Raw genomic sequence first — 112,434 nt, 5'->3', positions numbered from 1 at the left:
AGGCGGAATGCGGCCGAGCTGACCATTGAGGATTCGCGTCGGTGGCTCTGTTCCTTCCAGATCAGCACCGCCGAGATCGTCTGCGCGACAAGCAGCGCCAAGGCGATCGAGAGGAGCACTTGCCCCTGCAGGCTGCGCGGCCAGAGCCGCAGGTTCCAGATCGGCTTGGCCATCGCTTGCCTCAGGCCTCCTCAGCCATGGCAGGACGCTTGCGCACTTCGGCGGCGAGCATATAGCCGCCACCCCAGACCGTCTGGATCAGGAGCGGATTGCGGCTGTCGACCTCGATCTTGCGGCGCAGGCGCGAGATCTGGTTGTCGATCGCGCGATCGAACAGGTGCGCCTCGCGGCCCTGCACCATGTCGAGCAGGCGATCGCGGTCGAGCACCTGCCGGGGATGATCGAGGAAGGCCATGAGCAGGCGAAATTCGGCCGAGGAGATGGCGACGACCGCGCCTTCGACATCGATCAGCCGCCGCTTGAGCGGATCGAGACGCCAGCCCTCGAATTCGTAGACGATCGCGTCCGCGACTTCGCTCGACTGCTTGTTTGCGCGGCGCAGGACCGAGCGAATGCGCGCCACGAGCTCGCGCGGATCGAACGGCTTCACGACGTAATCGTCCGCGCCGATCTCGAGCCCGACGATGCGGTCGGTCGCCTCGCCCCTGGCGGTAATGAAGATGACCGGCAGGCGCTTGGCTTCGACGAGATGACGGCACAGCGAAAGACCGTCTTCGCCGGGCATCATGATGTCGAGCAGGACGATGTCACACCCCGCCTCGAGCAGGCGGCTGCGCGCTTCAGCAGCGGTTGCGGCCTGCGTCACGACAAACCCCTGCCGGACCAGATAGTCCGCCAGGGGTTCGCGCAATGCCGGTTCGTCATCGACGAGGAGGACGCGGATCGGCGTGTCGTTCATGGCATCAGTTTGCCGGAGGCGGCGGCGGAGGTCCATCGCCCATCGCACCCATGCCACCGCCGTGGCCGCGCATCGCGCCCATCATGGCCTTCATCGCGGCGCGGCGTTCGTCAGGGGTGACCTTGCCGTCCTTGTTGGCGTCAGCCTTGTCGAAGTGCGCCTTGGCTGCGGCGTCGAATTCGGCGCGCGAAACGGCACCATCCTTGTTGGCGTCAGCCATGGCCATCATGTCATGGCCGCCGCCCATCATCATTCCACCGCGATGCCCACGTCCATGGCCCTTGCGCCCGTGGTCCATCTGGTCCTGCCCCATCTTGGCATGGTCCATTTCGCCGGGCCCGCCGGGGCCCTTGCGATCCATCATCTGCTGGTGATGCGTGGTAAATTCCTGACGACTGATCGAGCCGTTCTTGTCGGTATCGATCTTGTCGAACATCTTGCCCATCTTGGCGGCGCGGTCTGCCTGGTCGAGCTTGCCGTCCTTGTTGACGTCAAGCTTGGTCCACATTTCGTCGGACTTGGCCTTGGCTTCGGCCCAGGTGATGACCCTATCACCATCGGCGTCCAACTTCTGCGCCATGACCGGCGTGGCGGCATAGAGCGCGACCGACGCGGTAGCCATGACGGCTGCGGCGGCAGCAAACTGGAATTTCTTCATCGAAGGTGCTCCTTTGAGCGGAATAGAAGGAGAAACTGCGGCCATCCGCCTTTGGCAAGGAGAGGGGGAGGGAAGCCTTGCCCAGGGGGGACTGGTGGGGACGACCGCAGTTCCTGTCTCCCCTATCTAGGAGCAGGTTGTCGCACGGCTATGCCGGGATCACGGGTTCTTTGTCGCAATTTGTCGCGCCGACACAGCTCCGTTCATGACGGCGCAAGCCGCCGGATCAACCCATCACGAAAGCGTTGAGCTTGTTGCCATCCGGGTCGCGAAAATAGGCGGCATAGAAACCGCCCCCGCGAACGCCTGGCGCGCCTTCGTCGCTGCCGCCGTGGGCCAGAGCAATTGCATGAAGCCTGTCGACCTGAGCGTTGTCTTGTGCCTCAAGCGCGACCATCACACCGTTACCGACCGAGGCGGGATTGCCATCGAACGGAGCCATGGCGCCAATGCCCGCGCCACCGCCTGGCGCGCCCCAGGCAATGCCAGTGGGAAATTCCATCATCCGTCCCACGCCAAGCTCTGCTGCGATGGCATCATAGAACCTGGCAGCGCGTGCGAGGTCGTTGGTTCCGACAGTCACGTAACCGATCATGGCAATCCTCCTTGGCTCAACGAATCACGATCAGAACAATACGTGAACACATCAAGTGCTACAATGGTGCGCAGGCAGTCTCCAGCCACGCCAGATCCTCGCCCGAAAGCCGAGGGGCGAGCAGGTTGCGCACCTTCCCATGATAGTCATCGAACCACGCACGCTCCTCTGGCGAAAGCAGCGCGATATCGACCAGCGCGCGTTCGATCGGCGCGAACGTCAGGGTTTCGAAGCCGTAGTATTCGCCTTCCGCGCCTTCGATCTCGCGACGTTCGACCAGCACGAGGTTCTCGATGCGGATGCCGTAGGCGCCAGTCTTGTAATAGCCCGGCTCGTTAGAGCAGATCATGCCGGGAAGCAGTTCATGCCCCGTGCCGGCCTGTCCGCCTGCCGCCTTGGCGATACGCTGCGGGCCTTCGTGCACGGCAAGGAAGCTGCCGACGCCATGGCCGGTGCCATGAGCATAATCGACCCCGGCCGCCCAGAGATGCTGGCGCGCAAAGCTGTCGAGCTGGCTACCGGCAGTACCCTTGGGGAAAACCGCGCGCGCCAGAGCGATATGGCCCTTGAGCACGCGGGTAAAGCGATCCTTCACTTCGGCTGGCGGCGCATCGGGCCCAATCCAAACCGTTCGCGTGATGTCGGTTGTGCCATCGACATATTGCCCGCCCGAATCGACGAGATAGACGCTGTTCGGCTCGAGCGTGCGGTTGGTTTCCTCGCTCACGCGGTAGTGGACGATCGCACCATTGGGCCCCGCGCCCGAGATCGTGTCAAACGAGAGATCCTTGAGCAACCCGCCTTCGGCGCGGAACGCCTGGAGACGGTCGGCGGCGGACAGCTCGGTCACGCCGCCCTTGGGAGCTTCGATGGCGACCCAACGCAGGAAACGGGCGATCGCTGCGCCGTCGCGCGCCTGCGCGGCGCGCTGGCCGGCCTGCTCGACCGGGTTCTTGATCGCCTTGGGCAGCACCACCGGATCAGTCAGCGGCACGACCTTTGCGCCCGCACGCTCGAGTGCATGGGCGATGGCGGCCACGGCGCGTTCGGGATCGACCGCGACACGGCAATCTTTCAAGGCTTCGAGCGCGGGCACGAAGGCCTCGCGCGGGGAGACCCGTACGGCATTGCCGAGGTGCGCGGTCAGCTCAGGCGTGACCTTTTCCGGCGCGATGAACAGATCGGCAGTGCCATCGGCGTGCGCGATCACGAACGACAGCGCGACCGGGGTTCGATCAACATCGGTACCGCGAATGTTGAGCAACCACGCCACCGAATCGAGGGCGGTCACGACGGTCGCGTCGAGCCCGCGGGCGGTGAGCCATTCGGCGACATCGGCACGCTTTTCATGCGCCGGCTTGCCTGCGTGTTCGTCGGCATGGGGCACTGCCGGGGCGAGCGACGGGGCGGGCCGGTCCTGCCAAACGGCGTCGATCGGGTTGGCCGTGACCGGCACCAGCGTGGCGCCGCGCGGTTGCAGGGCCCGGGCCACGCCGTCGGCCCAGCCCTTGGCGTGAAGCCATGCGTCGTAACCGATCCGCGCGCCTTCGGGAGCATGCTCGCCAAGCCATGCGGCGATGCTGGTCTGCGGCACCGACTGGTACGACCACAGCTTGCCATCGACCTGGTCGCGCACCTGCAGGGTATAACGCCCATCGACGAAGATCGCCGCTTCGTCGCGGAGCACGACGGCGGTGCCGGCCGAGCCGCCGAACCCGGTCAGCCATTCGAGCCGCTGCGCGTAAGCGCCGACATATTCGCTCATGTGCTCGTCGGAAATCGGAACGACGAATCCGTCGAGGCCGTCCTTGGCGAGCTGCTTGCGCAGGGCATCGAGGCGGGCTTCGTGTGTTTGCATCAGCATGGAACTATTCCTGAAAGCGGGGCTGCCCGCCTTGCGGGCATCATGCAGCCAACATAGATGCGAGGAATGACCATTGCCACACCTCCTGTCGCTGCGAAGAAATCGCACAGCATCTCGCACCACGGCCTGACCGTTACCGACGACTACGCCTGGCTGCGCGATCCGGGATATCCCGAAGTAAAGGACAAGGAGGTGCTGGCCCATCTCGAGGCCGAGAACGCCTGGTTCGAAAGCCGCATGGCCGAACGCAAGCCGGTGATCGACGCGCTGTTCACCGAAATGCGCGCACGGATCAAGGAAGCCGACAAGTCGGTCCCGCAGAAGGACGGCAACTTCCTCTACTGGATCGAATACGAGGAAGGCGCGGAATACAAGAAGTGGTGGCGCAGGCCCGTTGGGGCGCTCGACGATGGCAGCGCGGACGAGCTGATCCTCGATGAAGTCGCGCTGGCGCAAGGCAAGGACTACTTCCGTCTGGGCGCGATCTCGGTTTCGAGCGACGGGACCCGCTTGGCATGGTCGGTGGACGACAATGGCTCCGAGCGCTTCACCGCGCGGATCAAGGTGATCGCCACCGGCGAGATTCTTCCCGACGAAATCCCCGGCACGCTTTCCGGGCTGATCTGGGTAGCAGGCGATACCGGCCTGGTTTACAGCCTCGCCAACGAGAACTGGCGCACCGACAATGCGCGGCTGCACTGGATCGGCCAGCCGCTGGAAGGCGACGTCGAACTCTATCACGAGGACGACGAAGGCTTCCGCGTCGGCGCAGCGCTTTCAGCAAACGAGAAGTGGCTGATCATCTCGACGGGCGACCATGAGACCGGCGAGGTGCGGCTGGTCCCGACCAGCGAACCGCTGGCTGCGCCCCTGCTGGTCAAGCCACGCGAGAAGGGCGTCGAATACGACGTCGATGAGCGCGACGGCGTGCTCTACATCCACACCAACGATACCCACGAGAACTTCCGGCTGGCCACCGCGCCGCTGGCCGATCCCGGCGAATGGACGACGCTGATCGAGGGCACCGACGATTTCTACCTGACCGGCTTCGAGCTGTTTCGCGATTTTTACGTGGTCGAAGGCCGCGTGCGCGGGCTCGATCGCATCGAGATCCGCTATTACGACGATCCAGCGCGGATCGAGCCGATCGTGTTTCCCGAGGCAAGCTACGAGGCCTCGCTGGGCGACAATCCCGAATGGGACATGAGCGTCCTGCGCGTCGGCTATGAATCGATGGTCAGCCCGGCGTCGTCGTTCGACTACGATGTGACGACGCGCGCGCTGACCCTGCTCAAGGTGCAGGAAATCCCGAGTGGCTATGATGCCTCGCTCTATGAGACGGCGCGGCTGGAGATCGCGGCGCGCGATGGCACCATGGTGCCGGTCAGCGTGGTATGGCGCAAGGATCGCGCACCCGGCGGGCCGCTGCATCTCTACGGTTATGGCGCCTATGGCATCGCCATCGGGCCGGGCTTCTCGACCACGCGCCTGAGCCTTGTCGATCGCGGCTTTGCCTATGCCATCGCGCATATCCGCGGCGGCGACGATCTTGGCCGTGCATGGTACAAGGCGGGCAAGCTGGAAGCACGGACCAATACCTTCAACGACTTCGTGGACGTCGCCAAAGGACTGATCGACCGCGGCTTCACGCAGGCCGGAAAGATCAGCATTTCCGGCGGATCTGCGGGCGGCGAACTGATGGGCGCGGTTATCAATTCCGATCCCGACCTGTGGGGCGCGGTCGTCGCGCACGTGCCATTCGTCGACGTGCTGGCGACGATGCTGGACGAGGACCTGCCGCTGACGCCGGGCGAATGGCCCGAATGGGGCAATCCGATCGAGGACAAGGCCGCGTTCGAACTGATCCGGTCCTATTCGCCCTACGATCAGGTCAGGCCGCAGGCCTATCCTCCCCTGATGGTGACGGCGGGGCTGAACGATCCGCGCGTGACATACTGGGAGCCGGCCAAGTGGGTGGCCAAGCTGCGCGAGGTGAAGACCGACGCGAACGAGCTGATCCTCAAGACCAACATGGGCGCAGGCCATGGCGGCAAGTCGGGCCGGTTCGAAAGCCTGAAGGAAACGGCGGAGGAATTCGCATTCATCCTGTGGCAGCTGGGCGTGCCGGCATGAGCAATCGCCATGCCCTGACCTTTACCGCCGGCCCCGAACACATCGACGAATTGGGCCATGTCAACAATACGATCTGGCTGCAGTGGGTGCAGGACATCGCCACCAGCCACTGGGCGGCGGTGGCGAGCGAGGCGCACAAGGCTGCCTATGTCTGGGTCGTGACGCGGCACGAGATCGACTATCGGGGCAACATCGCCCTGGGCGAGAGCGTGCAGGCCGAGACGTTCATTCCGGAGCCACCGACGGGCGCGCGATTCGACCGGCGCGTGGATTTTACCAACGCAGGCGGCAAGGTGATTGTCAGCGCCAGGACCACATGGGCAATCATCGACCGCACATCGAGCCGCATCCTTCGCGTGCCCAAGGACGTGGCCGCGCCCTTCCTCCGCTAACCGACAGCAGCCCTGGCCGTTACGTCGAAGCCGGTGACCTTTTCCTTCATCGTGCGATTTCGGCCGAGACGCTTGGCTTCGTAGAGCAGGCGGTCGCAGCGTTCGTAGAGCGTCGCGAATTCGATCTGCAACGAACCGCCGGTGTCGTGCTCGACCAGTCCCATGCTGGCGGTAATCACGCGATCGAGGCCGCGCACTTCCGCCGCGACGCGCGCACTGATTGCGCGGCGGCAGCGTTCGGCGCGAACCGCCGTGTCGGTCCCTCGCAGGAGCAGCAGGAATTCCTCCCCGCCCATGCGGATTGCCTTGGTGTCGCGATCGTCGATCAGCGCACCTGCCGCAGCCCGTAGCACGACATCGCCGATTGCGTGACCATGCGTATCGTTGACCGACTTGAACAGATCGAGGTCGATGACCGCCATCGTGCGGAAGCCGATCCGGAACAGTTCGTCGAACCGTCGTTCGATCGAGCGACGGTTGCGCAGTCCGGTGAGCGGATCGCGGCCCGCCACGCCTTCCAGCTCGAGCGCGCGAGCCGTCGCATCATCGCGCTCCTGGCGAACGTCGACGAAGCGGCTGACGATGCCGAGCGCCGTGACGAGAACCTCGAAAGCCAGCGCGAGCTGATAGAGGACGATGGCTTCGGTCGGGTGCAGTGCCGGGATGAGGTACGATGCGATGCGGTAGGTGCCGATCGCCATGACCGGGGTCCAGCCGACGATCTGGAAGCGCACCGCGCGGCTTCCGCGTCGCCAGGCATCCGTCATCATGACCGCGATCACGATGATGGCGACACCGACAGCGGCGTGCATGGCAGGGGCGGAGAAAGGACGCAGAGCCTCTGCAGGAACGCACGAGACTACGCCGACGGTCCAGATGGCCGGCGCAAGGATCGTGGCCGCGCGGCGCAGGCGCGGGTCCAACTTGCCGGCTTCAATGAAGGTGGCGGCAAACATCAGGGCACCACCGGCCATGGCGGCAAAGGCAATGTTCGAGGCGCGCCACTCGATCAAGGGGCCCGGATCGGCAGCCAGATGGATGAAGCCGGTAGCAAAGGCTGCCTGGACGAGCATCGCGGCGACCATGACGAGGTGCCAGATCACATAGCGTTCGGGCAGCGCCGAATAGAACGCGACATTCACGAACAATGGCACCAGCAGCATGCCGCAGATCGCGGCCATCGCAACGACGCGATGCAACGGCCAGCCGCTGCCTTCGCTATCGGAATCGAGCCGCATCTCGCTGAGCGTCGTCTTGCTCCATGGCCGGACGACCCGCACGGCGATCTGTGCAGTCCTGCCGTCGACGCGGTCCAGAGGGAGACTCATGTAAGGGCCGCTCGGCTGGTGGCGCATGTCCTGCGGCCGCCATGACTTCCAGCGCGATCCGCCGCGATCATCGAAAACGCCCACGTCCATGCGCTCGAAATGGCCGGTATGCATCAGGAGTCCGCGCGGCAACGCCTGACCGGAGGACCGTTCGAGCGTAAAGCGAATCAAGACAACGTCTTCGAACAGCGACCAGCCGCTGTCGTCGCAGCGCCACCGACGGGGCTGAGCCGCCGCCCTTGCCCAGGATTCGCCATCGACCGCGGCAGCATGGCAAACGCTTTGGACGGGAACGGTTTTTGCGTCCGCTGCTGCCGGAACAGACCCGATCAGCAGCAGAACGAAAAGCCACAGCCATCGTCCAGGATTGCAATACATCGGGTCCGATTAGGACAACAAACTTAGAGCCCCGTTAATGCCGCCGAATTGGTGCGAAGAAACGATTCAACAACGGCACGGATTCCCGTGTCGGGGCGAAGATCACAGAACGTTGCCATCCTTGTCCCGATAGATTTCGCGGCGACCGACGTGATTTGCCGGACCGACCAGACCATCGGCCTCCATGCGCTCGATCCACTTCGAGGCCGTATTGTAGCCCACGCCCATCTGGCGCTGGATCCAGCTTGCCGAAGCCTTCTGGCTTTCGAATACGAGCTGACAGACTTGCCGATACTTTCGGTCTTCGGGATTGTCCGATGCACTGTCGATGTCGTCAAAGCCGAAGCCGCCGTCCTCGGGCTCCTCGGTGACCGAATCGACATATTCGGGGCTGCCCTGGCTGCGCCAGTGATCGGCCACCTTCTCGACTTCCTCGTCCGAGACGAACGGTCCGTGCACGCGCTTGATCGGGTCGGTATTGGGCTTGTAGAGCATGTCGCCCTTGCCCAGCAGCTGTTCGGCGCCCTGCTCGCCCAGGATCGTGCGACTGTCGATGCGGCTGGTGACGGCAAAGCTGATGCGCGTGGGCAGGTTGGCCTTGATCACGCCAGTAATGACGTCGACCGACGGGCGCTGAGTCGCCATGATCAGGTGAATGCCCGCCGCGCGGCTCTTCTGCGAAAGGCGCTGGATCAGGACTTCGATTTCCTTGCCCACGGTAACCATGAGATCGGCGAGTTCGTCGACGATGACCACGATCTGGGGCAGGACTTCGTAATCGAGCTGCTGTTCCTCGAACAGCTCCTCGCCGCTGTCGGGATCGAAGCCGACCTGGATGCGACGCCCGAGCGGCTTGCCCTTGGCCTGCGCAGCCCGCACCTTGTCGTTGAAGCCCGAGATGTTGCGTACGCCGATCGAGGACATCTGGCGATAGCGCCGCTCCATCTCCTCGACCGCCCACTTCAGCGCACGGACAGCCTTGGCAGGTTCGGTCACCACGGGCGATAGCAGGTGCGGGATATCGTCGTAGGACTTGAGTTCGAGCACCTTGGGATCGACGAGGATCAGGCGGCACTGCGCGGGCGTCAGGCGATAGAGCAGCGAAAGAAGGATGCAGTTGAGCCCGACCGACTTGCCCGAGCCGGTGGTGCCGGCGACCAGCAGGTGCGGCATGGTGGCAAGATCGGCCACGATCGGTTCGCCCGCAATGTCCTTGCCCAGGATGATCGGCAGCAGGGCCTTGGAACTGGCGAATTTCTCGCAGGCGATCAGCTCGCGGAACGATACCATGTCGCGGATCTGGTTGGGCAGTTCGATGCCCATGACGGTGCGCCCCGGAATGGCCGAGACGCGCGCCGAGATCGCGCTCATGTTGCGGGCGATATCGTCGGCCAGGCCAATCACGCGGCTGGCCTTGATGCCGGGCGCGGGCTCCAGCTCGTACATCGTCACCACCGGGCCGGTGCGGACGGCGGTGATCTCGCCCTTCACGTTGAAATCGTCGAGCACGTTTTCGAGCAGGCGGGCGTTGCGTTCGAGGCCCAGCTTGTCGATCTTCTGGGTAGAGCCCGCAGGCGCTTCGACCAGCAGTTCGATCGAGGGAAGTTCGTACTTGTCGAACAGATCACCCTGACGCGCCTTGGGCGCCATCGCGGCCGGGGCTGGCGTACGCTGGGGATCGCTGATCTCGGTAGGCTTGCGCGGCGAGAGCACGGCTTCGGTGTCAATCGCTTCGGCTGCGGCGCGGGCTTCCTTTTCCCGCCGTTGACGCTTGAGTGCCGGAGCGGGCGCAGCATCGCCATCATCATCGGCAACCGCTCGCGGCGTCCGATGCAGGAACGGCGGCAGGGTGAGCATCCGGCCCCAGTCGAAAGCGAAGACACGGCTGGCGATGGCGATGCCACCGCCAAGCGCGATCAGCCCCAGAGGCGCGGTGATCCAGATGCCGGTCGCAGGCGGTGCAAGGCCGGCGAGCGCGTTGACCGCAGCAGCGCCGAGCAGTCCCGAAAGTCCGCCGGGTCCGGCTGGGAGCCGGCTTGCGGCGCTTCCGCCCCAGAGCGCCAGGGCCGTGCCGATCAGGGCCATGGCAGCCAGCAACAGCAGCGTCGGCCGCCACCAGCGCGGCGCAGCGTCGGCTTCGTCATCCTCGTCGGTGTCGATCAGGTCGCTTTCGGCATCCCACAGGCGGCGCGCAAAGACCCACAGCAGCGGCAGCAGCAACCCGCCGGGAAGGCCGAAGAACACCAGAACGCGCTCTGCCGCCCACGCGCCGGCAAGGCCCATCCAGTTTTCGACCGGGCTGCCCGACGCCGTGCTCCACGAAGGGTCGGTCTGGGTATAGCTGACGAGCGCGAGCGCGAGAAAGGCAAGCAGCGCCACGAGCAATCCGCCACCGATCAGCTCGAGGCTGCGGCGCAGCGAGCGGCGCAGGACGGCGCGCCAGTCTGCCCCGCTTCCGCGTGCGGTTGATGCTGCCCGGCTTGCCATGATTTCGCGTATCCCTGCCCTTGCTGTTGCCATCATGCGCCCGAAGGGGACTCACCGTCAAGAATCCCGACAGGAATCGCCTTGCGTCAAGAACTTAGGCAAGACCGTCGATAGCGGCCCAGCCGTGGACCGGCAATCGCGCGGCGCGTCGCTGCGTCATTCCACCAAGCGCGATGACCGGGATCGGCGATTGCCTTGCCAGCAGCAGAAACCTGAGCGGCCCGAGGACTGTGGCACCGGGATGCGATCGGGTGGCATGGACAGGCGACAGCAGGATGGCGTGCGCCCCGGCTCGCACCGCCGCGCCGATTTCGAACAGCGAATGGGCGGTGGCGAGGCGCAGGCCACGACCGCCCATGATTTCCCGAGGCGTGCCGTAAACCCCGTCCACGCCCCATCGCTGCAGTAGGCGCGCGCCGACGATACAAATGCCTCTAGCTGCAGCCACGCGTTTAACCACGGTGAAGCGCGCGCGGCGCTCGCCTTCGGGGAGATGATAATGCCGGAACACCAGTGCGCTCCCCCGCGGCAAGCGCGCAAGGGCGCGAGCCAGCGAGGCGTCGTTGCGCGCATCGCTCAGCAGCACGACCCGGGGAATGGGCGGACGTTTGTTGGTCTGGCGCTTTGCCATGGCCGCGCTATAGCACCGCGCCATGGAACAGGCAGTCCCTTCATCACCGCTCGAACAGGTCCGCGCACGCATTGCCAGGGCGGCGCGGATTGCCGGCCGCAAGGCCGACGAGATCATGCTGGTCGCGGTCTCGAAGACCAAGCCGGCCGAGGCGATCCTCGACCTGATCGCGCAAGGACAGCGCGTGTTCGGCGAAAACCGCGTGCAGGAGTCGCAGGACAAGTGGCCCGCGATCCGCGCGGCGCATCCCGATGTCGAACTTCACCTTGTCGGCCAGCTCCAATCGAACAAGGCCGAGGAAGCGGTGGCGCTGTTCGACTGCATCCATTCGCTCGACCGGACCAGCCTCGTAGCCGCGCTTGCAAAGGCGCAGGACAAGCTGGGCAAGCGCGTGCCGTGCTTCGTTCAGGTGAACATCGGCGCAGAAGACCAGAAGGGTGGCTGCACGGTTGCCGAACTGCCCGCCTTGCTGGGCGACGCGCGCGGCCAAGGCATCGAGGTGATCGGTCTGATGTGCGTGCCGCCTGCAGGAATCGAGCCGGCCCCGTTCTTCGCGTTGCTCGACAAGCTTGCCGACGACAATGGCGTCAAAGGTCTTTCGATGGGCATGAGCGACGACCTTGAAACCGCCGTGCAGCTTGGCGCAACCCATGTTCGCGTGGGCTCTGCGCTGTTCGGATCACGTTGAAAACAAAAGAATTTTAACGTTAACTTCACACACCTGATGCAGACGGCAATCTACTGCTGTCGGGTTTAACGCAATCTGCCCGGCTCCGCGCTAGTTTCGCGCGAGTAACGGGAGAATGCATGCCCCAGCCCACTGAAGGCTCGCAACCGCCAAGACGGTTGTTCGCGAACGATTCGCTTCTCGACCGGACGCATATCGCGGCCATGGCCGCGCAGTTCGTGGTGCTCGTCGCCGTGCTGCTTACGCTGTTTGTAGACGAACGCTATCACGACCGGCTGGCGGGGATCGCATCGTTTGCGCTCGCGATGATCTTTGTCATGCAGCTCGCCCTGCGCCGGATCGCGCTGGCCATCCGCAGCCGCCAGCGCGAGCAATATCGCCAGACCCGCGATTCGCGCGAACAGATCCAGGAACTGTTCGCGATGACCGACATGCTCCAGGCCGCCGAGACCTACGAGGACGCGGGCTCGGTACTGATGGCGACGGCCCGGCGCCTGCTGCCGGGCTACGGCGCTGCCCTTTATGTCTTCAACAACTCGCGCGACCGTCTGGATCTGGCGCGCGCGTGGGACATGCCCGAGAGCTTCATCGCCCACGAGATGCTGTCGCCCGCCAATTGCTGGGCGCTGAAGCGGGGCAAGCCGCACATCAACGCGCCGCACGATGCAACGCTGTGCTGCGCGCACCATGGCTCCAACGTGGCCAGCGTCGAACTGCCGATGATGGCGTGCGGGCAATTGCACGGCCTGCTGATCATCACGCACGGCGAACCGGACGGAGCCTTCGACCGGCTCATGGAAATCCGCCGCCTCGGCCGCGCGCTGTCGGATTCGATGTCGCTTGCCTTGTCCAACATCGCGCTGCGCGAGAAACTGCGCACACAATCGCTGCGCGATCCGCTGACCGGCCTCTACAACCGGCGCTACATGGAAGATGCGCTCGAGCGCTTCGTCTCGCTCGGCTCAAGGACCGGCGGCAGCACGGCGGTGATCATGCTCGACCTCGACAACTTCAAGCGGCTGAACGACGACTACGGCCACGCCAAGGGCGACGCGGTACTGCGCGATGTTGCCGCGCAGATCGTCGGATGCCTGCGCCCGAGCGACGTCGTATGCCGTTATGGTGGCGAGGAACTGCTCGCGATCCTGCCCGACTGCTCGCTCGACGATGCGATGGACAAGGCCGAACTGCTTCGCAACCGGATCGAATCGCTGAGCGTGGCCCACGAATGTCCGATCAGCGCATCGCTTGGCGTTGCCTGCGTGCCGGAGACCGCCACCTCTGCGACCGACATCCTGCCGATTGCCGATGCCGCGCTCTATGCGGCCAAGAAAGCCGGCAAGAATCGGGTGGTCTGTGCCGAGCGGCGGGCGGGCAAGGATGCCAGCGCCCCTCGCCTCGCTACCGTCGTGCGCGCCTGAACCGATCTGTTCGCCGCCGATCTATTCGCCGTGGCGGGCGAGTTCGTCGCCAGTCAGCGTGACGACATGAAGCAGGTTCGTGGCGCCTGGCGTGCCGAAGGGAACGCCGGCGAGCGCCACCAGCCTTGATCCCGCCGAGCCGAAGCCGTGGCGCAGCGCCATGCGCTTGCCCTTGGCGATCATTTCCTCGAAGCTGCCGATGTCCTTGGTGGTGACCGCATGCGCCCCCCACAGCAGTCCGACCTTGCGTGCGGTCTTGGCAGATGGCGTAAGCACCAGCATCGGCACGGCAGGCCGCTCACGCGCGACGCGGCGGGCGGTCGAGCCCGATCCCGTGAACACGATGATCCCGGCGATCGGCAGGGTATCGGCAATGCTGGCGGCGGCCTGCGCCAGCGCGTCGGCGGTGGTCGGATCGGGCAGTGTCTGGATGAAGTGGACCCGCGCGGCGTAGCCCGGATCGGCTTCAACTTGCGCAGCGATGCGGTGCATGATCGTCACCGCCTCTTCGGGCCAGGCACCTGCGGCCGTCTCGGCCGAAAGCATGACCGCATCGGCACCGTCGTAAACGGCGTTGGCAACGTCGGAGACTTCGGCGCGGGTCGGCGTCGGCGCCTCGATCATCGATTCGAGCATCTGGGTCGCGACAACCACGGGCTTGCCCTGGCGACGGGCGCTCTCGACGATGCGCTTCTGCAGCGGCGGCACTTCTTCCGGGTTCAGTTCAACGCCGAGATCGCCACGGGCAACCATGATGCCGTCCGAAAGCTCGACGATCTCCTCGAGCCGCGAAATCGCCGCAGGCTTCTCGATCTTGGCCATGAGCGCGCCGTAGCCGCCCATCAGGCGACGTGCTTCGGCGACGTCCTCGGGCCGCTGCACGAACGAGAGCGCGATCCAGTCTGCGCCGTGCTCGACTGCGAATGAAAGGTCGCGGCGGTCCTTTTCGGTCAGCGCCGGGACTGGCACGACCGCGTCCGGCACGTTGACGCCCTTGCGATCCGAGATCACGCCGCCGACCTCGGCCGAACACAGGATCTCGTTCTCGTCCGCGCGGATCACGCGCAGGCGCAGCTTGCCGTCATCGATCAGCAGGCGCTGACCCTTCTGGAGAATGCCGAAGAGTTCGGGATGCGGCAGGCAGACACGGTTCTCGTCGCCAGGCTCGGGGTTGCGGTCGAGCGTGAAATGGCCCGAATGCCGGATGACCGCGCGGCCTTCCTTGAACTGGCCGACGCGCAGCTTGGGACCCTGCAGATCGCACAGCACGGTGATTGCGCGGTTTAGCTTCTTCTCGAGCGCGCGAATGTTGGCGATCGTTTCGGCATGGACGGCATGTTCGCCATGGCTCATGTTCACGCGGAATGCATCGGCACCTGCGCGAACCAGCTTTTCAAGCATTTCGGGAGAGCGGCTGGCTGGCCCGACAGTGGCCAGGATCTTTACCTTGCGTCCACGCGGATCGATCTTGGCCACGGCTCGACTACTCCTTATGCATCAATGCCACGCGCTATGGCGGATGCCCCGCCAAAACCCAAGGACGTTTATAGTGGATACGAATGCAACCGATTGCCGGGACAGTAAGGGCGATGACGAACTTGCCACTTTGCCCGATGCCGTAGCGGCCGCGGCCTTCCGCCGACTGGTCCGCCACCTGCGTCATCGTCATGATGCGCAGAACATCGACCTGATGGGTCTTGCAGGGTTCTGCCGCAACTGCCTTGCCGACTGGATCAACGATGCCGGAGCCGGGTTCGACAAGGCCAGGGCCCGCGAAGTAATCCATGGCCTGCCGGCCGCGGAATGGAAAGCGCGCTACCAGACCGAGGCCACGCCCGAGCAGCTTGCCCGGATGGACGAAAGCATGAAGCGCAACGCAGATAGCGACTGATCCGGCCAGCACGCCCGAGATTTCCACAAGCACTGCTTTGCCGTGGCGCGGCGGCGCGTCTATCAGCGCGGCCAACCGATTCACCCGTTACCAGGAGATACCCCGATGGCCGAAACCGCCGACGACCGCCTGCGCCTTCTGATCGAGCGCATCGAACGCCTCGAAGAGGAAAAGAAGGGCATCGGCGACGACATCAAGGACGTCTACAGCGAAGCCAAGTCGACCGGTTACGACGCCAAGATCATGCGCCAGATCGTCCGACTGCGGAAGATGAAGCCTGACGACCGCCGCGAGATGGAAGCCGTGCTCGAAACGTACAAGAACGCCCTCGGCATCGATTGATGCCTGTGGCCGGGGGCAAGAACGCCCTCGGCATCCACCGGCAATCAGGCTAGGTTTGTCATCAAACAAGCGGAGAGCCTTGCCATGATCCTGTCCACCACCAGCGCGATAGAGGGTCGGCCGGTCCAGCGTTACCTCGGCGTCGTGACCGGCGAGGTCATCCTCGGCGCGAACATCGTGCGCGACATCTTCGCGTCGATCACCGACATCTTCGGCGGCCGTTCGGGCAAATACGAGGAAGTGCTCTCGCGCGGACGCGAACAGGCGCTGCGTGAACTCGAGGACAAGGCGCTTGCCCTTGGTGCAAATGCCGTGATCGGCGTGGACATCGACTACGAGACGATCGGCGCGCGCGGCTCAATGCTGATGGTGAGCGTCAGCGGTACGGCGGTTGTCCTCTAGACTTAGCGCAGTCATTGCCCGCAAGCGCCGGGTCGGCTAGGGGCAGGCCAGAATCCCGCATTGAGCACGGACCAGCAAGAAGCACGGACGATGGCAGGCCATTCCAAATTCAAGAACATCATGCATCGCAAGGGTGCGCAGGACAAGAAGCGCTCGGCGCAGTTCTCCAAGCTCAGCCGCGAAATCACCGTCGCGGCCAAGATGGGCATGCCCGATCCGGACATGAACCCGCGCCTGCGCGCTGCGGTCAACGCCGCCAAGGCGCAGTCGATGCCCAAGGACAACATTGCCCGCGCCATCGACAAGGCATCGAAGGGCGAAGGCGATAACTACGAGGAAGTGCGCTACGAAGGCTACGGCCCGGGCGGCGTCGCCATCATCGTCGAAGCGCTGACCGACAACCGCAACCGCACTGCCACCAACATCCGCACCGCCTTCTCGAAGAACGGCGGCAACCTTGGTGCGTCCGGCGCGGTGAGCCATGGCTTTGAACGCCTTGGCCTGATCGAATACCCCGGCAAGGCGGGTGACGAGGAAAAGGTCCTCGAGGCCGCGATCGAAGCCGGCGCCGACGATGTGGAATCCGATGCGGGCGATGGCGACGAGAACCCCGGCAGCCACCAGATCTGGGTCGCGGTCGAGAATCTCCACGAGGTCGCGCGCGAACTCGAAAAGACGCTGGGCGAAGCCGAGGGCGTGAAGCTCGCGTGGAAGCCCAGCCTCAAGACCGAAGTCTCGGCCGACGACGCGGCGACGCTGCTCAAGCTGATCGACGTGCTCGACGATGATGACGACGTCCAGACCGTGTGGGGCAATTACGAGATCCCCGACGACGTGATGGAGAAGCTGGGCTGATATGCTCGCACTGGCCGCCAAGGCGCTGCTGTCCGGACTGCTTATCGCGTTGATCGCAGAGATCGGCCGCAAGCTTCCTACAGTCGGCGCGCTGGTGGCCTCGCTGCCGCTTGTCTCGGTGCTCGGCATGATCCTGCTGTGGCGGGAGCGGCCCGACGCTGAAAACATGGCGATCCATGCCGAGGCGACGTTCTGGTACGTGCTGCCCTCGCTGCCGATGTTCCTGCTGATCCCACGCCTGTTGCGCGCTGGCCTGCCATTCTGGGCGGCACTGCTGGCGAGCTGCGCGCTGACGGTGGCCCTCTATCTGGCAATGATGCAGATCGGCCCGCGTCTCGGCTTGCGTTTGTGATGCCAACCGACCTCCGTTCGTGTCGAGCGAAGTCGAGACACTTTACGCGCCGTGTCTCGACTTCGCTCGACACGAACGGGGCGGGGAGTCTGGATTGCCGATTAGGGGCCTGACATGATCATTCTGGGCATCGACCCCGGCCTTACCTGCACCGGATGGGGCGTGGTCTCAAAATCGGGCAGCAACTTGCGCCATGTCGCAAACGGCCAGATCCGCACCGACGCCAAGGCAAGCATGGCCGAGCGACTGGTCGAGCTCGACGCCGCGCTTGGCACGGTGATCGACCTCTACAAGCCCGATACCGGCGCGGTCGAGGAAGTGTTCGTAAACGTGAACCCGCAGTCGACGCTCAAGCTGGGGCAGGCGCGGGGCGTGGCCATGCTATCGGTCGCGCGCGCGGGCATTCCGGTGGCGGAATACCCGACCAAGGTCATCAAGAAGGCGCTGGTCGGCACGGGCGGCGCCGAAAAGCAGCAGGTCCAGCACATGCTCAAGATCCTGCTGCCCGGCGTGAAGCTGGCGGGCGAGGACGCCGCTGATGCCCTCGCCGTTGCGATCACTCACGCCAACATGCTCGGCAGCCATCGCTAGCTGAACACATCGACGTCGGCGTCCTCGTAACCCACCTCATGCTTGAGGGCGCGCAGGCCGCGGATGCCGTTGACCAGATACGTGAGCACCACGGCCGAAAGGATCGCGCCGCCGGGTGAGAGCATCACGATCTTGCCGATCAGTTCGAGAGCCAGCAGAAGCGCTGCGGCGATCGCCCAGTAGAAGCCCTTTCCCGCCCGCATGCGCAGACCCGCGACCAGCCCGATCACGGCTTCGATCGAACCGCCGACAATCACGCCCAGCCCTTCGTCGCTGGCCGGCCCGGCAAGTCCGCCCATCAGCACCGCACCCAGAACGCCCATCGCGGCAAATACGAAAGCTGCGGTCGATCCGCTGCGCACTGCGCCTTGCGCGCCATCGCGCGTCGTCAGGTCCACGTCCCAGAATGCCATCTGCCTCTCCCCTCGAAAGCCGTACAAGGCTTGCACGCCTTCGCGCGCGTGGCAACCGTGCGCCCTCCCCTTGCCGCCCGCGGCGTTCCCTGCCATAGGAACAAACCATGATCGCCAAGCTGACCGGCATACTCGACGACACCGGACCCGACTGGGCAGTGATCGACGTCAACGGCGTCGGCTATCTCGTGCAATGTTCGGCCAAGACGCTGGCCCATCTCGGCATCCGGGGCGACAAGGTCGTGGTCCACACCGAAATGCAGGTGAGCGAGACCGACCAGCGCCTGATCGGCTTCACCAGCGCCGGAGAACGCGCCTGGTTTCGCCTGCTCACCGCCGTTCAGGGCGTGGGGAGCAAGGTCGCGCTGGCGATCCTCTCGGCACTGGCGATAGAGGAACTGCAACGCGCCTGCGCCCACGGCGATGCCGCGATGATAGCGCGGGCGAACGGCGTCGGGCCGAAGCTCGCCAGCCGCATCGTCAACGAGCTGAAGGACAAGGCGGGCGGCCTGGCGGGGTATGCTTCGCCGGTCGGGCTGGGCGGAGAGGTTGCCTATTCGCCGCCGGGTTCGGCAAGTGCGGACGCGGTTTCCGCCCTGCAGAACCTTGGCTTCAAACCAGCCGTTGCAAGCAGCGCCGTGGCCAAGGCGGTCGAGGAACTGGGCGAGGATGCGGGATTGAACGACCTGGTACGCGTGGCGCTGAAGAGGGCGGCGGGATAGCGAATGACCGATAACCCCATTCTCTCCCCCGATCGCCAGCACGAAGATCCGGATGCGGCGCTGCGGCCCAAGACCTTGCACGAGTTCGTCGGGCAGGAGGCTGCGCGTGACAATCTGCGGGTGTTCATCGAGAGCGCCAAGATGCGGCGCGAGGCGATGGATCATGTGTTGTTCTTCGGCCCGCCGGGGCTGGGCAAGACCACGCTGGCGCAGATCATCGCGCGCGAACTGGGGGTCAACTTCCGCGCAACGTCCGGACCGGTCATCGCCAAGGCGGGCGACCTGGCGGCACTGCTCACCAATCTCGAATCGGGCGATGTGCTGTTCATCGACGAGATCCACCGCCTCAATCCCGTGGTCGAGGAAGTGCTCTATCCGGCGATGGAAGACCGCGCGCTCGACCTGATCATCGGCGAGGGCCCGTCGGCGCGCTCGGTACGGATCGATCTTGCGCCCTTCACCCTGATCGGCGCGACGACGCGGCAGGGTCTGCTGCAGACTCCCTTGCGCGACCGCTTCGGCATTCCGGTGCGGCTGCAGTTCTATTCGGTGGCCGAGCTTGAGCGCGTGGTGGCGCGCGGGGCTTCGCTGATGGGCGTGGGCATCGACAAGGGCGGCGCGAACGAAATCGCCCGCCGCGCGCGCGGGACGCCGCGCGTTGCCGGACGGTTGTTGCGGCGCGTGCGCGATTTCGCGCAAGTCGATGGCGCGGACAAGATCACGCAGGCCATCGCCGACAGTGCACTGACCCGGCTGGAAGTGGACAAGATCGGCCTGGACCTGCAGGACAGGCGCTACCTGATGATGATCGCCGATATCTACAAGGGCGGGCCGGTGGGCGTCGAGACGCTGGCAGCGGGCCTTTCCGAACCGCGCGACACGATCGAGGAAGTGATCGAGCCCTACCTGATCCAGTTGGGCCTTGTCGCGCGGACGGCGCGCGGACGCTGCCTCAACGATCGCGGGTGGCAGCACCTTGGATTGACGCCGCCCAGCGGATCGACGCCGTCACTCTTCGACGATCAGGAATAGCGCTTCCACAGGTTGGCCCAGCGCCCCTGCGAGCTTGAGCGCAATCAGGGTCGAGGGCACGAAAATGCCGTTCTCGACCGTGTTCACTGTCTTGCGACTGACCCCGATCGCGTCGGCAAGCTGGGCCTGTGTCCAGCCCCGCGCCTCGCGTGCCTCGCGCAGATGATTTTCAAGCTTTTCAACCAAGGGCGCGCTTCTCCAGTTGCACGAAGCGGATCGTGGCGACGTAAAGGCCGAGCAGGATGACGATGCGCAGCGCGATGAGCACGGGCGTCGCCGTGATCGCGGCAACGACGGAAAGGACGATCGCGGCGAGCATCGCGGCCAGGAAGCCCGCTTCCATCGCTTCGGCGCGATTGGCGCGCGTGACTTCGTCATTGGCAAGGCGGCGCAGCTCGGGCGAACGCAGCAACATGCCGCCGGTACGTAGCACGACCAGCAGCGCCGTGGCCATCAACAGCCACGCCGCCAGACCGACGAATTCCACGGTACGCTGTGGCGGTGTAACCGTGAGGTTGGCCTGGCTGACTGCAAACACGACCATGACCGCGCTGAGGATGCGTACGCGCTTGCGGCTCAGGCGGTCTGCTGCTTCGGCAGAATCGGACATTGACGGCACTCCCCGGATACGATGTAACTTATAGGTTACTTGTAACCTTGGGGTTACACAGCGTCAAGCATGACATTCACCAGCCCTGCCGGTTCGGTCCCATATTGGCACAGAGTTACCGGCAGCCCGGCGCCGGTCCCGTTTTCGGGCAGATTCAGGCCTTTCAAAGCGGTTAACGGCATTGCTCCACTGCCGCCGTTCTGCGTTCTTCGATCTGTCAGGAAAGGCAAGCAGGGTGTTAACCCACATTTGCTAGGCGCTTTCCCAGGGAAGAACGAGAGCACAGATCATGTCGGTTCGGATGGCTTTGGCAAAACTGGCGGCAGCAGCGGCAGGCGGGGCAATGCTCGGCGGCGGCGCGGTACACGTCTCGGAAGCGCCCTCGCAGGGTGAAATCCATCACGTGAAGCCAGTCAAGGTGAAGATGGCCAAGCGCAAGATCGCGCAGCGCGCCGCGCCTCGCACAGTCCATCGCGCGCGCCGCATCGTGACCACCACGACGACCAAGTCTTGCCAGCCGGCCCAGCAGATGGCGATGGTGCCCGTGCCCTACATGCCTCCGATGCCCCCGCAGCAGATGGGCGGCAGTTCGGGTGGCGGCGTGCCGGTGGTGATCGGCGGCGGCGGCCTCGGCGGCTTCGGCGGCGGCTTCTTCGGCGGCTTCTTCGGCGGCGGTGGTGGCGGGGGCGGCAGCGTCGTCGTCTCTTCGACCAGCACCGGCTCGACCTCGACCTCGGGCGGTTCGACCTCGTCTTCCGGCGGATCGACCTCGAGCAGCTCGGGCGGGATTACCAGCTCGACCACGACGGGCGGCATTTCGACGTCCACATCGACCGGTGGCGTCTCCACCTCGACGGGCGGCGTCTCGACCTCCACGTCGACCTCGTCAGGCAATGTCTCGACCAGCTCGGGCAACGTGTCCTCGTCGAGTGGCAACGTCTCAACCTCGAGCGGCAACGTCAGCACCTCTTCGGGGAACGTCAGCACGTCCTCGGGCAACGTGACGTCGAGTTCGTCGACCTCGACCTCTTCGGGCAATGTAACCTCGAGCTCATCGACTTCGAGCAGCACCAGCAGCTCCACTTCAAGCTCCACTTCGAGCTCGACCTCTTCATCTACCTCGAGTTCGAGCTCGAGCTCGAACGGCGGCACGACGACCACCTCTTCGACGACCGGCGGAACCGAAGTGCCCGAGCCGTCGATGATCATCCTGTTCGGCGCAGCAGCTGCGGGCCTTGTCGCCCGACGTCGCTTTGCCAAGCCCGCAAAGGCCTGAACCAAGCGCTGAAGTCCCGACTTACGGTTGGGCAAAGGAAGGGCGGTCTCCGGGGGGAGCCGCCCTTTTTCGTGGTCGCCGGATCCCGCCTTCAGCCGACCAAGCACAAGAAAGGCCCGCCAGGTTTCCCCGGCGGGCCTTGCTGTGTGGCCTGGGGCCGTGCGGCGCTTACGAAGCGAGCTTGCGCAGCACGTAGTGCAGGATGCCGCCGTTCATGAAGTACTCGACTTCGTTGGCGGTATCGATGCGGCACAGCGCGGTGAAGGTCAGCTTGGTGCCGTCCTTGCGCAGCACCTCGACTTCGACGTCCTGGCGCGGCTGGAGATTGGCGACGCCCTTGATGGTGAAGGTATCGTCACCCGACAGCGCGAGCGCGGTGCGGTTCTGGCCGTCCTTGAACTGCAGCGGCAGCACGCCCATGCCGACGAGGTTCGAGCGGTGGATACGCTCGAAGCTTTCGACGATGACGGCGCGGACGCCAAGCAGGTTGGTGCCCTTGGCCGCCCAATCGCGCGAAGAACCGGTGCCGTATTCCTTGCCCGCGATGACCACGGTCGGCGTGCCCGCCGCCTTGTGCTTCATCGCCACGTCGTAGACCGAGCCGACCTCGTCGCCGAAGCGCGAGAAGCCGCCCTCGGTGCCGGGGACCATTTCGTTCTTGATGCGGATGTTGGCAAAGGTGCCGCGCATCATCACTTCGTGGTGGCCACGGCGCGCGCCGTAGGAGTTGAAGTCCGCCTTCGAGACCTGATGCTCGAGCAGCCACTGGCCGGCCGGGCTGTCGGCCTTGATCGAGCCTGCGGGGCTGATGTGGTCGGTGGTGATCGAATCGCCGAGGATCAGCAGCGGCTTGGCTTCGATGATGTCGCTGACCGGGGCCGGCGTCATGCTCATGCCTTCGAAGTACGGCGGGTTGGCGACATAGGTCGACCCGGCGCGCCACTGGTAGGTCTCCGACCCGGTGACGTTGATCGCCTGCCAGTGCGCATCGCCCTTGTAGACGTCGGCATAGCGGGCCTGGAACATCGCGCGGTCCATGCAGCCCGCCATCGTGGTGGCGACTTCGCTGTTGGAGGGCCAGATGTCCTTGAGGTAGACGTCCTGGCCCTTGCTGCCCACGCCGATCGGGGTGGTGGTGAAGTCTTCGATCACCGTGCCCTTGAGCGCATAGGCGACCACGAGCGGCGGCGAGGCGAGGAAGTTCGCGCGCACGTCGGGCGAGACGCGGCCTTCGAAGTTGCGATTGCCCGAAATTACCGCGCTGGCGACGAGGCCGTTGTCGTTGATCGCCTTGCTGATCGGTTCGGCCAGCGGGCCCGAGTTGCCGATGCAGGTGGTGCAGCCATAGCCGACAAGATTGAAGCCGACGGCGTCAAGGTGCTCCTGCAGGCCTGCACGGTTGAGGTAATCGGTGACCACCTGCGATCCGGGAGCGAGCGAGGTCTTGACCCAGGGCTTGGGCTTGAGGCCGAGCTCGTTCGCCTTCTTGGCAACGAGGCCCGCTGCTACCAGCACGCCGGGGTTCGAGGTGTTGGTGCATGAGGTGATCGCCGCGATCACGACGTCGCCGTCACCCAGATCAAAGTCCTTGCCAGCCACGGGAACGCGGGTGGGCGCCTTCTTGTAGGTGTTGGCCATGTCGGCGTTGAACACGTCATCGACTTCGGGAAGCGAGACGCGATCCTGCGGGCGCTTGGGCCCTGCGAGCGACGGGACGACGGTGCCGAGGTCGAGTTCGAGCGTCGAGGAGAAGATCGGTTCGACCGCAGGGTCGATCCAGAAGCCCTGCGCCTTGGCATAGGCTTCGACGAGCGCGATCTGGTCTTCTTCACGGCCGGTGAGGCGCATGTAGTCGAGCGTCTTGTCGTCGATGCCGAAGAAGCCGCAGGTTGCGCCGTATTCGGGCGCCATGTTGGCAAGCGTCGCGCGATCGGCCAGCGACAGCGCGGCAAGGCCGGGGCCGTAGTATTCGACGAAGCGACCGACCACGCCATGCTTGCGCAACATGTTGGTGCAGGTCAGCACGAGGTCGGTCGCGGTCACGCCTTCCTTGAGTTCACCGGTGAACTTGAAGCCGACGACTTCGGGAATGAGCATCGAGACGGGCTGGCCGAGCATTGCGGCTTCAGCCTCGATCCCGCCGACGCCCCAGCCCAGCACGCCGAGGCCGTTGACCATCGTGGTGTGGCTGTCGGTGCCGACGCAGGTGTCGGGATAAGCGACGGTCACGCCGTTCTGGTCGGTGCTGGTCCACACCGCCTGCGCGATGTTTTCAAGGTTCACCTGGTGGCAGATGCCGGTGCCGGGAGGAACGGCATAAAAGTTGTTGAGGCTCTTCGAACCCCACTTGAGGAAATCGTAGCGCTCCATGTTGCGCTGGTATTCGATTTCCATGTTTTCTTCGAAAGCCTTGGGATGGCCGAATTCATCGACCATGACCGAGTGGTCGATCACCAGGTTGACCGGAACCAGCGGGTTGATCTTGCTGGTATCGCCGCCAAGCGTGGCGATGGCATCGCGCATCGCGGCAAGGTCGACCACGCAGGGCACGCCGGTGAAGTCCTGAAGCAGCACGCGCGCCGGGCGGTACTGGATCTCGTTGTTCGATTCGGTGGGGTTCTTCTGCCAGTCGACGATCGCCTGAACGTCGCCGGTCGAGACGGTGAAGCCGCCATCCTCGAAGCGCAGGAGGTTTTCGAGCAGGACCTTCATCGAGAAGGGCAGGCGCGAAATATCGCCGAACTTCTCCGATGCCTTGCTGAGCGAGTAGTATGCGTACTCCTTGCCGCCCACGTTCATCGTGCTGCGGGCGCCGAGCGTATCCTGTCCGACCTGGGTCATGGCTGTGCGTCTTCCCTCCTGTCGCGGCCGTTGCTGCTGATGCCGCGCGGGGAATCGCGATAGGGAAAACCCACGCGGCACGGCGGATTACGGCCTGAAAGCGAGAGCGCGATGCGCGCAAACCTGCCCCTCGTCAAGGGCGGCAGGGCACCAATCGATGCCGCAATTGCACAAATATTCGCTTATTGATTTTCAATAGCAATAGAGCGTCAGTTTGGCATCTCCGGACGCGGCGGATCGGCGTTGCGGCGGGTGGCGTAGAGGCACCCGGCCACGATCAGGACGACGCCCGCCAAAGTGGCCAGGGTGACCTCCTCGGCAAAGGCGATCCAGCCGACAACCGCTGCCCAGACGAACGCGGTATATTCCAGCGGAACCAGCACCTGGGCCTCGGCCCGGGCGTAGGCCCAGCTGAGCAGCATGAGCGATCCGGTGGACAGGGCCGCGGAGACCACGATCAGGCCCCAAGCGGTTGTGCTGGGCCAGGGCGCGAACCAGTACGCACCGATCCCGAGGAACAGGAAACAGATCAGCGTCTGGAAGAAGGCCACTTCCTCGGGGCCAGCGATCTGTGCCTGCCGCCGTTGCAGCACGAGGTTCCATGCATAGAGGACCGCAGAAACGAGGATCGCTACGAGACCCTTTATCGCCTCGACGTCCGAATGACCGTCGAACTTGCGCGAGGCGATCACGACGACGCCTGCCAGGGCGAGGACCGAGCCGCCGATCGCGGCGCGCTGGATCGTCTCACCCAGCATTACTGCAGCAAGATAAAGCGCGATCAGCGGCGCGATGAACGAGAGCGCGATGCCTTCGGCCAGCGGCGTGCGGACGATTCCATAGAAGAACAGCGTCGCCATGCAGGCTGCGACGACGCCGCGCAGGAGATGGACCATCATCGTCTCGCGCGCAGGCCAGCCGGTGCGCCGACGCAGCCACAGGGGAAACATCATGGCCGAGCCTGCAAGGCCGCGCCAGAACATCGCGGCATAGGCACCCGAGAGAATCGAGGCAGCCTTCATCACCCCGTCCATGATCGAGAACAGCGCAAGTCCGGAGAGGACTGCAAGCACGGGCATAAGATGGACACGCGGCGGGTTCATCGCCGGGACATAGGGAAAATGGTTGCAGCTTGAAACCATCTTCTATGCATCGTCGTTCGTGATTCAGGCTCCAGTCAGGCGCAATGCTTGATCGAGGTCCGGGCTTGGGGCAGGACACTGCAAAGACATGAAGTTGACGCTGCTCCAGCGCGGCGTGACGAATACAGGGATCTGAATGTGAAGCGTGCGATCGACGGAACCGGCCTTACCGGCAAGCTGGGCTTTGCCATTCTCGGCCTCTCGCCCCTTCTCGCAACGACAATGGCCGTACAACCTGTCGCCGCGCAGAATGCCGCGCCGCCGACCGCGCGGGCGGCTGGCCCGGTCGATCTGACCAGACAGGCGCAGCCCGCTGCGCAACCGGCTCCAACCGCGGCGCCCTCCACTGCGTCGCCCCCGGCTCCTCAGCCCCTGCCTCCGATGCCGACGCCGCACTGGTCGCAGACCGACGCGCAGAGCCTGCTCGCCACGATCAAGGGCATCGGCAGTGAGGGATTATTCGCCAAGGACTACGAACCCGAGGCGCTTTCGGCCGCGATCGTGAAGGGCGAAGGCCCGGAACTGGACGCCATCGCCACGCGGCTGTTCACGTGGCTCGCCGAAGACCTGCGCGACGGTCGCACGCCGATGACCGCGCGCGTCCAGTGGTTTGCGGTCGATCCCGATCAGGACACCAACCCGACATCGCTCATTCTCGCCGACGCATTGGTACGGCGCGACGTCAAGGGCGCGCTGATGGCGCTCAATCCGACTGTGCCCGATTATGCCGCGCTCAAGGCCTCGCTACCCAAGGCGCAGACACCCAAGCAGGCGGCCATGATCCGGGCCAACATGGATCGATGGCGCTGGCTCTCGCGCGATCTGGGCACGCAATATCTTCTCGCTAACGTGCCCGAGCAAATGCTTCGCCTGACGGTGCGCAACAAGATCATCAGCACGTACAAGGTCATCGTCGGGAAGCCCGGCAAAACAGCCACGCCGCAGCTCGCCGAAACCGTCGAAGGCGTGATCTTCAACCCGACCTGGACCGTGCCGCAGTCGATCGTGGTGGGCGAAGGGCTTGGCGCGCGCCTTGTCGGCAATCCCAGACAGGCCGAGCGTGAAGGCTACAAGGTAACCAAGGCCGCCGATGGCACGATCTACGTCGTCCAGCAGCCGGGCGACGGCAATTCGCTGGGCCGGATGAAGCTCGACATGCCCAACGAGCATGCGATTTTCCTCCACGACACGCCCAACCGCAACCTGTTCAACCTGCCCGCCCGTGCGCTGAGCCACGGTTGCGTCCGCGTCGAGCGCGCGACCGAACTGGCGATGACCATGGCGATCCTGGGCGCCAGCATGACGCCGGAAGACGCGGTGACGGCGCACACTTCGAAGACCTACACCAAGGTGCCGATGACCAAGACTTTCCCGGTCTACCTGACGTACTTCACGGTCGCGCGCGATGTGACCGGCATGCTGCGCTCTTTCCCCGACATCTACGGTCGCGACGCACCGGTGCTCGCCAGCTTCGCGCAGCCGCGCCAGGAACATACGACCCAGCGCAAGAGCAACGAAGCGGTGATCAAGCTCGACAACCCGCTGTAAGATGAAGACACGGCTTAGCGTTTGCGAGCGCAAGGCGCGCTACGCGAGCCGTGACGATGCGGTGGAGGCCGCGACCAGGAGCGGCCTCGTCCTTCACCCCTACAACTGCGAGCGATGCTGGCGCTGGCATCTGACAAGTCGCACCAAGGGGCGGCGCCACCCCAGACCCGATCAGGCCCGACCCGATCAGGCCCGACCCGATCAGCCCAGCCCGAGCCGGTCGGCGTAGATCAGCCGCCCGCCCGACAGGTGCCACAGCGCCTCGTTGAAATCCTGTTCGCCCATGGCGAAGCAGCCGTCAGAACGGCCAAGCTTTCCCCATTTGTCGAGCATGTCGGGGTTGGCGTACCAGGCCGGGTGCAACACGATCGCGCGATCGAGCACGTTGGTGTTTTCGGGCGAGAGCCCGCCCAGCCGAATCGAGGTGCCGTACTTGCCCTTGTACCATTCGTAGGTGACATAGGCCCCGCGCGAGGTGGCAAGGCTGCCTACTTCGTTCGAGAACGTCTTGAGGAACCCGTCATGCTCGGGGTCGGAGCCGCGACCATGCGCGACGAGAAATGAACGCACCTCGCCCTTTTCGAGATTGGCGAAATGGAAGCGCGGCAGCGACGACGGCATCGCGAAATCGGCGATCCCGACCATGTCGGTGCGCCACAGCGCCGGACGGTGGCGCTCGACCAGGTCCTTGGCCAGATCGAGCACGCGGCGGTGCTGCTCGGTAGGATAATATGTGGCGGCGGCAACGCGTGGCGGGAACACGGCAGCAGCAGCGCTGGCCGCCACGCCTGCGAGAACCGTTCGCCTGTCAACCTCGATGCTCATGGCCCAGTCCCTATCACGCCAACCCCTTATCCAGCGTGAACGCATCGCATCCTAGCGGTTTTCGACCAGATTTCCAGCATTCGCGCCAAGTTGCGCCAGCGCCGATCCATCGACCCGCATTATCGTCCATTCGTCCATGAAGCGCGCGCCGAGCGACTTGTAGAAACCAATCGTCGGCTCGTTCCAGTCGAGCACCGACCATTCGAGCCTTGCACAGTCACGCTCCACCGCCAGCGCTGCGAGATGGGCGAGGAGGGACTTGCCGAGGCCTGATCCGCGCGCCTCGGGCTTTACGAAGAGGTCTTCGAGGTAGATCCCCGGCTTGCCCTCAAACGTCGAGAAGTTGTGGAAGAACAAGGCGAAGCCCTGTGCCACGCCATCGACTTCGCCAATCACGACCTCGGCATAAGGACGAGGCCCGAACAGCTTGAGGTCCAGCGTCTCTTCGTCGAAACGCACTTCGTGTGCGAGCTTTTCGTATTCGGCCAATGCGCGGATCAGGTCTGCGATCAGGCCGATATCGGCGCGCGCAGCCGGGCGAATGGACAGGGTCATCGGGTCATCCTCGATCTGAAATGTGGCCACAGCATGCCCAAGGCCAGGCCCGCCATGACCAGCGCGAACGCTGACAGCTTCCATGGCTGCAACGGCTCGTGCAGGACCAATGCCGACGCCGCAAGGCCGAAGACAGGCACCAGCAGTGCCATCGGCGCGACCTGGGCCGCGGGATGCCGTCCGAGCAGCCACGCCCAGGCGGCATAACCGAACATCGTGTTGCCGATTGCCTGCCAGGCAACAGCGCCCCAGGTCCAGCCGTCTGCGGCTGCAAGTCCTGCGGCCATGGCTTGCGGCCCTTCCATGAACAGGGCGAGAGCCAGCAGCGGCGGCACAGCGAACAGAGCCGACCATCCGACATAGGCCAGCATGTTGAGCGCCGGGTCGATCCGTGCGGCCTCGCGGGCAACCATGTTGCCGCCTGCCCACGCCATCGCGGCGAAAAGCGTCAGACCGATACCAAGAGGCGTCGCACTGCCATCAGTGTGAGTCAGGATCACGCCCAGCCCCGCTGTCGCAAGGGCGAGCGCCACGATCTGGAACAGCGCGAGCCGTTCGCCCGAGAGCTTCATCGCCAGCCCGATGGTGAAGAACACCTGCATCTGGACAACGAGGCTGGCGAGCCCCGGCGTTATGTCGGCTCGCATGGCGGTGAACATCACGCCGAACTGGCCGACACCGATCTGCAACCCGTAGGCTGCAAGGTTCCGCCACGGCACTTTCGGGCGCGGAAGGAACAAGGCAAGCGGGAAGAACGCAAAGGCGAACCGAAGGAGCGCGAGAGTCAGCGGCGTCAGGTGCGTGATCGCAACTTTGACCACGACGAAATTCGTGCCCCAGACGACCATGATCGCCAGAGCCAGCAGAGCGTGCGTCAGCGGCAGGCCATTGCGCGGAGGCAATTACTCCGCAGCCTCGATCGTGTTGCCGGCGTCGGTGGTGTCGTCTTCGAGTTCAGCGGCCTTGGCCTCGACCAGCGCCACGATGTGGTCGAGCATCTGCTCGGACTGCACGTGGTGGTCGGTCACGCCCGAAAGGTAGACCATGTGCTTGCCGTTGCCGCCGCCGGTGATGCCGATGTCGGTCTCGCGCGCTTCGCCCGGACCATTGACGACGCAGCCGAGCACAGAGAGCGAGATCGGCGTCTTGATGTGGGTGAGGCGCTTTTCCAGCGCCTCGACAGTGCGGATGACGTCAAAGCCCTGCCGCGCGCAGGATGGACAGGACACGACGCGAACCCCGCGCGTGCGCAGGCCGAGGCTCTTGAGAATCTCGAACCCGACGCGCACTTCCTCTTCCGGCTCGGCCGAGAGCGAGACGCGCACGGTATCGCCAATGCCGGCCCAAAGCAGGTTGCCGATGCCGATCGAGGACTTGACTGTCCCGCCGATCAATCCGCCCGCTTCGGTGATGCCGAGATGCAGCGGGCAATCGACTGCATCGGCCAGGCCCATGTAGGCAGCGACGGCGAGGAACACGTCCGAGGCCTTCACCGCCACCTTGTATTCGTGGAAATCGTGGTCCTGCAGCAGCTTGATGTGATCGAGAGCAGATTCGACCAGCGCCTCGGGGCATGGCTCGCCGTACTTTTCCAGCAAGTCGCGCTCGAGGCTGCCGGCGTTGACGCCGATGCGGATCGCACAGCCATTGGCCTTGGCGGCACGCACGACTTCGGCAACGCGGTCGCTGCTGCCGATATTGCCGGGATTGATGCGCAGGCAGGCAGCGCCCGCATCGGCGGCTTCGAGAGCGCGCTTGTAGTGGAAGTGGATGTCCGCGATCAGCGGCACGCGCGCGGCGCGCACGATCTGGCGCAGCGCGGCGGTGCTTTCCACATCCGGGCACGACACGCGAATCAGGTCGGCGCCCGCTTCCTCGCAGCGGCGGATCTGGTCGATCGTGGCGACCGCGTCCGAGGTCGGCGTGTTGGTCATGGTCTGCACCGTAATCGGCGCATCTCCGCCGACGGGGACCGCACCGACCATGATCTGGCGGCTCTTGCGACGCGCGATATCGCGCCATGGACGGATCGAGGACATGCTGCCCCTATAGGGACTGACGCGGCGGACTGGAAGGCGTCTGAATGTCCGTCAAAGGCGCAAGGCAAACATGAACTCGGGGTCGCAGTGATTGCCGACCCAGAATTCGATGTCGGCTACCTTTGCAAAACCGTACCGATGATAGAATTTCTGCGCTTGCGGATTGTCGGCATAGACCGAAAGCTGAATCTCGTCGGCGCCCCAGCCGCGCGCCTCTGCCAGCGCCCACTCCATCAGGCGCGCACCGTGGCCGCGACCGATAAGGTCGGGATCGGTATAGAGTTGCTTGAGCTCGATCGGCGCACGCGCGTCGGTGTGCGTGGGCAGGCTGCTGGTGCGGACGATCTTGCAGAACGAGGCCAGAATACCGTCGTCGTCGATCACGGCGACCTTCATGCCCGGGTCGGCCACTTCCCTCGCCACTTTGGCGTGCGAATGCATGTCCTCGAGGAACTGCGTGAGATTTTCCGGGCTGTAGAGGAAGCCGAACTTGGCGACGAAGGCCCGGCGGCCAAGCTCTGCGATGGCGGGAACGTCGGAAGGCTGGGCGAGGCGGAGCGTCATGGCCGCTCCATATCGCGAGTTCCCGCACGATTCTACCAGTGGTTGCCCGCAGCGACCGCCCTTGTTTCAGCGGGGCTGGAAGCGCGCGCAAGCAGCGCATTGCGATGAGGGAAGCGCCCGAACCTTGCGATCATGCGCCAGTGCGCCAAGGCAAACCGCCGGGTCGATGCATCGCCAAGACGGGTAAATTGCCGAACGCTTTCACGCTGGTCGGCGATCGCTTCGGAATGCATGAGCGGCATCAGCAAAAACTCGCGCTCTTCCCGCGCCAGAGCGGAAAGCCAGCCGCGCGACAATGCGCCATGCGTGATGGCGCGGGCCTTGCGGTCGAAAGCAAAGGCACGAGGATCATCGCGGAAGCTGTTGCGCGGCACCTGATCGAACAGGATGATCGCTGCGCGCGCAGTTTGCGCATCGCGCAGGAACGTGCTCGAAGGCTGCTGCCCGAACCAGCGCAAACGCGGTGCAAAACGGCGGCGGATCACGCGATCCACCGCCTCATCGCGCGCAAAGCGCTGCTTGTTGTCCAGCTTGTGAAACCAGAACTGCAGAAGCTGCTGCTGCCACCCGGCCCGCGGTGCCGTCATCCGGTCAGTCCGCCTGAGCGACCTTGACCTTCTTGTAGGGCACGAACTTTCCCAGGCTCACCGAGCCACGAAAGAAACCGCCCGACCTGTCAACCATGCGAACTATGTCGATGCTGCACAGTTGCGAACCGAAAGTGCGGGTCACCATGATGTCGTCATCGTCGAGCGACGAAAGTCCGGCATCGGGACGATTGACGTAGATCGTGCTGCCCGAATCGTAGACGATCGCGGTCTTGTCGTAGATCCGTGTCGAAGTGACCTGCGGATTGTAGATGCAATCCACCGGCTCGCCAGCCACCCGGCCTTCAAGCGTCTTGGCGAGCTGCTGCTCGGGCGTCAGGCGCGGCTTGGCATCGGCTGCGGCTCCGGCAAGGAGCAGCGATCCCGCAGCCAGGCTTGCGACGATCTTGCTTGCAACGATTGTCATGGCTCGCACCTTTCCCAAAATTCGATCGCTGATCGATAGGCCGATTCGGCTGAACCCTTGCTGAAGCTCAGGCCGTCCCGCCCACGGTCAAACCTTCGACCAGCAAGGTCGGCTGTCCGACGCCTGCAGGCACGCTCTGCCCACCTTTGCCACAAACGCCCACGCCTTCATCCAGCGCCAGATCGTTGCCGATGCCCGTCACCTTGGTCAGGCAGGTCGGGCCATCGCCAATCAGCGTAGCCCCCTTGATCGGCGCGCCCAGCCTGCCGTTCTCGATGCGATAGGCCTCGGTGCAGGAAAACACGAACTTGCCGCTGGTGATGTCCACCTGCCCGCCGCCAAAGGACTTGGCGAAGATGCCGTTCTTCACGCGCGAAAGCAGTTCGGCCGGGTCATCGTTGCCTGCGCGCATGAACGTGTTGGTCATGCGCGGCATCGGCGCGTGGGCATAACTTTCGCGGCGGCCATTTCCCGTGGGCGAAACGCCCATGAGGCGCGCGTTGAGGCGGTCGTGGATGTAGCCCTTGAGAATTCCGTCTTCGATCAGCACGTTTTCCTGCGTGGGCGTGCCCTCATCGTCGATCGAGAGCGAGCCGCGCCGCCCGGCGATCGAGCCGTCATCCACCACCGAGACGCCGGGCGCAGCGACACGCTGGCCGATCCGGCCCGAGAACGCGCTGGTGCCCTTGCGGTTGAAATCGCCTTCAAGACCGTGACCGACGGCTTCATGAAGCAGGACACCCGGCCAGCCGGGGCCGAGCAGAACGGTCATCTCACCCGCTGGCGCGGCGACGGAATCGAGATTGACCAGCGCTTGCGCCAGCGCCTCGTCGATAGCGCGGTTCCACGTTGCTGGAGCGAACAGATCATCATACAGGCGGCGGCCGCCGATTCCGAATGAGCCCGTCTCGCGTCGGCCATCCTTCTCCGCAACGATCGAGACGTTGAGCCGCACCAGCGGGCGCACGTCGTGCGCGACGAAGCCATCTGCGCGAACGATCTCGACCACCGACCACGAGCCGGACAGCGACGCCGAGACCTGCGCAACGCGCGGATCGCGAGCGCGGGCGGCGGCATCGATCGTCTCGAGCAGCTTGACCTTGGCCTCGAACGGCACGGCATCGAGCGGCGAGGCATCGGTATAGAGATGGCGGTTATTCTGGCGCGGCGGCGGCGCGGCGCTGCCCTTGGCCGGATCGAGCAACCTCAGCGTTTCGCCGGCACGCGCGATGGCGGCGGCGGAAATTTCGTTGGCATGGGCAAAGCCGGTCATCTCGCCCGAGACGCCGCGCAGGCCGAAGCCGGCATCGCGCGAATAATCGGCCGTCTTCAGCCGCCCATCGTCGAAGCCGAAGCTCTCCGATGCAATGAACTGGAGATAGAGTTCGCCATCGTCGCAGGCATTCAGGGCCTCTCGCGTGAGGCGCTGCGCATCATCTGGGGTGAGCAGGCCGGAGCGGTAAAGCAGCGAGCGGGTATCGATCTGGGTCATCGCACCCGATATAGGCGCTCTGCCGGCAAAGCCAATGCGCGCTTTACAGCAGCCCGAGCGAAATCAGGCTGCCTGGGCGCTGTCGGCCGGGCCGCCCTTGAGCACGAAGCGCTTGTCACAATAGCCGCATTCGACGAAGCCGCGCTCGTCGATCTCGAGCCAGACGCGCGGATGACCGAGAGCCGAGCCGCCCCGGATTTCGGAAGCGCCATCGCACTTGACGCGGGTGTGATCGGTGAAGACGGTTTCTGGCGGCTGAATCATGGCGCTGCGCTAGCAAATGCGAAGGGCGCAGACAATTGCGTTTTGCCCCAGCATCGGGCAGGCAGCGCGCATGCAATCAAGCCCTGACGCCGCACCCGCGATCCGCATCCAGAATCTCGTCAAGCGCTACGCCCCGACTAGCAAGACGGCAGGCAAGCTTGCGCTCGACGGCGTGAGCTTCGACGTTCCCCAAGGGCAGATTTTCGGCCTGCTCGGCCCCAATGGCGCGGGCAAATCAACGCTGATCAACACGCTGGCCGGGCTGGTGATGAAAACCTCCGGCAAAGTCGAGATCTGGGGCCATGACATCGACCATGACGTGCGCAACGCCAAGGCTTCGATCGGGATCGTCCCCCAGGAAATCGTCTTCGACCCGTTCTTCACGCCGGCAGAGGTGCTGGACAACCAGGCGGGGCTTTACGGCGTACCCAAGGCCATGCGCCGGACGATGGAACTGCTGCGCGCAGTTCACCTCGAGGACAAGGCCAACGCCTATTCGCGCTCGCTTTCAGGCGGGATGAAGCGGCGCCTGCTGATTGCCAAGGCGATGGTCCACCGCCCACCGGTGCTTGTGCTCGATGAGCCGACCGCTGGTGTCGACGTCGAGCTGCGGCGACAGTTGTGGGAGCTGGTCGGTGAATTGAACGCCGAGGGTGTGACTGTCGTCCTGACCACGCACTACCTCGAAGAGGCCGAACAGCTTTGCGACCGGATCGCGATCATCAATCACGGCAAGCTGATCGCCAACAAGCCGACCCGCGAGCTTGTCGACATGGCGCGCGAAAAGATCGTGGTGCTGACCCTTGATCGCGCCGTGGATACTGCACCGCAACATCCAGCCTTCATCAAGAGCGCAGTCACGGGCGAGCGTCAGGTGGAGATCGGCTACGACAAGGACCGCATGACGGCGGGCGAAGTCATGTCGCTCGTGCAAGGGCAGGGTTATGCGATCGTCGATGTCTCGACGCGCGAAGCCGATCTCGAAGATGTGTTCGTGAGCCTTACCAGCGGCCCCCGCGACGGGATCTGATCAGGCGTCAGAACCAGATGAAGCGGAGGTCTCCGGCGGAAGGCGCTTGCGCCAGCCGCCCCTGTCTCGCCTGCGAATTGCCGCGCCGCAATGCTTGCATTTCCCGACATAGGTTACGCCATTCCAGCCAATGCCTTCGCGAACCGGACGGTGGCTGTTCAGCAAGCACAATAGGCGAAACTTTGACATCAAAAGCGTCCCAGCGGTGATCGCTAAGGGATACTACGTATCATGCTGCAACTGCGAAACAAGTGTCATTCGTGGTTAGGAACATTAAAACCGGATCGGTTTGAAGGCACTCACCTGACTTGCAGACCTTTCCACATCCGCGCCTCCAAGCTAGGGCGGTTTCCCGGCCGCTTGCGGCAGAAGTGGAAGGGAGTCCGCCAGTGAGCGGTGATCTGGAAGGTGGCCATGACGTGCTGGTCATCGGCTCGGGGGCGGCAGGCCTCACGGCGGCTCTCGTGCTCGCCGAAAAGTGCCGCGTGCTCGTTCTGGCCAAGGGAGCGCTCGATGGCGGCTCCACCAACTGGGCGCAGGGTGGCATCGCCGCCGTGCTGGATGCCGGCGACACCTTCGAGGATCACATCCGCGATACGATGATTGCCGGCGCCGGGCTCAACCGGCGCGAGACGGTCGAATTCGTGGTCGAGAACGCGCCTGCCGCCATCAGTCGGCTTGCCGAACTGGGTGTGCCGTTCAATGCTGAGGCCGGATCGCTCCATCTCACGCGCGAAGGCGGGCATTCTCACCGCCGCATCGTCCATGTCGATGACGCTACCGGTGCCGCCGTGCAGAAGGCCTTGCTCAAGGCCGCGCGGGAACATGCCAACATCACCCTTCTGCCGGGACGCACGTGTGTCGATCTGATCACGGGCCGCCATGAGGCCGCCCGCTATTCGGGTTCGGGCCGCATCTGGGGGGTCTATGCGCTCGATGAAGCGACCGGCAAGGTCGAGGCGCATACCGCGCGTGCCACGATCCTTGCCACGGGCGGTGCGGGGCGCGTCTACCAGTTCTCTACCGCACCGCGCGGCGCAACGGGCGATGGCATTGCCATGGCGTGGCGAGCGGGTGCGCGCGTCTCCAACATGGAGATGATGCAGTTCCACCCGACCTGCCTCTACAACCTCGAGATCAAGAACTTCCTGATCACCGAGGCCGTGCGCGGCGAAGGCGGTCGCCTCGTCAATCCCCGCACCGGCCAGCGCTTCATGGAGTTCTACGACCCGAAGCGGCTTGAACTCGCCCCGCGCGACGTGGTGGCCCGCGCGATCGACGCCGAGATCAAGAAGTTCGGCCTCGATTTCGTCCATCTCGATATCAGCCACATGCCCGCCGACTTCGTGAAGGGCCATTTCCCCAACATCTATGAAAAGCTCATGGGTCTGGGGATCGACATGACCCGGCAACCGATCCCCGTAGTGCCGGCGCAGCATTACACCTGTGGCGGCGTGCTGATCGATCTGGACGGACGCACCGACCTGCCCGGCCTCTATGCCGCGGGCGAATGCACCGAGAGCGGACTCCACGGCGCCAATCGCCTTGCATCAAACTCGCTGCTCGAATGCTTCGTGTTCGGCGATTCTGCCGCGCGCGACATCCTGCGCCGGTGGGAAAGCTTCGACGCTCCGCCCGAGGTGCGCGGATGGGACGAAAGCCGGGTCACCGATTCAGACGAGGAAGTGGTGATCAAGCAGAACTGGACCGAAATCCGCCGGTTCATGTGGAACTACGTCGGCATCGTTCGCACCAACAAGCGCCTCGAGCGCGCCGCGCACCGCATCCAGATGCTCTCGGACGAGGTCGCCGACTACTACGGGCACTTCCGCGTGACGACCGACCTGATCGAACTGCGCAACCTGCTGCAGAGCGCGGACCTGATCGTGCGGTCGGCCCGGGCCCGGCACGAGAGCCGCGGCCTGCACTATACGCTGGATTTCCCCCAGACCGACGAAATCGCGCGCGACACCGTGCTGGTGCCTTAGACTTAGGCGGCTTCGGTCTCGACGAATTCGGGATAGAACGAGGGCGCGCGGGTTGACCAGCCATGCGCGGTGGCGGCGGCCTCGCTGATCGACTGGAGCAGATCGCGTCGGCGGTCCGGCCGGATCAGCGGCAGCGCGGCAGCACTGCAAAAGGCCGAGGGCAGCCATGGCCGCACTTCGGCTCCAAGCAGCCGTTCGTAAAGAAAGCGATAGGCGGAAAAGCCTGCGATGCGCGCCTGGACGAGGTCGAACGCAGACAGTCTCATGAGGCGTCCCATGAACGGCTCCAGACTGTCGATCCCTTCCACCCGGGGAAGCATCCGGCGCAGCGAAACGAGTTCGCGGTAGGCGCAGACTTGCGCGCGGATCGAGGCCGCCTCATCCTCATCGCGCGCCCAACGCACGACCGCGTCGCCACGGCCAAGCGCAATGTCGAGACTGCGGCGGATGTAACGCTGCTCGCAAGGCGCGAAGCTGGCGAACTCGCGCAGTTCGGCGATGGTCATTCCGCTTGCGTCGTAACGCGCCATGATCGTGCCCTCCAGCCGCACCGGACTCGGCCGGGCGACAGGGTGGATAGTGGCAGGACATGGTTAACGGCTGGTAACCGTCAGGACTGGCAGCGACTGCGGTTCAACCCGCAGTCGCTGCCTGCCGGTATCAGCCGAATGCCTTGTAGGCACCGTAAAGGCTGGTCAGGGTCAGCACCACGCCGACCATGATGAGCATGGCCTTGGCCGGAATGTGCTTTGCCGCCCACGCTCCGAACGGGGCTGCTGCGATACCACCGATGAGGAAGCCGAGAGTCGGTCCGGCAACATCGGCAAAGCCAAGGTGCCAGATGAATGCCGCCGACACGGTAAGCGTCAGGAAGAACTCGACCGTGTTCACCGTGCCCACAACCTTGCGCGGATCAGCGCCCTGAATCAGCAGGTTGGAAGTTACTACCGGTCCCCAGCCGCCGCCGCCGGCAGCATCGAGGAAGCCCCCGACCAGCCCGAGCGGCGCGACCCAGCCAGCTTCCTTGATCTTGGGCGGATAGAGAATGCCGCGAACCAGGAGATAGATGCCGATCGCGGTGAGATAGAGCAGGACCCAGGGCTTCACCAGCGACGCATCGAGCGACGACAGGACGTAGGCACCAAGGATGCCGCCCGCCATGCCCGGCAGCAGCAGGCGGAAAAACAGCTTCTTGTCGACGTTGCCATGGATGAGATGGCTGATGCCCGACGTTGCGGTCGTGAAACATTCGACGATGTGGACGCGCTGTGATGCAAGGGCCGGCGGGATACCCAGGACGCCGACCATCAACGTGTTCGAGATGACGCCGAAGGCCATCCCCAGAGCACCGTCGACCATTTGCGCCGCAAAACCCACGGCAATAAACGGCCACAAGGCCGTCCAATCAATTGCGGCAAGAAAGTCCATCTGATTCCACCCCTGTTTCTGGGGCGGAGGGCTAGCGGGATTCAATCTCTACCAAAATAGAAGAAATTATACTCTACCATAAAGGGAGAGTTTTTTGCGACGAGTCGAATGCTCTCACCGGCGGCGATAACGGAAATACCAGACTTCATGCCCGTACACGGTGCGCGCCTTGTGCTCGTAGCGGGTTTCAGGCCATCCGCCGGGGCGAGTCTGGAAGTCGGCGCAGTCATTCGCGAGCCATTCGAACTGGTGTTTATGGCCACGCATGACCATCAGCGCATGACGCAGATAGACGTCGTGGTCGGTCCCGAAGCGGAATTCGCCGCCGGGCTTCAGTTTGGCGGCAAACATGTTCAGCGGGCCATCATTCATCATCCGCCGCTTGGCATGCCGCGCCTTGGGCCAGGGATCGGGATGCAGCAGGTACAGAAACGACAGCGAACCGTCGGGAATGCGCTGCAGCACTTCCAGCGCGTCGCCATGATGGATGCGCACATTGCCCAGCGGCGCATGCTGGCCGTTGTCGCCGGCAACGTGCGTCAGCGCCTGCGCCACGCCGTTGAGGAAGGGCTCTGCCCCGATGAAGCCGTGATCTGGGAGCATGTCGGCACGGAATGCCATATGCTCGCCTCCGCCGAAGCCGATTTCAAAGTGCAAGGGGCGCGGCTCGCCGAACAGCACTTCTGAGGTGATCGGACCTTCGGCCGGCATCGCGATGCGGGGCAGCAGCGTATCGACCAGGCCCTGCTGGCCCTGACGCAAGGGCTTGCCCTTGGCGCGGCCATAGAGACGGTTGAGCGTGGTCGGATCGCCGGATTTGTGCGCTGTCATGGTGGGGGCATTTGGCAGTGGGTCAACCATGGGTCAATACGGACGGTCCGGGCTCGGCCCGTGTGAATGTTCGTCCGGGGACAAGAAATTTGGATGGACGGGCCTGGCGCGCTGTGGTGATCAGGCGCCATGGCCGCCAACGATCCTGCCGCCCGTGCGATTGCCGTGCTCAACGAGAAGGAAATGGAGGTTCTTCTCCTGCTCACGGCGGGCCATACGATCAAATCGATTGCCGCCAGCCTTGGGCGCAGCGAAGCATCGATCAACGAGCGCCTGCGCGATGCACGGCGCAAGACCGGCATCGGCAGTAGCCGGGAGCTGGCCAGGCTGGTTTCCGGACAGGAAATATGGCCCAGAAAAACTGATCTTACCGAAACAGGCGATCCAGCCCAGGCCACGAGGGAGCCCGCCATTGCGGAGGCTCATCGATCGAAAGGAAGGATCTCCATGTCAGCCATGTTGCCCCTCGTCGCCGGACTACTGCTTGTATCGTCCAGCAGCGTTCAGCCCTCCCGCTCGCCCGATGCCGCGCAGTCCGAACCCGCCAGTCTTTCGCAGCTTGCGGGCAGGTGGTCACTCGACACGGCCCGAATACCGGAGGCTGAGCGCCCGCGCAGCGTGACGATCGCATTCGCCGTCTCGACCGATCGACGCTGGACGACCCGGGTCGATATCGTGGGACCTGATGGAGCCCTGCAGGAGGCGCGCTCGACCGCGGCTACCGATGGCGTGCCGGTTCCCGTATCGGGTAACATGACCCTGATCGATACCGTGTCGTTGCGCCAGCCTGCGCCCAATACGCTCGTCATGACCTTGGGAAAGGCCGGCAAGCCTGTCGCAACCCGCGTCTATACGGTGGAGAGGGACGGCAGGTCGATGACCGAAACGATCGTCTGGGCAGCGCAAGGAATGCCGGAGATGGAAACGACCTACTTCAACCGCATAGACTGAGCACTTAATCCCGACGGAGGGCACCGGGTTTGTGTGCGGCCCGCTTTCCCTCGTCGGTCTCGACGAGAAACTCGGGGTTGTCCCTGGAGGCAGCAACTTTGTGGCCCTTGATGGTCGTCGGCTTTTCCAGCTTGCGCACCACCTTTCCGTGCGCGCTTCCGCCGTGGCTGCTCCACGAGACCTTGTCGCCAGTTTTGAGTGACTTTGCCATGCTCGTTCATCCTTGTTCCGGTTCGAGGATGAGCGGGTGAAGGCGGCTCTGGTTCCTGCCTCTGCCCGCACAGGCAGGTCCGAACTGCCAAGCCCCAAACAGAAACGGCCCGCCGATCATGGCAGGCCGTTTCGAGGGATGGCGTGAGATGATCCGGAAGATCAGGCCGCTTCGGTCGCCGCCATGTCATCGGGATCGCGCAGCACGTAGCCGCGGCCCCAGACCGTTTCGATGTAGTTTTCACCGCCGCAGGCATGCGCCAGCTTCTTGCGCAGCTTGCAGATGAACACGTCGATGATCTTGAGTTCGGGTTCGTCCATGCCGCCGTAGAGGTGGTTGAGGAACATTTCCTTGGTCAGCGTGGTGCCCTTGCGCAGCGAGAGCAGCTCGAGCATCGCGTATTCCTTGCCAGTCAGGTGCACGCGGGCGCCGTCGACCTCGACGGTCTTGGCATCGAGGTTGACCGAAAGCTTGCCGGTGCGGATGACCGACTGCGAATGGCCCTTCGAACGACGCACCACGGCGTGGATGCGGGCGATCAGTTCTTCACGGTGGAAGGGCTTGGTCACGTAGTCGTCGGCACCGAAGCCGAACGAGCGGACCTTGCTGTCCATTTCCGAAATGCCCGAAAGGATCAGGACCGGGGTCTGCACTTTTGCGACGCGCAGCTTCTTGAGCACATCGTAGCCGTGCATGTCCGGCAGGTTCAGGTCGAGCAGGATGATGTCGTAATCATAGAGCTTGCCGAGATCGAGGCCCTCTTCGCCGAGATCGGTCGAATAGACGTTGAAGCCCTCGGTGGTCAGCATCAGTTCGATCGCCTTGGCGGTCGTCGGTTCGTCTTCGATCAGCAGTACGCGCATTGATCCGCCCCTTACTTGCCATGTCCCCGCAGCAATTAACCCGGACTAAACCCGTGTTGACCGCCATTAACCATAGGAGGAATGAACATGAAAGGTTAATTTGCTGTAAACAATGTCCAAGAGAGTCATCGTGTTAACCACCGAAGTGGGCGGTAATGACTCAGGCAGGGCGGTAACCGATTCAGATCGGGTGGGATTTGCCCGATTTATCAGGTGTGCCACAATGAATCACGACGGCCCTGCGCGTAGCGAGAGTGAGTCATAAAAGTTAACGAACCGGCGGAAAAAGACGCCTCACCATGGCGCAGTCAGCCGAATCAGGCTCCGGCCACGCCCAGACTCGACGCCGCTTCACGCAATTTTCGCGCTTCGGCCCCATCGTTGCGGAATGCCGCCAACCCTTTTTTCAGTGCCTCGCCCGCCTTGCGCGGCTCACCCAGCTGCATCCGGCTGCGCATCAGCATAATCCAGCCGTCGACATTTGCCGGGTTCTTGTCGAGCTTGGCCTCAAGCCCATCGACCATACCGCGAATCATCGCTTCCTGCTGCCCCTTGGGCAGGCCCGCAGCTGCCTTCATTTCTTCCGAGGTCGGCCCCGGAATGCCGGCTGCGGCCTTGTGCGGTCCATCGGTGATCACGCCATTGGCGGGCGCCGCGAAGCGGGCTTCGGCAAGGCGCTTCTCGACATCGATCTTGCGACGCTCGCCCACGTTGCGGATCACCTCGCGGATATCCTCGGCATAGGGCGCATCGGCAGGCGTATCTTCGAGCAGATCGAACCAGGCGTTGATGGCCTGGCGGTGGCGCCCGCCAAGGTCCATCGCGACCGCCTGGAAATAGCGGGCACGGGCATCCTCGGGGTCAAGCTTGATCGCCTTGTCGAACGCCGCCTTGGCATCACGCGGCATCCGGCCTTCTTCCTTGCTGGCCAGGACCAGCGCTTCGCCCAGGAACGACCACGTCTCGGCATGCTCGGGATCGAGCTTCGTCGCCTTCTTGAGCGCGGTGGCCGCCTCGGCATAGCGTTCGGTCTGGAAATAGGACCAGCCCAGCATACGCCAGCCCTCGGCATCTTCGGGGCTTTCTGCGAGCTTTTTTTCCAGCTTTGCGATGACATCGTCCACCGAGGGCTGCTGGCTCGGCAGGGCTGCTGGCGGCTGGGCCTGCGGTGGCGGGTTCTCGGGCCCGCGCATCATGGCAAAGCCACCGGCTCCCAGCGCGATCACGCCCGCTGCCACCAGCGCGATCCGGCCGATGCGTGACGAACCTTGCGCATCGTCACGCTTGTCCGGCGTCGGCTCGGGCGAAAGCGGGGACTGCGGCTCGGTCATCAAGAACTCCTGTCGGGTGCCGTGGGCGGCAACCCTGCGTAACGCCTTGCGCATATCGCGCAGCACGGGTCGCACGCAAGGTGTTGCGCGGCAAGTCCAATGTGAACCTGAAGCGCGCCTGACCGTCGCGCAAATTGCCGCCGGCCAAATTGCGGTTGGCCAAATTGCGGCGGGCCAAATTGCGGCTGGCATTGCCGGGTGTATCGGTTAAAGTCGTGCCCTTAGGGGTCGCAATCGGTTTTCGGATAAGGGCAGGCGCAGGCACAGGCGCCGTTCTTGCGCGTGATGCGGGGGACGCATACCGGTGGGCGAGGTTTTCAAAGTTGCGATTATCGGCTCCGGCCCGGCAGGCATGAGCGCGGCCGGCCGTGCGGCGCAGCTTGGGCTTGCCCATGTGCTGCTCGAGAAGACCGATCACCTCTCGGACACAATCTACAAATACCAGAAGGGCAAGCATGTGATGGCCACGCCATCGCAGCTTATCCTGCGGTCCGATCAGGAATTCGACGCCGGCAAGAAAGAAGACATTCTCGACAAGTGGAACCGGCGCACCGCCGAACTTGCCGTGAACGTGAAATACAATGCCGAAGTCAAGTCGATCAAAGGCACGGGTCCTGCGATCGAGGGATCGGTCCAGAAGATCGTCACCCGCGCGCGCGACGGATCGAGCACGACCACCGAACTCCAGCGCTTTGCCCCGCCTTATGCCATCGAGCTGACCAATGGCGAGACGGTCATGGCCGAAAACGTCGTCCTGGCGATCGGTACGCAGGGCAATCCCAACCTGATGCGCTGCCCCGGCGGCGATCTTCCGCACGTGACCTACCAGCTTGACGATCCCTATGCCGTGCTCGACCAGCACATCGTCGTGGTCGGCACCGGCGACGCAGGGATCGAGAATGCGCGCGGCCTTGTCGAAGACCCGGCGCAAGGCAATGTCGTCACCGTGCTCAACCGCGCGCCGAAATCGACCAACGTGCGCGAAAGTTTTGCCACCGCGAAAGAACCAAACGCCAAGGCGCTGGTCGAAGATGACGCCGCCGGCAAGCTGACCATCCGCTACGAGACCGAGACCAAGTCGGTCGAACCGGGCTGGATCACCCTTGCCACGCGTGATGGCGAGGAACGCATCCGCTGCGACCGGATCATCGCGCGCATCGGCTCGGCCCCGCCGCGCGGCTTTGTCGAAGGCTGCGGCATCGAGTTCGCCAGCGCGGACCGCCTCGCCTTCCCCACCCTGTCGCCGCAGTTCGAATCGACCGCACCCGGCATCTTCGTGATCGGCGCGCTGGCGGGCTATCCGCTGATCAAGCACTGCATGAACCAGGGCTACGACGTCGTCGAGTTCATCAACGGCAACACAGGCCTCAAGCCAGCGGACGAGCCACTGCTCGAGGCCAAGTTTGCCGGGCTCCCCGGCAACCGTTCGGTCAACGAATGGCTGGAGTTCCTGCGCACCAACGTGACCATCCTCGATGGCATGACCACGCTGCAGCTGCGCGAATTCATGCTCGATTCCTCCGCGCGCGCCTATGCCAAGGGCGAGACGGTGTTCGAGAAGAACGACCCGGGGTCCTCGCTCTTTGCGATCGCCTCGGGCTCGGTCAACGTCCGGCTCGACGAAAAGGACCCGTCGAAGGTCATCGCCATTCCTTCGGGCACGATCTTCGGAGAGGTCGGCCTGATTTCCGGGCGGCGGCGCGGCGCGACGATCGTGGCAGCCGAAGACACCATCTGCGTCGAGATCAGCCGCAACGCCGCGCTCAAGCTGCAGAGCCAGGTGCCGACTGCCCGCCGCGCGATCGAGCGCATATCGACCGAACGCCAGATCCTGCAGATGTTCGGATCGGGCCTGACCAGCGCCGACATCGCCGAAGTCGTCGATTCCGCCAAGATCATGGCCGTCCGCGCGGGCGATGCGATCATCAAGGAGGGCGACGAGGACAAGGACATCTATGTCATCCGCGTCGGCTCGATGATCGTCGAGAAGGAAGTGGGCGGAAAGCCCGTGTTCCTCTCGTATCTGCCCGCCGGTTCCTACGTTGGTGAAATGGCACTGATCGATGGTGGCCGCCGCACCGCCACGGTGCGCGCCGCGATCAAGAGCGAGGTGATCAAGATCGACGGCGAGGCGTTTGGCCGGGTGCTCGCCGCCAAGCCTGCCCTGCTCGACCGCGCGCGCAAGGACATGGAGGTGCGCCGCGCAACCAACGCCTTCATCGAATCCAAGAAGGACAGTTTCTCGGGCGTCGTCGATCTCTATTCCGAGCAGGCCAAGTTCCTCGTCAGCCAGGGTCTGGGCGAGGCGACCGACGTCCTCCTGATCGACGAGCGCCTGTGCGTGGGTTGCGACAATTGCGAGAAGGCCTGCGCCGATAGCCACGACGGCCTTTCGCGGCTCGACCGCGAGGCGGGCAAGAGCTTTGCCCATCTCCACGTGCCCACATCGTGCCGCCACTGCGAACACCCGCACTGCATGGCCGATTGCCCGCCCAATGCGATCCATCGCGGGCCTGACGGCGAAGTCTTCATCAACGACACCTGCATCGGCTGCGGCAATTGCCAGCGCAACTGCCCCTACGGCGTGATCCGCATGGACAAGGTGCCGCCCAGGAAGCCCTCGCTATTGTCGTGGCTGTTCTTCGGGTCCGGTCCGGGACCGGGCGAGCCGCCTTACAAGTGGTCGAAGAAGAACACGAAATATACCGGCGACCCTGCGGTTGACGAGTTGCTTGACCGCAAGAAGGCAATCAAGTGCGATATGTGCGCCGGGATCGAAGGGGGACCCAGCTGCGTGCGCGCCTGCCCGACCGGCGCCGCCATCCGCGTCTCGCCCGACGAGTTCCTGACCGTCTCCCGCCTCGAAAACGAGGGAGCCTGAGGCCATGGCGACGATCGCACCCAAGAAGCGCACCGGGACCTCGCGCGAGCGGACGTCCACGCATGAAGGCTTTCTGCGCCACGGCAACCTGTTCTGGGGCAAGTTTTCCGCCGCGCTCGCAATCGGCCTGATCGCACTTTACATCTTCGTGCCGCTTCCCGGGCAGCACTTCGGATCGAGCTGGCTCGGCTATACGCTCGGCACGATCGGCGCGCTGCTGATCCTGTGGCTGACCATGCTTGGCATGCGCAAGCGCGCGATCACGCCGGGGCGGTGGAGCCTCAAGGCATGGACCAGCGCGCATGTCTATCTCGGCCTGTGCCTGACAGTAATCGGCACGCTGCATTCGGGCTTCCACTTCGGCTGGAACGTGCACACGCTTGCCTGGGGGCTGATGCTGCTGGTGATTGCATCGGGTGTGTTCGGCATCTGGGTCTATGCCACCCTGCCCCGCGCGCTTTCGGCCAACCGCTATGACGATGAAGGCGCGATTACCGAAAAGCAGATGATCGAGGCAATTCGCTCGCTCGATCGGCAGATTCACGATGCGGCCCAGCCACTCGATCCGCAATGCGCGGCACTGGTCAACATGAGTCTCGAGGAAGACCCGTTCGCCGGCTCGTTCTGGAACCGCATCACCGGCAAGTACACCAAGTGCGCGACGCGCCACGCCGCCGCGGAACTGCGGCGTATGCGCGCCTACAAGCCCCGCATCGCCGACGATCCGATCGACAAGGTCGATGCGCTGCTGACGCGCAAGGAGGCCATGCTCGGGCGAATGCGACGACACCTGAAGCTCAAGTCCTGGTTGCAGGCCTGGCTCTATGTCCACGTGCCCGTGACCTTTGCGCTGATTGCGGCGCTTTCCGCCCATATCGTCAGCGTCTTCTTCTACTGGTGAGCGAACGATGAGCTTTCTTGTCCGCCAGATCGCGCTCAAGTCCAGTGGCGAGGAGATCGTGCGTCCCTCGACCGTCGAGGGTGCCGAACTGTCCATTGGCCGCGATGCGGCAAACGGCATCCACCTCCCCGACCTTGCGGTCGATCCACGCCACGCCGTTGTGGCGCAGGGTGCCGATGGCATCCTGACGATCACCTCGGTCGGCGCCCAACCGTTCGAGGTCAACGGGCGCTCGACCACGCAAGCCGCGCTCGACGCGGGCGTCGGCGCGGAGATAACCTTCGGCGGCCACCGCCTGACGCTGTCGCGCGATGGCGAGTCGGGCCTGCCGACCTTCACCGTGCGCCGCGTGGAAGCCGTCTCGGACTCGGCCGAAGACAAGGACATCACCACGGTCTATACGCTCAAGGGCCTGCTGCCCGGCAAGCGCATGTCGGCCTGGACCTTCGCCGTGCTCGTGCTGATCGCGTTCCTCGCGTTCCCGATCTACAGCTACATGACCTACAAGCCGCTGGCGATGCAGGAAAAGGCGCGCCGGCCTGACAGCTTCCATGCCGACCAGACCTGGTCTTCGGGACCCTTGAGCCTCGCGCACAAGAACCTGGGCGGCGATTGCCAGGCCTGTCACACGCAGGCCTTCGTGGCGGTGACCGACAAGGCCTGCCTCACCTGCCACACCAAGGACGCGCACGACCACATCGCCGACAAGTCGCGCCTGCTGAAGGCGCGCGGTGAGCCCACCGGCATGGCTGCTCTCCAGCGTGCCGTCGCCACCGCCTTCAACCGTCCGGCAGGCAGGTGTGTCGATTGTCACACCGAACACGAGGGTGCAGGCGCTATGCCGGCAACCCAGCAGAAGTTCTGCGCCGACTGCCACAACGGGATGAAGGGTCGCTTGACCGACACCAAACTTGCCGATGCCGCCGATTTCGGAACGGCCCACCCCCAGTTCAAGCCGATGGTGATCAGCGGCATGGACGGCGGCAAGCCACTGTTCCGGCGCGCGACATGGTCGCCTGCCTTGCAGGAGAACAATGGCCTCAAGTTCACCCACGGCCAGCACCTGTCGAAGACCAATGGCATTGCGCAGATGGTTCGCCGCATGTCGGGCCGGTTTGCCGCCAATGACGGGCTCGACTGCCAGGACTGCCACAAGGCCGATGCTACCGGCACGCGGTTCAAACCGGTAGTGATGGAAGATTCCTGCCAGTCTTGCCACTCGCTCAGCTTCGACCAGGTCGGCGGGACGTTCCGCACCCTGCGCCACGGCAAGCCCGAACAAGTGGTGGCGGATTTGCGCGCGTTCTATCGCGGCGGCGCGCCGGCCCGGCCGGCCAATCTATCGGGCCTTGCCCGCAGGGTGCCCGGGGATGCCGCGCTGCGTTCGACCGCCGCAGACTATGCCCGCGCCGTCCGCTTCTATCCGACCCGCGCCGAACAGGCAGTGGCGCAAGTCTTCACCAATGGCGGCATGTGCTACGATTGCCATACCGTCACGCGCGGCGGCACGATGGCGAGCGGCGGATTTGCCGTGCAGCCCGTCGCCCAGAACGACCGCTACTATCACAAGGGGTGGTTCGATCATAAGGCGCACGACAAGAGCGATTGCGCCGATTGCCACACCCAGAGTGCAACCTCGAACAAGGCGAGCGACCTGCTGGTACCCGGAATCGACGGCAAGGGCGGCTGCCGCTCGTGCCACGTCGGCGGCGATGGCGCGAAACTTTCCTCGGTTTCGGTCAAGGACCCGGTCGATTCCTCCTGCGCGATGTGCCACTCCTATCACATGGACGCGGGCGCCCCGTGGGCACCGGCAAAGGACAGAAAGAAAGGCGTCGGGCAGACTGTGGCCGTGGCTGAAAGGCCGCGGTTGCCGGTAAAGCTGCACTAGAACGTCGGCGGGGAACGATGCTGATAGCGCAGGTCACCGATATTCATCTGGGGTTCGAACCCGATTCCCCGGGCGAGTTCAACCGGCAGCGGCTCGATCGCGTGCTGGAGGAACTGGCCCGGATGGAGCCGCGGCCCGACTTGCTGCTCGCCACCGGCGACCTGATCGACCGGGGTGACCGCGAAAGCTACGAACGGCTGCGCGAGGCATTTTCGGACCTGCCGTTTCCGGTCCACTACGCTCTGGGCAACCACGACGAGCGCGCGACCTTCGCGCAGGTCTTTCCCGAAGCGAGGTTCGCCGGCGGTTTCCTGCAATACGTGATCGAAACCGGGCCACTGCGCCTGCTCGTGCTCGACACGCTGGAAGAGGGCCGCCACGGAGGGGCCTTCTGCGAGGCGCGTGCGGCCTGGCTCACGGCCCGGCTTGATGAAGCGCCCGAAGCGCGCACGCTGATCGTCCAGCACCACCCCCCGGTTGAAGTGGGCATCCCCTGGATGAACACCGATCCGGCAGAACCATGGGTCGAACGACTGGCCGAGTGCCTGCGCGGGCGGGCAAACGTCATCGGCATCGTCTGCGGGCATATCCACCGGGCCATAACCACAGCCTGGGAAGGCACGATCGTGGCCACCTGCCCGTCGACCGCCCCGCAGGTCGCGCTCGATCTGCGACCGATCGATCCCGACACGCCAGACAAGCGCAGCCTGATCATCGCCGATCCGCCGGGCTACGCCTTGCACTGGTTCAATGGCCGCGAACTGGTGACGCATTGGGATACGGCCGAGGATCATCAGGTCCTTGCCCGCTATGACGCCAATCTTCAGGGAATGATCCAGCACATGCTGGCCGAGCGTCCCGACCCGGCTTGAGCCGGGACCTGTCGCCTAGCGCACGCCCGCAAGCGTCTTCTGGCGGCGGCGCTGCACCGAACTGCCCAGCCCGATCGCCTCGCGGTACTTTGCTACCGTACGCCTTGCCAGATCGAAGCCTTTTGCCTTGAGCAGGTCGACCAGGGCATCGTCCGAGAGGATGGCCTTGGGATCTTCCCCATCGATAAGCTGGCGGATTGCCGCCTTGACCGCCTCGGCAGAAGCCCCTTCGCCGTCTGACGAACCGACGCCCGAGGTGAAGAAGAACTTCAGCTCGAACGTCCCGCGATCGCAGTTGAGGTACTTGTTCGACGTCACGCGGCTGACAGTCGATTCATGCATCGCGATCGCCTCGGCCACGGTCTTGAGCGTGAGCGGACGCAGGTGCGCGACACCGAAGCGGAAAAAGCCGTCCTGCTGCTTCACGATCTCGGCAGCGACCTTGAGAATCGTCTTCTGGCGCTGGTCGAGCGCCTTGAGCAGCCAGTTGGCATCAGCCAGCCGCTCGCCCAGCCATGCCTTGGCGTCCTTGGTCATGCAGGCGCCGCGCATTTCCACATAGTAGCTGCGGTTGACGACGAGCCGCGGAAGCGTCGCCTGATTGAGCGCAATGGTGAAAGCTCCATCAGTGCCCTCGCGGATCAGGATGTCTGGCACCACGGCTTCTGTCATACCGCCGCCAAAGCGCAGGCCCGGGCGCGGGTCATAGCTGCGCAGTTCGGCGAGCATTTCGGCAAAATCCTCGTCATCGACCTGGCACAACCTCTTGAGCCGGGCGACCTCGCCGCGCGCGACAAGCTCAAGATTGTCGATCAGCCGCGCCATGCACGGATCGTAACGGTCGGCTTCCTTCGCCTGAAGCGCAATGCATTCGGCCAGATTGCGTGCACCGACACCGGTGGGATCGAGCGACTGGACGAGGCCCAGCGCCCGCTCCACCACAACCGGCGACAAGCCGAGAGCCTCGCCCACTTCCCCGAGCGGCATGCCGAGGTAGCCCGCTTCGTCCAGTTGATCGATCAGCCATCGTGCCGCGAACAGCAGTTGCTGATCCGAGGTGGTCATGCCGATCTGGCCATGAAGGTGAGCGGAAAGGGTTTCTGCCGATTGCCCGCGCTCGTCGATGTCGGGGCCCTCGCCCGAGCCGCCGCCGAAGTCCTCGCGCCCGGAGGCCAGTTCCAGCCTGCCACCGTCGCCGGTGTCGCGATCACTGTCGAGCGCGGTGGCATCGATGTCGAGCGGGCGGTCTTCGGCCACGCGGCCTTCGGCAACGAGCTGGTCGACCGGGGAGCTTTCGAGATGGGTGCGGCGCAGTTCCTCAGGCGCAAGATCCAGCGCCTCGGGCGGCGCGGCGTCACCGATTTCGAGCAGGGGATTAGCTTCGACTGCCTCGCTGATGAACGTCTCTACCTCGAGGTTCGACAGCGCCAGCAGCTTGATCGCTTGCTGCAGCTGCGGCGTCATCACCAGCGACTGGGACTGCCGAAGATCGAGCCTCGGGCCGAGCGCCATGGGTCAGATGTCCCCCGGCCCGGCCATCAGAGGGTGAAACCTTCACCCAGATAAAGACGCCGCACGTTGGCATCGGCAACGAGTGCTTCAGGGCTGCCTGCGAACAGGACCTGCCCGCCGTAGATGATGCAGGCGCGGTCGACGATGTCGAGCGTCTCGCGCACGTTGTGATCGGTGATCAGGACACCGATCCCGCGGCCCTTCAGATCCTTCACCAGATGGCGGATGTCGCTGATCGAGAGCGGATCGATACCGGCAAAGGGTTCGTCGAGCAGCACGATGGAGGGGCGTGCGGCCAGCGCGCGGGCAATCTCGCAACGGCGGCGCTCACCGCCGGAAAGCGCCATTGCCGGGCTCGACCGCAACCGCGTCAGGCCGAATTCATCGAGCAGGCGCTCCAGCTCCGCTTCGCGCGTGGCCTTGTCGGGCTCGATCAGTTCAAGCACCGTGGCGATGTTCTGTTCGACCGTCATGCCGCGGAAGATCGAGGTTTCCTGAGGCAGATAGCCAAGCCCCAGTACCGAACGCCGGTACATCGGCAGCTTGGTGATATCGACGCCATCGAGGAGGATGCGGCCGGAGTCGGGACGAACGAGGCCCATGATCGAATAAAAACACGTCGTCTTGCCCGCGCCGTTGGGGCCGAGCAGGCCGAGCACTTCGCCCTTCCCGACCGAAAGCGAGATATCGGTGAGAACCGCGCGCTTGTCATAGGATTTGGCGATCGAGACGACTTCAAGGCCGCCTTGCGGAAGGGGCGGCGAAGCGTTTGCGGCATTGGCGGCAGCCGGGGCAGTCTGTTCGATCACGCTCATCGATTTGCTCTGTCCAATTCCCGCACCTGTTTTCAGGTGCTTGGCCCCCTCAATAGCGGCTCGATCCTGCCCGGCAAACCCTGCACCTGCAATTTGGCAGGATTTATGCATGGCACGTGACATCGTCCTAGACAGGGAGTGTTAGCGACGGATTAACCTTGCGGACGCGGGCCACGCATGATCTATTCATTTCGGAGAAGGATCATACAGGGGAAGTGCCGTGAACAAGGCCCTCCAGACGCCGGGCGCAAAGGCCAGACGACAGATCGACTGGCGCAAGAAGATGAGCGACAACGTTGCATACGGCCTGCTCGTCTACACCGGCCTTCAGATTTTCGTGACGATGCACGAAATCCAGGGGTCGAGCGCTTCGATCCTGCCGGTGTTCGTACTGGTCATGCTCGTCGCCGCGATCATACCCCTGTTCCGCAACTTCGAACGCCGCTGGGAACACCTCAGCGATGAACAGGCGGGCGATCTGGCGTTCAGGACCGCCTTCCGCCGCGACCAGATCAAGGTTTGGGCGCTTGCCGCCCTCCTTCCCTTCGTGATCACCGGGGGCTTCAAGCTGCTCAGCGCCCTGTTCTGAGGGGCGCGGCATTCTTTACAGGTTGATTGCCGTCCCCGGATCGGCCCGCTAGACCCCGCAGCGCTCCCGCTGCGAAAAGGTCGTGATTCATGCTGTCTACCGCTGAAGCCCGTGAACGCTGCGAAGCGCTGGTAGAGCGCGCGCGCAAGGCGGGAGCCGACGCGAGCGATGCGGTCTATCTCGCCAACGCATCGGAATCGATACAGGTGCGCCTTGGCGCGCTCGAAGATGTAGAGCGCTCGGAATCCGAACATGTCGGTCTGCGTGTGTTCGTTAGCGGTGCATCGGCATCGATCGGATCGACCGATCTGGGCGATGCCGCGCTCGACGAATTGGCCAGCCGTGCCGTGGCGATGGCGCGCCTGGCACCTGCCGACAAGTTCGCGGGTCTCGCCCCGGAAGAGCTGATCCTGCGCAGCGGTGTGGCCGACCTCGACCTCAACGATCCGGCCGAGCGCAGCCCGCTCGACCTGCGCCGGCTTGCCGAGGAAGCCGAAGACGCGGCGCGCAGCGTCTCCGGCGTGACCAACAGCGAAGGCGCTGGTGCCAGTGCGGGACTCGGCCTGTTCGCGCTTGCTACAAGCCACGGCTTTGCAGGTGCCTATGCCGCCTCCACCCACAGCCTTTCGGCCAGCGTGGTCGCAGGCGAGGGTGCCACGATGCAGCGCGACTATTCCTGGCGCAGCACGCGCCACGCGGCAGACCTAATGGCCCCTGCCGCAATCGGCCGCGAAGCGGGCGAACGCGCCGTCTCGCGCCTCGATCCCGGCCGCGTGAAAAGCGGGCAGGTGCCGGTCGTTTTCGATCCGCGCGTGGGCAATTCACTTATCGGCCACCTGCTTGGCGCGATGTCGGGCGCTTCCATCGCGCGACGCGCAAGCTTCCTGCTCGATCGTGAAGATGCACAACTGTTCGACAGTTCGATCCGCATCACCGACGATCCGCACGTCCGGCGCGGCATGCGTTCGCGGCCTTTCGATGGCGAAGGCTTGCCCACCAGCGCGTCCGACCTTGTTGCGGGCGGTCGCATCACCGGCTGGCTGATGGACAGTGCCGCCGCCCGGCAGCTCGGGCGCGCACCGACCGGCCATGCCTCTCGCGGGTCGTCGGGCCCGCCCCACGTTACAGCCAGCAATGTCGTGCTGCAGCCGGGGGCGCTGACCCCGGCCGCGCTGATGGCCGACATCGTTGATGGCGTCTATGTCACCGAGCTGATCGGCCACGGTGTCAATGGCGTGACGGGCGACTACAGCCGCGGTGCATCGGGCTTCCGCATCGTGAACGGCGAGATTGCCGGACCGATTGCGGAATTCACGGTCGCCGGCAATCTCGTTGACATGTTTGCCGCGATGACCGCTGCCAATGATCTGGAAGTCTTTCGCGGAATCGACGTGCCTACGCTGCGTATCGACGGCATGAGTATCGCTGGCGACTGAGCTTGCCTTCGCGCCGGGGAACCGCGCGCACGGCCCGGGCATTCAGGCGTGATGAGCTTTTTCCATCGCGCTGCGCGGTTCGTTCAGTCCATCGCCGCCTGTCTGGCCATCGCGTTGCTGGCGCAGCCGGTTTCGGCCCAGTCCAGCCAGAAATCAGCAGACAAGCCGGCAAGCGAACCTGCCCAGATCGCAGCAGCGGCGAGCGATGATGCGGTAATCGCTGCGCGCATCCGGGGCATCTTCTCGGAAATCGGCAATCTCGGAAGCGTCAACGTCCGCGTTGTGTCGGGCGTCGTTACCCTCAGCGGCGAGGTGCCCAGCCAATCCGCGATAGACCAGGCCGTGGGCGTTGCCGGGCGCGTGGCGGGCGTGGTCACCGTGCAGGACAAGCTGAAACGCAGTCTCGACGTCGACAACAATCTCAATCCTGCGATTGGCGGGCTGGCACACAAGGCCGACGCAATCATGGCGGCCATCCCCCTGATCTTCGTCGCAATTGCGGTCGCCGCACTTGTGGGTGCAGCCGGATACTGGCTAGCCGCGCGCAAGACCCTGTGGCGACGGATTGCCCCGAACCCTTTCCTCGGCGACCTGATCGGCACGTTCATCCGCTTTGCCTTCGTGGTCGGGGGCATCGTGCTGGGCCTGGAGATCATCGGAGCAACCGCCCTGCTCGGCGCGGTTCTGGGCGGTGCTGGCGTGGTCGGCATCGCCATCGGCTTTGCCGTGCGCGATTCGATAGACAACTATGTCTCGTCGCTGATGCTTTCGATCCGCCAGCCGTTCCGCGCCAATGACCATATCAAGATCGACGATCACGAGGGGCGGGTCGTGCGCCTGACCAGCCGGGCGACCGTGCTGATGACGCTCGATGGCAATCACCTGCGCATTCCCAACTCGACCGTGTTCAAGGCGGTGATTCTCAACTTCACCACCAATCCCAATCGCCGGTTCAGCCTCGACTTCACCCTGGATCATGGCGACAACCCCTGCCTTGCGCGCGGCAAGGGGCTGGATACGCTTGCCAGTCTCGACTTCGTGCTCGACAAGCCCGAGCCCTCGGCCGAGATCGTCGAGATGCCCGGGGCCACCCAGATCCTGCGGTTCACCGGCTGGGTGGACCAGACGAAGACCGGTTTCGGAAAGGCGCGAACCCTGGCTTTCGAAGCGGTGCGCAAGACCTTGCGCGAGGCAAGCTTCGTGCTTCCCGATGCGACCTATCGGGTCAAGCTGGAGCAGGTCGAATCGCTCGCTCCCGAGCCGGAAGTTGCGCCGGCCAGCGCAACTGCCACTGCTGCGACGACCGACACCGCGCCCGACAGCGCCTCGCCCGAATTGCAGATCCGCAAGATGGTCGCGAACGAGCGGGCCTCGGACGATGGCAACGACCTGCTCGATTCGAGCCGTCCGGTCGAATAGCCCATGCAACAAGGGCCGCTCCGCCTTGGCGGAACGACCCTTTGCAATTCAGCAATCCGGAACGGTCAGGCGGGCTTTGCAGCCTTGGCGCGTTCGATCGCCTCGATCGTGACGCTGCGGGCTTCGTCAGCGCCACCCCACTTGCCGACGCGAACCCACTTATCCTTTTCAAGGTCCTTGTAGTGGGTGAAGAAGTGCTCGATCTGCTGCAGCACGATTTCGGGGATATCTTCCTTTTCCTTCACGTCGGAATAGTACGGGAAGGTGGAATCGACTGGCACGCAGACCAGCTTTTCATCGCCGCCATGCTCGTCTTCAAGGTTCAGCACCGCAATGGGACGTGCGCGCACGACCGATCCGGGGACGAAGGGCGAGCGCGCGATCACGAGCGCATCGAGCGGATCGCCATCTGGCGAGAGCGTGTGCGGCACGAAGCCGTAGTTGGCCGGATAGCGCATCGGCGTGTGCAGGATGCGATCGACGAACAGCGCGCCCGAGGCCTTGTCGAATTCGTACTTCACCGGCTCCCCGCCAACGGGAACTTCGATGATGACGTTGAGGCTTTCCGGCGGATTGTCGCCAGTGGGAATCATGTCAATGCGCATGGGCTCGCCCTTGTTCAATGGGGGTGGAGAGGATGCGCCGCCCCTAGCGAAGCCGCTTGTGCACCGCAACAAGACTTATGGCGTATTCAACTTCCGCCGATCGCATTGATCGTGAAAGCGATCACGCCAATGTTGAAGATGAAAGCCGCGAATGAGTGCAGCGTGGCGATGCGCCGGATCGGCCTTGCACTGATCTGCGTGTCCGATGTCTGGAAAGTCATGCCCAGCGTGAAACTGAAATAGACGAAATCGAGATAATCGGGATCGTCCTCGCCGGGAAAATCGAGCCCCTTGCGGTCTCCGCCGCCACTCTCCGAATAATAAAGGTGCGCGTAATGCAGCGCGTAGACGGTGTTGGCGAAAAGCCAGGTCAGCACCAATGTAGCGACCAGCTTGGCCATGGCGATCCTGTCGCCATCGGAAGCCTTGGGCAGTTCGCCCGCGATCGCCGCCATCACGACCATCGTCACCACCGTGGTGATGATCAGCACGAGCAGGCGATTGGCGTCGTTCTCGGCAGCATGGCGGCGAATGGCAGGGACCGACGTGTCGCGCAGGACCGGGATCAGCGACAGCAGGAAGACGAAAGCGGCCAGATCGAAGGCCATCGCCACGGCGTCGGTCCAGCTCGTTGCCCCCATCGCCAGCCAGTCGACCAGGAACCCGGCCACCAGCAGCACCAGAAACAGCACGAAGCGCGGCGGGGCGATCTTCTTGCCAAGCCCCGCCGCGCTTCGGGCCATCTGCCTTACTTCTTCTTTGCCGCTGTTGCCGCCAGGGCTGCCGCGCCGCCGGGACGCCTGGGCGCGAGCAGCAGCTCAAGCCCGGTCGGCGCCTTGCCCGGTGCCACGCGCTCCAGCCAAGGGTAGCGCAGGCCGTCCTTGTAATCGATCGTCACCGTATCGAAGCGGTTGCCGCGCTTGACCAGAAGCTGGAGCGGCACTCCCTTTTCGCCCTTGGCCGCGGTGATCGCCTTCTTCATGTCGTCTGCGGTATAGGCGAGGCCGTTGACCGCCGTGACCTGCATGCCCGTCACGATCCCGGCATTGAATGCAGGGCTGTCCCAGCGCGTGCCGGTGACCTTGCCATCCTTGTCGAGCGAGATGCCGATGGAGTTGCCGAGCGCGAGGCCCTTGCCGAAGTCCATCGCCGCCTTGGTGTAAGGGTTGGGCTCTTCCTTCCAGACGAGCTTGTAGCCGCCCTTCTCGATCCCGCCCAGCGGGACCGGCTGGCCGGGCTGGTTGATCCGTGTGTCGATCAGCTTGGCCCAATCATAAGGATAGAGGGCGTTCAGCTTGGTCACGATCTCGTCGACCTCGAACGGAATCTGGCCCCAGTCGCCCGGATTCATCCCGAAGAAGGACCTGGCGAAGTCGTCGATCGACTTCTTGCCGCCGGTGCCCTCGCGCAGGATCTGGTCGATCTCCAGCCAGACCAGCGCGCCTTCGGTGTAGTAGTCCTCGTTGCGGGCCAACGAGGCGAAGGGCTTGGGCTTGCGCGAAGCGAAAACCGGATCGAACCCGGTATCCTCGACCGAGCGCCATTCGCGACCCGGCGATTGCGTGAAACCGCCCGCCCACGAAGCGAGCATGCCAAGGACCATGTCCCTGCCCTGCAGCCCCGAACGCGCGCCGAGCACGGCCCCCCAGAACTGGTCCTGCCCTTCATAGGTCCACAGCAGGTCACCCTGCATCGGCTGGCGATAATCTGGCGTCCACAGGCGCGCCGGACGGCGGAACTTGCCCGACCACGAGTGCGAGTATTCATGCGGCAGCAGGTTGCGGTCCCACTCCTGCTTGTCCCATTCGGTGAACGCCTCGGGCTCGAGCTGGTTCTCGCTCGACCGGTGATGTTCAAGGCCGATGCCGCCGATCTTGTCCGAAAGCGCCAGAAGCAGGTCGTAATGGTCGAAGTGATTGGCGCCGAAGGCCAGCTTCGCCTCCTCGACCAGCGCCTTGTGCGCGGCGATATGTTCGGGCTTGGCGGCAAGCTGCTCGGGCTTGTCGGCCACGACGTTGAGCGTGACGTTCTGTCCCAGATCCCACTTCTTGAAATACTTGCCGGCAAAGATCGGCGAATCGACCAGTGTCTCGTAATCGGTCTCGGCCCAGGTGGCGCGGTTGCCGGACATGCTCATGCCGTCAAGCGCGGTCGCGGGGGTCCAGCCCTGCGGGAATGTCACGGTCGGCTTCACCCTGATCCGGCGCACATAGTGGCCTGCGGGATAGAGGCTCATCTTCTCCCACTGCAGGTTGAGCATCTCGGGCGTCATCGTGATGCGCCCCTCCGATGACTGGAGCGGCGAGGTATGGATGAACTTGGCCACAACTTCCTTCGCCCCTGCAGGCAGCATCACGTGGAACGCGAAGACCTCGACCCGGTCGCGCTTCCATTCGACCGGCTTGCCATCCACCAGGAACTGGATGCCGACGAGTTCGGACAGCGTTCCGCGCGGGCCGTGGTTGCCCGGAAGCCATTGCGGAAGCTGGAGGATCAGCTCCCTGGCACCGGCCGCAACCGGGATCGTCTGCGTCACGCGGTAATCGCCGCGCGTGATGTCGGACGCGTCGATATCGAGCGTCATCGTGCCGGGATAGGCAACGTCCTGCGCATCGGGCACGGTCTGGCTGATCGGCACGGCCATGGGCGCCGAGCGTGACACCGTGCCTTGAGCGAGCGCGCTGGTGGAAACGGTGAGGGCGAGGAGGAGCGGGGCTGCCGCAAGTGTCTTGATCATGGACGTTTCATGGCCCGAAGCAGTCACAACCGCAACCATGTGCGTCTACCTTTTTGCGGCCCTTTCCGTTTTCTCACATTCGGGCTAATCGCGCAGCCATCATGAGCAGCCAAACCCCACAAGCTATTCGCGGCACCCAGGACATCTTCGGTGCAGATGCCGAAGCGTTCGCCTTCGTAGTCGAGACCTTCGAGCGCGTGCGCAAGCTCTACCGCTTCCGCCGCGTCGAGATGCCGGTGTTCGAGAAGACCGCCGTGTTCAGCCGCTCGCTGGGCGAGACGACCGACGTCGTTTCCAAGGAAATGTACAGCTTCGACGATCGCGGCGGGGAATCGCTCACCCTGCGCCCGGAATTCACCGCCGGGATCGCGCGCGCCTACCTGACCGATGGCTGGCAGCAGTACGCACCGCTCAAGGTCGCCACGCACGGCCCGCTGTTCCGGTATGAGCGCCCGCAGAAGGGGCGCTACCGCCAGTTCCACCAGCTCGACGCCGAGATCATCGGCGCGGGCGAGCCGCAGGCGGACGTCGAACTGCTCGTCATGGCCGACCAGCTGCTCAAGGAACTGGGCATTCAGGACGGCGTGACGCTCCAGCTGAACACGCTGGGCGACGGCGCCAGCCGCGATGCCTGGCGCGCGGCGCTGGTCGACTACTTCCGCGCCGTGAAGGGCGATCTTTCGGAAGATTCGCAAGACCGCCTCGAACGCAACCCCTTGCGCATCCTCGATTCCAAGGACCCGCGCGACAAGCCGTTCACAGCCGATGCGCCGAAGATCGACGATTACCTGAGCGGGGAAGCACAGGACTTCTTCGCCAAGGTCACCGGCGGGCTGGACGCCGCAGGCGTTGCATGGACCCGCGCCCCGGCCCTGGTCCGCGGCCTCGACTACTACCGCCACACCGCGTTCGAATTCGTCACCGACCGTCTGGGCGCACAAGGCACCGTGCTGGGTGGCGGCCGTTATGACGGGCTGATGGAAGCGCTGGGCGGCTCGGCCACCCCTGCGGTCGGCTGGGCTGCGGGGATTGAGCGGTTGGCGATGCTGGTGGGTGGTGCAGGGCACAAGTTCAATAATCGCCTTCAAGTTGTGCTTGCCGTAGAAGACGATGCGGCTCTGAATTACGCAACACGGTTACTCGCTGAATTGAGGCGGGCAGATTTTGTGGCTGACATGGTTGCCGCTGGATCACCTCGCAAGCGGTATGACAAAGCCGTAAAGCTCGACGCGGAATGCCTGCTTGTTGTCGGCATGCAAGAGGGTGTTCCAATGTCCAAGATACGTTCCAGTCCGATTTCACCGTTGGGCGAGCGCTTTGAGAAATTTATGGAATCTTGGGGTAGATGAGTGTTGATACCCGTCACCCTGAACTTGTTTCAGGGTCCATCTCTCCCCCCGCACGGACATCGCCTGCGGAGGGACGGATGCTGAAACAAGTTCAGCATGACGTGCTTCCTTGTGTGGCCAGCACAACCTGCCCCTCCCCCTTGAGGGGGAGGTTGGGTGGGGGTGTGCCCATGCAAGCCTGGACGCACGGCGTTGCCGCGCTCCCCCGCCCCCTGCCCCTCCCCGCCGGGGAGGGGGGAATTGTGTCATGTCGGTAAGCGACACCCGCCTCGGCCACCTCACGCACCGTTTCGCTGAGCTCGAAGCGCGGCTGGCGTCGGGCACGCTGGAGGGCGCGGACTTCATTGCCGCCAGCCGGGACTATGCGGAGCTCGAACCCGTCGCCCGCATCGCGCAAGAGATCGCCGCGATGCGCGAGGAGCTGGTCAGCCTTGCCGCGCTCGACGATCCCGACATGCGCGAACTGGCGGACGAGGAGCTTTCCCGCATTCGCGCCGAACTGCCGGATGCCGAACGCCGGCTCGCGATTGCCATGCTGCCGCGCGATGCGGCGGACGTGCGCCCGGCCATGCTCGAAATTCGTGCGGGCACCGGGGGCGACGAGGCCGCGCTTTTTGCCGCCGATCTGTTCCGCATGTACGAGAAGTATGCCGCCGAGCAGGGCTGGAGGGTGGAAGTCGTCTCGGTCAACGCCAACGATATCGGCGGCTACAAGGAAGTGGTCGCCAACGTGGCGGGCAATGGCGTTTTCGCCAAGCTGAAGTTCGAGAGCGGCGTACACCGCGTGCAGCGCGTGCCCGTGACCGAGAGCGGCGGGCGCATCCACACGTCTGCCGCGACCGTGGCGGTCCTGCCCGAGCCCGATGAGGTGGACGTGCGGATCGAGGACAAGGATCTCAAGATCGATGTCTACCGCGCCAGCGGCGCGGGGGGGCAGCATGTGAACACCACCGACTCCGCCGTGCGCATCACTCACTTGCCCACCGGCACGGTCGTCACCTGCCAGGACGGGCGCAGCCAGCACAAGAACAAGGACAAGGCGATGCAGGTCCTGCGCGCGCGCCTGTTCGAAGCGCAGCGCGATGCCGCGCAGGGCGAGGAGGCCGAGGCGCGCAAGGCGATGGTCGGATCGGGCGACCGGTCAGAACGCATTCGCACCTACAATTTCCCACAGGGCCGCGTGACCGACCACCGCATCAACCTGACGCTCCACCGCCTGCCCGAAGTGCTGGAAGGCACCGGCCTTGGCGAGATGATCGACGCGCTGATTGCCGAGGATCAGGCCAAGCGGCTGGCCTCGATGGATGGGTGAGGTGCTTGAGCGCGGCCTTCGACAAGCCCGGGCCGAACGGGCTTCAGATTTAAACGGGCACCAACATCCGTTAGTGCTGAGCCTGTCGAAGCACGCGCGCCGCATATGACCGTCGCCGAAGCCATTCGCGATGCGGCAACCCGCCTCGCCCCTGCCAGCGACACCGCGCGGCTCGATGCTGAAGTGCTGATGGCCCATGCGCTGGGCTGTTCGCGCTCGGACCTGTTGCTGCGGCACATGACCTGTGCGGCGCCAGCGTCGTTCGCACCGCTCGTCGAACGCCGCATGGCCCACGAACCCGTTGCCTACATTGTCGGCGCGCAGGAGTTCTATGGCCTTGAACTGGCAGTATCTTCCGCCGTCCTGATCCCACGCGGCGACAGCGAAACGCTGATTGAGGCCGCGCGCGAAAGTCTGGACGAGAGTCCGCCGCGACGCATCCTCGATCTGGGCACGGGATCGGGCGCGCTGCTTTTGGCGGCGCTGTCGATCTGGCCCGAAGCCGAAGGGATCGGTATCGATCGTTCGCCCGATGCGCTCGCCGTGGCAACGGCCAATGGCCGGCGTCATGCCCTCACGGCACGGTTCCGGCAGCGGGACTGGACTCAGGCGGGATGGGAGGATGGGCTCGGCACGTTCGATCTCGTCCTGGCGAACCCCCCTTATGTCGAGGATGCTGCCGATCTTGCCCCTTCGGTGCGCGCGCACGAGCCAGCGGGCGCGCTGTTTGCGGGGCCCGACGGACTGGACGACTACCGGCTGCTTATCCCGCAATTGGCCGGCCTGCTTGTCCCCGCAGGCATTGCCATGGTCGAGATCGGCTGGACGCAGGATGCCGCCGTGATGGCGCTGGCGGAGGCGTCGGGCATGACTGCAAAGCTGCATCGCGATCTGGCGGGGAGGCCGCGCGCTGTCGAAATGGCAAAAAGGCGCAATATTCCTCTTGGCAAGGCCGGGGCTGGCGACTAATCATGACAACAGGCAAGGAACGGATGAAGGCTTCCCGTCCTGGCCAACTCCACCATTTGCAGGGATGAACGGCCAAAGGGGCCGGGACGAGCGCAGATGCTGGGAACCCCGATTCGCCCATCGAAAACGTGGAGCGGGACGGTGGCGGAGGGTTCTGCGGCAAACGGATTGCACGGCAATTTTGTTCAAACCTGCATACCCGATGGGCCGCCCCAAACAAGGAAGTGCCTGAGTTGAATAACAATCGTGGTAACAACCGCCGTCGCGGGCGCAGCAACAATGGTCGCCCGCAGAATGGTGGACAGCAGCTCAACCGGATCGACAGCCGCGCCCGGGGCAATGCCCCGCAGATGCTGGAGAAGTATCGCAAGCTCGCGCAGGACGCCCACCTCAACGGTGACCGCGTGCAGGCAGAATATTACCTGCAATTTGCCGACCACTATTTCCGCGTGATCGCCGACACCCGCGTCCGCCAGGAAGAGCAGCGCAATCGCCAGAACGGCGGCAGCGGCGAACGCTGGTCCGAACAGGACGGCGAGGACGACAGCAACGACTTCAGCGTCGAAGGCGATTTCCCGGCTTTCGACCGCCCGCCTTCGCGCCAGGAGCGCGAACCGCGCGAGGAACGTGAAGAGCGTCCCCGCGAAGACAGGCCGCGCTACGAAGATCGCCCGCGTCAGGATCGCCAGCGTGATGATCGTCCCCGCGAGGATCGTTCGCGCGATGACCGCCCCCGCGACGATCGTCCGCGTGATGACCGTCCCCGTGATGACCGTCCGCGCGAGAACCGCCGTTTTGACCGCAAGCGCGATCGCGACGGCGAAGTCGAGGCAGTTGCCCCGATGCCCGGCGAAGGCGTTCCGGCCATCGAAGGCGAACCCATCGCCGATGTGACCGACAATCCATTCGTTCGCGACAATCGTGGCAGCCGTGGCCTGCGCCCGCGCACCGAGCGTCGCCCGCGTCGCGATGCTGCACAGGATGACGCTCCGGCGGTATTCGATCCGTCGAGCCTGCCGCCCGCAATCAACGTGCGCAGCGAGCCCGAAGCGGAACCAGCCGCGGCACCCGTAGCAGAAGATGCGCCCCCGGCGCCCAAGAAGCGTGGCCGGCCGCGCAAGAACCCGCTGCCCGAAGCCAGCGAAGCGTGATGCGTCAGGGGCTGGCCGCTTGCGGTCGGCCCCGGCACACCCCATAGCAGGCGGGCATGCTGCGACTTCGCCCGATCCCCCGCCCGCACCTCTACACCATCGCTGCAGGCGGCCTTGCCGCAACCGGTTTCGCGCCGCTCGGCCTGTGGCCGCTGACGCTGGCCGCGCTCGCGTGGCTCGTCCACCGTCTCGACGTGACGAAAAGCTGGCGACAGGCGCTGCTGTGCGGCTGGCTGTTCGGGCTGGGCCTGTTCACCGTCGGCAACGGCTGGATCGCAACGGCCTTCACCTATCAGGCAGAAATGCCATCGTGGCTCGGCTGGCTGGCAGTCGCGCTGCTCGCGATCTACCTTGCGGTCTATCCCGCCTTGGCAACGCTGGGTGGCTGGTGGCTGGCGCGGACGCGACGCGCCGCCTTGCTGCCGTCCTTTGCCGCCTGCTGGATCGTGGCGGAATGGTTGCGTTCGTGGGTGTTTACCGGGTTTGCCTGGAACCCGCTGGGGATGGTCACGCTCGGCGGGTTCGAGCGTCCGGGCCTTGCCCTGCTTTCCCAATGGACAGGCACCTATGCGCTCTCGGGGCTTGTCGTCCTGCTGGGAGGCTGGTGGTTGTTTGCACTCAGGGCATGGGCCAAGGGACAGAAGGCCGGCGCTCTTGCCTATGTGATGGGCCCTGCCCTCCTGATGGTCCTGCCGCTCCACGGCGAGCGGCGCGAAGGAACACTTCCGTTCACGCTCGTCCAGCCCGACGTGCGGCAGGAACTGCTGGCCGATCCTGCAAACTTCGAAAGCCAGTTCCGCACCACCGCCAACCTGTCGCTCGCGCGCAAGCCGGGCGAAAGGCGCCTTGTGCTCTGGCCTGAAAGCGGCGTGCCCGATTTCCTTCGTCCCGGTTACGCACCTTACTGGTACGAGGAGACGACCTTTGCGGCCGATCCGGCGCTGGCGCGCGAACGCATCGGCCGCGTCGCCGGGCCCGGCGCCCTGCTGCTGACGGGCACGACCGACCTTGCCATGCAGGGGCAGCGGGTTGCGGGGGCCTACAACGTGGTTACCGCGCTCGACAGCGCGGGTAATATTCGCGGCAGTTATGCCAAGGCGCATCTCGTGCCCTATGGCGAATACCTGCCGATGCGCGCGCTGCTCGAGCCGCTGGGCCTGACACGTCTGGTTGCCGGCAGCATCGACTTCCTGCCGGGTCCCGGCCCACGCACGATCGACTTCGGTGCCCACGGCAAGGCCGGGGTCCAGATCTGCTACGAAATCATCTTCTCGGGCCAGGTCGTCGATCGCAGCCACCGCCCCGATTATCTGTTCAATCCTTCGAACGATGGCTGGTTCGGGGCCTGGGGCCCGCCGCAACATCTGGCGCAGGCACGCATGCGCGCGATCGAGGAAGGCCTGCCGGTCCTGCGCGCGACCACGACCGGGATCAGCGCCGTGGTGGATGCCGATGGCGTCGTACGCCAGTTCCTGCCCCAGCATCGCGCAGGCCGGATCGACGGCAAGGTCCCGCCACCCCATGCGCCCACCCTGTTTGCCCGGCAGGGCAATGCGCTCGCGCTTGTCTGGGCGACAGTTCTTCTTTTCATCGCGCTGGTTGCAACGGCGGCGCGGAGACGCTAAGCGAGAAGTGACATAAAGGTTTCTTTATATAGGCCAGAAGCCTCTAGATAGGATCGCCGATGCGCACCGATTACCTCTTCACTTCCGAATCCGTTTCCGAAGGCCACCCGGACAAGGTTTCCGACCAGATCAGCGACGCCATCGTCGACCTGTTCCTGTCGAAGGACCCCGAGGCGCGCATCGCGTGCGAAACCCTGACCACGACGCAGTTGGTCGTCCTCGCCGGCGAAATCCGCTGCAAGGGCGTCTATGAGAACGGCGCATGGGCTCCCGGCGCGCAGGAAGAGATCGAAAAGGCGGTACGCGATACGGTCAAGCGCATCGGTTACGAGCAGGACGGTTTCCACTGGGAGCGCCTCGAGTTCATCAACCGCCTCCACGGCCAGTCGGCCCACATCGCCCAGGGCGTCGATGCCGGCGACAACAAGGACGAGGGCGCGGGCGATCAGGGCATCATGTTCGGTTACGCCACCGACGAGACGCCCGACCTGATGCCGGCGACGCTCTACTACAGCCACAAGATCCTCGAACGCATGGCCGCCGACCGCCACTCGGGCGCGGCACCGTTCCTCGAGCCGGACGCCAAGAGCCAGGTCACGCTGCGCTATGAAGGCTCGCTGCCCGTGGCCGCAACCGCGGTCGTCGTCTCGACCCAGCACGCACCGGGCTATGACGAGGGTGCCAAGGAAGCCGAGCTGCACGAATACGTGAAGCGCGTGATCGCCGAGGTGATCCCTCCGGTTCTCCTGCGCGAGACGACCTACTACATCAACCCGACCGGATCGTTCGAGATCGGCGGCCCCGATGGCGATGCCGGCCTTACCGGCCGCAAGATCATCGTGGACACCTACGGCGGCGCATCGCCCCACGGCGGCGGCGCGTTTTCGGGCAAGGACCCCACCAAGGTTGACCGTTCGGCGGCCTACATCACCCGCTATCTCGCCAAGAACGTGGTTGCGGCGGGCCTTGCCACGCGTTGCACGATCCAGATCGCCTATGCCATCGGCGTATCCGAGCCGCTGTCGCTCTATGTCGACACGCATGACACCGGCACCATCGGCGACGACAAGATCGAGGCCGCGATCAAGGGCATTGCCAAGCTCGGCGGCCTGACCCCGCGCGCGATCCGCACGCATCTTGGCCTGAACAAGCCGATCTACCAGCCAACCGCAGCCTACGGCCACTTCGGCCGCAAGGCGGACGGCGATTTCTTCCCGTGGGAACGTCTGGATCTCGTCGACGATCTCAAGGCCGCGCTGGCCTGATCTTGCGCGAAGTCTGACCTTGCAAGCGGCCCGCTTCCCACCGGAAGCGGGCCGTTTTGCGTGATGGGTTTCATCTCCGCTTTCCTACAAGGCCTCTGGCCCGCCACCACTCTGGCTTTTTGGAGCCAGCCGGATGCGCGCACTCACTCCCCGGATCGCCCTCGAACTGATCGCCCACGAGGGCATCGTGACCGAGGCCTACAAGGACAGCGTTGGTGTCTGGACCTGGAGTGTTGGGGTGACCGACGCTTCGGGCCACAAGGTCTTTCCACGCTACCGTGACAAGCCCCAGCCGCTGGAGCACTGCATCGGCGTCTATCTGTGGCTGCTGCGCGAACGATACCTGCCGCCCGTGCTCGCCGCATTTGGCCCCCATGATCCGACCGAGGAGCAGCTGGGTGCGGCACTGTCGTTCCACTGGAACACAGGCGCTATCGGCCGCGCGAGTTGGCTGCGCCGCTTCATCGAGCGCGATATTGCCGGCGCCCGCTCTGCAATGCTCGATTGGGCGCGCCCGGCCGCTGTCCTGCCGCGACGCCGCAAGGAACAGGCGCTGTTTTTCGACGGACAGTGGAGCAATGATGGCACCGCGACCGTCTATGGCGTCGCCAAGCCCTCATATCGTCCGGGAGAAGCCAGGAAGGTGGAGATCCGCACGCTGGTCGAGCGTCTTTGCAAGGCAGAACCGGCTACAAGATCATGGTTCGACCGCATCTTTTCCTGAAAGGCACTGCCCCTGCGCACATGTGCGCAATCGGTAATGGCGAGTTGGTTCCAAGACTATCGCCAATCCGGACTAAGCGCACGATAGACCGTTCTGCCGGGCCTTTGCGCGGGATTCGCAATGCGTTACCTATGTTAAAGACACATAAACCGGGTTCGGGGTAACGCAGTTCGCATGAAGTTTCGCACCGCCAGGATCATTGCTGCCCTGCTGACCGCAGCGCCGGCGCTCGTTGCCACGGTCCCGGCCGTGCAGAGCCGGGCGCAGATTTCGGTTCAGGATCAGCGCGACCAGATCATCCAGCAGCAGGTTGCGGCGATCGCCGCCGAAAGCGCTGGCCGAATCGGCGTTGCCGCGATGGATCTCGATGGCGGCGGCCAGATCTTCATCAATGGTGACATGCCGTTCCCGATGGCCAGTACGGCCAAGGTCGCAGTGGCAGCCACATTCCTTGAGCAGGTCGAAAAGGGCACCTACCGGCTCGATCAACAGTTTCCGATGATGATCCCGGTTCGCGAGACCGGCACCCGCAGTGCCGAAGCGCCGCTTCGTCCCGGTGAGGTGATGACCGCGCAGAGCCTCATGGAGCTGATGATCACCCGCAGCCACAACGAGGCGACCGATGGCCTGATTCGCGCTGTCGGCGGGTTCGAGAATGTCAACAACTGGCTTTCACGCAAGGGCATCAGCGGCCAGCGCCTCGATCACACGATGGCCACGCTTGTCCGTGACGATGGCAAGGTCGATCCTGCGCGCGTCATCGATACCCGCACGTCCAGCACGCCTCGCGCGATGATCGCGCTTCTTGCCGCGATAGACCGCGGGGGTGTTCTGGCGCCGGAAAGCCGCGCTGTCCTGCTCGATACGATGACGCGCACCAGCACCGGCAAGACGCGTATCCGCGCAGGCGTGCCTGAAGGCACGCTGGTGGCGCACAAGACGGGTACGCTCGCAGGCGTCACCGACGATGTCGGCATCGTGCGCCTGCCCGACGGTCGGCATCTGGCAGTGGCCTTCTTCGTGACCGGTCCTGAAGGCCACGCTGCCCACGCCCGGCTGATCTCGCGCATGATGCGCACGATTTACGATGGCTACAGCACGCCGCTGGTCAAGAGCACGCAGGACCTCGTCCGCCGCTGAGGCGCCTTGCGCCCGACTCAACAGTGATGCTCTGTCCTCTCGCTGCAGCTCGCGGCGGCGGTGTTGCGTGCGTCACGCACGGATAGCGAGCAACGGCGGGGCAAAGAGAAAGGGGCGCGGCCCGAAGACCACGCCCCTTCTATCTCATGTAATCTGCCGGAAGGCAGAGATTACATAGCAGCTTCCGAAGCATCGGCAGCAGCTTCCGAAGCAGCGCCCGAAGCGTCAGCAGCGGCGCCCGAGGCGTCAGCAGCAGCTTCGGTGGCTTCCATAGCAGCTTCGGTAGCTTCTTCAGCCGGCTTTTCCGAGCAGCCAGCGAGAGCGAAGGCAGTGCCGGCGACGGCGGCGAGGATGAGCTTGCGCATGTTACAATCCCTGGATTGAAGTGAACCGCGCCGGGCAAGCAGCCCGCCGCAAAGCCTACTCAGCCGGTAGACTTCGCGACCCAATTAATCGGCAATTCATCGCCTTGCAAGCAGAAGACGAATGCATCTCGTCGCAACCTGCCTATCGCACGGGCCGGAATGCCTTTTTTTTGCCTGATTCCGGCGCGTTCAAGCGCCCTGCGCACGCGTCGAAATGTTGTAACATACCTCTGCAGCAATCCCGATGACGCGGCCTTCGCCCCCTGCTAACACGCCGTGATGGACGAAAAACAGCATCTCTACCTGGTCGACGGCTCGGCCTACATCTTCCGCGCCTACCATCGCCTGCCCCCGCTCACGAACCCTCAGGGAACCCCTGTCGGCGCGGTCTATGGCTATACCACGATGCTGTGGAAACTTGCCGAGGACCTGCACAAGGCCGATGGCCCGACGCACCTGGCCGTGATCCTCGACAAGGCCGGCACCTCATTCCGCAACGACTTGTACGATCAGTACAAGGCCAATCGCCCGCCGCCGCCCGAAGATCTGGTCCCCCAGTTCCCGCTGATCCGCGATGCCACGCGCGCCTTCAGTCTCGCCTGCATCGAGGAGGACGCGCTCGAGGCCGACGACCTCATCGCCTCTTATGCCCGCGCTGCATCCTTGCGCGGCTGGGACGTGACGATCGTCTCGTCCGACAAGGACCTGATGCAGCTTGTCGGCAAATGCGCCGAAGGCGGCGGCTGCATCGACATGCTCGACACGATGAAGAATGCGCGCATCGACATTCCCGAAGTCGTCGAGAAGTTTGGCGTTCCACCGGAAAAGGTCGGCGATGTCCTCGCCCTGATGGGCGATTCGGTCGACAACGTGCCCGGCATCCGCGGCATCGGCCCCAAGACCGCGACGAAATTGATCCAGGAACACGGCGATCTCGAAGCGGTGCTTGCCGCCGCGCCGACGATGAAGGCGGGGAAGCTGCGTGACAGCCTGATCGAACAGGCCGACATGGCGCGCCTTTCGCGCGTGCTTGTCCAGCTCAAGGAAGATTGCCCGCTTCCGGTCGCGCTTGACGATTTCAAGCTGGGCCAGATCCCGCGCGATCCCCTGGCGAGCTTCCTCGAGGAACACGGCTTCACCAGCCTGCTGCGCCGGCTCGACGGGGGACAGGGCAGCCCTGGCCCCAAGACACAGCTCAACCCGGCCAAGCCCGAGAACAGCGCCGCGCCTGCGCGCAGCGAAGGCACCGCGCGTTCGCTGCCTTCGTGGCCCGCGCCCGATCTGTCGGCTTATGCCTGCGTGCAGTCGGCAGGCGAGCTCGAGCAATGGATCGCCCGCGCTTTCGAGGCGCGCGTTGTCGCGATCGATACCGAAACCAGTGCGCTCGATTCGATGCGTGCGGATCTTGTCGGTGTCAGCCTCGCGCTCGGGCCCAACCAGGCCTGCTACATCCCGCTCGGCCACGGCGGAACCGACATGTTCGCCGAACGCCCGGTGCAGATCGACAAGGCCACCGCCATCGCCATGCTCAAGCCGCTGCTGGAAAGCGACGCGGTGCTCAAGGTCGGCCAGAACATCAAGTACGACCTCAACGTGCTTGCGCGCAGCGGCATCCAAGTGGCGCCCATCGACGATACCATGGTCATGAGCTTCTGCCTCGATGCCGGACGCGGCGAAACCGGCGTTGCCGGCCACGGCATGGATGAATTATCCCATCGCCACCTCGGCCACGCCACGATGACCTTCAAGGACCTGTGCGGCAGCGGCAAGAAGGCCATAACCTTTGCCGAGGTGCCGCTGGCAGACGCCACGCGCTACGCGGCCGAGGACGCCGACATAACATGGCGCCTGCACCGCCTGTTCAGCCCCCGCCTTGCCGAGGAAGGCGGCAGCCGCGTCTACCAGCGCGTCGACCGTCCGCTGGTACCGGTGGTCGCCATGATGGAGCGTAACGGCATCAAGGTGGACCGGGAGCGCCTGTCAGGCCTTTCAACCGAGTTCGCCACCCAGATCGCGCGGCTCGAGGGCGTGATCCACGAGAAGTGCGGACAGAGCTTCACCATCGGCAGTCCCAGGCAGTTGGGCGAGATCCTGTTCGACAAGCTCGGATACAAGGGCGGGAAGAAGGGCAAGACCGGACAGTATTCCACCGACCAGTCAGTGCTGGAGGGCCTTGCCGCGCAAGGGGCCGAGGTCGCCACGCTCGTGCTCGAATGGCGACAGCTTTCGAAGCTGAAGTCCACTTATACCGACGCGCTGCAGGCCGCGATCAACCCAGCCACGGGTCGCGTCCACACCAGCTACAGCCTGGTCGGCGCGCAGACCGGGCGTCTGTCGTCGAATGATCCCAATCTGCAGAACATCCCGATCCGCACAGAGATCGGCCGCCAGATCCGCGATGCCTTCGTCGCCGAACCGGGCAACGTCCTGCTCGCAGCGGACTACAGCCAGATCGAGCTGCGTCTTGCCGCCCACATGGCCGACGTGCCTGCGCTCAAGGAGGCCTTTGCTGCAGGCGAGGACATCCACGCCCGCACCGCGATGGAGATGTTCGGTACTGTCGATCGCGACACGCGCGGCCGTGCCAAGACGATCAACTTCGCAATTCTCTACGGCATCAGCCGCTGGGGCCTTGGCGGCAGGCTCGGCGTCGGCGCGGACGAGGCGCAGGCGATGATCGACCGGTACTTCGAACGCTTCCCCGGCATCCAGCGCTACATCCACGAAACGCTCGAGAGCGTGCGCGAGCGCGGCTATTCGGAAACGCTGTTCGGCCGCAAGACCTGGTTCCCGCGCATCAGTTCGAAGAACCAGGCCGAGCGCCAGGGGAGCGAGCGCGCTGCGATCAACGCCCCGATCCAGGGCACCAGCGCCGACATCATCAAGCGCGCCATGGCCCGCATGATGCCCGCGCTGGCTGAAGCGGGCCTGCCGAACGTCAGGATGCTGCTGCAGGTCCACGACGAACTGGTGTTCGAACTGCCCGAAGGCGACGTCGAGGCGGCACGGCCTGTGATCGAGCGGGTCATGGCGACTGCGGCCGAGCCGTCGGTCAAGCTGACCGTGCCGCTGGGCGTGGAAATCGGCACCGGACTGTCATGGGGCGCAGCGCACTAGAGTGCTTTCAGTCAAGCGCCGCGAACCGTGCCAGGTCGTCCGTGCGGAGCATCAACACGTCCTCGTTGGGCACCGAGTTGGTCAGCGCGTAGAAGGCTGCGGCCTTGTCGGGGCTGAGCCCCATCTCGCGATAGTAGGCAAGATAGGCCTTGTTGACCGAAGCGTCGGCGGCAAAGTCGCCGGGTTCGTGGCCGTCCTCATCGATCCATGAATGGACGACGAAGGCGGCGTCGGGCGCCGCACTGCGGTTGGCACCGGCAAGGAACAGCTCGACCGCGCCCGAACGCACCGAGCCGTGCGCGGGCACGTGGGTCGCAATGCCCTGCGCTCGGATCATCCGGCCCAGGCGCAGGTTCGCGTAATCGTCCACCGTGCCCGGGCAATCGGCCATTTCCAGCACGCGGATGCCGGGGTAGGCGCGGAGCATCTTGGCAAAGTCTGCCGGCGAATAGGAATCAGTCTCTGCCACGAGCGCGGCGCGCGTGGAGTCGATCACCTCGAACGCTCCGAAGCTGGCGATGCCGTTTCGCGCCGGGCCATCGTGCAGCCCGACAAGGCGCTCCGAGCCCGGCTCCTCGACCTCGACCACCGTGGTCTCGGTCCAGGTTACGCCATCCTCTACCCAGGTGCGCGTCGAGACCTCGCGCGCCGACACAATCGGCTGGCAGGCCAGAAGCGCGGTAAGGGCAGGAAGGATCAAGCGGCGGAGCATATCCCTCCATCCGCGCGCGGGCCTTGCCGAATTGCCAAGGGAAACGGTTAAATTGCCTTCACCATCTTTTCCCGCTGCCTGCCTGATGCTTCGGAAATGGCGGTATTGCGCCTTCGCCGCTTCCCACCGCGCAATCACTCAGCAATGACCGCAGGATCAGTACGGAGCTTGCATGGTCGCGCTTGTATCGACAGTTGCCTATCTCGGGCTCGAAGCGCGATCTGTGGAAGTGCAATGCCAGGTTGCGCCCGGAATGCCCGCGTTCAAGCTGGTCGGCCTGCCCGACAAGGCGGTGGGCGAAAGCCGCGAGCGGGTGCAGTCGGCACTGTCTGCCTTGGGCCTTGCCCTGCCGCCCAAGCGGATCACCGTGAACCTCTCGCCCGCCGACCTGCCCAAGGAAGGCTCGCACTATGACCTGCCGATCGCGCTTGCGCTGCTCGCCGCCATGGGCGTGGTCGATCTCGAACAGATCGCCGATTACGTCGCCGTGGGCGAACTCGCACTGGATGGCCGCGTCCTGCCATCGCCCGGCGTGCTGCTTGCAGCGCTCCATGCCAGCGGGCAGGACAAGGGGCTGATCTGCCCCGCCGCGCAAGGGCCCGAAGCGCGCTGGGCGAGCGGGATCGACGTGATCGCCGCGCCCGACCTTGTTGGTCTTCTCAATCACCTCAAGGGCACGCACCGCTTGCCCACACCACAGCAGGGCGTGGCGGAAGCACCGCGCCGGGTGGCCGATCTCAAACAGGTGAAAGGGCAGGAAACCGCCAAGCGTGCGCTCGAGATTGCCGCCGCCGGATCGCACAACCTGTTGATGTCCGGCCCGCCAGGTGCGGGCAAGTCGCTGCTCGCCTCGTGCCTGCCCGGCATCCTGCCCGAACTGACGCCGGCAGAGGCGCTGGAGGTATCGATGGTCGCCTCGGTCGCCGGCACGCTCGAGGATGGCCGCATCAGCCGTGCCCGCCCCTTCCGCAGTCCCCACCACTCCGCCTCGATGGCCGCACTGACGGGCGGCGGGCTGAAGGTGCGGCCCGGCGAGGTCAGCCTGGCGCATCTGGGGGTTCTGTTCCTCGACGAATTGCCCGAATTCCAGCGCGCGGTGCTCGATTCGCTGCGCCAGCCGCTGGAGACGGGCGAAGTCACGGTCGCGCGCGCCAATGCCCACGTGACCTTCCCCGCGCGGGTGCAGCTGATCGCGGCGATGAACCCTTGCCGCTGCGGCCACCTCGGCGATCCGGCGCTGGGCTGCAGCCGCGCGCCGCGCTGCGCCGCCGATTACCAATCGAAGGTTTCAGGCCCCCTGCTCGACCGGATCGACCTTCACGTCGAGGTCGATCCGGTTTCCGCCGCCGATCTTGCCTTGCCACCGCCTGCCGAAGGGTCCGACCAGGTTGCAGCACGCGTCGCCAAGGCCCGCGCGATCCAGACTGTACGGCTCGAAGGCACGGGCCGGCGCAGCAATGCCGAACTCGACGCCGACCTGCTCGATTGCCATGCCACGCCTGACGAACCGGGCCGCAAGCTGCTGGCCCAAGCCGCCGAAGCGATGCGCCTGTCTGCGCGTGGCTATACCCGGATGCTGAGGGTCGCCCGCACGATCGCCGATCTTGCCGGCACGGAAACCGTGGGGCGCATCCACATCGCCGAAGCGCTCAGCTACCGCAGGGTCGCGCCGAGGGCCTGAGGCGGTTCGGACGAGAACTTGCAGCTACAGACTGCGCCCGATGAAGATCAGCAACATCGCGCCCAGTACCGAGGCGAGGCAGCCCGCGCGATTCACCTTGTCGCCGAACGTCCCGCGTGACCGCGAACTGGCAAGCAGGCCTGCGATCAGCGCGCCGCCAACGCCGAGAAGGATCGTCTTGAACAGGCCGATGTCGACGTCGCCCGGATAGAAGAACCGCGCGAGCACGCCGACGACCAGCCCGGTGAACACGATCGAGATCAGATTCAGCACATTCCTGCTCCATTCCTGTGGACACTTCATATGGTGCCGGTTGACCCCTTCTTGTCCACAATTTGCGCGGGCACCTCAAAATAAATCCGACCAACGCCATTTGCCTCTTGAAGTGCCGCTCTTTCCACGCGTCGCTGCACTGCAACATGACCTTCAGCGCGACGAAGCGAATCGGGCTTGCGACGAATTGAGTCCGCTACAGGATGTTTACCCTCTTGTGTCTCGACAGGGTTGAGGCACTATGGGTTGTGGTCGGGCTTCAGGGGGACCTCTAAACCTAGTTTAGAGAGCTTGGGCGTGTTTTGCGCGCATTGGCATCGCTTTGCCTGCGCGCAGGATGCGAACCGACCGGATACGAATTTCGCGCGAAGGCTGGGCCAAGGGATTGATGTTCCCTGTGTGTTCCATCTTCGCTATGATCGGGAAGCGCTCCCGATTCGATGAAGGACTGATGCCCGGTTGCTTGGCGCGGGCGTTGATACGGGGGTTGCGACGTGGATTTCAGAACTGGAGACGGCGCGGTGGCTGCACAGGATGAACTGGCCCTCAATGCGCAGGAAGCTGGTGAAGCAAAGGCGATGGACATGAACACCAGGGATGCAGGCAGCGATGCACTGGTCGCCGGAATGGCGGCAACGGTCGCTGCGGCCGCTGTCGCCGCCCAGCCGGTCAGCGATTCCAAGAAGGTCAATCCGCGCCGCTTCACGATCGTCACCGACGACAGCCGCGATGCGCGCCTGACCGATTTCGGCAAGGACACGCTGGACGACCGCTATCTCCTGCCCGGCGAGAAGTATCAGGACCTGTTCGCCCGCGTGGCCGATGCCTATGCGGACGACCAGGACCATGCCCAGCGCCTCTATGACTACATCTCCAAGCTGTGGTTCATGCCGGCAACGCCCGTGCTCTCGAACGGCGGCACTGGGCGCGGCCTGCCTATCTCGTGCTATCTCAACTCGGTCGATGACAGCCTTGAAGGCATCGTCGCCACGTGGAACGAGAACGTCTGGCTCGCCTCGCGCGGCGGCGGCATCGGCACCTACTGGGGCAAAGTGCGCGGCATCGGCGAATCGGTCGGTCTCAACGGCAAGACCAGCGGGATCATCCCCTTCGTCCGCGTGATGGACAGCCTGACGCTGGCGATCAGCCAGGGCTCGCTGCGCCGTGGCTCGGCCGCCTGCTACCTTGACGTCAGCCACCCGGAAATCGAGGAGTTCCTCGAAATCCGCAAGCCGTCGGGCGACTTCAACCGCAAGGCGCTGAACCTTCACCACGGCGTGCTGCTGACCGACGAGTTCATGGAAGCCGTGCGCGATGGCGCCGAGTTCCACTTGCGCAGCCCGAAGGACGGCTCGGTCCGCAACACGGTCGATGCGCGCTCGCTGTTCCAGAAGCTGGTCGAGACCCGCCTTGCGACGGGCGAACCCTACATCGTCTTCAACGACACCGTGAACCGCACGATGCCCAAGCATCACCGCGATCTCGGACTCAAGGTCTCGACCTCGAACCTGTGTTCGGAAATCACGCTGCCCACCGGTCGCGACCATCTCGGCAACGATCGCACCGCGGTGTGCTGCCTGTCCTCGCTCAATCTTGAAACCTGGGACGAATGGAACGGCGACAAGCTGTTCATCGAGGACGTGCTGCGCTTCCTCGACAACGTGCTGCAGGACTACATTGATCGTGCGCCTGACGAGATGGCCCGCGCCAAGTACTCCGCAATGCGCGAGCGCTCGGTCGGCATGGGCGTGATGGGCTTCCACTCGTTCCTGCAGATGAAGGGCATCGCCTTTGAATCGGCGATGGCCAAGGCGTGGAACCTCAAGATGTTCCGCCACGTCGCCGCCAAAGCGGACGAGGCATCGCTGATGCTGGCGCAGGAGCGGGGCCCGTGCCCCGATGCTGCCGACATGGGCGTGATGCAGCGCTTCAGCTGCAAGATGGCGATTGCGCCGACCGCGTCGATCTCGATCATCTGCGGCGGCACGTCTGCCTGTATCGAGCCGATCCCGGCGAACATCTACACGCACAAGACGCTGTCGGGCTCGTTCGTGGTCAAGAACCCCTACCTGCAGAAGCTGCTGGCCGACAAATCGAAGGATTCCACCAACGTGTGGAACTCGATCCTCGAGAACGGCGGGTCGATCCAGCACCTCGACTTCCTCAGCCCCGAGGAAAAGGCAGTCTACAAGACCAGCTTCGAGATCGACCAGCGCTGGCTGCTCGAATTTGCGGCGGACCGCACGCCCTATATCGACCAGGCCCAGTCGCTGAACCTCTACATCCCGGCCGACGTCGACAAGTGGGACCTGATGATGCTGCACTTCCAGGCGTGGGAAAAGGGCATCAAATCGCTCTACTACCTGCGCTCGAAGTCTGTACAGCGCGCAGGGTTCGCCGGTGGCGTGGAAGCGGACAACACCGCCGCCGCCCCGGTCATGGAACTCGCCGCCAGCCCGACCGACTACGAGGAATGCCTGGCTTGTCAGTAACTTAGATTCGTTTCTGTGGAAAAACGAATGACTTACGACGACGAAGATTCGTCGACGCCGTTAGTAAACGGTATTTAAGAATTTGGTTCGAGTCGTCTTCGATGCGAATCAAAAGGGGAAGGAAGTCTAGCGACAACCTTCCCCATGCAAGCTGAACGACGAGTTAGACGAGCAGCCCGCGTTGCAGCTTCTGACTCGCATGGCTCGTCGTTCTGGTCAACCTGATGTCTCCGGCATTAGGTGGGAGACCCTGTGGATAAAGCTGTCGATAGCTCTCGGCGGTTCGTCCAACGAGTCAAATCTCATGACTTTGCTTGCATTAACTCCTGCCCAAACGGGATTGCCCGCTGGCTCGAGTTTTCACCGAACGCGTCCGTCCGGGGAGCGGCGCGGCAAGAAAGTCAATGAAATGAATTACTATTCTGCACGCAAGCCTATCGGAACCATCGCTCGCACTGGCGAGACTTGCCCGGAATCGGGCGAGTGGAAGTCGCAGGATACACCTTCGACTACTGCGCCCATCTCGAAGGGCAATCGCATGCCGCCTCATAACGGCAAGGCAGTGTCTTGGAAGCTGATGCGTTACGTCTGATGAGGCCGGAGGGTCTGAACTTCGGACCCTCCAATTTCCGTAAGCATTGACCTCACCCCATGCTAGATATTGGGCTGCCCGGGGATCTTGACGCGATATGTTGTGCGCATAGCCTGTGGATGATGCTTTTCCGTATCTTTCCTGCACTACGATTTGCGGTATCATTCATTAATGATCAGTCGCGCGCCTCCGTTACACTCCGCGACACTTCGCGGCTTGCGCGCTCATGCGACAATCCGCGACAAGACTCCTGCTTGCGTGATCCCTGCCAGGCCCGCTAAGGCAGCTTTGTCTGTTCTTGCGATCAATTCGCAATATCAAAGGGGTTCGTTTCATGCGCAAGTGGCACCGCTGGATCACGGTGTTTTTCGGGGTGTTCATGGTGTGGATGGCCTTCACCGGCGTTGCCAGCCACGTGACCGCACTCTGGCCGTCCGGAGAACAGGCAGGACCGCCGCCCGTGCCGCAAGGCTTCGTCTGTCCCGAAACCATGATGTGCCGGCCCAAGGCACCTCCGGGCGGCATGAAGTCGCTGGTCGGCTGGTTCCACCACCTCCATTCGGGCGAGGAATTCGGGCCTGTGGGCACGGCGATCTCGCTGATGACCGGGCTTGCGCTGATGTTCTTCAGCATCTCGGGGCTGTGGATGTATTATTCCATGTGGAAGAACCGCAAGGATCGCGGGATCAAGCCCGGAATGTTCTGGAAGTAGGGGAGTCGTTGTTTGGTGCGCCCCTGACATCTGTCAGGGGCTTGCGGCAAGGAAAGTCCGGATGGGCTTTCTGTACTCCAGACTGCAAGAAAAACGCCCCGCCGTGTGGCGGGGCGCTCTCCGGCCGCGGGGGGCGACCTGGTCCCGAAGGGGGCGGGACGCGGCAGCCCCACAAGGGGCGGCGGATGCGCCGCGCCCTCCTGCCGGACTTATTCTTCCTCGAGCATGCCCCAGGCGACGTCGCCGTTCGCCGAGAGCCGCACCGTGTCGCCTTCGACTTCGGCAACCAGCCCGCTCGACAGGTAATGATGGTGGCCCGTATGTGTTCCGCCCTCAAAGCCCGCGCCCGAATCCTTCTTGGTCAGCTTGATCCGGCCGCCTTCGACGCCATCGACCGTGCCGATGTGAACGCCGTCCGCGCCGATCACTTCCATGTGCTCGCGAATCTCGCCGGCGCCGCCGCCCTGGTACTGCGACTGCTGGCCCGAATCTGCGCCAAAGCCGCCCTGCTGTCCGCCCGCACCGTCGTCGGACTGGTTCATCTGCGAATCGCCGTTCCAGCGGCCATCGCCCTGCTGCTCGAAGCTGCCGCCGGCCTGCGGACGATTGGCGGCGTTCGTCACCTTGCGCGAGTCTTCGGGTTCGTATTCACCCATGGCATTTCTCCTGAAAATCCGTTGGGATGCGGCATTGCGGAAGGCCCGCGCCGCTCTGCCTGTGAGAACCGCCGCACGCACCGCCCGTTCCTTGGCGCACCACGCCCGAGCGCCAGCCCGCGCGGCGCGTGCGCCAGCCTGCGCGGCCTGCCCACACGGGCAGTGGAAAACCGCCCCGCAATCCCCGGAGAAGGCATGGCCGACGCTTTCGCCGCCCCTCGCCAATCCCTACATTGACAGAATCACCACAGGACACCGCCCATGCCACTTCTTGAAGCCCGCCCGACGTACAAGCCGTTCGAATACCCTTGGGCCTACGAGTTCTGGAAGCGCCAGCAGCAGATCCACTGGATGCCGGAAGAAGTGCCGCTGGGCGAGGATTGCCGCGACTGGGCGCAGAAGATTTCCGAGCATGAGCGCAACCTGCTGACGCAGATCTTCCGCTTCTTCACCCAGGCCGACGTGGAAGTGCAGAACTGCTACCACGAGCAGTACGGCCGCGTGTTCAAGCCGACCGAGGTCAAGATGATGCTCGCCGCCTTCTCCAACATGGAGACGGTGCACATCGCCGCCTATTCGCACCTGCTCGACACCATCGGCATGCCCGAGAGCGAATACGGCATGTTCCTCGAATACGAGGAGCTGAAGGCCAAGCACGATTACCTGCAGACCTTCGGCGTCGACAATGACGAGGACATCGCCCGCACGCTCGCCATGTTCGGCGGCTTCACCGAGGGGCTGCAGCTTTTCGCCTCGTTCGCCATGCTGATGAACTTCCCGCGCTTCAACAAGATGAAGGGCATGGGCCAGATCGTCTCGTGGTCGGTCCGCGATGAATCGCTTCACTGCGAAGGCATCACCAAGCTGTTCCACGCCTTCGTGGCCGAGCGCGGCTGCCTGACCAAGGCGGTGAAGGAAGACATCATCGACTGCTGCCAGAAGACGGTGCGCCTCGAGGACGCCTTCATCGACCTCGCCTTCGAACAGGGCCCGGTTCCGGGGATGAGCGCCAAGGAAATCAAGCGCTACATCCGCTACATCGCCGACTGGCGCCTCGGCCAGTTGGGCTTCCAGCCGATCTACATGATCGAGGACCACCCCCTCCCCTGGCTCGCCCCGCTGCTCAACGGCGTCGAACACGCCAACTTCTTCGAAACCCGCGCCACCGAATACTCCAAGGCCGCCACCCGCGGCGACTGGAACACCGTCTGGAGCAGCTTCGACAGCCGCCGCAAGGCGAAGTCTGTCGCGAACGAGGAAGTCTCGAACGAGGTCGAGGTGGATATGTTTGGCAGCGCGGGGATCGCGGCGGAGTGAGGTGAGTGAACCGGACAGTGGCGCGCAAAATGCGAAAGGGCGTGGAATGACCAATCCGCCTGAGCCACTGTCCGTCCGTTTCGACCAGCATAGCCTGTGGGTCGAACTCAACGACGGCCGCACCATCGGCGTCCCCTTGGCGTGGTTTCCAAGGCTGTTTCATGCGTCGGAGGAAGGCCGGGAAGCTTTTTTCCTGAGCCGTGTTGGCATTTACGACCTGGAAGAGAACATCTTGATCGCGAGATTGCTGACAGGGCGGGCCGATGGCGCGGAGCAGCACATGGCAGCGGCTTAGCTGAAATCTGGAGCTTTGAGTGCCATTTGTGGCAATTGTCACCCCAACTCAAAACCTTTACCGACTGAATTCTCGACCAAGGCCGCAGTCGCAATATTCGGTAAAGCAAGGAACGGCACGGTGAAGTCTTGAAAGGGGGCAAAATTGTGAAAGCGGATGTGGATACAAAATCGCCCCACGGCTTCTTCTTGAGCGAAGAGTCCGTGCGGAAACTTGAAGATATTATTCAAAGCCGGTTAAGAGACGGAGACGATTTCTCCAAATCATTAATCATAAAGCGCGTTGATAACGCCGAAATTACGTATAACTCAACCAATGAACTTGTTTCATTAGAACCCAATGGAAAATTGGATAAAATAAAATTTTTGGAAATATCCTGTTCTTCTAATTTAGGTTCTGCAAAAATCGGATTTGAGACGGGGGGAAAAATCTTATATTAGAATTCAGAGTGATGACAGAGATATAGCATTACTAATATTTGCTGAAATTAAAGAATATTTGAATGCCGAGGTTTCAGTACGCTATCTTGCCAATATTAGTCGAATTGTATCTAGCAACATTTTTCTCCCGGCCTTCATGACGTTAGGATTGCTGTCTTCTGCTTTAGCTGAACGATTTTTTCGCAACACAGGGGACATAGAATTGAAGTCCTCATCTATAGAGGAAAAACTAGACTTTTTAATACAATACTCTCAAGCCAATAGCCCAGCCAAAATGTACGGAGTCTACCCCATAGCTGGTGTGTTTATTTTGATCGTAGCAATACTTGCTATATTTTCTAATAATAGATATTTCCCGATATACACGTTTTTTTGGGGGAAAGAAATTGACCGAATTTCTTCGGCAAAAAGAATAAAGTCTAACGTTTTTTGGGTTATACTTGTAGGACTATTAATTGGTGTGGCATCGTCACTCATCGCGGGTAAGATTTAGAATATTCGAGCGATTTTGACTGTGATATGCTCCCCCTCAGCACCACCCGCTGCGATAGCCTTTCCAGCGCTCCGCCAGCCCTTCGGCCACCAGCGTTTCGCCGAGGCTTTCGCCGCCCCGCGTGATTACACGCAGGGTGCGGCCGTATTTGTCGGTTTCGCGCTCCACCGGTTCGAGCGTGAAGGCACCTTCATTGAGCAGGTCGATCATCCGCGCGGTGGCGGCGTTGCCGAGTTCGCGTTCGGAGGCGCATTGGGCTTCGAAGGTTTCGGGCGTGTTGATGTCGGCAATGCGGATCTTTTCGCCGTGGTAGCGGATGGTGTCGCCATCGATCACGCAGTTCCAGCCCATGCCGCTACACTTGCCGAATGATCCGCTCTCGCGGTCGGTGCCGGTCTTGTCAGGCGCGCTCAGCGAGGTTTTGAGGAACGAGAGCGACAGCGCCGATGCGGCAGGCGGTCCATCGAAGGTATAGACCGCCGTTGCTGCAGCCAGCGGCAGCGCAACCATCAGCAGCTTGAACCAGGCCGGGTCCTTCTTGCGGAACTGGCGGCGGTTGGGCGGACGGCGGCCCTTGAATGGGGACAACCTCGCCGGATTGCGGCGCGGACTTCGGCGGTTTCTGACCATAAGTCATGAACTTACGGCGATCCCGGTTAAGCAATTCCCAATTCCCCCGCCCCGCGTCTATAGAATCCGCATGACCAAATCCCCGATCTCCGGCCAGACTCTCGCGCGGGCTGGCGTTGCAGCCTTGTGCGGCGGGCCGCCTGCAATGCTTGCCGACTGCACGCTGGACGAGGCCGATCTTTCGGGCCTCGACCTTTCGGGCTGGACGTTCGAGCGGTGCAGCCTGCGCCATGCGGACCTGACCGGGGCGAAGCTTGGCGGGACGGCGTGGCAGGCTTGTCGCGCCGCCTTTGCCAACCTCACCGGCGCGGACATTTCCGAAGCGAGCGTTACGGCGAGCGATTTCAACAACGTCTCGCTGCGCCGCGCGAACATCGCCTCGGCGCGCTTTGCCACAACGCGCATGACCGGCGCGGACTTTCAGGGCGCACGGGGCATGGGCTTTGCCTTCGAGGAAGTGCTGCTGGTCGGCGCGCGGCTGGCGGGGCTGTCGTTCCGCAAGGAAACGCTGCGCCGGCTCGACATGGCGCAGGCCGATCTTGCCAAGTGTGATTTTCGCGGCGCGACGTTCGAGGGCTGCGCCCTGCGCGAGGCGAACATGGACGGCGCGCTGTTCGCAGGCGCGGACCTGCGCGGCGCGGACCTTGGCGGGCTGACGCTGGAGGACGCGCGCCTGTTCCGCGGCGCGACGATCTCGCGCGAGCAGGCCGAACAGATGCTGTCCGGCTGGGGCCTGCTGATCCGGTAGGGAAACGAGGGGCAGGCCAGAGCCCGCCCCGGCTGCCTTATTCGGCGTCCATTTCGTAGGCGGTGTGCAGCACGCGGACGGCGAGTTCGGTCTCGTCCTCGTCGATCAGCACCGAGACCTTGATCTCGCTGGTGGTGATCGCCTGGATGTTGATGCCGCGATCAGCCAGCGCGCGGAACATCGTGGCGGCAACGCCTGCGTGGCTGCGCATGCCGACACCGACGACGCTGATCTTGGCGACCTTGCTGTTCGACAGCATGCGGTAATAGCCGATGGTGTCCTTGCGCTCTTCGAGCAGCGCCTGCGCGCGGGCGAGGTCGGCCAGGGGCACGGTGAAGGTCACGTCGGTCTCGCCACGATCCTTGGCGATGTTCTGGATGATCATGTCGACGTTGATGTTCGCAGCCGCCAGCGGCCCGAAGATCGCGGCCACCGCGCCGGGACGGTCGGCGATGCGCGTCAGGGTGATCTTGGCTTCGTTCTTGTCGGCAGCGATGCCGGTGATCAGCTGGCGTTCCATATCAAGTCCTTCGAGCTCTTCGTCAGAGACGATCATCGTGCCGGGGATGGTATCTGCCGCAGGGGCATCGTCGTCGATGAACGAGGACAGCACCTGCACACGCACGCCTTCCTTCATCGCGAGGCTGACCGAACGCGTCTGCAGGACCTTCGAGCCGACCGAGGCCAGTTCAAGCATTTCCTCGTAGGTCACGTTCTTCAGCTTGCGCGCCTTGGCGACGATGCGCGGGTCGGTGGTGTAGACGCCATCGACGTCGGTATAGATGTCGCAGCGATCGGCCTTGACCGCCGCGGCCACGGCCACGGCCGAAGTGTCCGATCCACCACGGCCCAGCGTGGTCACGCGGCCGCCCGGGGTCACGCCCTGGAAGCCGGGGATCACGGCGATTTCGCCGGCGCCCATGCTGGCAAGCAGCGCCTCGGCGTCGATATCCTCGATGCGGGCCTTGGCGTGGGCATCGTCGGTCTTGATCGGCACCTGCCAGCCGAGCCACGAGCGCGCCTTGCAGCCCAGCGCCTGCAGATGCATCGCCAGCAGGCCCGAAGTCACCTGTTCGCCGCTGGCGACGACGACGTCGTATTCGGCGGGATCGTAGAGCGGGTTCGCCTCGCGGCAGAAGCCCACGAGGCGGTCGGTTTCGCCCGCCATCGCCGAGACGACCACGGCCACTTCATGCCCCGCCGCCTGCTGGCGCTGCACGATGCGCGCCACGCGGCGGATGCGCTCGGTCCCGGCCATGGACGTGCCGCCGAATTTCATCACGATGCGGGCCAAGGGCTTGCTCCCAACCTGTCCAACGAAAGAATCTTTCCCGCATGAGCCATGGACCCTGCGGCGCGGGCGCTTTAGGGACGTCATATGAGCAATGCAACCTCTGCGAATACCATTCGCCCCGACGAGGCCGCCCATTTCGGCAAGCTGGCAGCGGACTGGTGGAACCCCAAGGGCTCCTCGGCGATGCTGCACAAGCTCAACCCCGTGCGGCTGGGCTTCATCCGCGATGCCATCGATTCGCACTTCGGCACTGACCGCGCCGGCCTCAAGCCGCTGGCCGGTCGCCGTGCGCTCGATGTCGGATGCGGTGCGGGTCTGTTGTGCGAACCGCTCGCGCGGCTGGGCGCAAGCGTGACTGGCGTCGATGCCGCGCACGAGAACATCGCCGCTGCGCGCATTCATGCCGAGGGATCGGGTCTGGCGATCGAGTACCACTGCGGCGATGTCGGGCAGCTTGGGCTTGCCGGATACGACCTCGTCACCTCGATGGAAGTGATCGAACACGTCGCCGACAAGTCTGCGTTCATTTCTGCGCTGGGTGCCGCGCTGGCGGACGGCGGGCTGATGATCCTGTCAACGCCCAACCGCACGCCGCAGTCGCGCCTGTTCCTCGTGGAGGGTGCCGAGGGCCTCGGCATGGTGCCGCGCGGCACGCATCACTGGGAAGACTTCATCACCCCGATCGAACTGCACGACCTGCTGGGAGCGGCGGGGCTGACCATGGACAACCCGATGGGCATCGCCTGGAGCGTCTCGCGCGGATTGCACATCTCGGACAATCTCGCGCTCAACTACATCGTCACCGTGACGCGCTGAAAGGACTGAACATGGCCGAGCGTTTCGAGCGTCACAAGCAGGCGTGGACCCCAGACGAGATTCAGAAGCTGCATACCCTGGCGAAGAAGGGCATGCCGCTGAAGGCCATCGCCAAGGCGCTGACCCGTAGCGAGGAATCGGTGAAGATCCGCGCGAAGGCCGACAGCCTCGGAATTACAAAGTTGCGCTGAGATCGACCCAGCCGAACTTCGACCCGCCCCATACGCCGATCCCTGCTACCTGCAGGAAGGCGATGGAGTGCAGGTTGCTGACGAACGGTTGCTTGCGCGTCTTGTGGCGAAACAGCTTGCGGCCAAGATAGGCACCGGGCGAACCGCCGAGGAAGGCCAGCCACAACAGCGTTGATTCTGGCGTGCGCCAGCGGCCCGTCTCCGCTTTCCATTTGTCGACGCCGAAAGCGGCAAAGGCGAGAAAATTCATTGCGATCAGCACCGTCACGGCATTGGCGGTCGTCAGCAGGGCATTGGCATCGGGCAGGGCGTCCATGCCTGCGGCGCTATCTGCGGAACCTGAAATATTGGTATACGCGGCGCCAGATCGGCGCGTCAGGCAGGCTTTTCCGAAGGCAGGAACTTCTCGACCAGTTCGCGGGCCAGTCGTGCAGGACGCAGCGTCTCGGCATCAAGGCAGCACCAGCTCGACTTGACCTCGGCCAGCACGTCCTCGCCGCGCTTTATGATCGTCTCGTAGAAAGCGCGCGCGCCCTGAACCTTCTCGAGGATGACATGAGCGATCACCGTGTCGTCGAGAAATGTGGGTCGACGGTAGGTAATCTCATGCTTCAGCGCGACCCACAGATGAGCCGCCACCGCTTCGGCCGGGGCAAGCGCGCGCCAGTGGTCGATCACGGCGTCCTGCACCCAGTTGAGATATGAGGCGTTGTTGACGTGGCCCATGAAATCAATGTCCGAGGGTTGGACGGAAATGGGCACGAGGTGGGGGATCGGGTTGTTCACACTGATGTAGATAGCACGATTCGTGTGTCAGCGATAGGACAGACACCAAGTTCGCAATGCCTTCGGGCAATCGTGGCTCCGGCGCGGCGAATTCCGGCCTTGTTGCGGGGACAAAGGGGCCGTAAAGCCCGCCGCAGTTTACCGGACGGGATCCCAAGCCAGATGACTGCAAGCCCCAAGACCACCGCGCTGATGCGCCGCGGCGCCGAATTCCTCGGTACCGAACATGCGATCCTGTGCGGCGCGATGAGCTGGGTTTCCGAGCGCAACCTCGTATCGGCGATCAGCAATGCGGGCGGTTTCGGCGTGATCGCGTGCGGCGCGATGACGCCCGAACTGCTCGATAGCGAAATCGCGGCCACCAAGGCGCTCACGGCCAAGCCCTTCGGCGTGAACCTGATCACGATGCACCCGGCGCTGTTCGATCTCATCGCTGTCTGCGCGAAGCACAAGGTCGGCCATGTCGTGCTTGCCGGTGGCATTCCGCCCAAGGGCAGCGTCGAGGCGATCAAGGCATTCGGCGCCAAGGTGCTGGTCTTCGCGCCCACGCTGGCGCTGGCCAGGAAGCTGCTGCGCTCGGGCGCCGACGCACTGGTTATCGAGGGTTCGGAAGCAGGCGGGCACATCGGTCCGGTATCGACTTCGGTGCTGGCGCAGGAATTCCTGCCTGCTCTCGCGGAAGACCACGTGGTGTTCGTCGCCGGCGGCATCGGCCGGGGCGAGATGATCGCCAGCTATCTTGAGATGGGCGCGAGCGGCGTCCAGCTCGGCACCCGCTTTGCCTGCGCCACCGAATCGATCGCGCACCCCGCGTTCAAGGCCGCGTTTTTCCGTGGCAATGCACGCGATGCGATTGCGAGCGTTCAGGTCGATCCGCGCCTCCCGGTTATCCCGGTGCGCGCACTGAAGAACAAGGGCACCGAGGAGTTCACCGCCAAGCAGGTCGAAGTCGCCAAGCGGCTCGACGAAGGCGTTGTCGACATGGGCCAGGCCCAGCTCGAGATCGAGCATTTCTGGGCAGGCGCGCTGCGTCGTGCCGTGATCGACGGTGATGTGGAGCGGGGCTCGGTCATGGCCGGTCAGTCGGTCGGCATGGTGACGAAGGAAGAGCCGGTGGCCGAGATCATCGCCCAGCTCATGGCCGAGAGCGAAGTCGCGCTGACGCGCCGCTGACACGCCTTCCCCGCGCCTGCCGGAGACAAACCCAATGACCGATCCCGAAAAAACCGGGTTGCAAGCGCACCGGGCCTCGTTCGGGATCGTCTTTGCGATCGTGATGATCGACATGCTCGGCTTCGGTATCGTGACGCCGGTCCTGCCGGGACTGATCATCGACCTGACCCATGTCGATATCGGCACGGCGGCTGAGTATGCGGGTTGGCTGGGCGCGGGCTATGCCGCGATGCAATTCGTCTTCGCGCCGGTCATCGGGAACCTCTCGGACCGGTTCGGGCGCAGGCCGGTGCTGCTCGCGGCGGTGTTCCTGCTCGGGCTCGATTACCTGCTTCAGGCGATGGCACCGCATTTCTGGTGGCTGATCATCGGGCGCCTGCTCGCGGGCGTGACCGGGGCAAGCTTCTCGGCCGCCTATGCCTATATCGCCGACGTCACGAAGCCCGAAAAGCGCGCGGCCAGCTTTGGCATGATGGGGCTGGCTTTCGGCTTCGGTTTCGTCGTCGGTCCGGCGCTGGGCGGAGTGCTCGGATCGATCAGCCCGCGCCTGCCGTTCTATGCCGCCGCCGGCCTTGCGCTCTCGAACTTCGCGTTCGGGCTGTTCTTCCTGCGCGAATCCCTTGCGCCCGAAAACCGCCGACCGTTCGACTGGCGCAAGGCCAATGCGGTCTCATCGCTCAAGGCTTTGCGCGGGCAGAGCCCCACAGTGCTGTGGTTCGTCGCGGCACTGGGCACGTGGCAGCTCGCCCATGTCGTCTATCCCGCCGTATGGTCGTACTTCGCGATTGCCGCCTATGGCTTTTCGGTCCGCGATGTCGGGCTGGCGCTGGCCATGGTCGGCCTGACCAGCGCAGTCGTTCAGGGACTGGGCCTGCGCCTTGCCCTGCCCAAACTGGGTGAGCGCCGCGCGGTTGTTCTCGGCGTCTGCGGCCTGTGCGCTTCAGCGGTGCTCTACACGATCGCGCGCGAGCCGTGGCAGGTCTTTCTCGCGATTGCGGTCGGCTCGCTCCAGGGCTTCGTCCAGCCACCAATCTCTGCGTTCAACAGCCGCGCAGTCGATGCGCGCAGTCAGGGCGAACTGCAGGGCGCGGTGCAATCCATCGGCAGCATCGCCGCCATCGTCGGTCCACCGATGTACACGCAGGCGCTCGCACGGTTCAGCGGCCCCAAGGCGATCATCGATCTGCCCGGCATGCCGATGCTGCTTTCGGCAGGCATCTCGGTGATTACGCTGGCCCTGTTCTGGAAAGGCGCTTCGCTGCTCAGCCACCAGAAGGGCGATCAGCTCTCCAGTTCGACGTCCCAGTAGAGCCAATCGCGCCAGGTTTCGTGCAGGTAGCCCGGCGGGAAGGCGCGCCCGCGTTCCTGCAACTGCCAGGTCGTCGGACGGATCGCGCGGCTCATCAGGCGCATGCGGGCCTGCTCGGGCGTGCGCCCGCCCTTCCTGAGATTGCAGGGCGCGCAAGCCGCGGCGACGTTTTCCCATGAGGTGCGCCCCCCAAGGCGGCGGGGCACGATGTGGTCGAAGGTCAGGTTCTCGTGGCAGCCGCAATACTGGCACTGAAAAGCGTCGCGCAGGAACAGGTTGAACCGGGTGAAGGCGGGATATTCACTCGGCCGCACATACTGGCGCAGCGCGATCACCGAGGGGATCTTCATCCCGAAACCGGGACTGTGAACCTCGCGCTCATAGGTATCGATGATATCCACGCGTTCGAGGAACACAGCCTTTATCGCCGTCTGCCAGGGCCACAGGCTCAAGGGATAATAACTGAGCGGGGTATAGTCGGCGTTGAGGACCAGCGCAGGGCAATTAGAAAGATGGCGATCGTTGCCCAGAACGTCATTGAACGCGGCGCTGTCGCCCCCGGGGGCGCCATTGTGGGGCCTGGCCGAAGCCGCCCGCTCGATCAGCGCCTTATGAAGCACGTCCCGGTCCGGTCCCTGCAGGCAAGGCCGTGATGGCCCTCGCAGGGGCAGTAATGGCTGAGCCGCGTGACCGCTGTGTTACGCATGAGGAGAGAGGAACACAGGCCCGAGTCTTCCGTCAAGAGGGAACTCCTATCTGTTCCACAACCAGCCCGTCGAAAGGCCGCGCCATCAAAAGGCGTAAGCGGTGACAAGCTCGGTCAGGAGATCGCGTGCGGTGTAGACCGCCCTGACCGAAATCCGCTCGTTCAAGCCGTGCACGCCGTTGCCATCGGGATTGGCGAAGAACCCCGGCGGTCCGTAGCTGGGGATGCCGACAGCCGAAAGAAATACCCCGTCGGTCGCGCCGGTGGACATGACCGGGACCATCGGCACGCCGGGATAGTATTTCGCCACCAGCTTCTCGGCTGGGCCCAAAATCGCGGGATTAAGCGGCGGTGCCTTGGCGTCCGGTCCGCGATTGTCGGTACGCACGACCGTCATCTTCGGATCGGCGATGACCGTTTGCAGCGTCTTGCGCACATCTTCGGCCTGAATTCCCGGAAAGATGCGGCAATTGACGTTCGCGCCTGCGCGCTGCGGCAAGGCGTTGTTGGCATGGCCCCCATCGAGCAGCGTGGCAACGCAAGTCGTGCGCAGCATCGAGTGCAACGAGCGGTCGGTATTGACCACCGCTTCGGCCGCCTTGTCAGCCGGATCCGCCGAGATCGCGACCATCGCCTTGCCCAGGGCATCGCCGCGCGCGGCCCCTGCCTTTGCGAAATAGGCCCGCGTCGTGTCGTTGAGCATCACCGGGAAATCGAAATCGCGCAGCCGGGATAGCGCGTCCGACAATTCGTAGATCGCATTTTCCTTGACCGGGGTAGAGCTGTGCCCGCCGGGATTGGTAGCCTCGATGCGATAGTTGACCGGCGTCTTCTCGCCGACGTGCATCGATTGGACCACCACGCGGCCGCCCTGCTCAAGCGGCTTGTCGGTTCGCCCGCTCCCACCTTCGTTCAGGGCGAACTCCGCATCGATCAGATCGCGCCGGTTCTCGGCCAGCCATTTGGCGCCATTGAACGCGGTGCTGGTCTCCTCGCCGCAAGTGAGTGCCAGCTTGATCGTGCGCTTCGGCTTCTTGCCCGCCTGCCGCCAGCGCAGCAGCATGTCGACCCAGACCGCGTCCATCGCCTTCATGTCGGCCACGCCGCGCCCGTAGAAGTATCCGCCTTCCTCGATGAACGTGTAGGGATCGCGGGTCCAGTCCTCTCGCTTTGCGACCACCACATCGAGGTGGCCCAGCAGCAGGATCGGCTTTGCGGTCTTCGAGGTTCCGGGCAGGATGGCAACGATACCGCCTTCCTTCGGAGCCTCGGGCACGGCGAAACGATGGATATCCCCGTCGCCGAAGCCCGCCTTGCGCAAGTGGCCTTCGATCTTGTCAGCCAGCGCGGTGCAACTCCCGGTCGTGATCGAGGTGTCTGTTTCGACCATCTCCTTGTACAGCGCGCGGTAAGCCTCCTGGTCGGGCCGCAACGGGGCTTCGGCGGCAATCGCGGAGCCCATCTGCAGCACCAGCGCTGCCAGCAGGACGATCGATTTGCGCATGGATTGCAGTCCTCGTTGAAGCCTTGAAGCCGGGCCATCCTGCTTCAGCCGGGGAGCGCGCGCAAACACCTTTTCCCGTGCGTTGCCAGCTGTGCAAAACGGGCCGGAATAGCTTGGGTTTTTGCCCTTTCGTGCCTATGTGCAAACGATGGCCAGTACGAACGAGAATATCCCCAACGCCAACGCTTACGGCGCCGATTCCATCAAGGTGCTGAAAGGCCTCGATGCCGTGCGCAAGCGCCCCGGCATGTACATCGGCGATACCGACGATGGATCGGGCCTCCACCACATGGTGTTCGAGGTTTCGGACAACGCGATCGACGAAGCGCTGGCGGGGCATTGCGATCTCGTGCTGATAGAACTCAACCCCGACGGCTCGGTCTCGGTCGAGGACAACGGACGCGGCATTCCCACCGGTATCCACGCCGAGGAAGGCGTTTCCGCCGCCGAAGTGATCATGACCCAGCTTCATGCGGGCGGAAAGTTCGAGAACACCTCGGACGATAACGCCTACAAGGTGTCGGGCGGCCTCCACGGCGTCGGCGTCTCGGTGGTCAACGCGCTATCGGAATGGCTGGAGCTGACGATCTGGCGCGAAGGCAAGGAGCACTGGATGCGCTTTGCCCACGGCGATGCCGTCGGCCCGCTCGAAGTGCGCGGGCCCGCGCCTGAAGGCAAGAAGGGCACGCGCGTCACGTTCCAGGCCAGCCACGATACCTTCAAGAACGTGCTGGAGTTCGATTTCGACAAGCTCGAACACCGCTACCGCGAACTTGCCTTCCTCAATTCGGGCGTGCGCATCCTGCTGCGCGACAAGCGCCATGAAGAGGTCAAGGAGCACGATCTCTATTACGAGGGCGGGATCGCCGCCTTCGTGAAATATCTCGATCGCAACAAGGCCTCGCTCATGCCCGAACCGGTCGCCATTTCGGCCGACCGGGATGGCATCGGCATCGACGTCGCGCTCGAGTGGAACGACAGCTACTACGAAAACGTGCTGTGCTTCACCAACAACATCCCGCAACGCGATGGCGGCACGCACCTTGCCGCGTTCCGCGCAGCGCTCACCCGCACGCTCAACGGTTATGCCGAACGCTCGGGCATGCTGAAGAAGGAAAAGGTCTCGCTGACCGGCGACGACATGCGCGAAGGCCTTACCGCCATCGTTTCGGTCAAGCTGCCCGATCCGAAGTTCTCCTCGCAGACCAAGGACAAGCTGGTCTCCTCCGAGGTTCGCCAGCCGCTCGAAAGCCTGATGGCCGACAAGATGGTCGAATGGCTGGAAGAGAATCCCGGCCACGCCAAGTCGATCATCCAGAAGGTGATCGACGCCGCAGCCGCGCGCGAAGCGGCCAAGCGCGCCCGCGAACTCACTCGCCGCAAGGGCGCGATGGACATCGCCAGCCTGCCGGGCAAGCTCGCCGATTGCCAGGAGCGCGATCCGTCGAAGTGCGAACTGTTCCTGGTCGAGGGTGACTCGGCGGGCGGTTCGGCCAAGCAGGGGCGTGATCGCAAGACCCAGGCGATCCTGCCCTTGAAGGGCAAGATCCTCAACGTGGAACGCGCGCGGTTTGACCGGATCATCGGCTCGAAGGAAGTCGGGACTCTGATCCAGGCGATGGGCACCGGCATTCGCGACGAGTTCAATCTCGACAAGCTGCGCTATCACAAGATCGTCATCATGACCGACGCCGACGTCGACGGCGCGCATATCCGCACGCTGCTGCTGACCTTCTTCCACCGCCAGATGCCCGACATCATCCGTTCTGGGCACCTCTTCATCGCCCAGCCGCCGCTCTACAAGGTCGCCAAGGGCCGCAGCGAGGTCTACCTGAAGGACAACGCCGCGCTTGACCGCTATCTGGTCGACGCGGGCCTCTCGGGCCGCGTGCTGGAAACCGCAGGCGGCGCGCGCAGCGGACCAGACCTTGAAAATCTGGTCGAGCACGCCCTGCGCATGCGCAACCTGATGGCTTTCGTTCCCCGTCGGTACAATCCGGCGATCATCGAAGCGCTTGCGCTTGCCGGTGCGCTCGAGCCGGAAATGTCCACCGAAGCCCGCGCCGAAGCGCTTTCGCGCACCACGCGCTGGCTCGATCGCGGCGATACCGAAGCACGCTGGTCGGTCGATCTGGCCGAAGAAGGCGGCTACCACATCAAGCGCGTCTGGCGCGGGGTGACCGATCATCACGTGATCGAAGCCGGATTCCTCGTCAGCGCCGAAGCGCGCAAGCTGGCCAAGCTCGCCGCCGAAAACGCCGACGTCTATCAGGGCGTGGCACGACTGGTCCGCGCAACCGCGGCGTCGGCGGCCGAAGCCGAGCCCGAATCCGACGCGGTCGTCTCGGGCGATGATGCCGATGCGCCCGCCGCCGCACCCACGACGCAGGCCAAGGACGCGATCACGCGGCCTTCCGAACTGCTCGAGACGGTGTTCGCCGGTGGGCGCAAGGGCCTTTCGATCCAGCGCTACAAGGGTCTTGGCGAAATGAACGCCGATCAGCTGTGGGAAACCACGCTCGATCCAAACGTGCGCACGCTGCTGCAGGTGAAGGTCGAGGATGCAGACGTGACCGACGAAATCTTCACCCGCCTGATGGGCGACGTGGTCGAGCCGCGCCGCGAATTCATTCAGGACAACGCGCTCAACGTGGCCAATCTGGACGTCTGATCTTGGCTTTCACCGACGACATTCCGTGGGACCAGCCCGCGACCATGATCGACCTTGAAGGCCGCGCCCCGATCATCGGCACGATCCGCGACTGCGCGTTGCACTACGGCCTCTACAAGCCCCACGCTCGCGACAATGCACGGGTGCTGCTGAGCAAGCCGATCCACCGCGAAGGCCGCGCCACGCGCACGTGGCTGCTCGATCCCTCGGAAATCGCGGAACTGGCGGACAGGCTTTCGCGCGAGACGAACTAGAGACGTGGAAACGTAAATTTCTACGTCATGCTGAACTTGTTTCAGCACCCATTTCACCCCTCGCACGGTGCGGCGTTGCGCAAAGCAGCGGCGCAGTTATCCTGCGCCACAACGCATCGGCGCAGGAGGAGAGATGGATCCTGAAACAAGTTCAGGATGATGGGATAGAGCAACTAAGCCGTAAACGCAGCCGCCCACTCGGCTTCCTTGAACCCCACAAGCAGGCCGCCGGGATATTCGACAATCGGTCGCTTGATCATCGAGCTGTTCCCGGCAAGCACCGCAGGCGCGCCGTCTCCTGCCAGCGCCGCCTTCTGCGCATCATCCAGCTTGCGGTAGGTCGTACCCGCGCGGTTCACCACCTTGTCCAGGCCGACCTGTGCAATCCAGCCAGCGACCCGCGCCGGGTCAGCGCCCTGCTTCTTGTAGTCGTGAAACGTGTAGGCAAGGCCCTGCGCGTCGAGCCATGTGCGGGCCTTCTTGACGGTGTCGCAGTTGGGAATGCCGTAAAGAATAATGCTCATGAGTCCTGCCGGTTGAAGTGGTGGATGCGCGAAGGCGTGCCAGCGAAAAGCGTGTAGTTCTCGTAATACTCGCTGCGGCCCTTGCCCTGTATTTCGACATGTTCGGCTACGCGCCGCCATGCCAGAGCCGCCGCTTCGTCGGCCCATTCGGACAGAGCGATGACTTCGCCGTCATCGGCGGTGTAGCTCTTGAAGCTGAGGAAGCCGGGTCGCTGGCGCGCCAAGGCGTCCATCGCTTGCGCATCTGCCGCATAGGCGGCGGCATCGATGTCGGCGCGTTTGCGGTTGCGGAAGACGACGAGGTACATGGGGCGGATTTAGCGCGCGTCAGGCCGCGCCGAAAGGTGGACTTTTCCGCCGCTTTGCGACATTGCGCTTCCCCCATGAGCCTGAACAGTTTTGGTCACATGTTCCGTTTCACCACCTGGGGCGAAAGCCACGGGCCGGCGCTGGGTGCCGTGGTTGATGGCTGCCCTCCGGGCCTCGCCATTTCCGAAGCGGATATCCAGCCGTATCTGGATGCGCGCCGCCCCGGCCAATCGCGCTTCACCACGCAGCGGCAGGAGCCGGATCAGGTCCGCATCCTTTCGGGCGTGTTCGAAGGCAAGACAACGGGCACCCCGATCAGCCTGATGATCGAGAATGTCGATCAGCGTTCGAAGGACTATGGCGATGTCGCCAAGGCCTATCGCCCCGGCCATGCCGATTATGCCTATGACGCCAAGTACGGCTTCCGCGACTATCGCGGCGGCGGGCGCTCGTCAGCACGCGAGACGGCGGCACGCGTCGCCGCAGGCGGCGTGGCGCGACTGGTGATGCCCGAAGTCGCCATTATGGGTTACGTCAGCGCGATTGGCGGCGATGCGATCGACATGGCCAATTTCGACGCTGCCGAGATCAGCAACAATCCGTTCTTCTGCCCCGACGCCAAGGCCGCTGCCCGCTGGGAAGCGCTGGTCGATGACGCGCGCAAGTCCGGCTCTTCGCTGGGCGCGGTGGTCGAATGCGTGGCCACCGGCGTTCCTGCTGGTTGGGGCGCGCCGCTCTATGCCAAGCTCGACGCCGAGCTGGCCCACGCGATGATGGGAATCAACGCGGTCAAGGGCGTGGAAATCGGCGATGGCTTTGCCGCAGCGGCCAATACCGGAGAAGGCAATGCCGATCCGATGCGGCCGGGTGACGGCGCGCCGCAGTTCACGGCCAATCACGCGGGCGGCATTGCCGGCGGCATTTCCACCGGCCAGCCGGTCGTGGTGCGCGTGGCGTTCAAGCCCACCTCGTCGATCCTCACGCCGATGCCGACGATCACGCGTGAGGGCGAGGCGACCGAACTGTTCACCAAGGGCCGCCACGATCCTTGCGTCGGCATTCGCGGCGTGCCCGTGGTCGAGGCGATGATGGCGCTAGTGCTGGCCGACCAGAAACTGCTGCACCGGGGACAGTGTGGTTGAGGTGACCGTGAAAGGTCGTTAGTCTCGCCTGCAACAATATTGCGGGAGCATTCTTTTGGCCAGGCGCCTGACCCTTTACATCCTGATCGGCATGGTGCTCGGCATCGTCGTCGGCTACGCGCTCAACACTTCCTATCCCACGGGTGACGCGACGCTGGCCTATACCGCCGACACGCTCAAGCTGCTGCCCGATGTTTTCCTGCGCCTGATCAAGATGATCGTCGCGCCGCTGGTACTGGCCACCATCGTCACCGGCATTGCTTCGATGGGCGACAGCGCCGCCCTCGGCCGGATCGGCGGGCGTTCGCTGGCGTGGTTCGTCACGTTCAGCTTCGTCTCGATCACGCTCGGCCTGATCATGGTCAACCTGCTCAAGCCCGGCGTCGGCCTTGAACTGGTGCCCACGGGCGACCTTGGCGAACTGGCGACGGGCGACTTCACCTTCCGCCATTTCGTACTGTCGGTCTTCCCCGCCAGCCCGATCGAGGCGATGGCCAAGAATGACATCCTGCAGGTGCTGGTGTTCTCGCTGTTCGCGGGCATTGCCCTGTCCGCCGTGGGCGAGAGGGGCGCGCCGCTCGTGCGCGGGGCCGAGGCGCTGGCGCAGGTCATGCTCACCGTCACCGGCTATGTCATGCGCTTTGCGCCATTCGCGGTGTTCGGCGCGATCTCGTCGGTCATTGCGCTGCGCGGGCTCGGCATCATTGTGACCTACGGCAAGCTGGTGGGATCGTTCTACCTCGCGATGCTGGTCCTCTGGGTGATCCTGTTGAGCGCGGGCGCGATCTTCCTCCACGGCCGCATCTTCACCCTGATCCGCTACATTCGCGAACCGCTGTTGCTGGCCTATTCCACCGCCAGTTCCGAAGCCGCCCTGCCCAAGCTGTTCGAACAGCTTGACCGCTTCGGCGTCCCGCGCCGCATCTCGGGCTTCGTCCTGCCGCTGGGCTACAGCTTCAATCTCGACGGCTCGATGATCTACACCAGCTTTGCCGCGATCTTCATCGCGCAGGCCTATGGCATCGACCTGCCCATCTCGAGCCAGATCGTGATGCTGCTGACGCTGATGGTTACGTCCAAGGGCATTGCCGGGGTGCCGCGCGCCAGCCTTGTCGTGATTGCCGCGACGCTCAACCAGTTCGGTCTGCCGGTCGAAGGCATCGCGCTTGTCCTGGGCGTCGATCACTTCCTCGACATGGGCCGCAGCGCCACCAACGTGGTCGGCAATGCGGTGGCGACGTCGGTCGTGACCAAGTGGGAAGGCATGCTCCAGCCGCCCCTCGATCCCGATGCCGAACCGCCGCACGCGCCTTCACACACTGCGGCGGACGGTCGCGCCGGCCTCAATCTGGACGAGGCGAACTTCGAGAACTGATTCGGTCGCGGACTATAGCGAGAGGAACAACCCCGCCAGCGCCGCGCTCATCAGGTTGCTCAGCGCGCCTGCCACAAGCGCGCGCAGACCAAGCTTGGCGATGACCGGCCGCTGGTTGGGAGCGAGACCTCCGGTCACCGCCATCTGGATCGCGATCGAGCTGAAGTTGGCAAAGCCGCACAAGGCGAAAGTAACCAGCGCGACTGTATGGGGCGAAAGCGCGGTGTCCTTGCCCAGTTCGATGAAGGCGACGAATTCGTTGAGCACGATCTTCGAGCCGAACAGCCCGCCGGCCTGCATCGCCTCGCCCCAGCCATCGGCGCCCAGGAGCAGGAACACCGGCGCAAAGACATAGCCGAGCACCATCTGGAACGAGAGGTCGGGCATGCCGAACCAGCCGCCCAGCCAGCCAAGGATCCCGTTCGCCAGCGCGACAAGCGCCACGAAGGCGAGCACCATTGCGCCTACCGCCACCGCCAGCTTCACGCCGGTCTGCGCGCCCTGGCTTGCGGCCATGATGATGTTGGCGGGGCGTTCTTCCTCGTCCGAGGCAAGGCCGGGCTTCACGTGCGGATTGGGCAGGGCCTCATCGGCCACTTCGGCAGGGCACGGCGGCTCGTCGGGCATCATCAGCTTGGCCATCAGGATGCCGCCGGGTGCCGACATGAAGGCCGCCGCGACGAGATAATCGATGCGGATGCCCATGCTGGCATAGGCCGCCAGAATCGTGCCCGCCACGCCTGCCATGCCCACGGTCATCACGCAGAAAAGCTGCGAAGGATTGAGCGCAGCCAGATAGGGCCGGATCACAAGTGGCGATTCGCTTTGCCCGACGAAGATGTTGCTGGCCGCACACAGCGATTCGACCTTGCTGATCCCCGTCACCTTCTCCAGCGCGCCGCCGATCCAGCGGATCACCAGCTGCATCACGCCGAGATAGTAGAGTATCGAGATCAGCGCGGCGAAGAATACGATCACCGGCAGGGCCGATATGGCAAAACTGGTCCCGCCGATCGCCGGGTCGGCGAGCGGTCCGAACAGGAACTGCACGCCCGCGCGGGCAAAGCCGAGCAGGCCTTCGACTCCCTTGGCCGCTCCCTGCAACATGCGGTTGCCGAATGGCACATAGAGCACCAGCGCGGCAAACCCCGCCTGCAGCGCGAACGCGGCGGCAACAACGCGCAGCCGGATCGCACGGCGGTTTGATGAAAGGGCAAAGGCGAACGCGAGGATGAGCACCATCCCGAGGAGACTGAGTACGACACGCATCGGGTGGGGCCTGGCTCCGCAGCAGAAAGAGGTTTCATTGAAAAAGTGGTTTCAGGCGAACCTAATAGCGAATTGGCGCTGCGTTAAAAGCACGCTATCGGCCCGTCATGCACGAACCATCCGCTCCGGCGCCCGCAATCCCCCGTTCGCTGTTCGCCGGCGCGCTCCTCTATGGCGGCCTGTGTGTGCTGGCTGGCGTTCTGGGCACCAAGCTTGCCTCACTCGGCCATTGGCCGCTGCTTGGCGATCTTGCCGTCGAATCGGGAATCTTTGCATTTCTCCTGCTCGTCGTGATGGCCAGCGCCGTTGCCGAACTGTTCGGGCAGGACGTGGCGAACAAGCTCGTGCGCTTCGGCTTCGTGCCGCTGATCGTCTCGATGGTCCTGCTCACCACAGTGATCCATGCCGTGCCGCCCGCCCCGTTCTGGAACGATCAAGACGCCTTTGCCCGCTTGCTTGGCCAAGGTGCGCGGATGCAGTTTGCGGGCCTTATCTCCTACGGCACCTCGCAGACGCTCAACGTCTACCTGTTTTCGCGGATCGCAGGCGGGCGCGGGCGCCTGCTGATGCTGCGCGCATGGCTCGCCTCGATGCTCAGCCAGGTGGTCGATACGATCCTGTTCATCACGATCTCGTTCTACGGGCAGGACCTGCCGATCCTCTCGATCATGGAAGGCCAGATCATCTCCAAGCTGGTGCTCTCCACAATCATGGTCCCGCCGCTGATCTGGGTCTTCGTGCGGCTGGGAAAGTGGCTCGACCGTCCGGCATGACCTGCACCGCTGGCGCAACGCGCAATATTGGATTCCGCACGCTTTGCGCGTAAGGGCGCGCATCATGTCTCAGAACCACGATCCCGCGATGCTCGCCAAGGCCGAAACGCTTACCGAAGCGCTGCCCTATCTCCAGCGCTATGCCGGCAAGACCTTCGTCGTGAAGTACGGCGGCCATGCGATGGGCGATCCGGAACTCGCGCACGATTTCGCGCAGGACGTGGTGCTGCTGAAAGCCGTGGGCATCAACCCGGTCGTCGTCCACGGCGGCGGCCCGCAGATCGGCCGGATGCTCAAGGCGCTGGGAATCGAATCGCAGTTCGTCGACGGGTTGCGCGTCACCGACAAGCAGACCGCCGAAGTCGCCGAAATGGTGCTGGCCGGCGCGATCAACAAGGAAATCGTCGGCTGGATCGCGCGCGCGGGCGGCAAGGCCATCGGCATCTCGGGCAAGGACGGCGGCATGGTCCTTGCGCGCAAGGTCCAGTCGAAAAAGGCGCCCAAGGCAATCTCCGACGAAAGCGGCGAGCAACTGGTCGTCGATCTCGGCTTCGTTGGCGAGCCGGCACACATCGACACCACCGTGATCGACACGATCTGCGCGGCCGGCATGATCCCGGTGATCGCCCCGATCGGCGTGGGCGAGGATGGCGCGACCTACAATATCAACGCAGACACCATGGCTGGCAGCATTGCCGCCGCCATGGGCGCTGCCCGCCTGTTCCTGCTGACCGACGTCCCCGGCGTGCTCGACAAGGACAAGAACCTGCTCACCGACCTGCGCCCCGCCGACATCGCGCGGCTGGCCGAGGACGGCACGATCAGCGGCGGCATGATCCCCAAGCTCGAGACCTGCGTCCACGCGGTCGAGGCCGGGTGCGAGGCGACCGTGGTCCTCGATGGCCGGGTGCCTCACGCGATGCTGCTCGAGATCTTCACCGCGCAAGGGGCGGGCACGCTGATCAAGGCGGGTTGAACCGGGTTAAGCTTCATATAATTCGTGGAACGGAACGGGGCGCCACTCGCTGAAGGGCCATGCTCCGTTCCTGTCTCGTCGCCGCGCTGACCTCTGCCTTCGTCTTCCACCTCGGGGGATGCCAGAAGGGGCCCGCTTCGCCCTCGCCCGAGCCGCTCGCCAGCGAAGCCGCTCCGGCGATGCCCGCCGCAGGGCTGCCACAGGCGGCTCCGTCCGAGATGGCACCCAGTGGCCCCGGCAAGCCGTCGTTCGCCCGCAATCCCGACGATGTGATGGATGCACTGGCTGCCACGATCGAGGCGCGCGACTGGAAAGCCCTGCGCGCGTTCTGGGGCGACAAGGGCGAGCGCAGTGGCTTGTCGGAGGACGCCTTCGCCGCACGGTGGAGCACGCTGATGGCCCCGGTCGTTACAATCGGCACGGGCGCACAGGAAGGTGCTGCGGGTTCGCTCTATTATACCGCGCCTGTGACCATCGTCGACGGTGCCCGCACCCTGCGCGGCGAGATGACCATCCGCCGCGTCAATGATGTGGACGGCGCCAGCCCCGAGCAGCTGCGCTGGCATATCGAAAGCACGACCATCGCACCTTGATCGGCTGTGACTTGCCAATTTCGTAAGCAACACATACAGACCGGCGCGTCGCAACGCGGTTGACGGCGAATGGGGCACTTGTCGCCCCGGGAGAGGGTCGGCTAGGAACACGGGTTCCCGCTGCGCGACATAGCGCGGGAACAGGTTCCCGCTGACAAGGAATACGCGCCATGCTGCTGTACACGCTGATCTCGATGATCAACTACCTCGTAAACGTCGTCGTGATCGTGGTGATCGTCCAGTTCGTGCTCAGCCTGCTGATCGCTTTCAACGTCGTGAACATGCACAACAACGCGGTCGCGGCGATCTGGAAGGCGCTCAACGCGATCCTCGAGCCACTCCTGCGGCCGATCCGCCGCATCATGCCCGATACCGGCTCGATCGATTTTTCGCCGATGGTTCTGATTATCGGCCTCAACCTGCTGACCATCCTGCTGAGCGGCATCGCCGCCTCGACCGCAGGTATCTGATCCAGACATTACAGGGGCAAAGACATTCCATGACCGCTGCGGTTATCGACGGAAAGGCCTTCGCGGCCGACTTGCGCGCGCGCGTGGGCGAACTCGCCGCTGCGTTCGAAGCCAAGGCAGGGCGCAAGGCGGGCCTTGCCGTGGTGCTCGTGGGCGAGGACCCGGCGAGCCAGGTCTATGTCCGCTCCAAGGGCAAGAGCACGCTCGAAGCCGGCATGAACAGCTTCGAGCACAAGCTGCCTGCCGATGCCTCGGAAACCGATCTCCTGGCGGTTGTCGAACAGCTCAATGCCGATCCTGCGGTTGACGGCATTCTCGTCCAGCTTCCCCTGCCCGGCCACATCGACGAGCAGAAGGTCATCGCCACGATCGCTCCCGACAAGGACGTCGACGGCTTCCACGTGATCAATGCGGGACGCCTCGCCGTGGGCCAGCCGGGCTTTGTCCCGTGCACGCCACTGGGCTGCCTGATGCTGCTCAAGGACCGGCTAGGCGATCTTTCCGGCCTCGATGCCGTGGTCATCGGCCGCTCGAACATTGTCGGCAAGCCGATGGCGCAGTTACTCATCGCGCAAAGCTGCACCGTGACTGTCGCGCACAGCCGCACGAAGAACTTGGCCGACGTCGTCCGCCGCGCCGACATCGTGGTTGCCGCCGTCGGTCGCCCGGAAATGGTCAAGGGTGACTGGATCAAGCCGGGCGCGACTGTGATCGACGTCGGCATCAATCGCGTCGCAGGAGCGGTGGAAGGCAAGTCGAAGCTCGTCGGCGATGTCGACTATGCCTCCGTTACCGAAGTTGCCGCGGCGGTAACGCCGGTTCCGGGCGGCGTCGGCCCGATGACCATCGCAGTCCTGCTGCGCAATGCGCTGGTCGCCGCCTACCGCAACGCCGGTCTGGAACTCGCTCCCGACGTCATCTGAGACGATTGTCTCGTCCTCGATCCTGCGCAAGGCCGGGGGGTGGGCAGGGCATGGCGCTTCGGCTAGGCTGCGGCAATGAAGCGCCTGATCCCCCTTGCATTCCTCGCCCTTGCCGCACCCGCATTCGCCCAGACTGCTGCGGCACCCGCCGGGACCCAGCGCCCGCAGCGCGCCTATGCCAACCCCAGCGCGCTGATCGCCGCGGACATCGGCTTTGCCCGTCTGGCGCGCGAGAAAGGCCAGTGGACCGCGTTTCGCGAGACCGCCGAAGATGCCGCCGAGATATTCGAAGGCAAGCGCGTGGTTGCAAAGGCAGCGCTCAAGGAACGCAAGGACCCGCCCGCCCCGGTCAAATGGTCACCCCACGCCGCATGGATCAGTTGCGACGGTTCGGCGGGCCTGACCTTCGGCGCATGGCAAGGCCCATCGGGCGGAAACGGCGAGTACGTCACCGTCTGGCAGCGCCAGTTCAAGGGCAAGGTCGACTGGAAATGGGTGCTCGACGACGGCCAGGATCTGGCCGCTCCGCTGCGCGAGGTTGACTGGGTCGAAGGCAAGGTCGCCGATTGCCCTGCCCGCCGCGACCGTGACGGTGCCGCCCCCGCACCCGGCGGTAAGCGCGACAAGGCAGAGCGCAGCAAGCCGCAACCCTTGCGCCCGCTCGCCGGCCCGATTCCCGGGAGCGACGCCCCGGCGGGTTCCGACAGCAAGGATGGCCAGTCGCGCGATGGCACGCTGGCCTGGCGCTCGACGGTGCTGCCCGATGGCAGCCGCCGCTTCACCGCATGGATGTGGAAAGACGGTGCGATGATCGAGGCGGTCGCCCGCAGTTTCAAAGCGAATGGAGCCTGACGGCCATGTGGCAACTGTTCCTGTCCGCCTTCGTCACGCTGTTCGTGGTGATCGATCCTCCCGGCTGTGCGCCGATCTACGCGGGCCTCACCGCTAATGCCACGGCGCGGCAGGCCTTCTCCATGGCCCTGCGCGCCTGCCTGATCGCCACCGGCATCCTGCTGGTCTTTGCGCTGTTCGGCGAGGACCTGCTGGGCGCGCTGCACATCGAGCTCGACAGCTTCCGCATCGCAGGTGGCATCATGCTCTTCCTGATTGCGCTCGACATGGTTTTCGAAAAGCGCACGGAGCGGCGCGAGGAGCGCGCGGAGAAGGTCCGCACCGCCCAGCCGCAGGTCGAAGACGTCTCGGTCTTTCCCATGGCCATGCCGATGCTGGCAGGCCCCGGTTCGATCGCCTCGGTCATGCTGCTCACCGCGCGCGCCAACGGCACGCAGGAGACGCTGATCATTCTCGGCGCGCTCGCCGTGGTCATGGTCCTGAGCTTTGTCGCCCTCGTCGCCGCCCGCCCGTTGATCCGCGCGCTGGGTTCACAGGTCGAGGCGGTCATCACCCGCCTGCTCGGCGTGCTGCTGGCAGCGCTCGCCGCGCAGTTCGTGATCGACGGCCTGCAGGCTCAGTTCTGATCGGCACACAACAAACAGGGTAACGTGGACGCTCAATCGAGCGCGACAACCACCACTGATTTCGCGGGCACGTCGAGCATGAGCACCCCGCCAGCCAGCTTCGCGCCGTCGAAGCGAGCGGGGCGGACTTGTTCCGGCTGCCCCGGAACATTGTGCGCATCGGTCTTGGCTGCGGTCAGCACCTGTCCGGCAACCTTGCTTGCCCGCAGGCCCCCCAGCTTCAACGACAGCCGGTAGCCTCGGTCCGCATCGGCATTGGCCAGGGCCACATGCACGCGCCCGTCCTTGCCGCGCGCGGCACTGACCGAAACCGCGGGAAAGCTGTTCGCGCCCGATTTGAGCATTGGCGCGGAGACTTCGACCGGAAGCGCGGTCGCGTCCTGGAACGGCACGTACATCGAAAAAACATGGTACGTGGGCGTGCGTGCCATCTTCGCGCCATCGGTCAGGATCATTGCCTGCAGCACGTTCACCGCCTGCGCGATGTTGGCCATCTTCACGCGTTCGGCGTGGGCATGAAAGATATTGAGCGTCATTGCCGCAACGAGCGCGTCGCGCAGCGTGTTCTGCTGGAACAGGTATGCCGGCTCGGTCCCCGGCTCGGGCGCATACCAGGTGCCCCATTCGTCAACGTAGAGCCCGATGCGCCGTGCCGGATCATGCTTGTCCATCACCGCCTCGTGCATCTTGAGGATGCCGTCCATGCGCGAGGCCTGATAGAGGATGTGGTTCCAGTGCTCTGCCGGAAAGCCGGTGGCGGGCGCCTTGTCGCGGTTCTCCCACTTGCCGTCATAGACCGTGTAGTAGTGGAGCGAGATCGCATCCATCAATGGTCCTGCGCTTTTCAGCACGGTGTCCATCCACGCGGTATCGTCGTTGTTCGGCCCCGATGCCACGCGCAGCGCCGCATTGTCGTTGTGCATGTGGAAGGTGGAGCCGTTGCGATGCAGGAACGTCGCGAACCGGCGGTACTCGTTGGCGAAGTGCTCTGGCGTCTGCATCCCGCCGCAGCCCCACGCCTCGTTGCCGATGCCGACGAAGCCCAGCTTCCACGACTCGCGTCGTCCGTTCGCCCGGCGCTCCTCGGCTATCGAATCCTTCGCGCTCGAGGTGATGTAATCCATCCACTCGCGCATTTCCGACGGCGTGGAAGTCGCCATGTTGATCGCCACGTAGGAATCCGCGCCGATCTGATCCACGAAGTCGAAATATTCGTGCGTGCCGAAGGCGTTGCTTTCGAGCCCGCCCCACCAGTCATTCTTGCGAACCGGACGCTGTGCCGCCGGGCCGATGCCGTCGCGCCAGTGATAGATGTCGGCAAAGCAGCCGCCCGGCCAGCGGACGACCGGCACCTTGATCACCTTCAACGCCGCCGCCACGTCGCTGCGTATGCCCCGAACGTTCGGGATGGCGCTATCAGGCCCCACCCAGATTCCGTCATAGATGTCGCCGCCCAGATGTTCGGCAAACTGGCCCTGGAGATAACGCGACAGGACGGGGCCCTGCCGATCGGCATGAAGCGTCCCGGCAATCTCGGGCGCTGCATCTTTCGCTGCCAGGGCGCTGCTGCTGCCCAGAACAAGCGTCAGCGCGCCCAGCGCGGATCCCAGCCACTTCCCCATCATGCCTCCCACTCCCTGCGCGCCTTTTCGCGCTCGCAAGGGAGCAAAAAGCCCGGACACGTCAACTGCGCAATTGGCCAATCCCGGCTATTGCAGCGTCACTCGGCCGCCATCGTCGCTGTCGCGCTTGCCGAAGAACTGCATGAGCTGCACCAGCAACTCGCATCGCTCGGCAAGAGTATCGGCCTCGAGCAGCGCCTGCTTTGCCGCAGCGTCGAACGGTGCGATCTGCGATACGCCGTTGATCAACGACATGTCATCCAGCCGCCCGACCGAATCCCAATCGACCGAGTAACCCTGCGCATCGGCGAACTTGCGCGATTCACGTTCGAACGAGGCCCGCTCGACCGCGCTAAGCGCCTCGTTGAGGTCGTCCTCGATCAGTTCGGCCTCGACCTGCCGGAAAGGCGTCGTCACCTCAAGCTCGCGAATCAGGCGAAAGCGCGACACGCCTTCGAGAACCACGTTGTAGCGACCGTCCTCCAATGCCTCGACATCGGCGATCTTGCCGACGCAGCCGACGCTGAACAGGGGCGCCCCTTCCACCGGCGATTGCGGCTGGATCATCGCGATGCGGCGATCGCGCGCCAGCGAGTCGCTAACCAGCGCACGGTAACGCGGCTCGAAGAAATGCAGCGGCAGTTGCAGGCCGGGATAGAGAATCGCCCCGGTCAGCGGAAAGATGGATAGGCGCGTCGTGTTCACCGTGGCGCCCATCGCCTCAACCGAACAGGACGGAGGAAAGCTTGCGCCGCGTGGCCGCAACCCACGGATCCTCAAGGCCGGTCGCCTCGAAGATCTGCAGCAACCGCGCCTTGGCAGCGCCTTCGTTCCAGTCGCGGTCAGTCGTGATCATGGCGAGCAGCTTTGCCGCAGCTTCGTCGCGCGCGCCACTGGCATAGAGGGCATTGGCGAAGGCCAGCTGCGCCTCCATATCGGCAGGACGTTCCGCCGCCGCTGCGCGCAGGGCCGCAAGTTCTGCCTCCTCGGGCACATCCTCGGCCAGCGCCAGTGCCGAGCGAGCCTGCGCGATCGCCGGGTCTGCGGCCAGCTTTTCATCGAGTGAGTCGATCACGGCCTGCGCTTCGTCACGCTGCCCCGCCAGAATCAGTGCGCGCACCAGCCCTGCGTGGGCCGGGGCATTGTCGGGAGCGATCTCGACGATCTGGGCAAAAATGCTCGCGGCCCGTTCTCCGTCGCCCTCGGCCAGGACCTCGTCAGCCATGGCAAGAAGCGGTGTCACATCCTGCGCAGCCTCGCCCGCCTGCACCGGCAACTTGGCAAGAAGCTGGTCCAGATACTGCTTGAGCTGCGATTCGGTTCGCGCCTGCGTGAGGTCGGCCACCGGCTGGCCCTGGAACATCGCGTAGACCGTCGGGATCGAGCGCACCTGAAACTGCGCCGCGATGAACTGCTCCTCGTCGACATTGACCTTGGCCAGAACCACGCCCTTGTCGGCATATTCGGCCGCGACCTTTTCCAGCACCGGGGTCAGCGCCTTGCACGGCCCGCACCATTCCGCCCAGAAATCGAGGACGACCAGCTTGGTCATCGACGGTTCGACCACATCCTTGCGGAATCGGTCGACTGCCTTCTGCTCGTCGAGATTGAGCCCCATGCTGGCCAAGTTGCGTCTCCGGTTTCGTTCTTAAAGGGTTTGCGCGTGGTCTACCATGTGGGAACCCTGCGCGGTTCGGCAAGGGGAAAGGGGCTTTTGGCGACAGACTTGTCCGCAGGTGCATTTTTGCTGTTGCGCTAATCCCGAGTCATGGTTAGAGGCCCCCACACCCCAGCCGGACGGGGACTTTCCCACCGGCCAGAAACGCACGAGCGGGCGTAGCTCAGGGGTAGAGCACAACCTTGCCAAGGTTGGGGTCGAGGGTTCGAATCCCTTCGCCCGCTCCAGTTTCGATAGGAAAATCAACGACTTGTGCTGGCCTGATCGGCTGAGTTTATGGCTCGTCGGGATCTACGGGTCCACGACGGGTCCACCATCGAGCCGCGTTCAAGCGTGCTTGAGAGTAGCGGATCGAATTCGACGGCCTAATTTTTGCGAAGCTCAGGCGCTTCGCTCTCTGAACGAGGCCTCCGATCCACACCGACTGGGCACACTGCAGGGTGGGATTGGGATCCTGGCATTCGGCTATCGCCTGACCAAGCCAAGCATACGGCGGTGTGTCTGCAACTCCTCACCACAGATGTCTCTTCAAAGGAAGAGCGCTTTTGCGCCAACGCGCTGAGGGATCAAATCCCTCCCGCTCCGCCACGGACCATTCCACAGGGTTCCGTAAACGACCACTGGTCTCGACTTTTTCCTCCTGATTACCGATGCTTAGCAGACCGGTTCGGCCTCAGCCGTCCGTACCCGTCCATGCCCATCCAACGAATCGGAGGGGCGAAAACGAGGTACGCGCGGTCGAAAAACGAGGTATTTTGGAGACCGAACCATGCTTACCGATGCCAAGGTGCGCACGGCCAAGCCGCGCCCCAAAGCTTACAAGATTGCCGACGCCAATCGCCTTTTTCTGATGGTCACTCCGAGCGGCGGCAGGCTGTGGCGCTGGAACTACGAATATGACGACAAGAACAAGACCATGGCCTTTGGCGCCTATCCGTTCGTATCGCTGGCCGATGCTCGCGCGAAGCGCGATGAGGCCTATGCCGTGCTGTGCGAAGGGCATGACCCCAATGTCGCGAAGCGGCTGAAGATCGAGGCGAAGGGGATGCGGCAATGGCATGGGCGATGCCTTTCGCGAATCGGCCTGACACGCCGCCATCCGCGCCGGACCCGGGGTTTCGCGCCAGTTTCAGGACGTTTCGAACGCGATTGCGACCAGATGGCCCTGACGCGACGGGTATCGCCCCGGCCAGTTTGATATCTGACTTCCACAGGCCCAAGCTGACATGGGCAGGATCGCATAATCGTGGTCGAGAGGTGACAGCCGTGAATGAAAAGCCAATCCTGATCGTCGGTGCCGGTGGGCATTTCGGACGCCATATCGCGCCGCTGCTGATCGAGCGCGGCTTCACCAACGTGCGTGGCTTGGTCCACCACGACCAAGCAGAGGCGATTGCCCGGTCAACCGGGATCACCGACATCGCGCGCGCCGACCTGAACGACCAGGCCGCGGTGCGAGAGGCGCTTAAGGGCGTCGGCGCGGTATTTTACATTCCCCCCAAGTTCCTGCCCAACGAATCCGAGCTGGGCGTGCAGTTGGTCGAACTGGCAGCGGAGGCGGGGGTCGAAAAATTCGTCCTGTCGGGCGTGATCTATCCGTTCATCACCGACATGTGCAATCATTGCGAAAAGCTGCCGGTGGAACTGGCGCTGATCAAGTCGGGCATGACTTTCGTGATCCTGCACCCGACCAATCTGATGCAGTCGACCGGCATTTTCTTCTGGGAAAAGGTGCTGGAAAGCGGCGAATATGTCGAGCCGTGGGCGCGCGACAAGAAGAGCAGCTATGTCGATTACCGCGACGTCGCCGAAGTCGCCGCGATCGCGCTGACTGAGGATCGGCTAGACGGAGGCATTTTCGACCTGCAGGCCGCGGGCACGCTGTGCGCCGACGACATCGTCGTGATGATGAGCAATGCGTTGGGCCGTCCGATCACCACACGCGACCAGCCGATTGACGAATGGAACGCCGAGAACATGCCCGAGATCGACTGGCTGCGCGAGGCCTTTGCCGGGATCGACCGGTTCTATTCGAACTACGGCTTTCCGGGCGGCAACGACCTAGTCCTGCGCACCATCCTAGGCCGCAAACCGCGCCAGATGGAAGACTACATTAAGGAACTCGTCGCCGAAACCAGCGCAGAGACCAGCGTCGAGGCCTGACCGCAGGCGGATCGGACGGGATCAGCGATCTCGCCCCGCGCCCGCGTTGCCAAGGTCGTACTCGAACAGGTCGGTTCCCCCCACAACTGGCCCAGCATAGCGGGCGCGGACCCCGGCAACATAGGCCACAGTGCTGCTCTCGTCATCGCCGCCGGGGATGAAGTGGTTCAGCACCACCATCCCCACCCGCGCCTCTGCCGCCAGCGCGCCGACTGCGTCGGACGTCAGGTGCGCCCTGGCCATGTGCGTGCGGGTCTGATCCCACAACGCTTCGGGCAGGTCGTACTGGCGGATCGCGAACTGCGTCGCCGCCTCGACATCGGCCACTTCGCTGACCAGCACGTCGGCATCGTGGGCAAAGGCGGCGACGCGCTGGTCGGACCCGGTGTCGCCGGTAAAGACCACGCTACCCTCCGCCATGTCGAAACGGTAGGAGAACGACCTGTCGAACGCGGCCGAGGCGCTGTCCGGGTCACTCAGGCGGAAATGGTTGTTCTGGGCCGCGCTGACGGTCATTGCGCCGTCGGCCATAACCGGCCCATCGGCATCAAGCTCAGTCACGGCGAAGACCGCATCCGATGCAAGGCGGATCCCCTGTGCGCGGAAGATCCGTTCGGATGCGACGGTGAAGCGGCGCGCGGCGGTGACCGTGTCGCTCGTGCCGGGGGGGCCGAAGATGCGCAGCGCATCCTGCCGATTGCCCATCGCGACATAGGCGATCACTTCGGCCAGGCCGGCGACGTGGTCGAGATGCAGATGCGTCAGAAAAATGGCATCGACGTCCTGCGCCGCGAAGCCTGCCTGATACAGGCGGCGCAGTGTTCCCGCCCCAGCGTCGATCAGCATCACCTTGCCGTCGGCGACAAGCAGGCTGGCCGGCTCGGACCGGCGCGAACGGATCGGCGGTCCGCCCCCGGTGCCCAGCAGAATCAGCCTGGCGAGGCCCGGCTCAGGCGTGCCCTGCTCGGTACCGCTCCGCGGCTCTGCCAAGCCGCGATCCGCCGCACGATCGGCTGCCGCCGCTGCTGGCGCCTCGCCTGCCCGCACCGGGTCCGCGATCGCTATTCCCAGCATTGGACCCAACGCCAGCCCCGAGGTCGCCAACGCATTTCGCCATTTAGTCGTCGCCATGTCCCTCGTCCTCCGCCTGTTGGTTTGGCGGCGAGACTACCGCTGCGCGTGTCCGGCAGGGCGATCCGAAATTTGCTGCACCGATACCCGCGGCGTAAGGGGCCCGGCGCCAGCCCCCTCGATCGGCGTATCCCGATAAGGCGCGGCGATAGGGCCGATCCGAAATCGCGATTTGCCCAGATGCCACGCTATCAACCACAAGGTCGACGCCCGGAAAACAGGGTGGAAACAGGGGGATGACGCGCGGCTAGCGCCGAGCGATGCCGCACCGTCAGGGTGCAGCAAAGCGGTGCAATGCCATTGCTGATTTGGGGTATCACTACGACCAGATTCGCATCTTGTCGATGGCACCTCCAAACGACGAAAATAGGCCTGCGGAACCGTCAGCAAAACGGTGACAGAGAGTGAGGATTGCCTGGATAGAGGGGGGATCTATCCGACTGTTAACATTGCGGAATAGTGCTGGACGGACCGCCGTCCCGCGTTTCACGCTATTGTGGGGGCTGGCCGCGCGCCGTTTGGTACGACAGCGAACTCGGCGCGCGCGATGCGGCGACCCCTTAATCTTGCAACGATAAGATAATTTGTGGAGGGAACGAATGAAATCTAGATTTCTGATCGCGGCCGCAACCGCCGCACTGGTCGCGATGCCGATGTCTGCGCAGGCGCAGGATGCAGAGGGAGTCGCAGCCGACGCCAACGATGCGAACGAGCAAGCCTCGGCACTAGGTGAGATCGTCGTCACCGCGCAGCGCCGCGCCGAGAACGTGCAGGCCATGCCGCTGGCGATCACCGCGGTCGGGTCCGAGGCACTGGACCGCAAGCAGGTCGTCAGCATCGACGGCCTGACCTCGCTCTCGCCCGCGTTGTCGATCGGGCAAGCGTCGGGCTTCAGCCGCATCTACATACGCGGCGTCGGCGCCGGTTCGATCTCGCTGGGCCAGGAACAGTCGGTCGCCTTTCACGTCGACGGCGTCGTCATCGGCCGCCCTTCGGCGCAACTCGCCAACTTCTACGACATCGAGCGGGTCGAGGTGCTGCGCGGGCCGCAGGGCACGCTCTATGGCCGCAACGCGACCGGCGGCGCGATCAACCTGATCACGCGATCGCCGACCGAAGATTTATCCGGCTATTTCGACGTCACGTACGGCAACTACGATCACATGCAGCTTCAGGGCGCGATCAGCGGCCCGCTGGCCCCCGGCGGCGCGGTGAAGGCCCGCGTCGCATTCCAGCGGATCAAGCACGACGGCTATGGCCGCAACGTGTTCCTGAACGAGGATATCGACAACCAGGACAGCTGGGCCGTGCGCGGCATCGTCGAGGCAGAACCGAGCGACGCCTTCGACATCCGCATTTCGGCCGACTACGCGCGTGAGGACGACAACAACTACGCGATGAAGTACTTCGGTACCTATGGCGGGTTCCCGATCACGCCGGGTGCGCGGGTGGTCATCAATTCGCGCGACATCGCGTCGGACGTACATGTCGTGAACGACCGCACCTTTTGGGGCCTCAACGGCACCATGGGCCTCGACGTCAGCGACCGTATCCGTTTGCAGTCGATCACCGGCTACCGCAATTCCGAACGCTTCAACATCTTCGACATCGACGGCACCTCGGCAGAGCAGGCGACCGGCATCCAGGTCTATGAAAAGGCCAAGCAGTTCTCGCAGGAACTGCAGGCGCTCTACACCGCGCCGGGGATCGAGGGCGTCGTCGGGCTCTACTACTTCAACGAGGATCTGGCCGCGTCCCAGCAGACGACCTTCACCGGCGTCGGCACCCTGCTTGGCTTCCCCCAAGCCGGGTTCCGCCCCGACGGATCGCTCGACGTCAAGGCCTACGCCGCTTTCACCCAATGGGGCGTGCAGGTCACGGACCAGCTCAAGCTGACCGCCGGGCTGCGCTACAGTTATGAGAAGCGCGAGACCGACGGCTCCTTCCTGATCTTCAACTTCCAGCCGGCACCGGCGGCGGCCAACCTGCTGATCCCGACCGGCAAGGATGACAGTTGGAGCGCGTTCACCCCGCGCTTCGTCGTCAACTACGAAGTCAATCCCGACGCGATGCTCTATGCCTCGGTCACGCGCGGGTTCAAGAGTGGGATCATCATCATCGGCAGCCCGAACCCGCCGGTGGATCCCGAATACGTCTGGTCTTACGAAGCGGGTGCCAAATTCGACCTGCTTGACCGCAGGCTGCGCATTAACGCCGCTGGGTTCTATTACGACTACACAAACCTGCAGGTGAACCAGGTCGTCAACAATCAGGCGGTGACGACGAACGCCGCGTCGGCGACATTCAAGGGCGTCGAACTCGAAATCGTCGCGGCCCCGGTCGACATCCTGCGGCTGCGTGCCAACGTCGCCTATCTTGATGCGACCTTTGGCGATTACTTCACCAAACACCCGACCGCCCCGGCAGCCGCCAGCCCGGTCAACCTCAACGGCAACCAGTTGCCCAACGCGCCGAAATGGTCGTTCACGGTTGGCGGCGAACTGGAGCTACCGATCGGCTTGCCGGGCCGCCTCTCGCTGCAAGGCGACGTGGAATATTCGAGCCGCGTGTATTTCAACGAATTTGAAGAAAACAAACTGTCGCAAAAGCCTGTCGCGCTGGTCGATGCATCCGTGCGGTTTGAGGCGGACAGCGGCTGGAACCTGTCCGTCTTCGGGAAGAACCTGACCA

General features: G+C 64.1%; 110 protein-coding genes and 1 tRNA gene (2 of these 111 running past the window's edge). 59 read left to right on the top strand and 52 right to left on the bottom strand.

The genetic code is table 11. The annotated features are described in order from the left end of the window. The 5 genes from AC2A04_RS10260 to AC2A04_RS10240 all read right to left on the bottom strand — a co-directional run. Positions 1-173: the start of a sensor histidine kinase gene (locus AC2A04_RS10260; protein WP_484212222.1), read on the bottom strand. The gene continues 1,234 nt to the left of window position 1, outside the view; only the first 173 of its 1,407 coding nucleotides appear in the window; it begins with the start codon at positions 171-173; its stop codon lies off the left edge, out of view. Positions 174-181: 8 nt separating this feature from the next. Next, positions 182-919 carry a response regulator gene (locus tag AC2A04_RS10255; RefSeq protein ID WP_484212221.1) on the bottom strand — a complete coding sequence of 246 codons (738 nt, stop codon included), beginning with the start codon at positions 917-919 and terminating at the stop codon, positions 182-184. Positions 920-923: 4 nt separating this feature from the next. Continuing rightward, entirely contained in the window at positions 924-1,577 is a 654-nt protein-coding gene (locus tag AC2A04_RS10250; protein ID WP_484212220.1) for an EF-hand domain-containing protein, read from the bottom strand. Between the two features lie 226 nt (positions 1,578-1,803). Further along, a complete protein-coding gene (locus tag AC2A04_RS10245) occupies positions 1,804-2,172 on the bottom strand; it encodes a VOC family protein (RefSeq protein WP_484212219.1) in 369 nt (122 codons plus the stop codon). 58 nt (positions 2,173-2,230) lie between these two features. After that, positions 2,231-4,036 carry an aminopeptidase P family protein gene (locus tag AC2A04_RS10240; RefSeq protein WP_484212218.1) on the bottom strand — a complete coding sequence of 602 codons (1,806 nt, stop codon included), beginning with the start codon at positions 4,034-4,036 and terminating at the stop codon, positions 2,231-2,233. A gap of 57 nt (positions 4,037-4,093) precedes the next feature. Between AC2A04_RS10240 and AC2A04_RS10235 the strand changes: the two genes are divergently transcribed. Together AC2A04_RS10235 and AC2A04_RS10230 are read left to right on the top strand one after the other, a co-directional pair. Further along, complete coding sequence (locus AC2A04_RS10235; protein ID WP_484212217.1) at positions 4,094-6,169, top strand: S9 family peptidase; 2,076 nt, start codon at positions 4,094-4,096, stop codon at positions 6,167-6,169. Further along, positions 6,166-6,561, top strand: coding sequence for an acyl-CoA thioesterase (locus AC2A04_RS10230; protein ID WP_484212216.1), 396 nt, complete (start codon positions 6,166-6,168; stop codon positions 6,559-6,561). Before AC2A04_RS10235 ends, AC2A04_RS10230 begins: the two co-directional genes overlap by 4 nt. Here the strand turns inward: AC2A04_RS10230 and AC2A04_RS10225 are convergent. From AC2A04_RS10225 to AC2A04_RS10215, 3 genes are all read right to left on the bottom strand, one after another. Next, the gene (locus AC2A04_RS10225; protein WP_484212215.1) at positions 6,558-8,003 is read right to left on the bottom strand and encodes a GGDEF domain-containing protein; all 1,446 of its coding nucleotides are present in this window, start codon (positions 8,001-8,003) and stop codon (positions 6,558-6,560) included. The two genes, AC2A04_RS10230 and AC2A04_RS10225, sit on opposite strands and share 4 nt — an antisense overlap. A gap of 366 nt (positions 8,004-8,369) precedes the next feature. Continuing rightward, positions 8,370-10,754: a DNA translocase FtsK gene (locus AC2A04_RS10220; RefSeq protein WP_484212214.1), complete on the bottom strand. Its 2,385-nt coding sequence runs from the start codon at positions 10,752-10,754 to the stop codon at positions 8,370-8,372. Between the two features lie 94 nt (positions 10,755-10,848). After that, positions 10,849-11,385 carry a thiamine phosphate synthase gene (locus AC2A04_RS10215; RefSeq protein WP_484212213.1) on the bottom strand — a complete coding sequence of 179 codons (537 nt, stop codon included), beginning with the start codon at positions 11,383-11,385 and terminating at the stop codon, positions 10,849-10,851. A 22-nt stretch (positions 11,386-11,407) separates the two neighbouring features. Between AC2A04_RS10215 and AC2A04_RS10210 the strand changes: the two genes are divergently transcribed. Together AC2A04_RS10210 and AC2A04_RS10205 are read left to right on the top strand one after the other, a co-directional pair. Continuing rightward, a complete protein-coding gene (locus AC2A04_RS10210) occupies positions 11,408-12,073 on the top strand; it encodes a YggS family pyridoxal phosphate-dependent enzyme (protein ID WP_484212212.1) in 666 nt (221 codons plus the stop codon). 119 nt (positions 12,074-12,192) lie between these two features. After that, positions 12,193-13,494: a sensor domain-containing diguanylate cyclase gene (locus AC2A04_RS10205; protein ID WP_484212211.1), complete on the top strand. Its 1,302-nt coding sequence runs from the start codon at positions 12,193-12,195 to the stop codon at positions 13,492-13,494. A 21-nt stretch (positions 13,495-13,515) separates the two neighbouring features. Here the strand turns inward: AC2A04_RS10205 and pyk are convergent, their stop codons facing one another. Beyond that, positions 13,516-14,970, bottom strand: coding sequence for a pyruvate kinase (gene pyk, locus AC2A04_RS10200; RefSeq protein ID WP_484212210.1), 1,455 nt, complete (start codon positions 14,968-14,970; stop codon positions 13,516-13,518). 73 nt (positions 14,971-15,043) lie between these two features. Here pyk and AC2A04_RS10195 point away from each other — a divergent pair, with 73 nt between their 5' ends. The 6 genes from AC2A04_RS10195 (at position 15,044) to ruvC (ending at position 17,927) form a co-directional block, all read left to right on the top strand. Then, complete coding sequence (locus tag AC2A04_RS10195) at positions 15,044-15,385, top strand: DUF1244 domain-containing protein (RefSeq protein ID WP_484212209.1); 342 nt, start codon at positions 15,044-15,046, stop codon at positions 15,383-15,385. Positions 15,386-15,490: 105 nt separating this feature from the next. Beyond that, positions 15,491-15,727 (top strand): DUF2312 domain-containing protein, encoded by a 237-nt coding sequence (locus AC2A04_RS10190; RefSeq protein WP_298282411.1) that lies wholly within the window; start codon positions 15,491-15,493, stop codon positions 15,725-15,727. Positions 15,728-15,811: 84 nt separating this feature from the next. After that, positions 15,812-16,129: a heavy metal-binding domain-containing protein gene (locus tag AC2A04_RS10185; RefSeq protein ID WP_484212208.1), complete on the top strand. Its 318-nt coding sequence runs from the start codon at positions 15,812-15,814 to the stop codon at positions 16,127-16,129. A gap of 90 nt (positions 16,130-16,219) precedes the next feature. Further along, on the top strand, positions 16,220-16,984 hold the full coding sequence (locus tag AC2A04_RS10180; RefSeq protein ID WP_484212207.1) for a YebC/PmpR family DNA-binding transcriptional regulator: 765 nt from the start codon (positions 16,220-16,222) through the stop codon (positions 16,982-16,984). Position 16,985: 1 nt separating this feature from the next. Further along, on the top strand, positions 16,986-17,336 hold the full coding sequence (locus tag AC2A04_RS10175) for a DUF3147 family protein (RefSeq protein WP_484212206.1): 351 nt from the start codon (positions 16,986-16,988) through the stop codon (positions 17,334-17,336). A gap of 114 nt (positions 17,337-17,450) precedes the next feature. Beyond that, positions 17,451-17,927: a crossover junction endodeoxyribonuclease RuvC gene (gene ruvC / locus AC2A04_RS10170; protein ID WP_484212205.1), complete on the top strand. Its 477-nt coding sequence runs from the start codon at positions 17,451-17,453 to the stop codon at positions 17,925-17,927. Here ruvC and AC2A04_RS10165 read toward each other — a convergent pair. Beyond that, a complete protein-coding gene (locus AC2A04_RS10165; protein ID WP_484212204.1) occupies positions 17,924-18,340 on the bottom strand; it encodes a hypothetical protein in 417 nt (138 codons plus the stop codon). The two genes, ruvC and AC2A04_RS10165, sit on opposite strands and share 4 nt — an antisense overlap. A 107-nt stretch (positions 18,341-18,447) precedes the next feature. Here AC2A04_RS10165 and ruvA point away from each other — a divergent pair, with 107 nt between their 5' ends. Continuing rightward, positions 18,448-19,062, top strand: coding sequence for a Holliday junction branch migration protein RuvA (gene ruvA / locus AC2A04_RS10160; protein ID WP_484212203.1), 615 nt, complete (start codon positions 18,448-18,450; stop codon positions 19,060-19,062). A 3-nt stretch (positions 19,063-19,065) separates the two neighbouring features. Continuing rightward, on the top strand, positions 19,066-20,094 hold the full coding sequence (ruvB, locus tag AC2A04_RS10155) for a Holliday junction branch migration DNA helicase RuvB (protein ID WP_484212202.1): 1,029 nt from the start codon (positions 19,066-19,068) through the stop codon (positions 20,092-20,094). On the opposite strand, the gene AC2A04_RS10150 is transcribed toward ruvB, so the two are convergent. The 3 genes from AC2A04_RS10150 to AC2A04_RS10140 form a co-directional block, all read right to left on the bottom strand. Further along, entirely contained in the window at positions 20,071-20,280 is a 210-nt protein-coding gene (locus AC2A04_RS10150; RefSeq protein ID WP_484212201.1) for a helix-turn-helix transcriptional regulator, read from the bottom strand. The genes ruvB and AC2A04_RS10150 overlap by 24 nt on opposite strands. Further along, the gene (locus AC2A04_RS10145) at positions 20,273-20,704 is read right to left on the bottom strand and encodes a hypothetical protein (protein ID WP_484212200.1); all 432 of its coding nucleotides are present in this window, start codon (positions 20,702-20,704) and stop codon (positions 20,273-20,275) included. Before AC2A04_RS10145 ends, AC2A04_RS10150 begins: the two co-directional genes overlap by 8 nt. A gap of 549 nt (positions 20,705-21,253) precedes the next feature. After that, the gene (locus tag AC2A04_RS10140; RefSeq protein ID WP_484212199.1) at positions 21,254-21,913 is read right to left on the bottom strand and encodes a hypothetical protein; all 660 of its coding nucleotides are present in this window, start codon (positions 21,911-21,913) and stop codon (positions 21,254-21,256) included. On the opposite strand from AC2A04_RS10140, the gene AC2A04_RS10135 reads away from it, so the two are divergent. After that, positions 21,906-21,980 (top strand): hypothetical protein, encoded by a 75-nt coding sequence (locus tag AC2A04_RS10135; protein ID WP_484212257.1) that lies wholly within the window; start codon positions 21,906-21,908, stop codon positions 21,978-21,980. The genes AC2A04_RS10140 and AC2A04_RS10135 overlap by 8 nt on opposite strands. Positions 21,981-22,148: 168 nt before the next feature. On the opposite strand, the gene acnA is transcribed toward AC2A04_RS10135, so the two are convergent. Next, positions 22,149-24,821, bottom strand: coding sequence for an aconitate hydratase AcnA (acnA, locus tag AC2A04_RS10130; RefSeq protein ID WP_484212198.1), 2,673 nt, complete (start codon positions 24,819-24,821; stop codon positions 22,149-22,151). 209 nt (positions 24,822-25,030) lie between these two features. Then, entirely contained in the window at positions 25,031-25,924 is an 894-nt protein-coding gene (locus AC2A04_RS10125) for a DMT family transporter (protein ID WP_484212197.1), read from the bottom strand. Positions 25,925-26,101: 177 nt separating this feature from the next. On the opposite strand from AC2A04_RS10125, the gene AC2A04_RS10120 reads away from it, so the two are divergent. Then, the gene (locus AC2A04_RS10120) at positions 26,102-27,511 is read left to right on the top strand and encodes a L,D-transpeptidase family protein (RefSeq protein WP_484212196.1); all 1,410 of its coding nucleotides are present in this window, start codon (positions 26,102-26,104) and stop codon (positions 27,509-27,511) included. A 201-nt stretch (positions 27,512-27,712) separates the two neighbouring features. Here AC2A04_RS10120 and AC2A04_RS10115 read toward each other — a convergent pair whose 3' ends face one another. The 9 genes from AC2A04_RS10115 to AC2A04_RS10075 all read right to left on the bottom strand — a co-directional run bounded on the left by AC2A04_RS10115 (position 27,713) and on the right by AC2A04_RS10075 (position 34,264). Continuing rightward, on the bottom strand, positions 27,713-28,336 hold the full coding sequence (locus AC2A04_RS10115; RefSeq protein WP_484212195.1) for a murein L,D-transpeptidase catalytic domain-containing protein: 624 nt from the start codon (positions 28,334-28,336) through the stop codon (positions 27,713-27,715). 51 nt (positions 28,337-28,387) lie between these two features. After that, entirely contained in the window at positions 28,388-28,891 is a 504-nt protein-coding gene (locus tag AC2A04_RS10110) for an N-acetyltransferase family protein (RefSeq protein ID WP_484212194.1), read from the bottom strand. Then, positions 28,888-29,793 carry an EamA family transporter gene (locus tag AC2A04_RS10105; protein WP_484212193.1) on the bottom strand — a complete coding sequence of 302 codons (906 nt, stop codon included), beginning with the start codon at positions 29,791-29,793 and terminating at the stop codon, positions 28,888-28,890. Before AC2A04_RS10105 ends, AC2A04_RS10110 begins: the two co-directional genes overlap by 4 nt. Beyond that, entirely contained in the window at positions 29,794-30,930 is a 1,137-nt protein-coding gene (ispG, locus tag AC2A04_RS10100) for a flavodoxin-dependent (E)-4-hydroxy-3-methylbut-2-enyl-diphosphate synthase (RefSeq protein ID WP_484212192.1), read from the bottom strand. It lies immediately after the preceding gene. Between the two features lie 51 nt (positions 30,931-30,981). Continuing rightward, a complete protein-coding gene (locus tag AC2A04_RS10095; protein ID WP_484212191.1) occupies positions 30,982-31,494 on the bottom strand; it encodes an N-acetyltransferase family protein in 513 nt (170 codons plus the stop codon). Positions 31,495-31,526: 32 nt separating this feature from the next. Beyond that, a complete protein-coding gene (locus AC2A04_RS10090; protein WP_484212190.1) occupies positions 31,527-32,081 on the bottom strand; it encodes a DUF924 family protein in 555 nt (184 codons plus the stop codon). 4 nt (positions 32,082-32,085) lie between these two features. After that, on the bottom strand, positions 32,086-32,508 hold the full coding sequence (locus AC2A04_RS10085) for a hypothetical protein (RefSeq protein ID WP_484212189.1): 423 nt from the start codon (positions 32,506-32,508) through the stop codon (positions 32,086-32,088). Between the two features lie 67 nt (positions 32,509-32,575). Further along, the gene (gene tldD / locus AC2A04_RS10080; protein ID WP_484212188.1) at positions 32,576-34,000 is read right to left on the bottom strand and encodes a metalloprotease TldD; all 1,425 of its coding nucleotides are present in this window, start codon (positions 33,998-34,000) and stop codon (positions 32,576-32,578) included. Between the two features lie 63 nt (positions 34,001-34,063). Further along, complete coding sequence (locus AC2A04_RS10075; protein ID WP_484212187.1) at positions 34,064-34,264, bottom strand: zinc-finger domain-containing protein; 201 nt, start codon at positions 34,262-34,264, stop codon at positions 34,064-34,066. Positions 34,265-34,334: 70 nt separating this feature from the next. Here AC2A04_RS10075 and AC2A04_RS10070 point away from each other — a divergent pair, with 70 nt between their 5' ends. Together AC2A04_RS10070 and nadB are read left to right on the top strand one after the other, a co-directional pair. Next, positions 34,335-35,294 carry an ABC transporter ATP-binding protein gene (locus tag AC2A04_RS10070; protein WP_484212186.1) on the top strand — a complete coding sequence of 320 codons (960 nt, stop codon included), beginning with the start codon at positions 34,335-34,337 and terminating at the stop codon, positions 35,292-35,294. A 389-nt stretch (positions 35,295-35,683) separates the two neighbouring features. Beyond that, the gene (gene nadB / locus AC2A04_RS10065) at positions 35,684-37,282 is read left to right on the top strand and encodes an L-aspartate oxidase (protein ID WP_484212185.1); all 1,599 of its coding nucleotides are present in this window, start codon (positions 35,684-35,686) and stop codon (positions 37,280-37,282) included. A gap of 2 nt (positions 37,283-37,284) precedes the next feature. Here the strand turns inward: nadB and AC2A04_RS10060 are convergent, their stop codons facing one another. The 3 genes from AC2A04_RS10060 to trmB all read right to left on the bottom strand — a co-directional run bounded on the left by AC2A04_RS10060 (position 37,285) and on the right by trmB (position 39,541). Further along, positions 37,285-37,812, bottom strand: coding sequence for a hypothetical protein (locus tag AC2A04_RS10060; RefSeq protein WP_484212256.1), 528 nt, complete (start codon positions 37,810-37,812; stop codon positions 37,285-37,287). A gap of 130 nt (positions 37,813-37,942) precedes the next feature. Next, positions 37,943-38,710, bottom strand: a complete 768-nt coding sequence (locus AC2A04_RS10055; protein ID WP_484212184.1) for a sulfite exporter TauE/SafE family protein — start codon at positions 38,708-38,710, stop codon at positions 37,943-37,945. Between the two features lie 114 nt (positions 38,711-38,824). After that, positions 38,825-39,541 carry a tRNA (guanine(46)-N(7))-methyltransferase TrmB gene (trmB, locus tag AC2A04_RS10050; protein ID WP_484212183.1) on the bottom strand — a complete coding sequence of 239 codons (717 nt, stop codon included), beginning with the start codon at positions 39,539-39,541 and terminating at the stop codon, positions 38,825-38,827. Positions 39,542-39,670: 129 nt separating this feature from the next. Between trmB and AC2A04_RS10045 the strand changes: the two genes are divergently transcribed. Then, positions 39,671-40,492: a helix-turn-helix domain-containing protein gene (locus AC2A04_RS10045; RefSeq protein ID WP_484212182.1), complete on the top strand. Its 822-nt coding sequence runs from the start codon at positions 39,671-39,673 to the stop codon at positions 40,490-40,492. Positions 40,493-40,496: 4 nt separating this feature from the next. On the opposite strand, the gene AC2A04_RS10040 is transcribed toward AC2A04_RS10045, so the two are convergent. The 3 genes from AC2A04_RS10040 to AC2A04_RS10030 form a co-directional block, all read right to left on the bottom strand. Next, positions 40,497-40,703, bottom strand: coding sequence for a hypervirulence associated TUDOR domain-containing protein (locus AC2A04_RS10040; RefSeq protein ID WP_484212181.1), 207 nt, complete (start codon positions 40,701-40,703; stop codon positions 40,497-40,499). Positions 40,704-40,864: 161 nt separating this feature from the next. Further along, positions 40,865-41,566 (bottom strand): response regulator transcription factor CtrA, encoded by a 702-nt coding sequence (gene ctrA / locus AC2A04_RS10035; RefSeq protein ID WP_484212180.1) that lies wholly within the window; start codon positions 41,564-41,566, stop codon positions 40,865-40,867. 317 nt (positions 41,567-41,883) lie between these two features. After that, on the bottom strand, positions 41,884-42,897 hold the full coding sequence (locus AC2A04_RS10030) for a tetratricopeptide repeat protein (protein ID WP_484212179.1): 1,014 nt from the start codon (positions 42,895-42,897) through the stop codon (positions 41,884-41,886). A gap of 304 nt (positions 42,898-43,201) precedes the next feature. On the opposite strand from AC2A04_RS10030, the gene AC2A04_RS10025 reads away from it, so the two are divergent. From AC2A04_RS10025 to AC2A04_RS10010, 4 genes are read left to right on the top strand one after another with little or no spacing between them, the layout of a single operon-like run. Continuing rightward, the gene (locus AC2A04_RS10025) at positions 43,202-45,778 is read left to right on the top strand and encodes a cyclic nucleotide-binding domain-containing protein (protein WP_484212178.1); all 2,577 of its coding nucleotides are present in this window, start codon (positions 43,202-43,204) and stop codon (positions 45,776-45,778) included. A 4-nt stretch (positions 45,779-45,782) separates the two neighbouring features. Then, positions 45,783-46,679, top strand: a complete 897-nt coding sequence (locus tag AC2A04_RS10020; protein WP_484212177.1) for a hypothetical protein — start codon at positions 45,783-45,785, stop codon at positions 46,677-46,679. A 7-nt stretch (positions 46,680-46,686) separates the two neighbouring features. Further along, positions 46,687-48,570 carry a cytochrome c3 family protein gene (locus AC2A04_RS10015; protein WP_484212176.1) on the top strand — a complete coding sequence of 628 codons (1,884 nt, stop codon included), beginning with the start codon at positions 46,687-46,689 and terminating at the stop codon, positions 48,568-48,570. Between the two features lie 17 nt (positions 48,571-48,587). Beyond that, positions 48,588-49,442, top strand: a complete 855-nt coding sequence (locus AC2A04_RS10010; protein WP_484212175.1) for a phosphodiesterase — start codon at positions 48,588-48,590, stop codon at positions 49,440-49,442. Positions 49,443-49,457: 15 nt separating this feature from the next. Here AC2A04_RS10010 and rpoN read toward each other — a convergent pair whose 3' ends face one another. Beyond that, positions 49,458-50,954, bottom strand: coding sequence for an RNA polymerase factor sigma-54 (gene rpoN, locus AC2A04_RS10005; RefSeq protein ID WP_484212174.1), 1,497 nt, complete (start codon positions 50,952-50,954; stop codon positions 49,458-49,460). 26 nt (positions 50,955-50,980) lie between these two features. Then, positions 50,981-51,769, bottom strand: coding sequence for an LPS export ABC transporter ATP-binding protein (gene lptB / locus AC2A04_RS10000; RefSeq protein ID WP_484212173.1), 789 nt, complete (start codon positions 51,767-51,769; stop codon positions 50,981-50,983). Positions 51,770-51,989: 220 nt separating this feature from the next. Here lptB and AC2A04_RS09995 point away from each other — a divergent pair, with 220 nt between their 5' ends. The 3 genes from AC2A04_RS09995 (at position 51,990) to AC2A04_RS09985 (ending at position 55,213) form a co-directional block, all read left to right on the top strand. Then, complete coding sequence (locus AC2A04_RS09995) at positions 51,990-52,358, top strand: hypothetical protein (RefSeq protein ID WP_484212172.1); 369 nt, start codon at positions 51,990-51,992, stop codon at positions 52,356-52,358. Between the two features lie 89 nt (positions 52,359-52,447). Then, positions 52,448-53,794, top strand: a complete 1,347-nt coding sequence (locus AC2A04_RS09990; protein WP_484212171.1) for a TldD/PmbA family protein — start codon at positions 52,448-52,450, stop codon at positions 53,792-53,794. Between the two features lie 51 nt (positions 53,795-53,845). After that, positions 53,846-55,213, top strand: a complete 1,368-nt coding sequence (locus tag AC2A04_RS09985; protein WP_484212170.1) for a mechanosensitive ion channel domain-containing protein — start codon at positions 53,846-53,848, stop codon at positions 55,211-55,213. Positions 55,214-55,278: 65 nt separating this feature from the next. Here AC2A04_RS09985 and ppa read toward each other — a convergent pair whose 3' ends face one another. The 3 genes from ppa to AC2A04_RS09970 form a co-directional block, all read right to left on the bottom strand. Then, positions 55,279-55,818, bottom strand: a complete 540-nt coding sequence (gene ppa / locus AC2A04_RS09980; protein WP_484212169.1) for an inorganic diphosphatase — start codon at positions 55,816-55,818, stop codon at positions 55,279-55,281. 86 nt (positions 55,819-55,904) lie between these two features. Further along, positions 55,905-56,561, bottom strand: a complete 657-nt coding sequence (locus tag AC2A04_RS09975; RefSeq protein WP_484212168.1) for a DUF1345 domain-containing protein — start codon at positions 56,559-56,561, stop codon at positions 55,905-55,907. Positions 56,562-56,566: 5 nt separating this feature from the next. Then, complete coding sequence (locus AC2A04_RS09970; RefSeq protein ID WP_484212167.1) at positions 56,567-58,555, bottom strand: M61 family metallopeptidase; 1,989 nt, start codon at positions 58,553-58,555, stop codon at positions 56,567-56,569. A gap of 101 nt (positions 58,556-58,656) precedes the next feature. Here AC2A04_RS09970 and hisS point away from each other — a divergent pair, with 101 nt between their 5' ends. The 8 genes from hisS to AC2A04_RS09930 all read left to right on the top strand — a co-directional run bounded on the left by hisS (position 58,657) and on the right by AC2A04_RS09930 (position 68,090). Beyond that, positions 58,657-59,904, top strand: a complete 1,248-nt coding sequence (hisS, locus tag AC2A04_RS09965; protein ID WP_484212166.1) for a histidine--tRNA ligase — start codon at positions 58,657-58,659, stop codon at positions 59,902-59,904. 247 nt (positions 59,905-60,151) lie between these two features. Further along, positions 60,152-61,216 carry a peptide chain release factor 1 gene (prfA, locus tag AC2A04_RS09960; protein ID WP_484212165.1) on the top strand — a complete coding sequence of 355 codons (1,065 nt, stop codon included), beginning with the start codon at positions 60,152-60,154 and terminating at the stop codon, positions 61,214-61,216. A gap of 105 nt (positions 61,217-61,321) precedes the next feature. Further along, positions 61,322-62,185, top strand: a complete 864-nt coding sequence (gene prmC / locus AC2A04_RS09955) for a peptide chain release factor N(5)-glutamine methyltransferase (protein ID WP_484212164.1) — start codon at positions 61,322-61,324, stop codon at positions 62,183-62,185. 224 nt (positions 62,186-62,409) lie between these two features. Continuing rightward, positions 62,410-63,336 carry a DUF4167 domain-containing protein gene (locus AC2A04_RS09950; RefSeq protein ID WP_484212163.1) on the top strand — a complete coding sequence of 309 codons (927 nt, stop codon included), beginning with the start codon at positions 62,410-62,412 and terminating at the stop codon, positions 63,334-63,336. Positions 63,337-63,392: 56 nt separating this feature from the next. Beyond that, complete coding sequence (gene lnt, locus AC2A04_RS09945) at positions 63,393-64,961, top strand: apolipoprotein N-acyltransferase (protein WP_484212162.1); 1,569 nt, start codon at positions 63,393-63,395, stop codon at positions 64,959-64,961. A gap of 59 nt (positions 64,962-65,020) precedes the next feature. Further along, positions 65,021-66,226 carry a methionine adenosyltransferase gene (gene metK / locus AC2A04_RS09940; protein WP_484212161.1) on the top strand — a complete coding sequence of 402 codons (1,206 nt, stop codon included), beginning with the start codon at positions 65,021-65,023 and terminating at the stop codon, positions 66,224-66,226. Positions 66,227-66,359: 133 nt separating this feature from the next. After that, positions 66,360-66,950: a lysozyme gene (locus AC2A04_RS09935; RefSeq protein ID WP_484212160.1), complete on the top strand. Its 591-nt coding sequence runs from the start codon at positions 66,360-66,362 to the stop codon at positions 66,948-66,950. 174 nt (positions 66,951-67,124) lie between these two features. After that, the gene (locus tag AC2A04_RS09930; RefSeq protein ID WP_484212159.1) at positions 67,125-68,090 is read left to right on the top strand and encodes a serine hydrolase; all 966 of its coding nucleotides are present in this window, start codon (positions 67,125-67,127) and stop codon (positions 68,088-68,090) included. Positions 68,091-68,260: 170 nt separating this feature from the next. Here the strand turns inward: AC2A04_RS09930 and AC2A04_RS09925 are convergent, their stop codons facing one another. Further along, on the bottom strand, positions 68,261-68,455 hold the full coding sequence (locus tag AC2A04_RS09925) for a hypothetical protein (RefSeq protein WP_484212158.1): 195 nt from the start codon (positions 68,453-68,455) through the stop codon (positions 68,261-68,263). Positions 68,456-68,734: 279 nt separating this feature from the next. Here AC2A04_RS09925 and polA point away from each other — a divergent pair, with 279 nt between their 5' ends. Further along, positions 68,735-71,572: a DNA polymerase I gene (gene polA / locus AC2A04_RS09920; RefSeq protein ID WP_484212157.1), complete on the top strand. Its 2,838-nt coding sequence runs from the start codon at positions 68,735-68,737 to the stop codon at positions 71,570-71,572. A gap of 7 nt (positions 71,573-71,579) precedes the next feature. On the opposite strand, the gene AC2A04_RS09915 is transcribed toward polA, so the two are convergent. Next, on the bottom strand, positions 71,580-72,284 hold the full coding sequence (locus AC2A04_RS09915; protein ID WP_484212156.1) for a hypothetical protein: 705 nt from the start codon (positions 72,282-72,284) through the stop codon (positions 71,580-71,582). Positions 72,285-72,456: 172 nt separating this feature from the next. On the opposite strand from AC2A04_RS09915, the gene AC2A04_RS09910 reads away from it, so the two are divergent. Beyond that, positions 72,457-73,965 (top strand): YifB family Mg chelatase-like AAA ATPase, encoded by a 1,509-nt coding sequence (locus tag AC2A04_RS09910; protein WP_484212155.1) that lies wholly within the window; start codon positions 72,457-72,459, stop codon positions 73,963-73,965. 24 nt (positions 73,966-73,989) lie between these two features. Here the strand turns inward: AC2A04_RS09910 and AC2A04_RS09905 are convergent, their stop codons facing one another. After that, a complete protein-coding gene (locus AC2A04_RS09905) occupies positions 73,990-74,238 on the bottom strand; it encodes a GlsB/YeaQ/YmgE family stress response membrane protein (protein WP_484212154.1) in 249 nt (82 codons plus the stop codon). A gap of 494 nt (positions 74,239-74,732) precedes the next feature. Between AC2A04_RS09905 and AC2A04_RS09900 the strand changes: the two genes are divergently transcribed. Together AC2A04_RS09900 and AC2A04_RS09895 are read left to right on the top strand one after the other, a co-directional pair. Next, the gene (locus AC2A04_RS09900) at positions 74,733-76,730 is read left to right on the top strand and encodes a ribonucleoside-diphosphate reductase subunit alpha (RefSeq protein ID WP_484212153.1); all 1,998 of its coding nucleotides are present in this window, start codon (positions 74,733-74,735) and stop codon (positions 76,728-76,730) included. Positions 76,731-77,620: 890 nt separating this feature from the next. Continuing rightward, positions 77,621-78,034, top strand: a complete 414-nt coding sequence (locus tag AC2A04_RS09895; protein WP_484212152.1) for a PepSY domain-containing protein — start codon at positions 77,621-77,623, stop codon at positions 78,032-78,034. A 209-nt stretch (positions 78,035-78,243) separates the two neighbouring features. On the opposite strand, the gene AC2A04_RS09890 is transcribed toward AC2A04_RS09895, so the two are convergent. Beyond that, a complete protein-coding gene (locus tag AC2A04_RS09890) occupies positions 78,244-78,468 on the bottom strand; it encodes a DUF2171 domain-containing protein (protein ID WP_484212255.1) in 225 nt (74 codons plus the stop codon). Between the two features lie 483 nt (positions 78,469-78,951). Between AC2A04_RS09890 and AC2A04_RS09885 the strand changes: the two genes are divergently transcribed. The 3 genes from AC2A04_RS09885 to AC2A04_RS09875 all read left to right on the top strand — a co-directional run bounded on the left by AC2A04_RS09885 (position 78,952) and on the right by AC2A04_RS09875 (position 80,742). Next, positions 78,952-80,007: a ribonucleotide-diphosphate reductase subunit beta gene (locus tag AC2A04_RS09885; RefSeq protein ID WP_484212151.1), complete on the top strand. Its 1,056-nt coding sequence runs from the start codon at positions 78,952-78,954 to the stop codon at positions 80,005-80,007. 46 nt (positions 80,008-80,053) lie between these two features. Next, positions 80,054-80,302 (top strand): DUF2442 domain-containing protein, encoded by a 249-nt coding sequence (locus tag AC2A04_RS09880; protein ID WP_484212150.1) that lies wholly within the window; start codon positions 80,054-80,056, stop codon positions 80,300-80,302. Positions 80,303-80,430: 128 nt separating this feature from the next. Beyond that, on the top strand, positions 80,431-80,742 hold the full coding sequence (locus AC2A04_RS09875; RefSeq protein WP_484212149.1) for a hypothetical protein: 312 nt from the start codon (positions 80,431-80,433) through the stop codon (positions 80,740-80,742). Between the two features lie 529 nt (positions 80,743-81,271). On the opposite strand, the gene AC2A04_RS09870 is transcribed toward AC2A04_RS09875, so the two are convergent. Next, the gene (locus tag AC2A04_RS09870; RefSeq protein ID WP_484212148.1) at positions 81,272-81,823 is read right to left on the bottom strand and encodes a thermonuclease family protein; all 552 of its coding nucleotides are present in this window, start codon (positions 81,821-81,823) and stop codon (positions 81,272-81,274) included. Between the two features lie 112 nt (positions 81,824-81,935). On the opposite strand from AC2A04_RS09870, the gene AC2A04_RS09865 reads away from it, so the two are divergent. Further along, a complete protein-coding gene (locus tag AC2A04_RS09865; RefSeq protein WP_484212147.1) occupies positions 81,936-82,613 on the top strand; it encodes a pentapeptide repeat-containing protein in 678 nt (225 codons plus the stop codon). Between the two features lie 37 nt (positions 82,614-82,650). Here AC2A04_RS09865 and AC2A04_RS09860 read toward each other — a convergent pair whose 3' ends face one another. Further along, positions 82,651-83,907 (bottom strand): aspartate kinase, encoded by a 1,257-nt coding sequence (locus AC2A04_RS09860; protein WP_484212146.1) that lies wholly within the window; start codon positions 83,905-83,907, stop codon positions 82,651-82,653. Positions 83,908-83,991: 84 nt separating this feature from the next. Here AC2A04_RS09860 and ubiG point away from each other — a divergent pair, with 84 nt between their 5' ends. Continuing rightward, positions 83,992-84,723, top strand: a complete 732-nt coding sequence (gene ubiG, locus AC2A04_RS09855; protein ID WP_484212145.1) for a bifunctional 2-polyprenyl-6-hydroxyphenol methylase/3-demethylubiquinol 3-O-methyltransferase UbiG — start codon at positions 83,992-83,994, stop codon at positions 84,721-84,723. An 11-nt stretch (positions 84,724-84,734) separates the two neighbouring features. Beyond that, a complete protein-coding gene (locus AC2A04_RS09850; RefSeq protein ID WP_311505751.1) occupies positions 84,735-84,914 on the top strand; it encodes a hypothetical protein in 180 nt (59 codons plus the stop codon). Here the strand turns inward: AC2A04_RS09850 and AC2A04_RS09845 are convergent. Then, on the bottom strand, positions 84,898-85,230 hold the full coding sequence (locus tag AC2A04_RS09845; protein ID WP_484212144.1) for a DUF1294 domain-containing protein: 333 nt from the start codon (positions 85,228-85,230) through the stop codon (positions 84,898-84,900). The genes AC2A04_RS09850 and AC2A04_RS09845 overlap by 17 nt on opposite strands. A gap of 59 nt (positions 85,231-85,289) precedes the next feature. Beyond that, positions 85,290-85,700: an acyl-CoA thioesterase gene (locus tag AC2A04_RS09840; protein ID WP_484212143.1), complete on the bottom strand. Its 411-nt coding sequence runs from the start codon at positions 85,698-85,700 to the stop codon at positions 85,290-85,292. Positions 85,701-85,862: 162 nt separating this feature from the next. On the opposite strand from AC2A04_RS09840, the gene AC2A04_RS09835 reads away from it, so the two are divergent. Together AC2A04_RS09835 and AC2A04_RS09830 are read left to right on the top strand one after the other, a co-directional pair. Next, the gene (locus AC2A04_RS09835; protein WP_484212142.1) at positions 85,863-86,873 is read left to right on the top strand and encodes an NAD(P)H-dependent flavin oxidoreductase; all 1,011 of its coding nucleotides are present in this window, start codon (positions 85,863-85,865) and stop codon (positions 86,871-86,873) included. A 34-nt stretch (positions 86,874-86,907) separates the two neighbouring features. Continuing rightward, complete coding sequence (locus AC2A04_RS09830; RefSeq protein ID WP_484212141.1) at positions 86,908-88,182, top strand: TCR/Tet family MFS transporter; 1,275 nt, start codon at positions 86,908-86,910, stop codon at positions 88,180-88,182. Here the strand turns inward: AC2A04_RS09830 and AC2A04_RS09825 are convergent. Together AC2A04_RS09825 and AC2A04_RS09820 are read right to left on the bottom strand one after the other, a co-directional pair. After that, positions 88,155-88,712 (bottom strand): HNH endonuclease, encoded by a 558-nt coding sequence (locus AC2A04_RS09825; protein ID WP_484212254.1) that lies wholly within the window; start codon positions 88,710-88,712, stop codon positions 88,155-88,157. The genes AC2A04_RS09830 and AC2A04_RS09825 overlap by 28 nt on opposite strands. Positions 88,713-88,973: 261 nt before the next feature. Next, a complete protein-coding gene (locus AC2A04_RS09820; RefSeq protein ID WP_484212140.1) occupies positions 88,974-90,392 on the bottom strand; it encodes a M20/M25/M40 family metallo-hydrolase in 1,419 nt (472 codons plus the stop codon). Between the two features lie 148 nt (positions 90,393-90,540). On the opposite strand from AC2A04_RS09820, the gene gyrB reads away from it, so the two are divergent. Together gyrB and AC2A04_RS09810 are read left to right on the top strand one after the other, a co-directional pair. Next, entirely contained in the window at positions 90,541-93,063 is a 2,523-nt protein-coding gene (gene gyrB, locus AC2A04_RS09815; RefSeq protein WP_484212139.1) for a DNA topoisomerase (ATP-hydrolyzing) subunit B, read from the top strand. A gap of 44 nt (positions 93,064-93,107) precedes the next feature. Next, positions 93,108-93,317: a hypothetical protein gene (locus AC2A04_RS09810; protein WP_484212253.1), complete on the top strand. Its 210-nt coding sequence runs from the start codon at positions 93,108-93,110 to the stop codon at positions 93,315-93,317. Between the two features lie 173 nt (positions 93,318-93,490). Here AC2A04_RS09810 and AC2A04_RS09805 read toward each other — a convergent pair whose 3' ends face one another. Both AC2A04_RS09805 and AC2A04_RS09800 read right to left on the bottom strand, forming a co-directional pair. Beyond that, positions 93,491-93,841, bottom strand: a complete 351-nt coding sequence (locus AC2A04_RS09805; RefSeq protein ID WP_484212138.1) for an arsenate reductase — start codon at positions 93,839-93,841, stop codon at positions 93,491-93,493. Next, the gene (locus tag AC2A04_RS09800) at positions 93,838-94,149 is read right to left on the bottom strand and encodes an antibiotic biosynthesis monooxygenase family protein (protein ID WP_484212137.1); all 312 of its coding nucleotides are present in this window, start codon (positions 94,147-94,149) and stop codon (positions 93,838-93,840) included. Before AC2A04_RS09800 ends, AC2A04_RS09805 begins: the two co-directional genes overlap by 4 nt. Before the next feature lie 75 nt (positions 94,150-94,224). On the opposite strand from AC2A04_RS09800, the gene aroC reads away from it, so the two are divergent. Together aroC and AC2A04_RS09790 are read left to right on the top strand one after the other, a co-directional pair. After that, positions 94,225-95,292, top strand: a complete 1,068-nt coding sequence (gene aroC / locus AC2A04_RS09795) for a chorismate synthase (protein WP_484212136.1) — start codon at positions 94,225-94,227, stop codon at positions 95,290-95,292. A 55-nt stretch (positions 95,293-95,347) separates the two neighbouring features. After that, positions 95,348-96,667, top strand: coding sequence for a dicarboxylate/amino acid:cation symporter (locus AC2A04_RS09790; protein WP_484212135.1), 1,320 nt, complete (start codon positions 95,348-95,350; stop codon positions 96,665-96,667). A gap of 12 nt (positions 96,668-96,679) precedes the next feature. Here the strand turns inward: AC2A04_RS09790 and AC2A04_RS09785 are convergent, their stop codons facing one another. Next, positions 96,680-97,936 carry a NupC/NupG family nucleoside CNT transporter gene (locus tag AC2A04_RS09785; RefSeq protein WP_484212134.1) on the bottom strand — a complete coding sequence of 419 codons (1,257 nt, stop codon included), beginning with the start codon at positions 97,934-97,936 and terminating at the stop codon, positions 96,680-96,682. Positions 97,937-98,043: 107 nt separating this feature from the next. Between AC2A04_RS09785 and AC2A04_RS09780 the strand changes: the two genes are divergently transcribed. From AC2A04_RS09780 to AC2A04_RS09750, 7 genes are all read left to right on the top strand, one after another. After that, positions 98,044-98,709 (top strand): queuosine precursor transporter, encoded by a 666-nt coding sequence (locus AC2A04_RS09780; RefSeq protein ID WP_484212133.1) that lies wholly within the window; start codon positions 98,044-98,046, stop codon positions 98,707-98,709. A 64-nt stretch (positions 98,710-98,773) separates the two neighbouring features. Next, the gene (argB, locus tag AC2A04_RS09775) at positions 98,774-99,685 is read left to right on the top strand and encodes an acetylglutamate kinase (protein ID WP_484212132.1); all 912 of its coding nucleotides are present in this window, start codon (positions 98,774-98,776) and stop codon (positions 99,683-99,685) included. Positions 99,686-99,744: 59 nt separating this feature from the next. Next, positions 99,745-100,278, top strand: a complete 534-nt coding sequence (locus AC2A04_RS09770; protein WP_484212131.1) for a hypothetical protein — start codon at positions 99,745-99,747, stop codon at positions 100,276-100,278. A gap of 170 nt (positions 100,279-100,448) precedes the next feature. Continuing rightward, positions 100,449-100,748 (top strand): YggT family protein, encoded by a 300-nt coding sequence (locus tag AC2A04_RS09765; RefSeq protein WP_484212130.1) that lies wholly within the window; start codon positions 100,449-100,451, stop codon positions 100,746-100,748. Between the two features lie 29 nt (positions 100,749-100,777). Continuing rightward, positions 100,778-101,671 carry a bifunctional methylenetetrahydrofolate dehydrogenase/methenyltetrahydrofolate cyclohydrolase FolD gene (folD, locus tag AC2A04_RS09760; protein ID WP_484212129.1) on the top strand — a complete coding sequence of 298 codons (894 nt, stop codon included), beginning with the start codon at positions 100,778-100,780 and terminating at the stop codon, positions 101,669-101,671. Between the two features lie 75 nt (positions 101,672-101,746). After that, complete coding sequence (locus AC2A04_RS09755; protein WP_484212128.1) at positions 101,747-102,523, top strand: hypothetical protein; 777 nt, start codon at positions 101,747-101,749, stop codon at positions 102,521-102,523. 5 nt (positions 102,524-102,528) lie between these two features. Continuing rightward, positions 102,529-103,149: a MarC family protein gene (locus AC2A04_RS09750; protein WP_484212127.1), complete on the top strand. Its 621-nt coding sequence runs from the start codon at positions 102,529-102,531 to the stop codon at positions 103,147-103,149. A gap of 32 nt (positions 103,150-103,181) precedes the next feature. Here AC2A04_RS09750 and AC2A04_RS09745 read toward each other — a convergent pair whose 3' ends face one another. The 3 genes from AC2A04_RS09745 to AC2A04_RS09735 all read right to left on the bottom strand — a co-directional run bounded on the left by AC2A04_RS09745 (position 103,182) and on the right by AC2A04_RS09735 (position 106,389). Next, positions 103,182-104,774 carry an alpha-N-arabinofuranosidase gene (locus tag AC2A04_RS09745; protein ID WP_484212126.1) on the bottom strand — a complete coding sequence of 531 codons (1,593 nt, stop codon included), beginning with the start codon at positions 104,772-104,774 and terminating at the stop codon, positions 103,182-103,184. A gap of 84 nt (positions 104,775-104,858) precedes the next feature. Continuing rightward, positions 104,859-105,488, bottom strand: coding sequence for an LON peptidase substrate-binding domain-containing protein (locus AC2A04_RS09740; RefSeq protein ID WP_484212125.1), 630 nt, complete (start codon positions 105,486-105,488; stop codon positions 104,859-104,861). Positions 105,489-105,492: 4 nt separating this feature from the next. Beyond that, complete coding sequence (locus AC2A04_RS09735; protein WP_484212252.1) at positions 105,493-106,389, bottom strand: tetratricopeptide repeat protein; 897 nt, start codon at positions 106,387-106,389, stop codon at positions 105,493-105,495. A 212-nt stretch (positions 106,390-106,601) separates the two neighbouring features. On the opposite strand from AC2A04_RS09735, the gene AC2A04_RS09730 reads away from it, so the two are divergent. From AC2A04_RS09730 to AC2A04_RS09720, 3 genes are all read left to right on the top strand, one after another. Continuing rightward, positions 106,602-106,676, top strand: a tRNA-Gly gene (locus tag AC2A04_RS09730). A gap of 542 nt (positions 106,677-107,218) precedes the next feature. After that, the gene (locus AC2A04_RS09725) at positions 107,219-107,647 is read left to right on the top strand and encodes an Arm DNA-binding domain-containing protein (protein WP_484212124.1); all 429 of its coding nucleotides are present in this window, start codon (positions 107,219-107,221) and stop codon (positions 107,645-107,647) included. A gap of 68 nt (positions 107,648-107,715) precedes the next feature. After that, positions 107,716-108,612 (top strand): NmrA family NAD(P)-binding protein, encoded by an 897-nt coding sequence (locus AC2A04_RS09720; protein WP_484212123.1) that lies wholly within the window; start codon positions 107,716-107,718, stop codon positions 108,610-108,612. A 21-nt stretch (positions 108,613-108,633) separates the two neighbouring features. Here the strand turns inward: AC2A04_RS09720 and AC2A04_RS09715 are convergent, their stop codons facing one another. Further along, the gene (locus AC2A04_RS09715) at positions 108,634-109,743 is read right to left on the bottom strand and encodes an MBL fold metallo-hydrolase (RefSeq protein ID WP_484212122.1); all 1,110 of its coding nucleotides are present in this window, start codon (positions 109,741-109,743) and stop codon (positions 108,634-108,636) included. A 599-nt stretch (positions 109,744-110,342) separates the two neighbouring features. Here AC2A04_RS09715 and AC2A04_RS09710 point away from each other — a divergent pair. Further along, positions 110,343-112,434 carry the 5' portion of a TonB-dependent receptor gene (locus tag AC2A04_RS09710; protein WP_484212121.1) on the top strand. 113 nt of this gene lie beyond the right edge of the window, so the window shows 2,092 of its 2,205 coding nt (coding positions 1-2,092); its start codon is at positions 110,343-110,345; its stop codon lies beyond the right edge, outside the window.

Source organism: Novosphingobium sp. HNCC26DJ243, from assembly GCF_057180545.1.
This window is presented reverse-complemented; position numbering and strand designations above follow the sequence as displayed.

Excerpts from the sequence above, each read along its gene's own strand:
- prmC (WP_484212164.1), top strand. The coding sequence starts at position 61,322 with ATGACCGTCGCCGAAGCCATTCGCGATGCGGCAACCCGCCTCGCCCCT.
- AC2A04_RS09865 (WP_484212147.1), top strand. The coding sequence starts at position 81,936 with ATGACCAAATCCCCGATCTCCGGCCAGACTCTCGCGCGGGCTGGCGTT.
- AC2A04_RS09800 (WP_484212137.1), bottom strand. The coding sequence starts at position 94,149 with ATGTACCTCGTCGTCTTCCGCAACCGCAAACGCGCCGACATCGATGCC.
- ruvC (WP_484212205.1), top strand. The coding sequence starts at position 17,451 with ATGATCATTCTGGGCATCGACCCCGGCCTTACCTGCACCGGATGGGGC.
- AC2A04_RS09830 (WP_484212141.1), top strand. The coding sequence starts at position 86,908 with ATGACCGATCCCGAAAAAACCGGGTTGCAAGCGCACCGGGCCTCGTTC.
- AC2A04_RS10185 (WP_484212208.1), top strand. The coding sequence starts at position 15,812 with ATGATCCTGTCCACCACCAGCGCGATAGAGGGTCGGCCGGTCCAGCGT.
- ubiG (WP_484212145.1), top strand. The coding sequence starts at position 83,992 with ATGAGCAATGCAACCTCTGCGAATACCATTCGCCCCGACGAGGCCGCC.
- AC2A04_RS09930 (WP_484212159.1), top strand. The coding sequence starts at position 67,125 with ATGAAGTTTCGCACCGCCAGGATCATTGCTGCCCTGCTGACCGCAGCG.
- AC2A04_RS09820 (WP_484212140.1), bottom strand. The coding sequence starts at position 90,392 with ATGCGCAAATCGATCGTCCTGCTGGCAGCGCTGGTGCTGCAGATGGGC.
- AC2A04_RS10180 (WP_484212207.1), top strand. The coding sequence starts at position 16,220 with ATGGCAGGCCATTCCAAATTCAAGAACATCATGCATCGCAAGGGTGCG.
- aroC (WP_484212136.1), top strand. The coding sequence starts at position 94,225 with ATGAGCCTGAACAGTTTTGGTCACATGTTCCGTTTCACCACCTGGGGC.
- lptB (WP_484212173.1), bottom strand. The coding sequence starts at position 51,769 with ATGAGCGTGATCGAACAGACTGCCCCGGCTGCCGCCAATGCCGCAAAC.
- AC2A04_RS10115 (WP_484212195.1), bottom strand. The coding sequence starts at position 28,336 with ATGAGCATCGAGGTTGACAGGCGAACGGTTCTCGCAGGCGTGGCGGCC.
- AC2A04_RS09990 (WP_484212171.1), top strand. The coding sequence starts at position 52,448 with ATGCTGTCTACCGCTGAAGCCCGTGAACGCTGCGAAGCGCTGGTAGAG.
- trmB (WP_484212183.1), bottom strand. The coding sequence starts at position 39,541 with ATGACAGCGCACAAATCCGGCGATCCGACCACGCTCAACCGTCTCTAT.
- AC2A04_RS10165 (WP_484212204.1), bottom strand. The coding sequence starts at position 18,340 with ATGGCATTCTGGGACGTGGACCTGACGACGCGCGATGGCGCGCAAGGC.
- AC2A04_RS09745 (WP_484212126.1), bottom strand. The coding sequence starts at position 104,774 with ATGATGGGGAAGTGGCTGGGATCCGCGCTGGGCGCGCTGACGCTTGTT.
- AC2A04_RS09890 (WP_484212255.1), bottom strand. The coding sequence starts at position 78,468 with ATGGAAGTGATCGGCGCGGACGGCGTTCACATCGGCACGGTCGATGGC.
- polA (WP_484212157.1), top strand. The coding sequence starts at position 68,735 with ATGGACGAAAAACAGCATCTCTACCTGGTCGACGGCTCGGCCTACATC.
- ruvB (WP_484212202.1), top strand. The coding sequence starts at position 19,066 with ATGACCGATAACCCCATTCTCTCCCCCGATCGCCAGCACGAAGATCCG.
- AC2A04_RS10075 (WP_484212187.1), bottom strand. The coding sequence starts at position 34,264 with ATGATTCAGCCGCCAGAAACCGTCTTCACCGATCACACCCGCGTCAAG.
- tldD (WP_484212188.1), bottom strand. The coding sequence starts at position 34,000 with ATGACCCAGATCGATACCCGCTCGCTGCTTTACCGCTCCGGCCTGCTC.
- ppa (WP_484212169.1), bottom strand. The coding sequence starts at position 55,818 with ATGCGCATTGACATGATTCCCACTGGCGACAATCCGCCGGAAAGCCTC.
- AC2A04_RS10010 (WP_484212175.1), top strand. The coding sequence starts at position 48,588 with ATGCTGATAGCGCAGGTCACCGATATTCATCTGGGGTTCGAACCCGAT.
- AC2A04_RS10205 (WP_484212211.1), top strand. The coding sequence starts at position 12,193 with ATGCCCCAGCCCACTGAAGGCTCGCAACCGCCAAGACGGTTGTTCGCG.
- AC2A04_RS10245 (WP_484212219.1), bottom strand. The coding sequence starts at position 2,172 with ATGATCGGTTACGTGACTGTCGGAACCAACGACCTCGCACGCGCTGCC.
- AC2A04_RS09850 (WP_311505751.1), top strand. The coding sequence starts at position 84,735 with ATGGCCGAGCGTTTCGAGCGTCACAAGCAGGCGTGGACCCCAGACGAG.
- AC2A04_RS10040 (WP_484212181.1), bottom strand. The coding sequence starts at position 40,703 with ATGGCAAAGTCACTCAAAACTGGCGACAAGGTCTCGTGGAGCAGCCAC.
- AC2A04_RS09770 (WP_484212131.1), top strand. The coding sequence starts at position 99,745 with ATGCTCCGTTCCTGTCTCGTCGCCGCGCTGACCTCTGCCTTCGTCTTC.
- AC2A04_RS10095 (WP_484212191.1), bottom strand. The coding sequence starts at position 31,494 with ATGACGCTCCGCCTCGCCCAGCCTTCCGACGTTCCCGCCATCGCAGAG.
- AC2A04_RS10110 (WP_484212194.1), bottom strand. The coding sequence starts at position 28,891 with ATGACCCTGTCCATTCGCCCGGCTGCGCGCGCCGATATCGGCCTGATC.
- AC2A04_RS09805 (WP_484212138.1), bottom strand. The coding sequence starts at position 93,841 with ATGAGCATTATTCTTTACGGCATTCCCAACTGCGACACCGTCAAGAAG.
- AC2A04_RS10175 (WP_484212206.1), top strand. The coding sequence starts at position 16,986 with ATGCTCGCACTGGCCGCCAAGGCGCTGCTGTCCGGACTGCTTATCGCG.
- AC2A04_RS10085 (WP_484212189.1), bottom strand. The coding sequence starts at position 32,508 with ATGACAATCGTTGCAAGCAAGATCGTCGCAAGCCTGGCTGCGGGATCG.
- hisS (WP_484212166.1), top strand. The coding sequence starts at position 58,657 with ATGAGCAGCCAAACCCCACAAGCTATTCGCGGCACCCAGGACATCTTC.
- AC2A04_RS10070 (WP_484212186.1), top strand. The coding sequence starts at position 34,335 with ATGCAATCAAGCCCTGACGCCGCACCCGCGATCCGCATCCAGAATCTC.
- AC2A04_RS09880 (WP_484212150.1), top strand. The coding sequence starts at position 80,054 with ATGACCAATCCGCCTGAGCCACTGTCCGTCCGTTTCGACCAGCATAGC.
- AC2A04_RS10020 (WP_484212177.1), top strand. The coding sequence starts at position 45,783 with ATGGCGACGATCGCACCCAAGAAGCGCACCGGGACCTCGCGCGAGCGG.
- AC2A04_RS10015 (WP_484212176.1), top strand. The coding sequence starts at position 46,687 with ATGAGCTTTCTTGTCCGCCAGATCGCGCTCAAGTCCAGTGGCGAGGAG.
- AC2A04_RS10220 (WP_484212214.1), bottom strand. The coding sequence starts at position 10,754 with ATGGCAAGCCGGGCAGCATCAACCGCACGCGGAAGCGGGGCAGACTGG.
- AC2A04_RS10215 (WP_484212213.1), bottom strand. The coding sequence starts at position 11,385 with ATGGCAAAGCGCCAGACCAACAAACGTCCGCCCATTCCCCGGGTCGTG.
- AC2A04_RS09740 (WP_484212125.1), bottom strand. The coding sequence starts at position 105,488 with ATGGGCGCCACGGTGAACACGACGCGCCTATCCATCTTTCCGCTGACC.
- AC2A04_RS09975 (WP_484212168.1), bottom strand. The coding sequence starts at position 56,561 with ATGGCCCGAAGCGCGGCGGGGCTTGGCAAGAAGATCGCCCCGCCGCGC.
- AC2A04_RS09750 (WP_484212127.1), top strand. The coding sequence starts at position 102,529 with ATGTGGCAACTGTTCCTGTCCGCCTTCGTCACGCTGTTCGTGGTGATC.
- prfA (WP_484212165.1), top strand. The coding sequence starts at position 60,152 with ATGTCGGTAAGCGACACCCGCCTCGGCCACCTCACGCACCGTTTCGCT.
- AC2A04_RS10030 (WP_484212179.1), bottom strand. The coding sequence starts at position 42,897 with ATGACCGAGCCGCAGTCCCCGCTTTCGCCCGAGCCGACGCCGGACAAG.
- AC2A04_RS09765 (WP_484212130.1), top strand. The coding sequence starts at position 100,449 with ATGCTGCTGTACACGCTGATCTCGATGATCAACTACCTCGTAAACGTC.
- AC2A04_RS09715 (WP_484212122.1), bottom strand. The coding sequence starts at position 109,743 with ATGGCGACGACTAAATGGCGAAATGCGTTGGCGACCTCGGGGCTGGCG.
- AC2A04_RS10145 (WP_484212200.1), bottom strand. The coding sequence starts at position 20,704 with ATGTCCGATTCTGCCGAAGCAGCAGACCGCCTGAGCCGCAAGCGCGTA.
- rpoN (WP_484212174.1), bottom strand. The coding sequence starts at position 50,954 with ATGGCGCTCGGCCCGAGGCTCGATCTTCGGCAGTCCCAGTCGCTGGTG.
- AC2A04_RS10190 (WP_298282411.1), top strand. The coding sequence starts at position 15,491 with ATGGCCGAAACCGCCGACGACCGCCTGCGCCTTCTGATCGAGCGCATC.
- AC2A04_RS10045 (WP_484212182.1), top strand. The coding sequence starts at position 39,671 with ATGGCCGCCAACGATCCTGCCGCCCGTGCGATTGCCGTGCTCAACGAG.
- ispG (WP_484212192.1), bottom strand. The coding sequence starts at position 30,930 with ATGTCCTCGATCCGTCCATGGCGCGATATCGCGCGTCGCAAGAGCCGC.
- AC2A04_RS10055 (WP_484212184.1), bottom strand. The coding sequence starts at position 38,710 with ATGGACTTTCTTGCCGCAATTGATTGGACGGCCTTGTGGCCGTTTATT.
- AC2A04_RS10210 (WP_484212212.1), top strand. The coding sequence starts at position 11,408 with ATGGAACAGGCAGTCCCTTCATCACCGCTCGAACAGGTCCGCGCACGC.
- AC2A04_RS09835 (WP_484212142.1), top strand. The coding sequence starts at position 85,863 with ATGACTGCAAGCCCCAAGACCACCGCGCTGATGCGCCGCGGCGCCGAA.
- AC2A04_RS09845 (WP_484212144.1), bottom strand. The coding sequence starts at position 85,230 with ATGGACGCCCTGCCCGATGCCAATGCCCTGCTGACGACCGCCAATGCC.
- AC2A04_RS10225 (WP_484212215.1), bottom strand. The coding sequence starts at position 8,003 with ATGCATACCGGCCATTTCGAGCGCATGGACGTGGGCGTTTTCGATGAT.
- metK (WP_484212161.1), top strand. The coding sequence starts at position 65,021 with ATGCGCACCGATTACCTCTTCACTTCCGAATCCGTTTCCGAAGGCCAC.
- AC2A04_RS10125 (WP_484212197.1), bottom strand. The coding sequence starts at position 25,924 with ATGAACCCGCCGCGTGTCCATCTTATGCCCGTGCTTGCAGTCCTCTCC.
- AC2A04_RS09785 (WP_484212134.1), bottom strand. The coding sequence starts at position 97,936 with ATGCGTGTCGTACTCAGTCTCCTCGGGATGGTGCTCATCCTCGCGTTC.
- AC2A04_RS10235 (WP_484212217.1), top strand. The coding sequence starts at position 4,094 with ATGCGAGGAATGACCATTGCCACACCTCCTGTCGCTGCGAAGAAATCG.
- gyrB (WP_484212139.1), top strand. The coding sequence starts at position 90,541 with ATGGCCAGTACGAACGAGAATATCCCCAACGCCAACGCTTACGGCGCC.
- AC2A04_RS09780 (WP_484212133.1), top strand. The coding sequence starts at position 98,044 with ATGCACGAACCATCCGCTCCGGCGCCCGCAATCCCCCGTTCGCTGTTC.
- AC2A04_RS09735 (WP_484212252.1), bottom strand. The coding sequence starts at position 106,389 with ATGGGGCTCAATCTCGACGAGCAGAAGGCAGTCGACCGATTCCGCAAG.
- acnA (WP_484212198.1), bottom strand. The coding sequence starts at position 24,821 with ATGACCCAGGTCGGACAGGATACGCTCGGCGCCCGCAGCACGATGAAC.
- AC2A04_RS09935 (WP_484212160.1), top strand. The coding sequence starts at position 66,360 with ATGCGCGCACTCACTCCCCGGATCGCCCTCGAACTGATCGCCCACGAG.
- AC2A04_RS10240 (WP_484212218.1), bottom strand. The coding sequence starts at position 4,036 with ATGCTGATGCAAACACACGAAGCCCGCCTCGATGCCCTGCGCAAGCAG.
- AC2A04_RS10255 (WP_484212221.1), bottom strand. The coding sequence starts at position 919 with ATGAACGACACGCCGATCCGCGTCCTCCTCGTCGATGACGAACCGGCA.
- AC2A04_RS09725 (WP_484212124.1), top strand. The coding sequence starts at position 107,219 with ATGCTTACCGATGCCAAGGTGCGCACGGCCAAGCCGCGCCCCAAAGCT.
- ctrA (WP_484212180.1), bottom strand. The coding sequence starts at position 41,566 with ATGCGCGTACTGCTGATCGAAGACGAACCGACGACCGCCAAGGCGATC.
- ruvA (WP_484212203.1), top strand. The coding sequence starts at position 18,448 with ATGATCGCCAAGCTGACCGGCATACTCGACGACACCGGACCCGACTGG.
- AC2A04_RS09925 (WP_484212158.1), bottom strand. The coding sequence starts at position 68,455 with ATGCGCAAGCTCATCCTCGCCGCCGTCGCCGGCACTGCCTTCGCTCTC.
- lnt (WP_484212162.1), top strand. The coding sequence starts at position 63,393 with ATGCTGCGACTTCGCCCGATCCCCCGCCCGCACCTCTACACCATCGCT.
- AC2A04_RS10140 (WP_484212199.1), bottom strand. The coding sequence starts at position 21,913 with ATGATCATCGACGGCTCGGGCACTTCGGTTCCGCCGGTCGTCGAAGAG.
- AC2A04_RS09910 (WP_484212155.1), top strand. The coding sequence starts at position 72,457 with ATGGTCGCGCTTGTATCGACAGTTGCCTATCTCGGGCTCGAAGCGCGA.
- AC2A04_RS10060 (WP_484212256.1), bottom strand. The coding sequence starts at position 37,812 with ATGGCGCGTTACGACGCAAGCGGAATGACCATCGCCGAACTGCGCGAG.
- AC2A04_RS10230 (WP_484212216.1), top strand. The coding sequence starts at position 6,166 with ATGAGCAATCGCCATGCCCTGACCTTTACCGCCGGCCCCGAACACATC.
- folD (WP_484212129.1), top strand. The coding sequence starts at position 100,778 with ATGACCGCTGCGGTTATCGACGGAAAGGCCTTCGCGGCCGACTTGCGC.
- AC2A04_RS09810 (WP_484212253.1), top strand. The coding sequence starts at position 93,108 with ATGATCGACCTTGAAGGCCGCGCCCCGATCATCGGCACGATCCGCGAC.
- AC2A04_RS09970 (WP_484212167.1), bottom strand. The coding sequence starts at position 58,555 with ATGATCAAGACACTTGCGGCAGCCCCGCTCCTCCTCGCCCTCACCGTT.
- AC2A04_RS09915 (WP_484212156.1), bottom strand. The coding sequence starts at position 72,284 with ATGCTCCGCCGCTTGATCCTTCCTGCCCTTACCGCGCTTCTGGCCTGC.
- AC2A04_RS09885 (WP_484212151.1), top strand. The coding sequence starts at position 78,952 with ATGCCACTTCTTGAAGCCCGCCCGACGTACAAGCCGTTCGAATACCCT.
- AC2A04_RS09985 (WP_484212170.1), top strand. The coding sequence starts at position 53,846 with ATGAGCTTTTTCCATCGCGCTGCGCGGTTCGTTCAGTCCATCGCCGCC.
- AC2A04_RS09755 (WP_484212128.1), top strand. The coding sequence starts at position 101,747 with ATGAAGCGCCTGATCCCCCTTGCATTCCTCGCCCTTGCCGCACCCGCA.
- AC2A04_RS10090 (WP_484212190.1), bottom strand. The coding sequence starts at position 32,081 with ATGACGGCACCGCGGGCCGGGTGGCAGCAGCAGCTTCTGCAGTTCTGG.
- argB (WP_484212132.1), top strand. The coding sequence starts at position 98,774 with ATGTCTCAGAACCACGATCCCGCGATGCTCGCCAAGGCCGAAACGCTT.
- AC2A04_RS10250 (WP_484212220.1), bottom strand. The coding sequence starts at position 1,577 with ATGAAGAAATTCCAGTTTGCTGCCGCCGCAGCCGTCATGGCTACCGCG.